Source organism: Neobacillus sp. BF23-41, assembly GCF_041106275.1.
Genome location: NZ_JBGBPR010000002.1, coordinates 231,848 through 347,190, shown reverse-complemented (window position 1 = coordinate 347,190; position 115,343 = coordinate 231,848). Strand labels below are relative to the sequence as shown.

At 38.8% G+C, this 115,343-nt stretch carries 102 protein-coding genes and 5 pseudogenes (1 of these 107 cut by a window edge); 79 read left to right on the top strand and 28 right to left on the bottom strand.

Annotated features, from left to right (window positions below):
* From AB7942_RS04810 to AB7942_RS04745, 14 genes and pseudogenes are all read left to right on the top strand, one after another.
* A protein-coding gene (locus AB7942_RS04810) for a hypothetical protein (RefSeq protein WP_369446011.1) crosses the window boundary here: on the top strand, positions 1 to 163 show its 3' portion. 263 nt of this gene lie to the left of the window's left edge; the window shows 163 of its 426 coding nt (coding positions 264-426); its start codon lies beyond the left edge, outside the window; the stop codon is at positions 161 to 163.
* 104 nt (positions 164 to 267) lie between these two features.
* Entirely contained in the window at positions 268 to 393 is a 126-nt protein-coding gene (locus AB7942_RS04805; protein WP_369446010.1) for a hypothetical protein, read from the top strand.
* Positions 387 to 752: pseudogene (locus AB7942_RS04800) on the top strand (xylose isomerase); the annotation flags it as partial. The gene AB7942_RS04805 and the pseudogene AB7942_RS04800, both read left to right, overlap by 7 nt.
* Before the next feature lie 77 nt (positions 753 to 829).
* Positions 830 to 1,087 (top strand): annotated as a pseudogene (locus AB7942_RS04795) (FGGY family carbohydrate kinase); the annotation flags it as partial.
* 320 nt (positions 1,088 to 1,407) lie between these two features.
* Positions 1,408 to 2,418, top strand: a complete 1,011-nt coding sequence (locus AB7942_RS04790; RefSeq protein WP_369446009.1) for a LacI family DNA-binding transcriptional regulator — start codon at positions 1,408 to 1,410, stop codon at positions 2,416 to 2,418.
* A 467-nt stretch (positions 2,419 to 2,885) separates the two neighbouring features.
* Positions 2,886 to 4,064: a Gfo/Idh/MocA family protein gene (locus AB7942_RS04785; protein WP_369446008.1), complete on the top strand. Its 1,179-nt coding sequence runs from the start codon at positions 2,886 to 2,888 to the stop codon at positions 4,062 to 4,064.
* Entirely contained in the window at positions 4,061 to 5,032 is a 972-nt protein-coding gene (locus AB7942_RS04780) for a sugar phosphate isomerase/epimerase family protein (RefSeq protein ID WP_369446007.1), read from the top strand. The genes AB7942_RS04785 and AB7942_RS04780 overlap by 4 nt, the downstream gene beginning before the upstream one ends.
* Before the next feature lie 55 nt (positions 5,033 to 5,087).
* Positions 5,088 to 6,365 carry an MFS transporter gene (locus tag AB7942_RS04775; RefSeq protein WP_369446006.1) on the top strand — a complete coding sequence of 426 codons (1,278 nt, stop codon included), beginning with the start codon at positions 5,088 to 5,090 and terminating at the stop codon, positions 6,363 to 6,365.
* A 44-nt stretch (positions 6,366 to 6,409) separates the two neighbouring features.
* Positions 6,410 to 6,703 (top strand): putative quinol monooxygenase, encoded by a 294-nt coding sequence (locus AB7942_RS04770; protein ID WP_251565813.1) that lies wholly within the window; start codon positions 6,410 to 6,412, stop codon positions 6,701 to 6,703.
* A gap of 128 nt (positions 6,704 to 6,831) precedes the next feature.
* Positions 6,832 to 7,632, top strand: coding sequence for an SDR family NAD(P)-dependent oxidoreductase (locus AB7942_RS04765; protein ID WP_369446005.1), 801 nt, complete (start codon positions 6,832 to 6,834; stop codon positions 7,630 to 7,632).
* Positions 7,633 to 8,120: 488 nt separating this feature from the next.
* The gene (locus AB7942_RS04760; protein WP_369446004.1) at positions 8,121 to 8,942 is read left to right on the top strand and encodes a sugar phosphate isomerase/epimerase family protein; all 822 of its coding nucleotides are present in this window, start codon (positions 8,121 to 8,123) and stop codon (positions 8,940 to 8,942) included.
* A 71-nt stretch (positions 8,943 to 9,013) separates the two neighbouring features.
* Positions 9,014 to 10,201, top strand: a complete 1,188-nt coding sequence (locus AB7942_RS04755) for a levoglucosan dehydrogenase (RefSeq protein WP_335400667.1) — start codon at positions 9,014 to 9,016, stop codon at positions 10,199 to 10,201.
* Positions 10,202 to 10,345: 144 nt separating this feature from the next.
* The gene (locus AB7942_RS04750; RefSeq protein ID WP_369446003.1) at positions 10,346 to 11,317 is read left to right on the top strand and encodes an ROK family glucokinase; all 972 of its coding nucleotides are present in this window, start codon (positions 10,346 to 10,348) and stop codon (positions 11,315 to 11,317) included.
* A gap of 53 nt (positions 11,318 to 11,370) precedes the next feature.
* The gene (locus tag AB7942_RS04745; protein WP_369446002.1) at positions 11,371 to 11,583 is read left to right on the top strand and encodes a hypothetical protein; all 213 of its coding nucleotides are present in this window, start codon (positions 11,371 to 11,373) and stop codon (positions 11,581 to 11,583) included.
* 662 nt (positions 11,584 to 12,245) lie between these two features.
* Here the strand turns inward: AB7942_RS04745 and AB7942_RS04740 are convergent.
* On the bottom strand, positions 12,246 to 12,479 hold the full coding sequence (locus tag AB7942_RS04740; protein ID WP_369446136.1) for a hypothetical protein: 234 nt from the start codon (positions 12,477 to 12,479) through the stop codon (positions 12,246 to 12,248).
* 186 nt (positions 12,480 to 12,665) lie between these two features.
* Between AB7942_RS04740 and AB7942_RS04735 the strand changes: the two genes are divergently transcribed.
* On the top strand, positions 12,666 to 12,839 hold the full coding sequence (locus tag AB7942_RS04735) for a hypothetical protein (protein WP_369446135.1): 174 nt from the start codon (positions 12,666 to 12,668) through the stop codon (positions 12,837 to 12,839).
* On the opposite strand, the gene AB7942_RS04730 is transcribed toward AB7942_RS04735, so the two are convergent.
* From AB7942_RS04730 to AB7942_RS04705, 6 genes are all read right to left on the bottom strand, one after another.
* Positions 12,836 to 14,077 carry a CynX/NimT family MFS transporter gene (locus AB7942_RS04730; RefSeq protein ID WP_369446001.1) on the bottom strand — a complete coding sequence of 414 codons (1,242 nt, stop codon included), beginning with the start codon at positions 14,075 to 14,077 and terminating at the stop codon, positions 12,836 to 12,838. The two genes, AB7942_RS04735 and AB7942_RS04730, sit on opposite strands and share 4 nt — an antisense overlap.
* A 226-nt stretch (positions 14,078 to 14,303) precedes the next feature.
* Entirely contained in the window at positions 14,304 to 14,678 is a 375-nt protein-coding gene (locus tag AB7942_RS04725) for a Rieske (2Fe-2S) protein (RefSeq protein ID WP_369446000.1), read from the bottom strand.
* A 23-nt stretch (positions 14,679 to 14,701) separates the two neighbouring features.
* Positions 14,702 to 15,802, bottom strand: a complete 1,101-nt coding sequence (locus AB7942_RS04720) for an amidohydrolase family protein (RefSeq protein ID WP_369445999.1) — start codon at positions 15,800 to 15,802, stop codon at positions 14,702 to 14,704.
* A gap of 183 nt (positions 15,803 to 15,985) precedes the next feature.
* The gene (locus AB7942_RS04715; RefSeq protein ID WP_369445998.1) at positions 15,986 to 17,311 is read right to left on the bottom strand and encodes an MFS transporter; all 1,326 of its coding nucleotides are present in this window, start codon (positions 17,309 to 17,311) and stop codon (positions 15,986 to 15,988) included.
* Between the two features lie 311 nt (positions 17,312 to 17,622).
* Positions 17,623 to 18,405: an IclR family transcriptional regulator gene (locus AB7942_RS04710; protein WP_369445997.1), complete on the bottom strand. Its 783-nt coding sequence runs from the start codon at positions 18,403 to 18,405 to the stop codon at positions 17,623 to 17,625.
* 270 nt (positions 18,406 to 18,675) lie between these two features.
* On the bottom strand, positions 18,676 to 19,581 hold the full coding sequence (locus tag AB7942_RS04705; protein ID WP_369445996.1) for a LysR family transcriptional regulator: 906 nt from the start codon (positions 19,579 to 19,581) through the stop codon (positions 18,676 to 18,678).
* 214 nt (positions 19,582 to 19,795) lie between these two features.
* Between AB7942_RS04705 and AB7942_RS04700 the strand changes: the two genes are divergently transcribed.
* The 22 genes and pseudogenes from AB7942_RS04700 (at position 19,796) to AB7942_RS04595 (ending at position 48,620) form a co-directional block, all read left to right on the top strand.
* On the top strand, positions 19,796 to 21,013 hold the full coding sequence (locus AB7942_RS04700; protein WP_369445995.1) for an iron-containing alcohol dehydrogenase: 1,218 nt from the start codon (positions 19,796 to 19,798) through the stop codon (positions 21,011 to 21,013).
* Positions 21,014 to 21,093: 80 nt separating this feature from the next.
* Positions 21,094 to 22,566 carry an alpha-ketoglutaric semialdehyde dehydrogenase GucD gene (gucD, locus tag AB7942_RS04695; RefSeq protein ID WP_369445994.1) on the top strand — a complete coding sequence of 491 codons (1,473 nt, stop codon included), beginning with the start codon at positions 21,094 to 21,096 and terminating at the stop codon, positions 22,564 to 22,566.
* A gap of 107 nt (positions 22,567 to 22,673) precedes the next feature.
* Positions 22,674 to 23,459: an SDR family oxidoreductase gene (locus AB7942_RS04690; RefSeq protein WP_369445993.1), complete on the top strand. Its 786-nt coding sequence runs from the start codon at positions 22,674 to 22,676 to the stop codon at positions 23,457 to 23,459.
* Positions 23,460 to 24,496: 1,037 nt separating this feature from the next.
* A pseudogene (locus tag AB7942_RS04685) lies at positions 24,497 to 25,575 on the top strand (IS4 family transposase).
* Positions 25,576 to 26,482: 907 nt separating this feature from the next.
* Entirely contained in the window at positions 26,483 to 27,250 is a 768-nt protein-coding gene (locus tag AB7942_RS04680; RefSeq protein WP_369445992.1) for an isochorismatase family protein, read from the top strand.
* Positions 27,251 to 27,483: 233 nt separating this feature from the next.
* On the top strand, positions 27,484 to 28,989 hold the full coding sequence (locus AB7942_RS04675; RefSeq protein ID WP_369445991.1) for a 4-hydroxyphenylacetate 3-hydroxylase N-terminal domain-containing protein: 1,506 nt from the start codon (positions 27,484 to 27,486) through the stop codon (positions 28,987 to 28,989).
* 57 nt (positions 28,990 to 29,046) lie between these two features.
* Positions 29,047 to 29,841, top strand: a complete 795-nt coding sequence (locus AB7942_RS04670; protein ID WP_369445990.1) for a maleate cis-trans isomerase family protein — start codon at positions 29,047 to 29,049, stop codon at positions 29,839 to 29,841.
* Positions 29,834 to 30,322 carry a flavin reductase family protein gene (locus AB7942_RS04665; protein WP_179195884.1) on the top strand — a complete coding sequence of 163 codons (489 nt, stop codon included), beginning with the start codon at positions 29,834 to 29,836 and terminating at the stop codon, positions 30,320 to 30,322. The genes AB7942_RS04670 and AB7942_RS04665 overlap by 8 nt, the downstream gene beginning before the upstream one ends.
* Positions 30,323 to 30,389: 67 nt before the next feature.
* Positions 30,390 to 31,061 carry an isochorismatase family protein gene (locus AB7942_RS04660; protein ID WP_369445989.1) on the top strand — a complete coding sequence of 224 codons (672 nt, stop codon included), beginning with the start codon at positions 30,390 to 30,392 and terminating at the stop codon, positions 31,059 to 31,061.
* A 120-nt stretch (positions 31,062 to 31,181) separates the two neighbouring features.
* Positions 31,182 to 32,060 (top strand): hypothetical protein, encoded by an 879-nt coding sequence (locus AB7942_RS04655; protein WP_369445988.1) that lies wholly within the window; start codon positions 31,182 to 31,184, stop codon positions 32,058 to 32,060.
* Between the two features lie 193 nt (positions 32,061 to 32,253).
* A complete protein-coding gene (locus AB7942_RS04650; RefSeq protein WP_369445987.1) occupies positions 32,254 to 33,765 on the top strand; it encodes a 4-hydroxyphenylacetate 3-hydroxylase N-terminal domain-containing protein in 1,512 nt (503 codons plus the stop codon).
* A gap of 91 nt (positions 33,766 to 33,856) precedes the next feature.
* Positions 33,857 to 34,678 carry an alpha/beta fold hydrolase gene (locus AB7942_RS04645; protein WP_369445986.1) on the top strand — a complete coding sequence of 274 codons (822 nt, stop codon included), beginning with the start codon at positions 33,857 to 33,859 and terminating at the stop codon, positions 34,676 to 34,678.
* A gap of 15 nt (positions 34,679 to 34,693) precedes the next feature.
* Entirely contained in the window at positions 34,694 to 35,734 is a 1,041-nt protein-coding gene (locus AB7942_RS04640; RefSeq protein WP_369445985.1) for a 2,5-dihydroxypyridine 5,6-dioxygenase NicX family protein, read from the top strand.
* Between the two features lie 176 nt (positions 35,735 to 35,910).
* Complete coding sequence (locus AB7942_RS04635; RefSeq protein WP_369445984.1) at positions 35,911 to 37,359, top strand: purine-cytosine permease family protein; 1,449 nt, start codon at positions 35,911 to 35,913, stop codon at positions 37,357 to 37,359.
* Between the two features lie 425 nt (positions 37,360 to 37,784).
* Positions 37,785 to 39,524, top strand: a complete 1,740-nt coding sequence (locus AB7942_RS04630) for a sigma-54 interaction domain-containing protein (protein WP_369445983.1) — start codon at positions 37,785 to 37,787, stop codon at positions 39,522 to 39,524.
* A 220-nt stretch (positions 39,525 to 39,744) separates the two neighbouring features.
* Complete coding sequence (locus tag AB7942_RS04625; protein WP_369445982.1) at positions 39,745 to 40,851, top strand: DUF917 domain-containing protein; 1,107 nt, start codon at positions 39,745 to 39,747, stop codon at positions 40,849 to 40,851.
* The gene (locus tag AB7942_RS04620; protein ID WP_369445981.1) at positions 40,835 to 42,421 is read left to right on the top strand and encodes a hydantoinase/oxoprolinase N-terminal domain-containing protein; all 1,587 of its coding nucleotides are present in this window, start codon (positions 40,835 to 40,837) and stop codon (positions 42,419 to 42,421) included. The genes AB7942_RS04625 and AB7942_RS04620 overlap by 17 nt, the downstream gene beginning before the upstream one ends.
* Before the next feature lie 56 nt (positions 42,422 to 42,477).
* Positions 42,478 to 43,200: an aspartate/glutamate racemase family protein gene (locus AB7942_RS04615; RefSeq protein WP_088088355.1), complete on the top strand. Its 723-nt coding sequence runs from the start codon at positions 42,478 to 42,480 to the stop codon at positions 43,198 to 43,200.
* A 160-nt stretch (positions 43,201 to 43,360) separates the two neighbouring features.
* Positions 43,361 to 44,677, top strand: a complete 1,317-nt coding sequence (locus AB7942_RS04610) for a purine-cytosine permease family protein (protein ID WP_369445980.1) — start codon at positions 43,361 to 43,363, stop codon at positions 44,675 to 44,677.
* 32 nt (positions 44,678 to 44,709) lie between these two features.
* Positions 44,710 to 45,804: an S-methyl thiohydantoin desulfurase family protein gene (locus AB7942_RS04605; protein WP_088088353.1), complete on the top strand. Its 1,095-nt coding sequence runs from the start codon at positions 44,710 to 44,712 to the stop codon at positions 45,802 to 45,804.
* Positions 45,804 to 47,384, top strand: a complete 1,581-nt coding sequence (locus AB7942_RS04600) for a hydantoinase/oxoprolinase N-terminal domain-containing protein (protein WP_088088352.1) — start codon at positions 45,804 to 45,806, stop codon at positions 47,382 to 47,384. The genes AB7942_RS04605 and AB7942_RS04600 overlap by 1 nt, the downstream gene beginning before the upstream one ends.
* 213 nt (positions 47,385 to 47,597) lie before the next feature.
* Entirely contained in the window at positions 47,598 to 48,620 is a 1,023-nt protein-coding gene (locus tag AB7942_RS04595; RefSeq protein ID WP_369445979.1) for a dipeptidase, read from the top strand.
* A gap of 482 nt (positions 48,621 to 49,102) precedes the next feature.
* Here the strand turns inward: AB7942_RS04595 and AB7942_RS04590 are convergent, their stop codons facing one another.
* Positions 49,103 to 50,005 carry a DMT family transporter gene (locus AB7942_RS04590; RefSeq protein ID WP_369445978.1) on the bottom strand — a complete coding sequence of 301 codons (903 nt, stop codon included), beginning with the start codon at positions 50,003 to 50,005 and terminating at the stop codon, positions 49,103 to 49,105.
* 180 nt (positions 50,006 to 50,185) lie between these two features.
* On the opposite strand from AB7942_RS04590, the gene AB7942_RS04585 reads away from it, so the two are divergent.
* The 12 genes from AB7942_RS04585 (at position 50,186) to AB7942_RS04530 (ending at position 63,662) form a co-directional block, all read left to right on the top strand.
* Positions 50,186 to 50,317, top strand: coding sequence for a hypothetical protein (locus tag AB7942_RS04585; protein ID WP_369445977.1), 132 nt, complete (start codon positions 50,186 to 50,188; stop codon positions 50,315 to 50,317).
* A gap of 56 nt (positions 50,318 to 50,373) precedes the next feature.
* A complete protein-coding gene (locus AB7942_RS04580; RefSeq protein ID WP_369445976.1) occupies positions 50,374 to 51,276 on the top strand; it encodes a VanW family protein in 903 nt (300 codons plus the stop codon).
* 49 nt (positions 51,277 to 51,325) lie between these two features.
* Positions 51,326 to 52,510 (top strand): MFS transporter, encoded by a 1,185-nt coding sequence (locus AB7942_RS04575; protein ID WP_369445975.1) that lies wholly within the window; start codon positions 51,326 to 51,328, stop codon positions 52,508 to 52,510.
* Between the two features lie 524 nt (positions 52,511 to 53,034).
* Positions 53,035 to 53,322 carry a spore germination protein gene (locus AB7942_RS04570; protein WP_369445974.1) on the top strand — a complete coding sequence of 96 codons (288 nt, stop codon included), beginning with the start codon at positions 53,035 to 53,037 and terminating at the stop codon, positions 53,320 to 53,322.
* On the top strand, positions 53,288 to 53,761 hold the full coding sequence (locus tag AB7942_RS04565) for a hypothetical protein (RefSeq protein ID WP_369445973.1): 474 nt from the start codon (positions 53,288 to 53,290) through the stop codon (positions 53,759 to 53,761). The genes AB7942_RS04570 and AB7942_RS04565 overlap by 35 nt, the downstream gene beginning before the upstream one ends.
* Before the next feature lie 255 nt (positions 53,762 to 54,016).
* On the top strand, positions 54,017 to 55,825 hold the full coding sequence (locus AB7942_RS04560) for a peptidoglycan-binding protein (protein ID WP_369445972.1): 1,809 nt from the start codon (positions 54,017 to 54,019) through the stop codon (positions 55,823 to 55,825).
* A gap of 260 nt (positions 55,826 to 56,085) precedes the next feature.
* Positions 56,086 to 56,847, top strand: coding sequence for an SDR family NAD(P)-dependent oxidoreductase (locus AB7942_RS04555; RefSeq protein WP_369445971.1), 762 nt, complete (start codon positions 56,086 to 56,088; stop codon positions 56,845 to 56,847).
* A 448-nt stretch (positions 56,848 to 57,295) separates the two neighbouring features.
* A complete protein-coding gene (locus AB7942_RS04550; RefSeq protein ID WP_369445970.1) occupies positions 57,296 to 58,648 on the top strand; it encodes a dockerin type I domain-containing protein in 1,353 nt (450 codons plus the stop codon).
* Positions 58,649 to 59,187: 539 nt separating this feature from the next.
* Positions 59,188 to 59,703, top strand: coding sequence for a protease inhibitor I9 family protein (locus AB7942_RS04545; protein ID WP_369445969.1), 516 nt, complete (start codon positions 59,188 to 59,190; stop codon positions 59,701 to 59,703).
* A gap of 84 nt (positions 59,704 to 59,787) precedes the next feature.
* On the top strand, positions 59,788 to 61,332 hold the full coding sequence (locus AB7942_RS04540) for a spore germination protein (RefSeq protein ID WP_369445968.1): 1,545 nt from the start codon (positions 59,788 to 59,790) through the stop codon (positions 61,330 to 61,332).
* Between the two features lie 7 nt (positions 61,333 to 61,339).
* Positions 61,340 to 62,449, top strand: a complete 1,110-nt coding sequence (locus AB7942_RS04535; protein ID WP_369445967.1) for a GerAB/ArcD/ProY family transporter — start codon at positions 61,340 to 61,342, stop codon at positions 62,447 to 62,449.
* Positions 62,424 to 63,662: a Ger(x)C family spore germination protein gene (locus tag AB7942_RS04530; RefSeq protein WP_369445966.1), complete on the top strand. Its 1,239-nt coding sequence runs from the start codon at positions 62,424 to 62,426 to the stop codon at positions 63,660 to 63,662. Before AB7942_RS04535 ends, AB7942_RS04530 begins: the two co-directional genes overlap by 26 nt.
* A 224-nt stretch (positions 63,663 to 63,886) precedes the next feature.
* Here the strand turns inward: AB7942_RS04530 and AB7942_RS04525 are convergent, their stop codons facing one another.
* The 3 genes from AB7942_RS04525 to xylA form a co-directional block, all read right to left on the bottom strand.
* Positions 63,887 to 64,918, bottom strand: coding sequence for an aldose epimerase family protein (locus AB7942_RS04525; RefSeq protein ID WP_483310841.1), 1,032 nt, complete (start codon positions 64,916 to 64,918; stop codon positions 63,887 to 63,889).
* A 12-nt stretch (positions 64,919 to 64,930) separates the two neighbouring features.
* Positions 64,931 to 66,433: a xylulokinase gene (gene xylB / locus AB7942_RS04520; protein ID WP_369445964.1), complete on the bottom strand. Its 1,503-nt coding sequence runs from the start codon at positions 66,431 to 66,433 to the stop codon at positions 64,931 to 64,933.
* Between the two features lie 301 nt (positions 66,434 to 66,734).
* Positions 66,735 to 68,066, bottom strand: coding sequence for a xylose isomerase (gene xylA / locus AB7942_RS04515; RefSeq protein ID WP_369445963.1), 1,332 nt, complete (start codon positions 68,064 to 68,066; stop codon positions 66,735 to 66,737).
* 250 nt (positions 68,067 to 68,316) lie between these two features.
* On the opposite strand from xylA, the gene xylR reads away from it, so the two are divergent.
* From xylR to AB7942_RS04500, 3 genes are all read left to right on the top strand, one after another.
* Positions 68,317 to 69,474: a transcriptional repressor XylR gene (gene xylR / locus AB7942_RS04510; RefSeq protein ID WP_369445962.1), complete on the top strand. Its 1,158-nt coding sequence runs from the start codon at positions 68,317 to 68,319 to the stop codon at positions 69,472 to 69,474.
* A 42-nt stretch (positions 69,475 to 69,516) separates the two neighbouring features.
* Positions 69,517 to 70,488, top strand: a complete 972-nt coding sequence (locus tag AB7942_RS04505) for a 2-hydroxyacid dehydrogenase (protein ID WP_369445961.1) — start codon at positions 69,517 to 69,519, stop codon at positions 70,486 to 70,488.
* 311 nt (positions 70,489 to 70,799) lie between these two features.
* The gene (locus AB7942_RS04500) at positions 70,800 to 71,516 is read left to right on the top strand and encodes a CAP domain-containing protein (RefSeq protein WP_369446134.1); all 717 of its coding nucleotides are present in this window, start codon (positions 70,800 to 70,802) and stop codon (positions 71,514 to 71,516) included.
* Positions 71,517 to 71,558: 42 nt separating this feature from the next.
* On the opposite strand, the gene AB7942_RS04495 is transcribed toward AB7942_RS04500, so the two are convergent.
* Together AB7942_RS04495 and AB7942_RS04490 are read right to left on the bottom strand one after the other, a co-directional pair.
* A complete protein-coding gene (locus AB7942_RS04495) occupies positions 71,559 to 72,011 on the bottom strand; it encodes a GNAT family N-acetyltransferase (RefSeq protein WP_369445960.1) in 453 nt (150 codons plus the stop codon).
* A 435-nt stretch (positions 72,012 to 72,446) separates the two neighbouring features.
* Positions 72,447 to 72,926, bottom strand: coding sequence for a GyrI-like domain-containing protein (locus AB7942_RS04490; RefSeq protein WP_369445959.1), 480 nt, complete (start codon positions 72,924 to 72,926; stop codon positions 72,447 to 72,449).
* A 162-nt stretch (positions 72,927 to 73,088) separates the two neighbouring features.
* Here AB7942_RS04490 and AB7942_RS04485 point away from each other — a divergent pair, with 162 nt between their 5' ends.
* The 5 genes from AB7942_RS04485 to AB7942_RS04465 all read left to right on the top strand — a co-directional run bounded on the left by AB7942_RS04485 (position 73,089) and on the right by AB7942_RS04465 (position 75,454).
* Positions 73,089 to 73,502, top strand: coding sequence for a hypothetical protein (locus AB7942_RS04485; RefSeq protein WP_369445958.1), 414 nt, complete (start codon positions 73,089 to 73,091; stop codon positions 73,500 to 73,502).
* A gap of 97 nt (positions 73,503 to 73,599) precedes the next feature.
* Positions 73,600 to 73,923, top strand: coding sequence for a hypothetical protein (locus tag AB7942_RS04480; protein WP_369445957.1), 324 nt, complete (start codon positions 73,600 to 73,602; stop codon positions 73,921 to 73,923).
* A gap of 141 nt (positions 73,924 to 74,064) precedes the next feature.
* The gene (locus AB7942_RS04475; protein WP_369445956.1) at positions 74,065 to 74,577 is read left to right on the top strand and encodes a hypothetical protein; all 513 of its coding nucleotides are present in this window, start codon (positions 74,065 to 74,067) and stop codon (positions 74,575 to 74,577) included.
* A 263-nt stretch (positions 74,578 to 74,840) separates the two neighbouring features.
* Complete coding sequence (locus AB7942_RS04470; RefSeq protein ID WP_369445955.1) at positions 74,841 to 75,110, top strand: hypothetical protein; 270 nt, start codon at positions 74,841 to 74,843, stop codon at positions 75,108 to 75,110.
* Positions 75,110 to 75,454: a DUF2085 domain-containing protein gene (locus AB7942_RS04465; protein ID WP_369445954.1), complete on the top strand. Its 345-nt coding sequence runs from the start codon at positions 75,110 to 75,112 to the stop codon at positions 75,452 to 75,454. The genes AB7942_RS04470 and AB7942_RS04465 overlap by 1 nt, the downstream gene beginning before the upstream one ends.
* An 86-nt stretch (positions 75,455 to 75,540) precedes the next feature.
* Here the strand turns inward: AB7942_RS04465 and AB7942_RS04460 are convergent, their stop codons facing one another.
* Together AB7942_RS04460 and AB7942_RS04455 are read right to left on the bottom strand one after the other, a co-directional pair.
* A complete protein-coding gene (locus tag AB7942_RS04460; protein WP_369445953.1) occupies positions 75,541 to 76,011 on the bottom strand; it encodes a divergent PAP2 family protein in 471 nt (156 codons plus the stop codon).
* A gap of 97 nt (positions 76,012 to 76,108) precedes the next feature.
* Positions 76,109 to 76,534 (bottom strand): annotated as a pseudogene (locus AB7942_RS04455) (S66 peptidase family protein); the annotation flags it as partial.
* Positions 76,535 to 76,860: 326 nt separating this feature from the next.
* Here AB7942_RS04455 and kduI point away from each other — a divergent pair.
* The 4 genes from kduI to AB7942_RS04435 all read left to right on the top strand — a co-directional run bounded on the left by kduI (position 76,861) and on the right by AB7942_RS04435 (position 80,678).
* Positions 76,861 to 77,691, top strand: coding sequence for a 5-dehydro-4-deoxy-D-glucuronate isomerase (kduI, locus tag AB7942_RS04450; RefSeq protein WP_369445952.1), 831 nt, complete (start codon positions 76,861 to 76,863; stop codon positions 77,689 to 77,691).
* 48 nt (positions 77,692 to 77,739) lie between these two features.
* The gene (gene kduD, locus AB7942_RS04445; RefSeq protein ID WP_369445951.1) at positions 77,740 to 78,516 is read left to right on the top strand and encodes a 2-dehydro-3-deoxy-D-gluconate 5-dehydrogenase KduD; all 777 of its coding nucleotides are present in this window, start codon (positions 77,740 to 77,742) and stop codon (positions 78,514 to 78,516) included.
* 152 nt (positions 78,517 to 78,668) lie between these two features.
* Positions 78,669 to 79,661 (top strand): 2-keto-3-deoxygluconate transporter, encoded by a 993-nt coding sequence (kdgT, locus tag AB7942_RS04440; RefSeq protein ID WP_369446133.1) that lies wholly within the window; start codon positions 78,669 to 78,671, stop codon positions 79,659 to 79,661.
* 66 nt (positions 79,662 to 79,727) lie between these two features.
* Positions 79,728 to 80,678, top strand: coding sequence for a sugar kinase (locus tag AB7942_RS04435; RefSeq protein ID WP_369445950.1), 951 nt, complete (start codon positions 79,728 to 79,730; stop codon positions 80,676 to 80,678).
* 61 nt (positions 80,679 to 80,739) lie between these two features.
* On the opposite strand, the gene AB7942_RS04430 is transcribed toward AB7942_RS04435, so the two are convergent.
* Positions 80,740 to 81,507: an IclR family transcriptional regulator gene (locus AB7942_RS04430; RefSeq protein WP_369445949.1), complete on the bottom strand. Its 768-nt coding sequence runs from the start codon at positions 81,505 to 81,507 to the stop codon at positions 80,740 to 80,742.
* 155 nt (positions 81,508 to 81,662) lie between these two features.
* Between AB7942_RS04430 and AB7942_RS04425 the strand changes: the two genes are divergently transcribed.
* From AB7942_RS04425 to AB7942_RS04415, 3 genes are all read left to right on the top strand, one after another.
* Entirely contained in the window at positions 81,663 to 82,310 is a 648-nt protein-coding gene (locus tag AB7942_RS04425) for a bifunctional 4-hydroxy-2-oxoglutarate aldolase/2-dehydro-3-deoxy-phosphogluconate aldolase (protein WP_335440200.1), read from the top strand.
* A 163-nt stretch (positions 82,311 to 82,473) separates the two neighbouring features.
* Positions 82,474 to 83,310, top strand: a complete 837-nt coding sequence (locus tag AB7942_RS04420; protein WP_369446132.1) for an aldo/keto reductase — start codon at positions 82,474 to 82,476, stop codon at positions 83,308 to 83,310.
* Positions 83,311 to 83,476: 166 nt separating this feature from the next.
* Positions 83,477 to 86,668, top strand: a complete 3,192-nt coding sequence (locus AB7942_RS04415; RefSeq protein ID WP_369445948.1) for a DEAD/DEAH box helicase — start codon at positions 83,477 to 83,479, stop codon at positions 86,666 to 86,668.
* Between the two features lie 39 nt (positions 86,669 to 86,707).
* Here AB7942_RS04415 and AB7942_RS04410 read toward each other — a convergent pair whose 3' ends face one another.
* Positions 86,708 to 86,989: a YggT family protein gene (locus AB7942_RS04410; RefSeq protein ID WP_098930444.1), complete on the bottom strand. Its 282-nt coding sequence runs from the start codon at positions 86,987 to 86,989 to the stop codon at positions 86,708 to 86,710.
* A 112-nt stretch (positions 86,990 to 87,101) separates the two neighbouring features.
* A complete protein-coding gene (locus AB7942_RS04405) occupies positions 87,102 to 87,707 on the bottom strand; it encodes an HAD hydrolase-like protein (protein ID WP_369445947.1) in 606 nt (201 codons plus the stop codon).
* 132 nt (positions 87,708 to 87,839) lie between these two features.
* On the opposite strand from AB7942_RS04405, the gene AB7942_RS04400 reads away from it, so the two are divergent.
* Entirely contained in the window at positions 87,840 to 88,028 is a 189-nt protein-coding gene (locus AB7942_RS04400) for a hypothetical protein (protein WP_088085597.1), read from the top strand.
* A gap of 305 nt (positions 88,029 to 88,333) precedes the next feature.
* Positions 88,334 to 88,765: a DUF1801 domain-containing protein gene (locus tag AB7942_RS04395; protein ID WP_369445946.1), complete on the top strand. Its 432-nt coding sequence runs from the start codon at positions 88,334 to 88,336 to the stop codon at positions 88,763 to 88,765.
* Between the two features lie 110 nt (positions 88,766 to 88,875).
* Here AB7942_RS04395 and AB7942_RS04390 read toward each other — a convergent pair whose 3' ends face one another.
* Positions 88,876 to 89,685 (bottom strand): alpha/beta fold hydrolase, encoded by an 810-nt coding sequence (locus tag AB7942_RS04390; RefSeq protein WP_369445945.1) that lies wholly within the window; start codon positions 89,683 to 89,685, stop codon positions 88,876 to 88,878.
* Positions 89,686 to 89,953: 268 nt separating this feature from the next.
* Here AB7942_RS04390 and hemY point away from each other — a divergent pair, with 268 nt between their 5' ends.
* The 8 genes from hemY (at position 89,954) to AB7942_RS04350 (ending at position 98,794) form a co-directional block, all read left to right on the top strand.
* Entirely contained in the window at positions 89,954 to 91,360 is a 1,407-nt protein-coding gene (gene hemY / locus AB7942_RS04385) for a protoporphyrinogen oxidase (protein WP_369445944.1), read from the top strand.
* Positions 91,361 to 91,845: 485 nt separating this feature from the next.
* Positions 91,846 to 93,093 (top strand): cation:dicarboxylate symporter family transporter, encoded by a 1,248-nt coding sequence (locus AB7942_RS04380; RefSeq protein ID WP_088085601.1) that lies wholly within the window; start codon positions 91,846 to 91,848, stop codon positions 93,091 to 93,093.
* A gap of 185 nt (positions 93,094 to 93,278) precedes the next feature.
* On the top strand, positions 93,279 to 93,782 hold the full coding sequence (locus AB7942_RS04375; protein WP_369445943.1) for a GNAT family N-acetyltransferase: 504 nt from the start codon (positions 93,279 to 93,281) through the stop codon (positions 93,780 to 93,782).
* A 353-nt stretch (positions 93,783 to 94,135) separates the two neighbouring features.
* Positions 94,136 to 94,294 (top strand): YezD family protein, encoded by a 159-nt coding sequence (locus tag AB7942_RS04370; RefSeq protein WP_088085603.1) that lies wholly within the window; start codon positions 94,136 to 94,138, stop codon positions 94,292 to 94,294.
* 219 nt (positions 94,295 to 94,513) lie between these two features.
* Entirely contained in the window at positions 94,514 to 95,584 is a 1,071-nt protein-coding gene (locus AB7942_RS04365) for a sulfate ABC transporter substrate-binding protein (RefSeq protein ID WP_369445942.1), read from the top strand.
* An 83-nt stretch (positions 95,585 to 95,667) separates the two neighbouring features.
* Positions 95,668 to 96,501 carry a sulfate ABC transporter permease subunit CysT gene (cysT, locus tag AB7942_RS04360; protein ID WP_369445941.1) on the top strand — a complete coding sequence of 278 codons (834 nt, stop codon included), beginning with the start codon at positions 95,668 to 95,670 and terminating at the stop codon, positions 96,499 to 96,501.
* Positions 96,502 to 96,834: 333 nt separating this feature from the next.
* On the top strand, positions 96,835 to 97,722 hold the full coding sequence (cysW, locus tag AB7942_RS04355; RefSeq protein ID WP_088085606.1) for a sulfate ABC transporter permease subunit CysW: 888 nt from the start codon (positions 96,835 to 96,837) through the stop codon (positions 97,720 to 97,722).
* 1 nt (position 97,723) lies between these two features.
* The gene (locus tag AB7942_RS04350; protein ID WP_369445940.1) at positions 97,724 to 98,794 is read left to right on the top strand and encodes a sulfate/molybdate ABC transporter ATP-binding protein; all 1,071 of its coding nucleotides are present in this window, start codon (positions 97,724 to 97,726) and stop codon (positions 98,792 to 98,794) included.
* 199 nt (positions 98,795 to 98,993) lie between these two features.
* Here the strand turns inward: AB7942_RS04350 and lsrF are convergent, their stop codons facing one another.
* From lsrF to AB7942_RS04330, 4 genes are read right to left on the bottom strand one after another with little or no spacing between them, the layout of a single operon-like run.
* Positions 98,994 to 99,785 carry a 3-hydroxy-5-phosphonooxypentane-2,4-dione thiolase gene (gene lsrF / locus AB7942_RS04345; RefSeq protein ID WP_369445939.1) on the bottom strand — a complete coding sequence of 264 codons (792 nt, stop codon included), beginning with the start codon at positions 99,783 to 99,785 and terminating at the stop codon, positions 98,994 to 98,996.
* A 5-nt stretch (positions 99,786 to 99,790) separates the two neighbouring features.
* Entirely contained in the window at positions 99,791 to 100,150 is a 360-nt protein-coding gene (locus tag AB7942_RS04340; RefSeq protein WP_335438734.1) for a cupin domain-containing protein, read from the bottom strand.
* Positions 100,151 to 100,155: 5 nt separating this feature from the next.
* Positions 100,156 to 101,736, bottom strand: coding sequence for an autoinducer-2 kinase (gene lsrK, locus AB7942_RS04335; protein ID WP_369445938.1), 1,581 nt, complete (start codon positions 101,734 to 101,736; stop codon positions 100,156 to 100,158).
* The gene (locus AB7942_RS04330; RefSeq protein ID WP_369445937.1) at positions 101,714 to 102,682 is read right to left on the bottom strand and encodes a sugar-binding transcriptional regulator; all 969 of its coding nucleotides are present in this window, start codon (positions 102,680 to 102,682) and stop codon (positions 101,714 to 101,716) included. The genes lsrK and AB7942_RS04330 overlap by 23 nt, the downstream gene beginning before the upstream one ends.
* 273 nt (positions 102,683 to 102,955) lie before the next feature.
* On the opposite strand from AB7942_RS04330, the gene AB7942_RS04325 reads away from it, so the two are divergent.
* The 4 genes and pseudogenes from AB7942_RS04325 to lsrB all read left to right on the top strand — a co-directional run bounded on the left by AB7942_RS04325 (position 102,956) and on the right by lsrB (position 107,597).
* Positions 102,956 to 104,497 (top strand): sugar ABC transporter ATP-binding protein, encoded by a 1,542-nt coding sequence (locus tag AB7942_RS04325; protein ID WP_369445936.1) that lies wholly within the window; start codon positions 102,956 to 102,958, stop codon positions 104,495 to 104,497.
* Positions 104,494 to 105,414 (top strand): annotated as a pseudogene (locus AB7942_RS04320) (ABC transporter permease subunit); the annotation flags it as partial. The gene AB7942_RS04325 and the pseudogene AB7942_RS04320, both read left to right, overlap by 4 nt.
* Positions 105,415 to 105,505: 91 nt before the next feature.
* Positions 105,506 to 106,528, top strand: a complete 1,023-nt coding sequence (locus tag AB7942_RS04315) for an ABC transporter permease (protein ID WP_483310840.1) — start codon at positions 105,506 to 105,508, stop codon at positions 106,526 to 106,528.
* A gap of 4 nt (positions 106,529 to 106,532) precedes the next feature.
* Entirely contained in the window at positions 106,533 to 107,597 is a 1,065-nt protein-coding gene (gene lsrB / locus AB7942_RS04310) for an autoinducer 2 ABC transporter substrate-binding protein LsrB (protein WP_369445934.1), read from the top strand.
* Positions 107,598 to 107,994: 397 nt separating this feature from the next.
* On the opposite strand, the gene gnd is transcribed toward lsrB, so the two are convergent.
* From gnd to AB7942_RS04290, 4 genes are all read right to left on the bottom strand, one after another.
* Positions 107,995 to 109,398 carry a decarboxylating NADP(+)-dependent phosphogluconate dehydrogenase gene (gene gnd, locus AB7942_RS04305; protein ID WP_369445933.1) on the bottom strand — a complete coding sequence of 468 codons (1,404 nt, stop codon included), beginning with the start codon at positions 109,396 to 109,398 and terminating at the stop codon, positions 107,995 to 107,997.
* Positions 109,399 to 109,632: 234 nt separating this feature from the next.
* Positions 109,633 to 110,979, bottom strand: a complete 1,347-nt coding sequence (locus AB7942_RS04300) for a GntP family permease (protein WP_088090309.1) — start codon at positions 110,977 to 110,979, stop codon at positions 109,633 to 109,635.
* Positions 110,980 to 111,067: 88 nt separating this feature from the next.
* On the bottom strand, positions 111,068 to 112,609 hold the full coding sequence (gntK, locus tag AB7942_RS04295) for a gluconokinase (protein ID WP_369445932.1): 1,542 nt from the start codon (positions 112,607 to 112,609) through the stop codon (positions 111,068 to 111,070).
* Positions 112,609 to 113,334, bottom strand: a complete 726-nt coding sequence (locus tag AB7942_RS04290) for a GntR family transcriptional regulator (protein WP_369445931.1) — start codon at positions 113,332 to 113,334, stop codon at positions 112,609 to 112,611. The genes gntK and AB7942_RS04290 overlap by 1 nt, the downstream gene beginning before the upstream one ends.
* A 253-nt stretch (positions 113,335 to 113,587) precedes the next feature.
* Between AB7942_RS04290 and AB7942_RS04285 the strand changes: the two genes are divergently transcribed.
* On the top strand, positions 113,588 to 114,295 hold the full coding sequence (locus tag AB7942_RS04285) for an MOSC domain-containing protein (protein ID WP_369445930.1): 708 nt from the start codon (positions 113,588 to 113,590) through the stop codon (positions 114,293 to 114,295).
* Between the two features lie 55 nt (positions 114,296 to 114,350).
* Here AB7942_RS04285 and AB7942_RS04280 read toward each other — a convergent pair whose 3' ends face one another.
* Positions 114,351 to 115,205, bottom strand: coding sequence for a hypothetical protein (locus tag AB7942_RS04280; protein WP_369445929.1), 855 nt, complete (start codon positions 115,203 to 115,205; stop codon positions 114,351 to 114,353).
* Between the last annotated feature and the right edge of the window lie 138 nt (positions 115,206 to 115,343).

Sequence of the window (115,343 nt, the reverse complement as noted above, 5' to 3'; positions counted from 1 at the left end):
TGGCATGCAACTAAAGGTAGTTCCAATTTCTGTTTTCGGAAGTATTGAAAAGGAAGTAGATCGAATAATTGGTAGTGAAAAAGTAGCTTCTGATACTGAGATTGGTATTTTTCAGACAGAAACCTTACAACTAGAAGAACTTCGTTTTTCAATATTAAAGTAAACAATTCCGAAACCAAGGAGATAAATTAACTAATTAAAAAGAGAGTTTTGAAAGCATTTACATTCTTTGGTCTGTAGACAAATTATAATAGGAGGAATACCAGCATGGCTTATTTCGATAGTGTAAAACAAATCCAGTTTGAAGGAGCGAGTTCAAAAAATCCTTTAGCGTTTAAGTACTATAATCCACATGAAAAAACAAATGGAAAATCAATGGAAGTTAAATTTTGAAAAATGGCGGCTTAGGCAAAGGTGGATTAAACTTCGACGCGAAGGTGAGAAGAGGATCGTTTGAAGTAGAAGATCTTTTCCATACACACATTGCAGGTATGGATGCATTTGCCATCGGTCTAAAAGTTGCGAACAAGCTGATTGAAGATAAAGTGCTTGATAGCTTTATTGATGAACGCTACAGCAGCTACACGAAAGGAATTGGCTTAGAGATTGTTGAAGGCAGTACAAACTTCCGTGAATTAGAGGAATATGCTCTTCAATTAACAGAAATTAAAAATCAATCAGGCAGAACTGAGCGTTTAAAAGCATTGGTTAATCAGTATATTCTTGAAACTCTTTCAAGCGTGAGTGTCTAATCTACTATTAAATATAAACAAAAAGGTGTGCTGGAAGTTAAACTCCAGCACATTTTTATAGGGAAGGATGAGTAAGGATGAAGTATGTAATTGGGGTTGACCTTGGAACCAGCGCAGTCAAGATCCTCCTAGTTGATCAAAATGGTGAAGTATGTCAGGAAGTATCTAAATCGTATCCATTAATAATAGAAAAGTCCGGTTACAGCGAACAAAATCCTGAAGAATGGGTTAAAAAAACAACAGAGGGATTAGCTGAACTTATTCAGCAATTTAATATGGATGGAATAAACATTATTGATGGCATGATGAACAAGATAAAGTATTCCGGAAGGGTCATAACCCAAAACGGGTTCTTCAAATTTGTTATAGACATAATAAGACTCATTCCCATCATCAAATCCATCATGATTGCAATAGCCGTACTTAAGAAAAAGACCAAGAAAAAAAGAACCAATATTTTCATGCAAGAAGCATCTCCTGTTTATCTCATACATCATACGTTTACCGAATATTTTTCTCTTTTTATAAGAAAGTAATTCAAGAAAGATTAGAATTTCGCGGAAATTATATTTTGTTGATTTACGTAAAATTATTGTATTTCTCTATGTAATCGATTACAATAATGTAAAAGAAACAATGAAAGGGAAAGAAATTCATGGTTAGAATTGCAGATGTTGCAAGAATGGCAAATGTTTCAACAGCCACAGTATCCCGAGTGATAAGTAATGCAGGGACTGTAAAAAAAGAAACAGCTGAAAAGGTCTTGGAAGCAATAAAGAATTTAAATTATCAACCAAATATGCTGGCAAGACAATTGAGAAGATCTGAAACAAAAACTATTCTTGTTGTTGTTCCTGACATAACCAATACTTTTTTTTCTGCGGTTCTGCGCGGAATTGAATCGGTTGCAATAGAAAAAGGATATCAGGTGCTTCTTGGAGATGCTCGAAACGTTGTGGAAAGTGAAGCCAGTTATTTGACTATTTTAGGTCAGAAAAAAGCAGATGGTTTGATTTTATTAACAGCAAGGACAGATCAAAAGATATTAGAGGAATTATCCCAGGATTACCCTGTGGTATTGGCATGTGAATACTATGAGGGCTCCCAGCTGCCTACGGTTTCAATTGATAATGTTAGCAGTGCAAGAAAGGCAACAGAATATTTAATTAGCTTAAATCACAAGAGAATAGGACATATCTGTGGACCCTTGAATGTAGTAGTTGGCCGAGACCGATGTAAGGGATTTCATCAAGCGATGGCAAAACACGGCCTATCCGTTGATCCAAGTTTGGTACAAGAAGGCGAATTTTCTTTTGAAAGTGGATTTAATTTAATGATGAAATTTTTGTCACTAGAGAATCCTCCTACAGCCATTTTTGCCGGAAATGATGAAATGGCAATGGGAGTAGTTAAAGCCGCTAAATCTAAAGGTGTTAGAGTTCCTGAAGATTTATCTGTTGTTGGCTTTGATGATATTAAATTTGCATCTATCTTTGAACCTGCCCTAACAACGATTGCCCAGCCAACGTTCGTTATGGGGCAAAAAGCGATGCATTTACTGCTAAGAATAATTAATAATGAAGAATTAGATAATAAATATCAATTTATTCTTCCTGATAAACTGATTGTCCGTGATTCATGCAAAGAACTTACCATAGAAGGATAGTTCTTTCTTTTTTGTTAGAAGCTAAAAAAATAAAGATTTATATGAAAAGCAAAAGGGAGTAATTCTTGAAAAGGGATTGCTCCCTTTTGCTGGTTTATTACAGTATGGGGAACGATTTTGAATCATTCCAGAACAGATTTTGATGCCTACTTACAAAAAAGAATCAGGGAAGTTAAAAAAATATTGAATTATATTCTGTAATCGATTACAATAAGGGTGTCGAAAAAAAGAGAAGAAATTCATATTTGCTCAATAACAAATAGAAATTTTTTTCGACCAAAATGTAATCCATTACATTTTGAGGTTCGATTACTAAATTTTCATTATGAATATTACACTAATTTCAATATCTCTATTCATTCTATTTCATTTCTATTTTGATATTAAGTGTAATCGATTGCATTTATATATTGCGTTCTACTCGTTACCCGGCTCTAAAAAAATTAATATTTGGAGGATGAGTTAAGATGAAAAAAATAAAAGTAGGAATCATAGGTACAGGTTTTATTGGACCTACACACATTGAAGCAATCAGAAGACTTGGATTCGTGGAAGTCGTAGCATTAGCCGAGACGAGTCAAGAACAAGCGGAAAGAAAGGCAGCTGAACTTGGAATTCCGAAAGCATACGGAGATTACCGTGAAATGCTGCGTGACAGCGAAATTCAGGTAGTTCATAATTGTACCCCAAACCATGTGCACTTTGCGATCAATAAAGAAATTATTTTAGCAGGTAAACATGTGATCTCAGAGAAACCGCTTGCGATGAATAGTGAAGAATCAGCGGAATTGTTGGCATTGGCTCAAAAACAGGGTGTCGTACATGGTGTGAACTTTAATTACAGACAGCATGCAAGTGTACAAAACTTAAGAGCGAAGATCGCTAACGGTGACTTTGGGAAAGTGAATTTGGTACACGGAAGCTACTTGCAGGACTGGTTATTGTATGAGACGGATTATAACTGGCGTTTAGCACCGGAAGTGGGCGGAAAATCACGGGCTGTAGCAGATATCGGTTCCCATTGGTGTGATACTGTTCAATTTGTAACAGGTAAAAAGATTGTAGAAGTATTTGCTGATTTAGCAACTGTTGTTCCAGTAAGAAAGAAGCCTAAAGGAAACGTAGCTACTTTTGGCGCACAGACAACTGAAGATATGGAATATGAAGATGTTCCAATCAATACAGAAGACTATGCATCCGTACTCGTTCGTTTCGAGGATGGCTCACGAGGAGTATTTACCGTTTCCCAAGTAAGTGCAGGCCGAAAAAATCGACTAAGTTTTGAGATTAATGGCAGCAAGAGTTCTGCATATTGGAACCAAGAAGAGCCTGAAAAATTATGGATGGGGCACAGGGATAAGCCGAATGAAATCCTGCTTGCCGATCCAGCACTCTTCTCACCGGAAGCAAAATCAGCCATCCATCATCCTGGCGGACATAATGAAGGCTGGCCGGACGCTCTGAAAAATATGATGTTCAATGTTTATACGTTTATTCGTGAAGGCAAAGATCCTCTCCAGGATAAACCGAATTTCGCCACATTTGAAGACGGTCATACTTCAATGGCGATTACGGATGCCATTCTGGAAAGTCATGAACAGCAAAAATGGGTGAAGGTTCGTGCGGATAAGGAGGCTATAGTATGAAACTAGGTGTGTTTACAGTTCTATATCAAAATCTTCCTTTCGAAGCCATGTTAGATAAATTAGCCCAAATAGGAGTAGAGGCCGTTGAGTTAGGAACCGGTAACTATCCAGGGAATAGTCATTGTAATCCCGATGAATTGTTAGGGAATCCAGATAAAATCAAATCGTTCCGACGGGCGATTGAAAGCAGGGGACTAACCATCAGCGGACTAAGCTGCCATGGCAACCCTCTACATCCTAATGTAAAGACTGCCAAAGAGGCGCATGATGTATGGAGAAAAACGGTTTTATTGGCTGAACAGTTAGAGGTACCAGTTATCAATGGTTTTGCTGGATGTCCAGGGGATCATCCGGGTGCCAAGTTTCCAAATTGGGTGACCTGCTCTTGGCCTCCAGAATATGCAGAAGTCTTAGAATGGCAATGGAATGATATCGTTATTCCGTACTGGAAAGAAGAAGCGAAATTCGCTGAAATGCATGGGATTGATCAAATTGCTTTCGAAATGCATCCGGGATTTGTTGTCTATAATCCGGAAACACTACTAAAACTAAGAGAACAAGCAGGAGTGAACATCGGAGCCAACTTCGATCCAAGCCATTTGGTATGGCAAGGAATCGACCCAGTCGAAGCTATTAAAAAATTAGGCAGGGAAAATGCAATCTTCCATTTCCATGCGAAAGATACGTATTTAGACCAGGCAAATATTAAGGTGAATGGTGTTCTTGATACCAAGCATTACAGTAAAGTGTTGGATCGCTCTTGGACATTCCGCTCTGTCGGATATGGCCATAATGAAAAAATGTGGAAGGACATCATCAGTACACTTCGGGCTGTAGGATATGATTACGTTGTTTCCATTGAACATGAGGATATGCTTGCGTCTACCGATGAAGGTTTAATGAAAGCCATCACACTGTTAAAAGGAACGTTGTTTAAAGAGAAAGTATCGGAAATGTGGTGGGCTTAAGTAGGAGTTAATCTTCCTCTTAATCCCCCAACATTATAAAATAGAGGTGTTGAAAATGAAAACGGTTTTAGGTCAGGAACGTACTCTTGGCGGCCTTCCTATGGGAGTGGTTTGGGGATTTGTTGCAACATTAATTTTTATGGCTGGTGACGGTCTTGAACACGCATGGTTGTCTCCGTATCTTATCGAAAAGGGTCTGACCGTTCAACAATCTGCTACACTTTTTGCTGTTTATGGAGCCATATTGGCTATTGCCTCTTACTTTTCAGGTGTACTCACCGAGATGTGGGGACCAAGGAGAGTAATGGTTATCGGTCTTGTTACTTGGTTAATCGGTCAGGTTCTATTTATTGAATATGGTTTAAAGTTAAACAATTTTGCTATTATGCTCCCTACTTATGGGATTCGTGGTTTAGGTTATCCTTTATTCTGCTACTCTTTCTTAGTGTGGGTTACTTATCGCAGTCCAGAGCGGATTTTGGCAACAGCTGTAGGTTTGTTTTGGGCGGCTTGGAGCGGCGGGCTTTATGTTGTGGGAAGTTATTTCCCTGCCTATATGCTTCCAAAAATCGGTTATATCGGGTTGTTGTGGAGTGCAGTAGCATGGGTATTGGTCGGAGGAATTGTTGGTCTTATTGTAGTAAAAGGTGATGTAAAAAAGGAACAAAAGGGAGATCCAAAGGAAAAGCTCAAGAGCTTAATGAGTGGATTCACCATTTGTATCGAACAGCCAAAAGTGGCGATCGGCGGCGTGGTCCGGATTATCAATTCTACTGGGATCGGTTCCCTGCCAATCTTTTTCCCGATGTACTTGAAGTCGAATTATGGATTCACCACTGAACAGTTTCTGCAAATGTGGGGAACCATGTGGTTTGCAAATATTATCTTTAACCTAATCATTCCTTACATCAGTGATAAATGGTTAGGCTGGCAAAAAACGATTCAATGGCTTGGCAGCTTCGGTATGGGCGTCATGTTATTAGTTATGCTTTACACGCCGCAGGTTTTTGGCAGCAGTTTCTTAGCTTTGAATATTGTCGGTATTCTAATGGGGATTACTCTTTGTGGTTTCGTCCCACTTTCAGCTCTTGTAGCATCGCTGGCTCCTGAAAATAAAGGGTCTGCGATGGCGATAGTAAGTTTTGGTGCAGGGATGTCCTACTTTATCGCACCGGCAATTGTTGGAGCATTCATCGGACTTATTGGTGTTCATGGCGTTATGTGGATTTTCGCAGGCATGTATTTCCTTGGTGCTTATTTAATGAAGTTTATGAAGCTTCCGTCTGAAGAGAAACAGGATGAAAGATTTCTACAAGAGAAACATGCGGGTTAAGCAAGCAGAGTTTAAAACGAAACATAACCAAGGAGGATGAAACGATGATTATTATCCATGCGAATATCAAGGTAAAAGCGCGATTTCGCGAAATATTTCTAGAAGAGGCCAGACTTGTAACGAAACCTTCTCAAGCAGAGTCTGGAAATATCAGTTACCATTACTATGAGGATCCGGAAGATGCGAATAGCTTTATCTTTGTAGAGAAATGGAAGGATGAACAAGCGATCGGGCGGCATGAGGAGACCCCTCATTTTAAAAGATTCATTAAGGCTGTTGAACCGATTGTCTCAGAACCGATCCATGCAGAATTATTTGAGTCTTCATTGAAAAATTAATTAGTTGGACAAACATAAGGATTAACTCCACCGAGTATCGGTTAGAGTTAATCCTTATTTGATAACTTTAAGCAACGATTTAAACGTAGATTATACTGTCTTACTACCTAGAAAGGAATGGATAAAACATGAATCTAGAATTAAAAAATAAAACTGTGCTTGTGACCGGCGGTAGTAAAGGTATTGGGAAGGCTATTGCGATGGCGTTCGCGGAGGAAGGCGCAAACGTTATTATTTGTGGACGAGGTGAAGAGGCTTTGAAAGAAACATCCGCTGAGATTGAAAAGATGGGTGGAAGTGTGCTTGCTGTTCAAGCGGACTTAACGAAACAAGCCGATGTGGATCATCTTATTTCTACTGCCGTTGACCGTTATAAGACCATTGATATTCTCGTTAACAATGCGGGAATCGCCAGTGGATTTGATGACTTTGAATCATTGGATATAGACCAATGGCAACATTTATTTGATGTCAATCTTTTTGGAGCTGTACGTGTGACAAAAGCTGTGATTCCCTATATGAAAAAAACAGGATTAGGCCGTATTATTAATATTTCATCTGAATCAGGTATTCAACCGGACGCGTTCATGCCTCATTATAATGCTTCCAAAGCTGCACTGATTAATTTTACAAAAAGCCTATCTAAGGCGTATGCTGCAGATGGAATCCTTGTCAATACGGTTTCGCCAGCGTTTATCATGACACCAATGCTGGAGTTCTTGTTAAAAGATAACGCAGCGAAGCTGAATATAAGTTATGAGGAAGCAATTCAGGAATTTTTAAAGGAAAATCGTCCGCATGTCGAAGTGAAACGGCCAGGGACGGTCGAGGAAGTCGCTTCTGCTGTCGTTTATCTTGCATCTAATAAGGCTTCTTTTATTAATGGTGTAAACCTTCGAGTTGATGGTGGCTCCGTTGCGAGCCTCTAAGTTAACTTCCTTAGATATGAATCATCTTCATATTGAATCAATTAGGCGGATCTATTCATGGGGACAGTATAAGGAAAAGTTTTTCCTTTTGACCATATGATCAATCAGACATAGATTTAGTGAACAATTTGTGACATTCTGTGACAATATAAATTTAGAGGTTGCATTTTAGGGTGTAATCGATTACAATAATTCATGTAAGCGATACACAATCTATAATTATTGTCAGGTGATATTTTTACTAGAAATAAAGAGAGATGAATCATTTTTATCTTAGAAACAAGCAGTTCATCTGTAAGAAAAAATGTAATGGATTACATTTTGTTTGATTAATTAGGTATCGTAAATGATACTTAAAATACTGTTTTGTCTGAAAGTTAGAAATGATACTTTTAATAAAAATGTAATCGATTACTATTCTGGAGGTGAGTTTGCTTCGATTTATCTACTATGAAATATGGCACACTAACATATATGGGGGTAATCACATGAAATTAGGTTATCAAACAAATACTTGGGGCGGCGTAGTTGGTCATCCAGCGGGTGTTACTTCTGTTAAGGATTCTTACTACCTTGCTTATGGATCAACAGAAGAGGCATTAAAGGATATTTCCGAAGCTGGCTATGATGGCTTTGAAATCTTCGATGGCAACTTGATGGAATACAAAGATAAAAAAGATGAGTTTTTAAAATTGATGAACGAGCATTCTTTAACTTTGGTTGGTGTTTATACAGGCGGGAACTTTATTTTCCCTGATATTTTAGAAGAAGAATTAATAAAAATCGAAAGTGTAGCGGCATTCGCATCAGAAGTAGGGGCTGAGCATCTTGTTGTCGGCGGCGGAGCTGTACGCACAAACGGCATCCTTGAAAGTGATTATACCGCTCTTGGTAATGCACTTAATAAAGTGGTAGAAATTGCTAAAAAATATAATCTTATTGCAAGTTATCATCCTCATTTGGGAACGAACGTTCAGGCTCCTGAACAGTTAGATAAATTAATGCCATTAACAACAATTAATCTTTGCCCGGATACGGCGCATATTGAAGCCGGCGGTGGAGATCCTGTTGCGGTAATTAGAAAATATGTAGACCGCATTAAATATGTTCACTTTAAAGATTATGCAAATGGAGAGTTTTTACCTCTAGGCGAAGGTCATCAAAAATTTGATGAAATGGTTAAAGCGTTAGAAGAGGCAAACTATGATGGCTGGATTACGGTAGAGTTAGACAGCTACCCAGATCCGAAGCAAGGGGCAAAAATCAGCCGCAGCTATTTAACTCAATTTGAAAAAGTAAATCAAGCATAATAAGTTACATTCATTAGGAATAGCAAAGACTTCATTAAAAACCAAGAAGATAATTATGGGAGGATACTAAGATGAAAAAATTAAACGTAGGTATGATTGGCGGAGGCTTTATGGGTAAAGCGCATTCACTTGCATATGCAGGAATGCCAATGTTTTTCTGGCCGGCACCAGCAATTCCGCATCGCCATACAGTAGTAGATGTAAACGAACAATTAGCTAAAGATGCTGCAGCAAGATTGGGATTTGACAATTATTCTACAGATTGGAGAGCTGTTGTTAACGATCCAGAAATTGATGTTATTGATATTGTTACTCCAAATAATACGCATGCTGAAATCGCGATTGCAGCAGCAAAAGCTGGAAAACATATTATCTGTGAAAAACCATTGGCATTAGGTGCTGAACAAGCAAAGGAAATGCTAGAAGCGGTAAAAGCAGCAGGTGTAAAACATGCGGTTGCCTTCAACTACAGAAGAACACCAGCCGTTGCTCTTGCGAAAAAGTATATTGAAGAAGGAAGAATTGGAAAAGTTCTAAGCTTCCGCGGAACGTATTTACAAGACTGGTCTGCTGATCCAAATTCACCATTATCATGGCGCTTCCAAAAGAAAATCGCTGGTTCAGGTGCTCTAGGTGATATCGGAACACATGTGGTTGATTTTGCCCGTTACCTTGTTGGTGAAATTACAGATGTAAATGCGATGACAAAAACATGGATTCCAGAAAGACCAATTCAAACTGGCGGTATTGACAAATTAGGTACAGTGAAAAATGGCGGAAATGATGTACCGAAAGCTGCCGTTGATGTAGATGATGAATTTATTACGATGGTCAAGTTTGATAATGGTGCCATTGGAACGATTGAAGCAACACGTAATGCATGGGGCCGCAACAACTTCCTAACCTTTGAAATTCATGGTGAAAAAGGTTCTCTATACTTTAACTATGAGCGCCGTGACGAGCTTCAAGTTTGCTTCGCCGATGATCCAAGCGATGCAAAAGGCTTCAGAACGGTTTATACAGGACCTGCCACTCCATACGGTGAAGGATTATGGCCAATCCCTGCTCTAGGTATAGGTTACGGCGAAACAAAAATCATTGAAACATATGATTTGTTTAAAGCAATCGCTGAAGATACAGAGTTTTCACCAAACTTCAATGATGGATACCAAATAGAATTAATTGCAGATGCGATCCTTGAATCTGCTGAAAAAGAACAATGGGTTAATCTTGAAAAAACAGCAGCAGCTGTCAAATAAAAACGAAAAGAGGCTTCTCAATCGAGGAGCCTCTTTTGTAGAAATGAATAAAGGAATCTTAATAAATCCTAAATGGATTTTAGGTTCTTTTTAGTTAGCTACAGTAGAAAATCACTATTATAATGCGGAAAAGAGTGAATGGTTATGGAAGAAAAATGGTTAGTAGGTGTCGATATAGGCGGCACCACGATTAAAATGGCATTTATCAGTCTCAGTGGCGATATCCTTTATAGCTGGGAAATCGATACGGACAAAATGGATAGCGGTCGGCACATCCCCACTTCTATTGCAAAATCGATTGATCAAAAGTTAACCGAATTAAATCATACCAAAAATCAGCTAATCGGTATCGGAATCGGAGCGCCAGGTCCTGTTAATGCGGAGGACGGTTCCATTGAAGTGGCTGTAAACTTGGGCTGGGAGCACTTCCCTTTACAAGCTATTCTTGAGCGGGAAACATCCTTGCCAGTAGTTGTTGACAATGATGCCAATATTGCGGCAATCGGTGAAATGTGGAATGGCGCCGGCAAAGGAGCTAAAAACTTAATCTGTGTCACATTAGGAACTGGTGTAGGAGGCGGAATTATCGTCAATGGCGAGATTGTGCATGGTGTAAATGGAGCTGGTGGTGAAATTGGCCATATAACATCAGTTCCTAAAGACGGAGCACCTTGTAATTGCGGGAAATCGGGATGTTTGGAAACGGTAGCGTCCGCAACAGGAATTGTCCGCTTGGCAATAGAGGAATTAGCTTCTTCCAATTCTATAAGTCAATTACGAGACTATTATGAGAAGCATCAAACGATAACTGCCAAGCAAGTTTTTGATGCTGCAAACGAAGGGGATGAATTCGCCAAGCGAGTCATTCATCAGGTTGCCTACCATTTAGGATTGGCGCTGGCGAATTTGGCCAATGGCTTAAATCCTGAAAAAATTGTCATTGGAGGCGGCGTTTCAAAAGCAGGCGACACATTGTTGAAACCTTTAAAAGAAGAATTTTTTCCATTTGCTTTTCCAAGAGTGGCCCAAGGTATAGAGATTGTTACTGCCACACTAGGCAATGATGCAGGGGTAATTGGAGGAGCATGGTTGGCGAAAGAGAAACTAATTAATTAGTCTAAACTCCAATATGTCCAATGATTAGTCGGAATAAATGGGGGGTGGTTTTATTGAAATCAAAGGAAGAAACCCTTATAGATTTAAAAAGAGAATTACTTCGGATTGGTTCAACTAACCAGAGAGATTATAATTTGTTGAAGAGAAAAGGGCAAGTTTTAAGTACAACCATATGCCGTAGGTTAAAATTAAGTTGGCCTGAGGTTGTGAAAAAACTGGATGGTAAAGCAAATACTTCCCAGATTATTAGTAATGAATTATATTGATATGGATTAGTTTGGGGCGACGGATTGTCCCTTTTTTTTGCGACAGGGGGTTAAGGATATTTAATCAAACGTTTAATTAAGAAAAGCTCTGAGCAAATGTTGCCGAAGTTTGTAAGCTTATGCTGTTTACACACCGCAATCGCTTAACAGAGTTCTTAATGGTGACAGTTTTCCCTAATTATTTTAAAACGAATTTTGTATAATCTAATGGATACGGGTATAAAAGTGGTAAGTAAATCTAAAGAATTGTTATGACCGAATTTAGATTTGGAGTCCAATCTAACTCAGAGTCTTAAGGAGGATGCCCCACTATGAATTTTAAAATGCAAGACAAACAAAATTAACTAATAGAGTACAATGTCAAAAACTTTTTTCAAGTTTAAAGGTAACTCAAATACACTTTTTTATTTCCTTTTTTTACAAGTAACAATTAACCAAGTTTTAATGAAATAGACGCCATTTTCTTGATTCAGAAATGGGTATTAACTCGCTTCTTGGTCTGCATTGATGCATTCTGGCATTGAGTACAAATTAGAATTAACGTACTGATTCGCATTTACAGGCCGAGTGGGATAAAGCTATTAAGGCGAGTTCAGGGCCTCAGGAAAGAACATCCGATCTCCACCCGAACCAAAAGAATGGCGCCTATCTATTATATTTTTTTAAGCAACTCGAGGAAACGTTAGTTTTTTTGTAACTTCATCTTTGAAATTAAAAGTAGGATTGTCCCACTTGAACGGTGACTGATTTTTTAGCATCGCGAAAGCGATTTTTAAGAAGTTATTTCCCATAGCGATGTATATTTTACCTGCTTTTTTTCCTCTATCTTTTAATCCGGAATAAAAGGGTTTAAGAGCATTGTTGTGAGCAGAAAGGGAACGTCCAGCCATGTAAATCGCTCTTCGTAGATTTGAATTTCCTTGCTTGGAAATACGGCCATAATAGCCATCAGCCGTTAATAGTCCGATACCTGGAAACGTAGGAGAAGTAAACCATCTGTCTCAACAAAAATACGCTCGATTTCCTGATCATAGGTCTTAATGTTTTGGGTATGCCATTCGTAATAAGAGCAGTTTAATAAACTGGTCGGCAAACTGCGGTTAGATGCTCGTACTCGTTTAAATGAGCAAGGAATTCAAACCCTGTATCTTGTGTTTGGTGTGATCAATGGTGAGTATCATACATTTTGCGTGTTTAATTTCCTATGGTTTTATCCTTCTGTCAAGAACAATTTAACCAGTATTTTTACTTGCTAAGCCTTCTTTTTTAACGAACTGAATCTGTAATCGCTCTCTATCGTGGTTACAAATTTATTGCTACCAGCTTGCATACCAACAATAAAGAGAACACAGGCTCCTAAAACCAAAATAAGTATAGGTATAATCCAATTGTGAGTGACATCGTGTATAAATCCAAAAAGTGTCGGCCCTATTGCTGCTAATAAATAGCCAACTGCTTGAGCCATACCTGATAATTCAGCAGCTTGATGCGCGTTATGTGTACGCAGTACGAAAAACAGAGTAGCCAGACCAAATGCTGATCCTATTCCAACGCCAATTAATGTGACGGACAACGGTGCTAAAGAAGTAAATCCACTTAGAAGTCCGGCGTAACCAAAGAGTAAAAAGATTACAGAGAGCCCTACTAGCCCACGTTGATTAGAAAAGCGTCCAGCCAGAATTGACACAATTAACGTGGCTGGAAGGCTTGCAAATTGTGTTAATGATAGCAGCCATCCTGCTCCAGATGCGCTAATACCTTGTTGATGAAGAATGGAAGGGAGCCAAGTTACCACAACATAAAAGGCTGTAGATTGTAAACCCATGAACAAAGTGACGTTCCATGCAAGACGAGAATGCCATAAAGATCCTCCTGTATCTAGAGAACTTGTTGTCTGGTGGTGAACACGTAGTTGAGGGATCCAGAAAACAATGGAAACGATAGAAAGAAGGAACCAACAAGCAAGAGCACCTCTCCATCCGAGTTGTAGCCCTTCTGTGATTGGAATAGTAATCCCCGAAGCAACAGCTGCCCACAAATTCATAGACACGGCGTATATACCTGTCACAATACCGACTTTATTGGAAAATTCTCGTTTAATCAAACTGGGTAAAAGCACATTGCATACTGCAATCGCTATACCAAGCACAGCTGTCCCAATAAACAATGTAGATATGTAAGGTAAAGAGCGTATTATTATCCCTGCTACTAGCAAAAGCAAGGCTCCAAATAGTGTATATTCTAATCCAAAACGACGAGAAATTTTAGGAGCAAGTGGTGAAAAAAAAGCAAACGAAAGTAATGGTAAAGTAGTCAACATGCCTGCTATTGTATGGGACATTCCTGTATCCTGGCGAATCGTTTCAATGATGGGTCCTACACTTGTAAGAGGGGCTCTAAGATTAGCTCCTGCAAATATGATTCCCAAGAGGAGTACCCAAATTCCCATGGGAGCAAAAACGCGCTTTTTAGTGATGTTACCTTTTGAAATCATGGAATTCTCCTTTACCTTTCCTGGTTAAATACAAGCAGGATTGAGTGTATATTTTATCAGATTCTATTGATTCTCTATATTTCATTTCATTATTTTGCAAAACACAAAAATAAGCTGTTAAGGAGATTCTTCCCAACAGCTTGAAAGAATAAATGGATGTCAGTTTCAACCCCTGATGCGAAGTTTCATAACACTAAGACTAGGGAGAAATATTTACTTCCTCAGCCTACATTTGTACCATAATTCTATTATCTTCTACTGATACTTCGTAGATTTTCACCTTGTACTTTGGATCCCCAAGACACTCACCATTATGTATGTTAAACTCCCATCCATGCCAAGGGCAGAGTAATACCTCACCTTCCATGCCGTAAATGTATTCATGTGGTTTGGAAGGCATGGTCGTTCCTGAAAAGGTACCTTTGCACAACTCAGCTTGTTCATGGGGGCATACATTCCGAATGGCATGATATTGGCTACCATCATAATAAATGCCGATACTACGTCCATTGACTTTCACAATTTTACAACTGCCAACTTCAATATCCCCAACCTCAGCTACTACATGTTTAGGTTTTACTTTTTGAAGAGCTTCCGCCATGTCGATTGTCCTCCTTGTTCACTTTATTTGCCATCTATATGATACAATTCAGCAGCGTTTTCGTATGCTACTCGTCTACGCATCACTTCTGGTAGTTTACTAAGTACAAATTTTGGATCATCATTGTCCCAATGCGGATAATCTGTTGCAAACATGACTGTTTTTTCTGCTCGCATAAACTGAAGCATCTGGATCATTTCTTGAAAGTTTTCGGGTTCTTCAATAGGCTGTGTCGTAAAGCGGTAATGATCTATGATGTATTCACTTGGTTTACGCTTCAACCAAGGAACTTCTTTTCGCATGGCAATATAGTTCTTATCCATCCTCCACATTAGAGAAGGTAACCATCCTAATCCACCTTCTACTGCAACCACCTTCAACGTCGGGAATCTTTCAAAAACACCTTCACAAACAATACTGTTTAATTGTGACATTTGGTGAATCGGCAATATGTTGTGTCGTTCTAAATTTGTTGTCGGTTGTCCTACAGCTGAGATAGGAGGAGAATTAATTCCTTCACCCTCTCCTCCACTATGGAGAGCGATTACCAAATTATTTCGCACAGCAGCCTCGTAAATAGGGTAAAACCATCTTTGACCATAAGGTTGGCTTGACGCTGGACTAATCACTACTTGACACACTTTTGGGTGCGATCCGAGGCGATCAATTTCTTTTGCTGCCAATATCGGGTCTTGAGTTGCGATAACGATCGATGCTAACCAGCGATCATCATGAGAGATCCAATTATCCATGGTCCAATCATTAAATGCTGTAGCTACAGCAGCAGCATAATCCGGGTTATTATGTGTGGAAATTGTTAGAAGACTGCCAGTAAGAATACCTTTGCTTATATTATATCGATCTAGGAAGTCTTTTTTTGCATATTCAGGGTCTGACCCTGGTGTCAGTCCATTTCCAGGTGATGCATCTCTCCGAGTCAATGGGATTGGTCTCCAAACGAGTGATGGAAACGTACCACCTGGCTCCTTTAGTCGATCCCACCATACCCTAGGCATATAAGGCTTTAATTCCTCATAGCTGTTTAATGTTTGATGGACGTCACAATCAATAATGCCGTAATCAACTCCCGGTTTCGATGGCTTCGTTTTCGTAGATGCCTCCATACTTTCATTACCTCCATTTTATTTTGTAGACTGGCTCGATCGGTCTCATTGCTGGACCGATCGGACCTATTGCCCCCAAGCATTCAGTGCGGTTTAAAATGAGTATTCTTGTACTAGTAGTTTGAGAGATTCAAAAAAAGATAATTATCTACCCAAAATATAGGTGCTTATCGATAATCTATGTTATAAATCTATATTTCTGCCATCGCGCATTGCGAAAAGAGAAACGAGAGAAATAACACCCGCAATCATCAGATACAACGCGATAGGGACCCAAGAGTCGTTAAAAGCGTTTAACAATGCAAGTGCAACCAAAGGAGCTGTACCTCCAAACACCGCTGCACCAATCTGATTACCGACAGAAATACCTGTCATACGTACATTTGTACTAAAAACTTCCGAGAACATTGTTCCCATTACAGCCTCAATCGGAGCCCAAATAATTCCGATTGCAATAACGGTAGCAACCGTTAACCATAGGGCAGACTTAAGAGTTAACAGATAATAGTACGGGAAGGCAAATACAATCAACCCAATTGTTCCGGCCATATATACAGCTTTTCTGCCCACTTTGTCTGACAGTTTCCCCATCAAAGGGACCATGATAATCGTTACTAAATTAGCAATTGCAACTGCATTCAGCACTGTCGACGTTTCATAACCAAGATATCCAGTTGCGTAAGCGATAATAAAAGTTGCGAAGATGTAATATGGTCCTGTTTCTACAAATTTAGCTCCTACAGTAATTAACACTGCCTTCCAGTGATAACGGAAAGTATCCACGATTGGGAGTTTAGAAATGTTACCGCTTTCTTTTGCCTTTTTAAAACTCGGCGTTTCATCAATACCGTTACGAATCCAAAGGCCAATGAAAATCAATATAGTACTTAGGAGAAACGGCAGGCGCCATCCCCATGCTAGAAATTGTCCTTCTGGCAGCTTATTTAGCAATGAGATGGACATTACTCCAAGCAGCATTCCGACTGGTACTCCGAGTTGTGGGATACTGCCATAAAACCCGCGGTTTCCTTTTTTTGAATATTCAACCGCCAATAGTACAGAACCGCCCCACTCCCCGCCAATTCCAAGCCCTTGGCACAAGCGCAGAGTAATAAGTAAAATTGGAGCCCAAATCCCAATAGCGTTGTAATTTGGTAATAAACCAATCAAAAAGGTAGCTCCACCCATCAAGGATAAAGTTAGTATCAGCGTTTTCTTTCTCCCAATTTTATCGCCAATATGACTAAAAATAACTCCACCTAATGGGCGAATGAAAAATGAAAGGCCAAACGATAGATAGGAAAGCATTAACCCAACTACAGGATCGTGACTCGGAAAAAATAGTTTATTAAATACCAGAGAAGCCATTGACCCATAAAGAAAAAAGTCAAACCACTCAATTGAACTTCCAACCATACTGGCTAATAAAGCCCTGTTTGTTCCTTTCTTAGAAACTTCTTTTGTAGAAATTTCTTTCTGAACAACCTCAGTCGCACGAGCTTGTGACATGTACATTCCTCCTCTATAAATGTTGTTAACATTTTTACAATGAAAATAGTGTTAAATAGTTAAAGGACATGATAGCTACAAATATTTCGTATATTTTTTCGTGTTGAAAGGAAAAGAACTTCCCCTCTGAAAAAAAGTAGTAATTAATATTCTCTTGGAGGAATGTCATGATGGTCGTATTACCTAATATTAAATAATAATTTCATAGAATCGCTTGATTAAGAGGTTTTATCAGACAAAAGTAAGCGTTCGCATTCTAATTAAAGGCATTCCTGCCTTTTTTGACCCAGCAACATTCTATTATGTATAGCCTATTGGGAAAGTTGAAGGTCGTATCCTAATGCACTGTTTACCGTAGAGATTGTGGCAAGTAGATGTTTAACCAACTCTTTCTGTTTAGACAAAATCCTAACTGTTGGTCCACATATACTTATGGCAGCAATAATTTTGCCCTGACGTGAAAAAACAGGAGCAGCTACACACGATACACCACTTTCAAATGTTTCATACGACAAATAATAACCTTTAAGCCTTATCTGTTCCAATTCCTCACGAATTTTGTTTGGATCAACAGTCGTATGAGGAGAAGAAGGCTCCAATTTTGCAGTCGATAGATAGTTTTCAACCAGTGTTTGGTCACTGTAAGCTAATAACACTTTACCTAATCCTGTCGAATGAGGAGGTGAGGTTAAAGATAAATGGAATTGCAATCTCAAGCCAGACTCTTGATTCATGATTCGTTCCAATAGAACAACAACATTCGAATCCATTACCCCAAGGTGAACCAGTTCTTTAGTGGTAGATGATAATTCAACAAGATATGGATGGGCTATTTTCCGAATATCCAGTCTGTTTTCAAATGCAGTGGCCAACTCTAAACAGGATAACCCTAGCTTATACTTTCCTGTATCGCTATCCTGAGCAATAAAACCTTTGTCTTTTAAAGCATCTAACAATTTGGATAAATAACTTTTTTTGAGGTCAAGTCTTTCAGCCATTTCTCCCAAACTACAAACCTCGTGTTTTCTAAAAAACAATAAGATATCTAATGCATGGGAAACATTTCCATAGGATGCACGCTTGTTTTCCGTCACATATATCACCTCCTCAACAATTATTTTAGTGAATGGCGTTATCCATTTTCCACTGGGTAAATCGTAAATTAAAAAAAATAAAAAATCAAGTGTATTTTCTGAGATTTGTGATTATTTGCATAACTACTCGATGGGAGTTTTCAACAGCAAGGACTGTACAAATGCGATTGTTGCAGGGGTTATGACCTATACAAATTATGAAAAAAGGACAACTTCCAAAAGGGAAATTGTCCTACAACATGGGCTTTTTCAGCCAATATTTAATTTTTTTCATTGGAAGGTGATATTCTCTTTTCGTATGTTCTCCCGTGTCACTTCCAAAAATGCGCTTAAAGCAGGGGACATCCATTTGTCTTTGTGCCAAACTAATTGGGTGACGATCGGAAAGTCAGATCCAACCCATTTGAGTTCCGCAAGTCGACCCTGAGCCACTTCTGTCTCCACTGCAATCTTCGGCAGAGCCGCTATTCCAATACCTGCCATAACACATTTTTTAATGGCTTCTACATCCCCAAGTTCAAGTTTGCTTAATGGTTGTACACCAGCCTCCGTCAGTGATTCTTCAAATAAACGACGGTAATCGCATTCCTCTGTCACAAGTAGTGGCTGACCATTTAAGTCTAAAGCCGTTACTTTCTGCTTTTGGGCTAAAAAGTGATCTGGATGACTTACAATCACAATAGGCTCTGCAACTAGCGGTTCAACAATTAGGTTATCCGAAACAATAGGAGTCATAGATATTAACACTGCATCTAAAGCACCTTTAGCAAGAAGTCCACCGAAGTCCGCTTCAGATATTCCAGGACGAAAAACAAGTTGTACTTTTGGAAAACTATTTTGAAATTGTCTCAACAATGAGGGTAAACGATATGTGCACTGTGTTTCCGAAGCACATATGGTCAGTGTCCCGCTTGGCTCAACATTTTCTCCGACAATCATCTTTGCCTCTTCAGCAACCCCAAGAATCTTATCCGCATATAACTTAAAACGGTGACCTGCTTGACTTAAGATCACCCTTTTTCCTAATCGTTCGAACAGTGGAACACCAAGCTCGTCTTCAAGTGACTTAATTTGTGCAGTGATGCTTGATTGGGCAAAACAAAGAATTTCCGCGGTACGTGTAAAATTCAGTTCTTGGGCTGCAGTTTGAAAAATCATCAACTGTTTCAGTTCCATGGCTACCTCCTAAATCGGTTTTAACGATGATAATAATCAGAATATTCGTGTAGACCGATTATATCATTTCTTGTATGCTGTTTGTAAGCGTAAGCACTAAATTGCGAGAAGATTATCTATATTTTTAACATTTTTACTTTTGTAAGGTCTTTTCCTTGCTGCATCACGTCGAAATGGGCTATGAATCTAAAAGTAGAGAGGAAGTTAACTAGACATGTCAATGAGTTATAAGTATTTTATGCCAACCCGAGTGGAGTGCGGAAACGGGATATCAGAAAAAACGGGAGAAATGGTAAAGGAATTAGGTGTTACTAGCGTTCTTATCGTAACGGATAAAGGGGTTAGGGCAGCCAATCTTTTAGAAGGAATTGAGAAATCTCTCCTGGCTGCGAACTTGTGCTATGACATCTATGATGAAGTAGAACCAAACCCATCAGCTGAAACAATACATAGAGGAACTGATTATATCAAGCAACTTAATCATGGTGCTGTGTTAGCTATAGGTGGTGGAAGCAGCATTGACACTGCAAAGGGAATAGCCGCGATGGCTACCAACCCCGGCCATATATTGGAGTATGAAGGGGTGGGCAAAATTAAGAGGCCGCCACTTCCAATTATCGCAATACCAACTACGGCAGGAACAGGGAGCGAAACTACGAATTCCACTATTGTAACCAACAGAGAAACTCACTTTAAATTAGCAGTCCTTAGCCCGATGTTATTTCCAACCTTGGCCATACTTGATCCAACTCTTACTTTGAACCTACCACAAGAAATCACAGCCGCGACGGGTATGGATGCATTAACCCATGCAATAGAATCCTATACATCCAAAGCAGCGAGCCCAGTGAGTCAGGGATTCGCGATGCAGGCGATTAAAATGATTGGCGAAAATTTAACCAAATCTTACTTCGTAGGAACGGATATCGAAAGCAGGGAAAAAATGCTGGTAGCCTCTATGATGGCTGGAGTAGCGTTTTCCCAATCACGCTTAGGGAATGTTCATGCTATCTCTCATACGTTTGGCGGGGTCTTTAACATTCCGCATGGTATCGCAAATGCAGCGCTATTGCCTTTTGTCATGAAATTTAACTTACCAGCATGTGCCGATAAATATAAAGATATCGCGATCGCTTTAGGAAAGGATGTTCGTGGTTTATCCACATTAGAGGGCGCTGGAAAAGCAATAGAATCTGTTATTGAAATGAATCAAGCCATGAAAATTCCTTTAAATATTAAGGATTTGGGCGTCTCATTAGAATACTTGTCTAAATTAGTGGAAGATTCAATGAGGAGCGGTAACGTCCTCATTAACCCTAGACTGACAAAACCTGCTGATATTAAACTGATCATTGAAAATGCTTATTATGGTAATTTAGAAGAGTTTCAAAAAGATATAAACAATAAGGAAGATACATTAGTATTGGCATAAGGCTTATATAATCAGTCGATCATTTAAACTTTTGGCAAAACTGATTTTCAAATCCATTAACGAAGAGAAGGAGATTAAAAATGGTGAATATTATTGCAAACAGTGTATTAACCTATAAAAACTTTATTAAAGGAGAATGGACTGAGTCATCGGCAAACGAAGTGAATGGCAGCATAAACCCGGCAAACAAAAATGAAATCGTCGGCTACGTGCAGTCTTCCTCCCAAGAGGATGTGGATGCAGCCGTAGCAGCGGCTAAACAGGCGCAAAAAGCATGGCGAGAACTTTCTGGAACAGCAAGAGGCGACTATTTATATAAAGCAGCCAATATTATGGAAGACCGCCTTGATGAGATTGCAGAAACAATGACAAAAGAAATGGGAAAAACATTCGCAGAGGCAAAAGGGGAAACGGCCCGTGGGGCAGCTATTCTTCGCTATTATGCCGGCGAAGGGATGAGAAAAATCGGTGACGTTATTCCATCTACTGATAGTGAAGCGCTCATGTTTACCACACGTGTACCTCTCGGTGTGGTCGGTGTTATCTCACCTTGGAACTTTCCAGTAGCTATTCCGATTTGGAAGATGGCCCCGGCACTTATCTACGGAAACACGGTTGTGCTGAAACCAGCTCAGGAAACTGCTGTTACTGCTGCTAAAGTAATCGAGTGTTTTGCTGAAGCGGGTATCCCGGCAGGGGTTGTAAATCTAGTCACAGGTAAGGGAAGCGTTGTTGGTCAGAGGATAATTGAACATCCTGATATAAATGGCATCACTTTTACAGGGTCCAACACTGTAGGTAAAATGGTTGGACAAGGAGCTCTTGCCCGCGGAGCAAAATACCAACTCGAAATGGGTGGTAAGAATCCTGTTATTATTGCAAATGATGCGGATCTTGATCTTGCTGTGGAAGGCACGATTAGCGGGGGCCTAAGGTCGACCGGACAGAAATGTACGGCAACAAGCCGCGTTTTCGTACAGACTGACGTGTATGATGAGTTTAAGGAAAAGCTGTTGGAAAAGGTAAGTGCACTAAAAGTTGGATGCGGAATGCAAGGGGAAACGTGGATGGGACCGTGCGCTAGTGAGAATCAATTAAATACGGTCCTATCATACATTCAAAAAGGGAAGGAAGAAGGAGCGACCCTCCTATATGGCGGCGAAAGACCAGCAGAAAACGGAACGGAAAACGGTTTCTTCGTACAGCCTACGGTGTTCGAAAATGTCACAAATGACATGATTATCGCACGTGAAGAAATATTTGGACCTGTTCTTGCACTAATTAAAGTCGATACCCTTGAGGAAGCTTTAGAACTATCAAACGATACAGAGTTTGGCCTGAGCGCATCTATCTACACGAAAAATATCAGCAACATGTTCTCTTTCATTAACGATATGGAAGCTGGACTTGTAAGAGTAAATGCAGAAACAGCAGGTGTTGAACTTCAAGCTCCATTTGGCGGAATGAAGCAATCCAGTTCTCATTCGCGGGAACAGGGTCAGGCTGCGATCGAATTCTTTACTTCTATTAAAACGGTGTTTGTAAAAGCATAATCATTAGTTAAATAGAAGTCCCTCGTTTTTTTGCGAGGGACTTCTATTTATCAAGTATGTGGACATATATAAAATGAAAAATGAGGAAGAATAAGGAGAGCGTACATATGAATTTAAATTTGCAAGGAAAAAACGCTATAGTAATCGCTTCAAGTCAGGGCCTTGGAAAAGCCATCGCCGCACAGTTAGTAGAAGAAGGAGTAAACGTGGTGATTTCGAGCCGTGAAGAGAGAAAGCTGCAAAAAGTACAGGAAGAATTACATCAGCTAGGGAAAGGCAGGGTGGCCTATCATCGCGCCGATATTACGAATATAGAAGATATCCATTCATTGGTACAGTTCACCCGAGAAACGTTTGGGAAAATTGATATTTTAATTAACAATGCTGGTGGTCCTCCCGGAGGGAAATTTGAACAGATTTCTGATGAAGATTGGCAGAAATCATTCGAATTGAATCTCTTTAGCTACATTAGGATTATTCGTGAAGTGCTGCCTGACATGAAGAAGGGGGGAGGAAGAATTATTAATATTGCTTCCACGTCAATTAAACAGCCAATTCCAGGCCTCATTCTTTCCAATACATTCCGTCTAGGAATTGTAGGACTGACTAAAACGCTTTCTGAAGAACTTGCACCTTACAATATCTTAATAAATACAGTTGCACCTGGCAGAATCCAAACAGACAGAACTACTCATCTTGATCAACTGAATGCTGATAAGCTGGGGATTTCCTTAGAAGCAGCAGAGAATCAGTCTAAAAGGACTATTCCTCTAGGAAGGTATGGGACACCCGAGGAATTCGCCAAAGTTGTAACTTTTCTTGTATCAGATGCAAGTACATATATTACCGGTAGTTCTATACTTGTAGACGGTGGGATGGTTACGTCCATTTAGTTGAGCGTTTAGAAAAGATTGGATAATATACTGATAATTTAGTCTCTTCAAAAAAGATTTTTGCTTGTTCAAAATCCGCTGTTTGCATTAAGCCTTTTTAGTTTTTGGGGGAGTAACTGCGTCCGGCACATAATTTAAAAGGTAAAAGTTTCCAACTTATAGTAAAACAGCAGAAAATGCAAAAACAGAGGGGTAAATACCATCCCTTCTGTGGAATTTTAATTTGGTGATTTTAGGAAGTTATAACCGGCCTTGACATTTTTTCTTAACAAACAAAAAGAACTTGAAAAATGCAGTCATAAAGTTGCTAGTGTTACGTCTCAGTTCTAAAAGAGTTAATTTTTGCGTCCAAGGCTCTCATCCATTCTGGGTTGGGGGTCAGGTCCTCTAAGGGCCTTAAGTCAAAAAAAGAAATTAGGTACATTTTCCGTTTCCAACATCACATGAGCTAGTTTTTTCAACTGCATGAAAAGAAGCTTTTTCCAAAACAGATAGGGGTTCTTGTGAAAATACTCACTTAAACTATAGGGTGCTTTTGTTGAAATTCATATTAAAATTTAGTCCTTCTTCTAGGGGTTTTTATTTTGCCACAAAATATTCAAATATCTAGATAGGATACTATGTTATGGGCTTGAATCTTTAAAGAGAGGAGAGAAGTGATTTTTATTTATATTCTGTTGCTGTGATGGATTACAGAGGCTTGGGATTGGTTTTGGTATTATCGGCACGGGAAAGTGAAAATCCAAGTTTATAAATACGGAAATGCATACAAAGCATGGGGCATCATCTGGAAAGGTAGCAGTCTGGAATTGTTACTGGAGCACTCCAGAACAAGCTAGGGAAATGGCAGAGTTTAGAATGAAACAGGCTTTGGAAGAAATTTTAGATATCCCTCCTCACTAGTGTTGCATTAATTTAAATTAACTATTAAAAACATTCAAAATGTTCAATTTTGTTATTTTACGCAAAGAAAAAGTCCTTTATAATGAAAAAGTTAGGTGGTAACCCGTCCAAATCCACTAAAAAGGACCAATCTCATGGACAAGATTACACGAAAAACTTCGTTTGGACAATGGTTTTCACCAATAAATCTTCAATTATTTGAAGAAAACGTGAAAATGCTGGAATTAGATTCCTACACGAACGACAGAGTCGTTTCTGAAATTACTACTTTTTGCGCAGCTACAAGAAATCGAACGTCTTCATGCACTGGGCGATTGTCTTTTCGATGACCTGCTTCAAAAGGGCATCGATCTTGATTCTATTAGTATTTCCCGGCTGTCGCGCCGATTAAATGGTTTGAATCCAGATCTATTCCAAACTCTTATTCTAGATTTAGTGTCACAAATTCATGTCAAAACCCACTATACAAAACTCGTGATGCCGTTAAAAATCATCGATTCAAGCACATTGCCACTCAATTTGACAAATCATAAATGGGCAAAATTCCGTAAAACAAAGGCGGGAGTCAAGTTGGATCTTCGTCTTGTTTTTATGGAAAAAGGTACTTCCTATCCTGAAAAAGCCGTTATGACAACTGCAAAAGAACATGACCGTGGCCAGCTTGAAATCATGGTGGATGATAAAGAATGCATGTATGTGTTTGACCGCGGTTACCTAGATTACGAGCGCTTTGATCGCATGACGGATGAGGGGTGCTTTTTTCTTTCAAGGCTACGGAAAAACGCTGTTATACGGGAAGTTTACAACTTTAAACTTCCTGAAAATACAGACGTTTTATCGGATCAAATGGTTTTAATTGGTACGACACAGAACCGTGCAAAAAATTATTTTCGCCTATTAAAGGTCTTGGATTCAACAGGATGAACTCCATTTAATCACAAATCGTTTTGATTTGAGCGCCGAAGAAATTTCAGAAATGTACAAATCACTCTGGGCAATAGAATTGTTTTCAAATGGATAAAACAACATCTCAGCATCAAAAAATTCTACGGTCAAAGTGAATGGGCGATTCAAAATCAAGTGTTTATTGCGTTAATCGTTTTTTTGTCTACATGTTCTCGTTCAAATAGAGACGAAAAGTAAGCGAAAAACCTTACAAATTAGCCATTATCTAAGGGATGCTTTGTGGAAACCAGCGAATATCTGGCTTTGAAAAATTGAAGGAAAAGCCATTCCTTGATAAGCGAAATGTCGTCGGCACACAGGTCTAATTGTAAATAAATTTCCAAATGTATGGAGCCACCTTTGATTAGGTATTTACCTTTTTGGCTCTAAACAGGAAAGATAATTAAACTGAAAATTGTGACATCGTTTATGCAACACTAGTGATTAATGGACAAAAAAAATCTGCAGACATTTTAAAATATGATCTGCAGATCTTGTCGGTAACAATAGAGCGGGCACCTATTAGAAATGGAAACATTTTGGTCTCGAACTAAAAATAACTACCGAAAATAATAAATAACTTAATTTTATTAAATTTCTGTAAAACCTTCTAAAAATAAGGATTTCCAATAACTAATGATATTTAAAAATAACTAGAAATAACACCTTTCCTCTAACTTCAAATTGCTTGAGGCCTGCGTGCTAGGTCTGGTGGGTTCGATTCCCACGCAGTCCCGCAAAAAAATCCTACAGCTGCAAGGGTTTGTGATAAATTTTGACCTTTGTATTCACTAAAACTTAATAGGGATTTCCTACACAGTTTTCTGCCAGTTTCACGAAAGACTGTTTGAGACTGAGTTAAAAAACTGATTAGGACTTATCAAGAAACTGTTCGATTCGTAGCTCACTTAATATTAATTAAGGGGGCTTTTTGTATTCACAGAAAAATTAATAGGAAGTTAAAATTGGAAATGTTTTTAGCGAATGTTAATGTTAGTCAAGACTCCTATATTGTCGGTAAAGTGTGAGAATTTTCTACCATTTATTAAGGAAATAAGTTCCAGTAATTATTTTGCTATGATATAATGATGGTAAGTTTAATATATAATGCATAATTTTGTGTAACTTTAGTAAGTTTTTTTGGGTTATGCTGACTTAAGTAGGGAGGATTACATATGTTTGAAAACCTTTTAACTATTTCTGACGCTGCAAAGCTCTTGGGAGTGTCCCCAAGTACATTAAGGCGGTTAGAGAAGAATGGAAATATTGAAGAATATGGTTTAAAGGTTATTTATACCCCTGGAGGACAAAGACGTTATATTCTTGATGAGGTTCAACAGCTTTACTCTAATCAAGGGTTTTCAGGACAAACTGGATTTGGTATAAAACCAGCTCTATTAATTCGTGATTTAACTATAGCATTTACCGAATCCCATTCTCAATTATCTATTAAAATGGATAATCAAATCGCTGCTACCCAACAACTTATTGAAGAAGCACTTACCGATAAAATTCCGATTATCTTTAGTAAAACCATTTATGAATCAGAAAATAAGGTTTCTAGACTGTGGTGTGAGAAATTTCCGTCTCTTCAAATTTTAGACCGCGAAAGTACATGGGTCAACATTCATCCAGATTTAGCTGACTATCCCTATGATATGGTTAATGCAACAGTATATATATCTACTTTGTACGATAATCAAGTAGATGATTACCTGCAAAAAAGAGAAATTGATACAGTAATATTAGCTGGAACTACTACAAGTGGAAGTATTAGAGCAACCGCTGTCGATGCCCTTCAAAGAGGTTACAGAGTTATCATTCCTAAAGAGGCTGTAGGAGATCGAAATCAAACCTTACAGAACTCAACATTAGTAGACTTAAACGCAAGATATGCCGATGTAATGAATCTGGAAAAGGTTCTTAAAGGCATGAAACTATAAGTAGGGCAGTTGAATTAAAACCATGATTATTTTTGATAATCATGGTTTTTTTTATTTTTAGAAAAATTTAATAAATTTGAATATTGACACTAATAGCACTGTAAGTTACAATAAATTTGTGGAAGCTTTGATAAGTTTAGTAGCTTGAGGTAACTTTTGAGAAAGTATACAACTTTGGTAACTTCAATCTATTGGTTGTAACAAATTTTCTATTATTTTAAGGAGGAGTAAAGATGGAAAATACTCAGGTAGTATCAAAGTTTTTGAAAACAGGTGAGATGTTCAAGGAAAGTCTTCGTGATGGTCGGACGGTGTATTATAAGGGTGAAAAAATTCAAGATGTGACCATTCATCCAGCTACTAGTGGCGGTATCAATATAATGTCCAAGATCTTTGATGCCCAGCATAACTCAGAAACCCAAGATAAGCTCACATATATCAGTGAGGAGTCAGGTGAAAGAGTAAGTAAAGCTTGGATGATTCCCAGAACGAAGGAAGACCTTAAGAGCCGCCGAGAATTAACTGACTTTGTAGCTCAGGAAACCTTCGGGGTGTTTGGCAGACCGTTCGATTTAGCACCACTCGTTCCTGTAGGGATGGCAGCACATCTTTCCAAATTCCGCAGTAAAAGACCAGAATATGCTGAAAATGTACTTCACTATATCGACTATGCCCAAAAGAATAACTTGATGGGACCTGAAGTACTAGTGGATCCTCAAAATGATCGTTCCAAAGCAGCAGCTGCTGGTGCCCGTCTATTCGATGTCGAATTAGGAGGCCAAATTAAAGGAGGCGACTCCACACCGGCTTTGCTCAGGGTAGTGAAAGAGACCGAAGAGGGGATCTACATTAGCGGAGCAAAGGCAGTAGGTTCTATTTCTTCTCAAGGAAACGAAATGATTCTCTCCAACCTTATGCGCCCGGGGCTTTTACCGGAAGAATCTCTTTGGTTAGCTGTTCCTATAAATGCACCGGGCATTCACATTGTCTGCCGTGAATCAGTCTCAACCGATTCAATTAGTTCTTATGATCACCCGGTTAAATCACGCGGAGAAGAAATGGATTCTTTCTTGATTTTTGATAACGTTTTTGTGGAAAAGTGGAGAATTTTCAACTATGGTGTCCCAGAACTCAATGAATTGTACGGAGGCGTTGTATTAGGAGTACACTGGCACGTGCTCTCCCGTTTAGCTACTAAAGCTGAATTGTACGCTGGGGCTGCCCAGCTTATCGTAGATGCACTTGGAACAGGGAAAATTCCAGGCGTCCGTTCAATCGTATCGGAAGTCATTCAATATGCTCAAACGTTAAGAGCCTATGTTTTAGCCTCTGAGGAATTAGCTAAACTGACTGAAGATGGTGTTATGTGGCCGGATGTCAATATGCTTACTGCCGGACGTCTTTATGGAATCACACATTATCCGCAAATTATTCATCATCTCCAGGAATTATGCGGACAAGGATTGGTCATGAGATTTTCTGAAAAAGACTATGATCATCCGTTTATTGGAGGAAAATTAGAGGAACTTCTCTTTGGACGCGATTTAACTTCCAAACAGAAAAACTTGTTGATGAACTTCATTTGGGATATTACCACTGATTCCCACGCAGGCCGCATCGGTCTATTTGAAAACGTCAATGCGTTGCCAGCACCACTGCTTCGTGAGCGTCTGTATCATGAATATGACCGAACACCTTTTATGACCCATATTCGTAAATCGATTGGACTTCCTTTGTAGGTATCGTTTATAAGAATAATAGCTTGATAGGTTATATCTATTTAGGAGGCGTGCAAATTGAAAAAAAACTATCGAATAGGACTCGTTGTTCCTAGTTCAAATACAACGATGGAAACAGAAATTCCAGCAATGCTTCGATGGAGAGAACAAGTTGACCCGAATTTGTCGTTTACTTTTCATTCAAGCAGGATGCGAATGAAAAATGTTACAAAAGAGGAATTAAAAGCAATGGATGTAGAAAGTGACCGCTGTGCTGTCGAACTTTCAGATGCCAGATGTGATGTTCTTGCGTATGCATGTCTTGTTGCTATTATGTGCCAGGGGCCAGGGTATCATATGGAATCTGAACAGCGCTTATTTAATGCAACAATAGAAAATGGAGCAGCTACTCCGGTTATTAGCAGTGCGGGTGCATTGGTAGAGGGCATTAAAACATTAGGAGCACAAAAAGTCGCGATAATAACACCTTATATGAAGCCATTAACGAACCAGGTGATTGACTATATTGAGGCTAGTGGAATACAAGTGACAGATTCTATTAGTTTGGAAATCCCTGATAATTTGGAAGTTGGACGTCAAGACCCTATGCGTTTGGTGGAGATTGTTAAAAATTTAGATATTAGCCAAGCTGATGCTGTTGTATTATCTGCTTGCGTTCAAATGCCTTCATTAGAAGCTATTCAAATAGTTGAGAATGAAATCGGAAAACCTGTGCTTTCAGCAGCTGTGGCAACAGTATATAACATTCTTAAAACTCTTAATTTACAGCCTTATGTACCAAATGCAGGAAAGTTGCTATCAGGGGATATTCTCTCTAAATTTCCAATTCAGGAGGGGAACTATAATGGATGAAATAAAGGATAAATTTCGGGAGTCCATGGGCCGACTCGCTACTGGAGTAACAATTGTCATGACTGAAATTGATGGCCGGCCTTGGGGCTTAACGGTAAGTGCGTGTTGTTCACTATCAATGGAGCCACCTCTTATTTTAATAAGCCTGGCAACTAAAGCAGCTAGTACACACGCGATAATTAATAACGAACGTTTTAGTGTAAGTGTTCTAGCCGAAGATCAAATTGAAGTAGCGAAATCTGGAGCTAAAGCAGGAGCACCAAAGTTTTTTGAGGAGTTTGTAGAAAGTAAAGGCAATTTTAATTATGATGTCAAAAATGCTCTAGCCAATATTCATTGTAAAGTTGAACAAACAGTCACTGCCGGTGATCATACCATTTTTATAGGGTTCGTTGAAAATGTAGTACTGGGTGAAGCTAAGTCACCATTGCTTCATTTTAATAGACAATTTGGAGAATTTAATACAGCTGTAAAGAGCTAAATCAAGTGAATGACTTTCCAAGATTGGTATATTACCAATCTTGGAGGGTTATGAAGGGAGAGTTGTTGTGGTGCATGTTAAAGGTGATGAGGCTTTCTTTAAAGAAAGAGGATTTGGAAAATTATTAGGTTTTGGTAAGAAACCTGGTTTGATAGTTGTGGATATGATTAAAGGATTTACTGATTCTAGTATGCCTATGGGCTCAGATTTAACCCCGCAAATTAAAAAAGTAAATGAGCTTTTGAATATTATGCACAGAACGGATCTGCCAGTATTCTTTACTACCATTTCTTATGATGATGATACATTTGCAGATTCAGGAATTTGGTACCAAAAAATGGAGGGGTTAAAAACTTTAAGAGCAGGGACCGATGCTGTAAATGTGGATCCCCGTTTAGATTTTCGTTATGGTGACGGCTTAATTGTTAAGAAATATGCATCAGCTTTTTTTGGGACCGATTTAATTGCACGTCTGAATGCACAGAATGTTGATACTGTAATAATTGTTGGTTGTACTACATGTGGCTGTGTTCGTGCCACAGCTGTTGATGCGCTGCAATACGGATACAGACCAATTGTTGTTGAGGATGCTGTAGGGGATCGTTCTTTAGCATCCCATGAACAAAGCCTTTTTGATATGCGCCAAAAATATGCCGACGTATTAAAAACCGAGGAAGTCATTACATCTGTTTCTTCTAAATATGGTAAGGATTCATTAACAGCCTTAATAAATGAATAAATTTTCCAATCAGTGCCTTTAAGCCTTAAAAGATTTGATATCACACATCGTTTGAAGGAAAAATACGGGCCAGGTGAGACTCCCTTACAACTGCAACACATGGAATATTGAGGAGGGATAATGCTGAAATATTTTAAAAATCTATTCAACCCACATTTAAAAGAATTAGAACATGGCTCATATATTACGATTGGTTCCTTTGATGGCGTTCATAAAGGCCATCAACAATTAATTTCAAACATTGTAATAGAGGGGAAAAAAAGTAACTATCCCACTATAGTCATAACATTTGACCCTCTTCCGAAATCTTTTTTTAGTCATAATGATTTACAATCTTCACGTATAACTAGTTCGCACACCAGAGCAGAGAGAATTGCTGCTCTGGGAGTCGATATCCTCATTGAATATACTTTTGATAATAACTTTTCAACAATTAGCTCCGATGAATTTATTCATAACGTTCTTTTGGGTCTAAACCCTAAAAAATTTTTTGTAGGAAAAGACTTTAGGTTTGGCTATAAAGGTTCAGGAAACCCCGAAGTTTTAAAACAAACAGGTTCAAGATTGGGATTTGAGACAGAAATAGTCGAATTTACCGATTTAGCTAATGAGCGAATCTCTAGCACTAGAGTGCGTCATGCGGTAAATAATGGTGATCTTAAGCTCGCCTATGACCTTATGGGTAAAAAACATGAATTGTGTGGCAGGATTGTAAGGACAATGAATGATTTTAAAGGATTATTTGTCCCCGATTCTGCCCTTATTCTGCCGCCTGTAGGGGAATATTGGGTCAATATGAAAAATTCTACTAACAAATACTTTACTAAAGCTATAATTCTCAATACCAATAAATCTATTGAAATTGATTTAGACAATGCTATGATTAATAGTTTTTCTAAAGATAAAGTTATTGTACAGTTTCTGCAGTCTGTGACAACAATAGTTCCTGAGGAAATTGAATTAGAAATAGATAACCAGCGTCATTCTATATTAAGTTAAATTGTTATCTTAAATATATTATATTGTTTAATATTGTTTAGAATATTGACACATTTTAATACTCATCATAGAATTTATCATGAAAAATTCGGTAAGTTTAGCAACTTGAGGTAACATTAATAAGCTGTTCAACTTTGATAACTTTAAAACGTTAGCGGGAAAAGATTTTCTATTATATCTTAGGGGGAGAAGTATGGAAAATACTTCAGTAGTTTCAAAGTATTTGAAAACAGGCGAGATGTTTAAGGAAAGTCTTCGCGATGATCGGACCGTTTACTATAAGGGCGAACTGATTTCGGATGTAACAACTCACCCAGCCACTAGCGGTGGTATTAATATCATGGCTAGTATTTTTGATGCCCAGCATAACCCAGAAATCCAAGATAAGCTTACTTACGTCAGGTCAGACTTAGGGGATCGCGTCACCAAAGCCTGGATGATTCCTAGAACGAAGGAAGATTTAAAGAGCCGACGGGAATTAACTGACTATATTGCTCAGGAAACCTTCGGGGTGTTTGGCCGCCCGTTTGATTTGGCGCCTCTTGTGCCTGTGGGAATGGCGGCATATCTTTCAAAGTTCCGCAGTAAAAGGCCTGAATATGCAGAAAATGTCCTCCACTATATTGACTATGCCCAAAAAAATAACTTAATGGGACCTGAAGTATTAGTGGATCCTCAAAATGACCGTTCCAAAGCCGCCGCCGCTGGTGCCCGCCTGTTCGATGTCGAACTAGGGAGCCAACTAAAAGGAGGCGACTCTACACCTGCTTTGCTCCGGGTGGTGAGGGAAACGGAAGAAGGAATCTACATTAGCGGAGCGAAGGCGGTAGGTTCAATCTCTGCCCAAGGAAATGAAATGATCCTCTCTAATTTGATGCGACCTGGTTTGTTACCTGAAGAGTCATTATGGTTATCAGTACCGATAAATGCACCAGGTATCCACATTGTCTGTCGTGAAACAGTCTCTACTGATGCAGCAAGTTCCTATGATCACCCGGTCAAATCACGCGGAGAAGAAATGGATTCCTTCTTGATTTTTGATAATGTCTTTGTGGAAAAATGGAGAATTTTTAACTATGGAGTTCCAGAACTCAATGAACTATATGGAGGTGTCGTATTAGGGGCGCACTGGCATATTCTCTCTCGTTTAGCAACTAAAGCGGAACTGTATGCTGGGGCTGCCCAACTCATTGTTGATGCATTAGGCACTGGGAAGATTCCAGGTGTACGTTCTATCGTATCAGAAGTAATTCAGTATGCTCAAACGTTGAGAGCTTATGTATTGGCCTCAGAGGAATTAGCTAAACAGACTCAAGATGAAGTGATGTGGCCAGATGTCAATATGCTTACAGCAGGACGTCTTTATGGAATTACCCACTATCCGCAAATTATCCATCATCTACAAGAATTATGCGGACAGGGATTGGTCATGAGATTTTCTGAAAAAGACTATGATCATCCATATATTGGCGGGAAATTAGAGGAACTTCTCTTTGGACGCGATTTAACATCCAAGCAGAAGAACTTATTGATGAACTTCATTTGGGATATTACCACGGATTCACATGCGGGTCGTATTGGTCTTTTTGAAAACGTCAATGCACTGCCAGCACCATTGCTTCGCGAGCGTCTGTACCATGAATATGACCGAACACCTTTTATGAACCAAATTCGTAAATCAATTGGACTTCCTTTAAGGCTGTAATCAAAGCTTTTTAATAACCGCAAGAGTAAGTTGCTTGATAAACGATTAGAGCTTAGTTTTTTAGTTTCTTCGTTGAGAGGAGTACATTAATATGAAGCAAAATCATTCTTTTGAGGATTTATTTGTAAAGGGTCTAAATGCAAATATTCACCTCATTACTAAAGGAGAAAAAGCCGGTACTCCAGTCATTTTTTTGCCTGGAATTACTAGTTACAGCTATTCATTTGTAAAAGTCCTAAATTTGATGCCTGAAAAATATTATTCCTTATCAATGGATGCTAGAGGCAGAGGGCAGTCCGATCGGCCTAAGGAAGGCTATCTATTAAAAGATTATACAGAAGACTTGCTGAATGTAGTCAACGCATTAATAGATAATCAGGTTTCTCCGATATTGGTCGGTCACTCCATGGGAGCCCGAATTGCTGCTGCATTTGGGAGCCAGTATCCATCTCTAATTTCCGGCATGGTATTAATCGACCCTCCTATTAATGGTCCTGGACAGAGAGATATCTATCCGAATCCTTTGTCCATGTTTTTAAAACAAAAGGAGGCAGTAGATCAAGGAGAAATGGAATTATTCCGTAGTTTCTTCCCTTCATTTACGGAGGAACAAATATCCGAAAGAGCAGAAGAGTATCGAAATAACAGTTTGCAAGCGATCATTGAATCCTATCAATCTCTGTTAATGGAGTCTTTTCAAGTATTTATCAAAATGCTTACTGTACCGGCATTACTTTTAGCGGCAGAACATGGAGATACAATTCGCGAAAACGAACTGCATGTTTTGAAAACTATCAACTCTTCTATGCAAGTGGAAAGGGTTAAAGGTGTAAGCCACATGGTGTATAAAGATGCACCTGAGCAAACAGTTGATTATATTGTTTCATTTATTGAAGGACTTACAAAAAAATGAAAGAGGTGTCTATAAATGACTGTTGAATTTGATGAAATGGTTTCCCTGTTTAAGAGAGAGCTTGAATTATGTAAATTAAAGCCGTCTGAAACGATGGCGGTACTAACCTCAGGAGAGATAAGAGCCGATTATGCAAAAGCGTTCCTTACGGCAGCATCTCAGCTCGGGGCGAATGCCTTTGAATTGAAACTGCCGCCAGTCAAACAAGGAGCGGCAGGTTCGTTTGGAATTACACCTTTGACAGATAACCGAGTTGCAGTTGAATGTTTAAAAAAGGCTGATCTTGTCATTGACTTAGTTCTTCTCCTTTTTTCTAAAGAACAATTGGAACTGCAGGATGCAGGGGTAAGAATTTTGCTAGTTGTTGAACCTTTCGATGTGATAAAAAGAATGTTTCCAAAAGAGAGCGACAAAGAGAGAGTGCTCTATGCAACTGAATTATTAAGAAATGCAAAAGAACTAAGAGTGACCAATAAGGCCGGCACCGATGTTACGTATCAGCTAGGTCAATATCCAATTCTTACAGAATACGGTTTTGCTGATGAACCAGGAAGATGGGACCACTTGCCAAGTTGTTTTTCTGCTGGGACATCTAACGATGGCGGCGTAGATGGAATAGTTGTTATGGATAGAGGGGACATATTTTTCCCTTTTAACCGATATTTACAAGACCAAATAAAATTAACGATAAAAGCCGGATATGTTACGAATATAGAAGGTGGTTTTGACGCCATGCTGATGAGGGAGTATATCGAAAGCTTTAATGACCCGCGAGCTTATGCAATTTCCCACATTGGCTGGGGGCTTAACGAAAGGGCACAATGGCATAGTCTCGCGTTTGATGATCAAGTATTTGGCATGGATGGGCGTGCTTTTTATGGAAATGTCTTATTCTCCTTAGGTCCAAACTCTGAATTAGGGGGGAACAACGATACCCCATGCCATCTTGATTTACCAATGAAAAATTGTACGTTATACCTAGATGGTGAGTTAATAGTTAAAGATGGAGATATTGTTATCGATGAAATGAAACCTGTAAAACCACAGCTAGCATGATTAAATAAACTCATTCTTTTCCTGTCGGTAAATTTATGATTTGTATCTTTGAATCTTTGAATTTTAAAAAAATAAATAGGTTATGGAACGAATTACTCTACAGCGATTTAATACAACTTCTTTGCGAGAGATGGTACGTTTTAGAAAATTATGACCATTATACGGAGGTATGTATATTGAGCAACCAAACGGTTAAGGTGAAAGAGCATTCTTCAATTGAAATACGAGGTGTCGATATGATTCCGGAGAATGAACGGAATTCGAAGGCATCAAATGTATTCTACGTCTTGTGTGGTTCGCAGTTTGCTTTTGGGATTATGGCCATCGGTTCTTTACCAATTGTGTTTGGACTTGGATGGTGGGCAGCATTCTGGGCATTGACGGTAGGGCTTGCAATTGGCTCAATTGCAATTGGAGCAATAGCTATTTTGTCACAGAGAACAGGAACTAATGGAGCACTTGCTAGCGGTGCACATTTTGGTGTAAAAGGCCGTGTTATTGGTTCGCTTCTTAATATTGTAATAGCCATTGGTTTTTATGCTCTAATGGTTTGGACTGGAGCTCAAGCCTTTGTCGCGGGAGGTCACCGGTTGTTTGGATGGTCAGAAGGAACCGGTACATTGCTGATAGGGTGCATCATCATTAGTATTATCACCGCTGTAGTAGCAATAATGGGTCATAAAATAGTAGTTCTGTTTGAAAAGATAGGCACTTGGTTGGTTGGAAGTATTGTCATTCTGTCTGTGTTTACATTTGCTTCACAGTTCAACGTTAGTTACGAAGGCGGACAGTATTTATTGGGAGGTTTTTGGCCGACTTGGGCACTCGCCATGCTAGTAGCCGCTTCGGTACCTATTTCGTATGCACCATTTGTTGGGGATTATAGCCGATATATTCCCAATAGTCATAGTTCGACGAAATTAGCTGTGGCTACATCCCTGGGAATGTTTGTAGGCTGTTGGTTAGCTATGGTACCGGCATCATATTTGATGTCAACGGTGAAGGATTTATCTACTCCATTCGTGACAGGAATTATTGGGGGGGCCCCCTCTTGGTGGATAGCACCAATTATGATTGCTGGAATATTTGGGAGTCTGCCGAACGGTGGTTTGTGTTTATACAGTGCCGGACTTTCTCTCGAGAGCCTGGGATGGAAGCATAAACGGGTAACTACCACGATAATAATGGCAATTATCGGATTTCTCTTAGTATTTGTAGGCGTCCAGGATGTATCCAATATGATCCATCTTATAGACGGGTTTGTAATTATCATCATAGTGGGTGTGTCACCTTGGTTAGCAATCAATCTAGTCGGACATTACTTAGTGAAGGGGCGCTATAAACCTTTAGATTTACACAACAGTTCCCCGTCAAGCAGCTACTGGTACTCTAGCGGGTATAACATTCCTGCTGTTATTTCATGGACTATTGGTTTGATTGTGGGATTGTTGTTCACAAGCACTAGCATTTTCACCGGTCCACTCGTACCTGCCGTTGGAGGCATTGATTTAAGTTTTACTTCATCAGCGCTTGTTGGGGCGATTTTATACTACGCTTTAACTATTTTATTACCAAATAGTTCCAGGGGTGTACCTAATGAAGTCGCTGAGAATATAGTACCTTAAATTGTTGGTTAGGAAAGTCATTAAAATGGAGAAAATTTCTTAAACTAAGACGAACTTCTTTTTAAAAGGAGTTCGTTTTTTTTGAAGGCTTTTTCATGATGAGTATTTTTAGTGAGAAATCTTATGAAGAGTATGGCTTGAAAAGTAGATGCTACTTTAATGTTTTCAAGAAAGAATTATTAGCAATTGATAGCTACATCCGTAGGAGGTTGCTGCCCAAAGATTAGCCAGGACTTGATTAATCAAAACATATTGGTAAGCCGTATGTCTTAATAGGACATGTGCGGTTCCGCTAATCCCTCTTTCTAGCAAGCTGCTTTTTATATGCATCAGAGGAAATGTAGGATTATCCAGTAATAATATAGCCTACTAAAAAAGTCTGATATAATAAAAAATAAATTTTTTAAAATTAGGTGGCGGCGCTAATGTTTGCTGAAGTAAATATTCAAGAAATAAGTTCGACTATCACCAAGTTGTTTCAATCCTTTCCTGTTAGGGTTGAAGTAGTGTTGCAGGATGATGACCAAAAGTCACTGCCGCTAAAGTGTCCGATCATTAGTAAAATCAAAAAAACTGGTATAGATGTATTCATTCGTAATAAAGCAAAGCACAGTACGTGTGAATTATGTTCTCTGAAAAATGATTGCGTGGCTGAAACCACCATTATTAAGCCCATAACCAAGAACAAAAAAGTAATAGGGGTTTTGCTGGTTACTCCCCTGGATGGACAGGCAGGCTGGCTGAATAAGAACTTCTATAATATTGAAATCCAGCTTGACTTTTGCTGTGAATGGATCAGCAATAAAATTGAAAATGATGATTTGAAAAAGGAAAACACCTTGGTCTTGGAAGAAATGATTGGACTGTTTTCTTTTATACAAGAACCCATTTTAATCGTTGGCCTTGATGGAACGATTCATAGCTTGAGCAATAATGTCAGCAAGGAGTTTAACAAAAGCAAGACGGTTTTACTGGGCGAAAACATCAACGAAATAATGTCTGCTTCCGATTGGCTGAAAATAAAGAATGTCAAAAACCAACAGGATTTTAAAATATCTATTCCTTCTTTAAAAAGCGAACAAGCAGAACATATAGCGAAAGTTAAACCGCTTCTAGCAAATGGAGAAATCGTTTCATTTCTTATCAAGTTGACATCTATCCATGATTCAAAAAAGAACATGACTGAACAAAGAGTCCTCTACACGTTTAAAGATGTGAAAGGAACGAGCGACTCCATTCAAACGGTTGTTGACATAGCTAGACGTGTGGCACCCAGCGATACCTCCATTTTACTGAGAGGCGAGAGCGGGACTGGGAAGGAAGTTTTCGCACAAGCGATCCATCAGGCAAGCAATCGAAGAGATGGTTCGTTCATTGCATTGAATTGTGCTGCCATTCCTGAATCTTTGTTGGAAAGCGAGCTATTTGGACATGTTAAAGGAGCTTTTACTGGTTCAAGTGGAGACAAACCAGGCAGATTCGAAATGGCCAATGGCGGGACGATCTTTCTTGATGAAATTGGAGACCTGTCCCTCCATTTACAGGCAAAACTGCTGAGGGTTGTCCAGGAGAGGAAAATTGAGCGGGTTGGAGATACGAAAAGCACTCCCGTTGATGTCCGAATTATAACTGCCACTCATCGCAATCTTGAAGAGCTTGTAGCAAAGGGCGAATTCAGAGAGGATTTATACTACAGGCTAAATGTCATTCCCATTACGATTCCACCATTAAGAGAAAGAAGAGAGGATATTCCGCTCCTCGTTGAACACTTTTTGAAAAAATTCTCCAGGGAGCTATTTCGCTCACTGAAGAGACTTTCTAACGATGTTTATGAAATCCTCCTTAGTTATCAATGGCCGGGGAATATCAGAGAACTGCAGAATGTAGTCCATCATTTTGTCCAATTAGAGATTGGTGACCTGGTAACCATGGAAAGCCTGCCCAAATATTTAAGGGATTTATATGTTAATGGCACAAAAATTGAACAGGTTGATAGCCTTGCTGTTTCAGGTAAAAGGAATACCCATGTGGAAGAAAAAGATTTGATCATTGAATTATTGAATCAGTATGGCAGGGATACTCCCAGTAAAAAGAAGGTTGCGAAACACATGAATATCAGCTTGCCTACTTTATATAGAAGAATTAGCAAATTCAATATTAAATAATGAACAGTAGCTGAGAAAAATGATAAAACTGAGAAAATATGAGAAAAAATGAGAAAATGTATGATTACCGGTGCTTACCGGTCATTTTTGGCTTTCTCATTATTTTAAAATTCTCGTAATTCACGTAAATTAAATCTTGTCATTCCCATTCACCCCGGGCTTTATGGGGATTTCATTTTGGCACACTTCTTGCATTATAAAAAGAAAGGAGCAACAACCTATGTCTTGGCAAATTAAAAAGCAGGATATACCACTATTGGCATTAGGAGCAAAAATCTTATCTTGTGGCGGAGGCGGTGATACCAAGACGATACAGAGTTTATTAATGTCGATCATGACGAATGAGGACTCAATAACTGTAAAGTCCATTACTGATATAGAGGACGAATGGATTGTTGCGGTCGGCATTATGGGTTCTACCATTTTATATGATGAAAACATCCCCAGCGGCCAAGAGGGAGTCCAAGTCCTTGATGTTTATGAATCGACCAGTCAAACAAAAGTCGACGCACTTATCCCTATAGAAATTGGCGGCGTGAATGCCCTGACTCCTTTAGTAACTGCGGTCATGAAAAAGTTGCCTGTTGTGGACGGAGATGGAATGGGAAGGGCTTTTCCTGAGATATCTATGACAACCTTTCATCTCTCGGATATTCCTTTATCACCATTCGTCCTGCAAACACATGATGAAAGCACTTTAATTGATGGTTTGGAGGATATTGATAACATAGCAGAATTGGCAAAAGATTTTATTGTGAGAAATGGAGGGTATGCCCATTTCCTTTGTTACGCTGCTAATGGAAGAAAAATGAAAACATCTATGGTTCCAGGATCATTAAATTTAATTCATCGGTTAGGAACTGCCGTCAAAAAAGATACACAAATAAGCCGAAAAATTGAAGAGATGCACAGGGTGTTCGAAAACTCAATTTATGGAAAACCTCTAGAAATCATCAGTGGTGTGGTTTCTGAGGTTAATCGGTGGTTTGAAAAAGGATCATTAATTGGAAAGCTCGTAATAGATGGGCGGTCCGTTTTTTCAAATAAAAGAATTGAAATAGAATTCAAGAATGAGTTTATTTCTATAAAAGAGGATCAGTATATTTGTACAACGCCTGATCTCATCCTTGTTTTGAATGAGGAAAATTTATTCCCATACAATGTTTCCGAGATCCAGGCGGGTCATTCCGTCATTATTTTCGCGCTACCAGCTCCAACCATTCTTCGAACAAAAGAAATGCTTGAGCTCGTGGGTCCAGAAAACTTTGATTTAACCATATCCTATAAACCTCTGCCAGGAGAATTAGATCATGAAACTGGGAATTGATGTGGGAGGAACAAATACAGATGCAGTGATTGTCAGGAATGATGGCAAGCTTCTTTCCTGGTCGAAGCACTTAACAACGAATGATATTATTTCTGGAATTGAGTTGGCTGCGAAAGAAGTGTTAAAAGAAGCAAACATCCCGCCAGACCAAATAAAAGGTATTTTCTTAGGTACAACTCATGTGCTTAACGCACTATATCACCCTGTCAATCTTTCTAAAACGGCGCTTATCCGTATCACGAAAAAGCCTTCGTTAATTGAACCAGCTTTACATTGGCCCGAAAATTTAAAGAAATATATTTCAAAGGTTTATCACTTTAAAAGTTCTTATGATTACACAGGCAAAATAAAAGGACAATCAACGCCAAATCCAGATGAAATCGAGCAGTTATACCATGATATAAAAAAATACGGTATTGAGTCAATCTGTCTTGTGGGAGCCTATTCCCCGTTATATGAAAGTGAAGAACGGGAAATTCGCGACCGCATTAAAGATTCTTTTCCTGAGATACCTATCACAATGTCTCATGAAATCGGAAGTACCGGATTCATAGAAAGAGAAAATGCCACACTTTTAAATGCAATAATATCCAAGGTGATCCGCCAGGCAATGATTGATTTATCGACATTATTTAAGAAACTATCATTAGAATGTCCATGTTGGTTAACTCAAAATGATGGCTCACTTATGGAAATCCAGGAAGCGATTGATTACCCCATTTTAACAATTGGGTCCGGGGTCACCAACAGTATCAGAGGGGCCAGTATCTTGAGCGGCTTGGACCGCTGTATCGTCGTCGATGTCGGTGGAAGTACGATTGATATTGGAAAGATCCAGAACGGGCAGCCGGAAGTTTCTATAGGTTCGACATCTATTTTGGATATAGATGTAAATATGCGGGTTCCGAAAATGTATTCCCTTCCTTATGGAGGAGGCAGTCTCATTTCAATCGAAGAAGAATCAGTTCAAATAAAAGAAACGATTGCCAGCGATATTGAACAGCAGGGGATATCATGGGGCGGTGACACTTGGACATTAACCGATTCTTTCCTTAAAATTTATCCAGATTCCTTTTCAGATGAAAAAATAACACTAAAGGGATTAGATAAACTGTCAGAGGATGACTGTCAAAAAGTGATTAAAACAGTGACGGGTGAAATCAAGAAAAAGATATCCAGACTCCAGCTGAGTAATGAAGCCCTTCCGGTTGTTTTAGTTGGCGGAGGAAGTTCATTACTTGTGAATAGGTTATTTGGAAAATACCAAAAAGTTTTCCATCCCGCTGGCTTTCATATTTGCAATGCAGTTGGCGCCTGTTTCGCACCTCTTAGTGCCCAGGTGGATAAAGTGTTCTGGCTGAGAGACAAGACGAAACAGGAAATAATCGATGAGGAAAGGGAACAACTGGTTCAACAACTTTTTCTGAAAGGAGCAAAAAGAGAGAGCATTGAGCTGGTATCTATAGAAGAGTTCCCCTTTGATTATATGAAAGGAGAGGTTTTGAGAATCCGTTTGAAGGCTTTAGGAGAATTGGAGTTTATTTCTGATGGAGGTGATGGGGTCGTTTAATTTTTTTATGAGATAAATATTCGGAAAATTCCACAAATTAAAAGGAGTGAAAGTAAATGAAAATCAAAGTAATCATGCCAATCACATCAGATATTTTTAATGAGGAAATTCTGGAAGAAGTTAAATATTATGCATCTGAAACAACTGAAGTTGGAGTGACCAGCCTTGATTATGGGCCTGCATCTGTTGAAAGCGAATATGATGAAGCGCTGTGTGTACCTAATTTTCTGGAAAAAGCTAAGGAGGCTGAGGAAGACGGATACGACGGTGTCATCAGTGACTGCTTCGGTGACCCTGGAGTAAAGCCGGCAAGAGAAATTCTGGACATTCCGGTTGTTGGTGCTTGTGAATCCTCGATGCTGTTCGCAAGCTCATTGGCTAAATCATTTTCTGTCGTGACAGTGCTGCCGAATGTAGTCCCTATGATTGAAAACATTAGCAAAACATTAGGGGTCAACGGTAATTTAGCATCCGTCCGATATGTAAATATTCCTGTATTAGAAGTTCACGATAAGGATCGGTTAAAAAGAGAATTGTACGAGGAAATGATCAAAGCAATCGAGCAAGATGGCGCCCACGCCTTAGTATTAGGCTGTACAGGATTCATGGGTGTTGCAGCAGAACTTCAGAAACGCCTAAAACAAAACGGGTTTGATGTTCCGGTCATTGACCCAGTATTCGCGGCAACACGACTGTTGGAAAGCTTGATCACAATGGGAGTAAAACAAAGCCGTCTGACATACATGACGCCACCCTCAAAACAGAGAATAAAAGCATAATTGGGATTGAAAATACACAATAAGTACACTCCTGTAAAATAAATTAACAGAACGTTCCGAATATTGAGCGGGGATTATGGCTTTCCATGAATAGGGCAAAATCCTTTTTTGTGAAAACCACAGTCAGGGGAGTAAATAATAAATTAAAGGGGTTGGATTTATGGAAGATACAAAGAAATTAGGAGACGATTACTCGCTGTCCAGGGTTCCGAAATCAGCGCGATTGCCAATGTGGGACATCATGCTTGTCCGGGTAGGAGCTCTTGCCACCTTGTCTCAATTTATGCTGGGTGCTGCATTAGGATACGGTATGACTTTCTGGCAGGCGTTTTGGGCCATGTTCTTTGGAAGTGTTATTTTACAGGTTATCAGTTTTCTTATCGGTTATGCGGGAGCACGTGAAGGTCTTTCTACGAGTTTATTATCGCGGTGGACTGGATTCGGCCGATATGGCTCCACTATTATCGGCATAGTTATTGCCATTTGTACGATAGGCTGGTTTGGGGTGCAAAATTCAGTCTTTGCCAATGGATTAGTCCAGGCAACCGATGGTAAATTGATTCTTCCCGTTGCCGCTGCGATAACTGGCATGGGCGTAACGGTATTGGTTATCTTTGGATTCAAGCTGTTAAGCATGACAGCGAAAATTGCCGTTCCTGCCTTTCTATTGGTAGTAGGATTCGGAATCTATCAAGTTCTAAGTGATTATTCGGTTATGAGTTTAATAGGAACTCCACCTCCAGGAGAGGCGCTTTCACTTGGAGTAGGTGCAACAATGGTGGCCGGAGGGTTCATGATTGGTGCAGTCATCACTCCTGATTTCAGTCGGTTTGCACGAAACGGGAAAGATGTTTTTTGGATGACCACGATTGGTACCATAGTTGGTGAGATGGGTGTCGGCATGGTTGCTGTGTTGATGGCCCATGCTGCAAAAACGAGTGATGTTGTCAGTATCATGCTGCAAACATCCGGTTGGCTTGGAGCCGCTGTAGTTGTTTTTTCAACAGTTAAAATCAATAACTTGAATTTATACTCTTCTTCTTTAGGTTTTACGAATATCATCGATTCGTTATTTAAGGTCAAAGTTAATCGTGCAATTGTGACACTTGTGATCGGGGTAATCGGAACAGTTCTATCCATCATGGGGATTCTTGATCGGTTTGTCGACTTCCTTGTTTTACTGGGAATTATGATTCCACCAATTGCAGGGATCATGGTGGTTGATTACTTCGTGTTAAAAACGTATCGTAAAGCACTTGATGAAAGCAGGGAGAAAGGAACCTTGCCAGCAGAGCCTGAAAAAATAAATCCAATTACATTAGTGGCTTGGGCGGCAGGTTTTGGAGGCGGTTATTTTATTACAGTTGGCATCCCATCCATCAATTCACTTTTAATAAGCGGTATCGTCTATTACGTTGGTGTGTTAACGGTGAAAGCATTTCAGGGTAAAAAAGAGCTAAAGGGAAAAGTTGCATAATAAACTTACGTATTATTGGAGGTTTTTAAATAATGAGAAAATTGGGCAAACAGGAAATCGAAGATATCGCGGTTGGCGCAGCCTTACTTGGTACTGGCGGAGGAGGAGACCCATACATCGGCAAGTTAATGGCATTGCAGGCGATTGAAGAATACGGGGAGATCACCTTATTGGATGTGGATGAAGTGCCAGATGACGCTTTAGTTGTGCCTTCTGCGATGATGGGAGCACCGACTGTCATGCTTGAAAAAGCCCCAAGCGGTGAGGAAGCAGCTGCTGCTTTCAAAAACCTTGAAGCCTATTTAGGAAAAAAGATCTTCGCAACGATGCCAATTGAGGCGGGTGGACTCAATTCAATGCTTCCATTGGCCCTTGCAGCAAAATTAGGTTTACCTGTTGTCGATGTAGATGGAATGGGCAGAGCGTTCCCGGAATTGCAAATGGTCACTTTCTATTTGGATGGTGTCGCCGCTACACCTATGGTCCTTGCTGATGAAAAAGGGAACACTTCATTGCTGTCAACGATCAATAATGTTTGGACAGAGAGGATTGCCCGCGCAGCTACAATTGAAATGGGCGGTTCAGCCATGATTGCCATCTATCCGATGACAGGCAAGATTGTAAAGGAAAGCGGAATCAGCAATATCTTAAAGCTGGAAGAAGAAATCGGCAAAGCCATCAGGCTTGCAAAGCAAAACAATGCAGACCCGATCAAAGAAGTTCTCAAAAAGGCAGAAGGGTTTGAATTGTTCCGGGGCAAAGTCAGTGATATTAACCGGAAAACTGAAACCGGTTTTGCAAGAGGAGTCGCGACATTCGAGGGAATCAATGAATATAAGGGTGAAACGCTCGAGGTCCGTTTCCAGAATGAGCATTTGCTTGCTCAGACCGAGCAGCGCCTCCTTTGCGTCACACCGGATTTAATTGCTGTGCTTGACGCGGAAACTGGCCTTCCAATCACGACAGAAGGCATCAGATATGGCGCTAGATGCGTCGTAATTGGAATGCCTTGCCATCCAAAGTGGAGAACGGAAAAGGGCATTGAAGTAGTTGGTCCTAAATACTTTGGCTACGATGTTGATTATATTCCTGTAGAAGAACTTGCGAAAAAAGGAGTGACAAAATAATGGGCGTATATCGTATTGGAATTGACGTAGGTGGAACCCATACAGACGCGGTCCTATTGGATCAGAACAATAAGGTGATTTCGGAAACAAAATCACCGACCACTGAAGATGTAGCAACAGGCATTTATACAGCCATGAAAAAAATAATCAACGATGCGAATGTTCCTCGTGAACAAATCAAATATGCAATGCTAGGGACCACCCATTGCACAAACGCCATCGTTGAGAGGAAAAGATTGAATAAAATTGCAGCGATTCGCATTGGTGCCCCGGCTACATTGGCCGTCAAACCACTGATTGGTGTACCGGACGACCTCCGCGTGGCACTTGGAAAGTATGTATATCTTATTCGGGGAGGGCATGAATTCGATGGGCGGGAGATTGTCTCTTTAGATGAAGAGCATTTATATCAAATCGCCGAAGAAATCAAAGGGGAAGTGGATTCTATCGCCATCACTTCAGTCTTTTCTCCTGTATCGCAAAAACATGAACAGAGGGCAAGTGAAATACTGAAAGAAGTACTTGGGGACGACGTATCTGTTTCTTTATCATCAGAGATCGGCTCGGTAGGATTGCTGGAAAGAGAAAATGCGACGATCCTCAATGCTGCTGTTGTCAAGGTCGCTAAAACTGCAGCGGACGGATTCATCAATGCACTGAAGAACGAAGGGATTGAGGCGAGAGTCTTCTTCGGACAAAACGATGGAACATTAATGTCGGTAGAATATGCGGTTAAATACCCCATTTTTACGATTGCCTGCGGACCAACGAATTCTTTGCGAGGAGCATCTTATTTAACTGATTTCTCCGATGCGATTGTGGTGGACGTTGGCGGAACAACTTCTGATATTGGCGTACTCGTTCAATCGTTCCCAAGGGAATCCTCATTGGCAGTAGAGATAGGCGGAGCGCGGACCAACTTCCGGATGCCCGACCTTATTTCCATCGGCCTTGGGGGAGGAACAATCATTCGCATCCAGGACAATGGCGAATTCACGGTTGGACCAGACAGTGTCGGGTACCGCCTGCCGGAAAAAAGCCTGATTTTTGGAGGAGACACTTTAACTACAACGGATGTTGCAGTAGCCCTTGGAAAAGTCGATCTTGGTGATCCTTTAAAAGTGGCCCATCTTGATAAGGAATTATTAAATCGAGTCTATGATAAAATGGTAGAACTCGTCGAAGAAGCGATTGATAAAATGAAAACCAGCTCAACACCTGTACCGGTCATTCTCGTTGGCGGCGGCAGCATTTTGCTGCCAGAAGAATTAAAAGGAGCTTCAGAGGTCATTCGCCCTCACCATTCAGGAGTGGCAAATGCCATCGGGGCGGCGATCGCCCAGGTTAGCGGACAAATTGAAAAGGTGTATGCCCTAGCAGAAATCAGCCGGGAAAAGGCGCTGGAGCATGCCAAGGAAAAAGCGATGTCAGAAGCGATTAATGCTGGTGCAGATCCCGATAGCCTGGTCATTGTCGATATAGAGGATGTTCCGCTTGCCTACATGCCAGGAAACGCGACCCGTATCCGTGTTAAAGCAGCAGGTGATTTAGCACAAGTTGAAATGAATGAACTGGTGTAGTACAAACTGGATAAGAAAAGCGCAAGCGCCCTGTTAAGCCCAGACAAATCATCTCTACCCGGAAAGTCGCTCTTTGACTTTTTGGGAGGAGGTTATTTGACCTCGAGGGGCTGGGAACTGGAGCTAGACAGTTATCGATAATATAAAAAAGCTCTAGTCCAATCTAGAGCTTTTTCTAATACTGATTATTATCAAATATTGGAGGAAAAGAATATGAGTATAGAAACATACATAGAGGAAATCAAAAATAAAACATTGATCATTGATGCCCACTTTGATCTTTTAATGGATGTGGCTATCCAAAGGGAAAAAGGCAGAAGGAAGGTGATTGAAACAGATTACTGGCCGCGTTTTAATGAAGGCGGGGTCAATATCATTATCGCGGCCATTTATATCGACAGCGGATTTTTACCCGAGATGGGTCTGCGAAAAGCGCTCAATCAGGTTAGTGCATTGTACGAAGAAGTACAGGAGTCCCCGGATAAATTGATGATTTGCAAAAATAGAGACGATATGATTCTGGCACAGCAATCAGGGAAAATTGGTTTCTTATTATCCCTTGAAGGAGCGGAACCAATTGGAACTGATTTAAGCTTATTAAGAGTGTTCTATGAATTGGGTGTCCGAAACATTGGCTTGGTTTGGAGCAGAAGAAACGCGGTGGGAGATGGCAGCCATTTCAGTCCGATAGACGAAGGGACAAAGGGTGGAATAACCCACTTTGGAGTGAAGGTAATTGAAGAGGCCGAAAAGCTTGGAATGATGATTGATGTTTCCCATTTGAATGATGAAGGATTTTGGGATGTGATCGAAATGTCAAAAAAGCCGATCATTGCATCACACTCGAACTCACGGGTTCTTTCGAATACGATGCGTAATTTAACCGATGAGCAGATGAAAGCTATTGCATCCAAAGGCGGTGTGATTGGAGTCAATGCGGTAAGCATCATTGTTGCAGTGGAAGACGAAAATAGTACGTTGGAACAATTTATTAAGCACATTGACCATATAGTGCAGTTAATCGGGATTGATCATGTTGGGATCGGGTTCGATTTGTGCGATGATTTCTTCAAATATATGGACGCAGACGATTTAGCCAGAATGCCGCGAAAACCCTTTGATGTAATAGACGGCCATCAAAGCTTACCGAAATTAATAGAAGGCTTGATTAATAGAGGCTATAAGGAAGAAGAGCTGCAAAAAATAATAGGAGGCAATTTTTTAAGAATCTTTTAAAAACTAGTGCCTGACCCCCTTTAGATTGCTAAGGGAGTCAGGCACAAAAAGATCTGCACATGAGTTACTGTCCTGTTGTCTCTTACTTTCTGATATTTTTGCCTTCCAAATATTCATGATGAAAAATGGCCTTAACTACCCATAAAAATAGGGTAGTTCTTGCAAGCAGCGGGTACAGCTTCTTGTGTAAAAAAGGGAGGCAAAGTTGCATGGTGATTCAAGCATAAAAGTTAATGCCATTAATGTGCGACGAAGTATATCAGGTATGGGGACTTCAAGAGGGTGGAGCAGGAATAACATAAATAGACTAAATGAATTTTGTTATTTAATTTGACTTGTTACTTTAAAACAAATGAAAATGAATGTCAATGAAAATTTCTCCCCAAATAGAGGGTCCTTATTGAACCCTCTATTTGGTTGTTTCTAAATGAAGTGAAATAACCAAAAAAACCATTTGTAATGGAGTTGGGATCAGACGTCCATTACGGTGTAGTTGTGGGAGTTTGCCCTTTTTTGGCAACGTTTAATTCGAGTTTTTCACTTAAGAAAGTGGAGCCCAGAACCAGGCCGCCGCCAAGCATTTGAATCCATGTCATACCTTCGCTTAAGAAAATTGAGGCAATGATCACAGCTGATATCGGATCAATGTAGCTAAGAACAGCAATCGTTTGCCCCTTGAGTTCTTGAAGAGAAGTAAAGTATAAAAAATAAGCAAAACCCGTATGCACAATACCAAGGACCAAGATAAAAATAATCGAAGTTGAGTTTAAACGACCCAAGTCTAGATTACCCTGCCACAGTACATAGGGAAACAGAACCAAGGCGCCTGCCATTAATTGCACTAACGTGATTTCGAAACCAGATAAATTTTTGATGAATTTGTTCATTAAGACTACACTTGCATAAAATGCGGCCGCTAAAAGGCCATAGAAAATACCGAGGGTGTTGTTCTGTGAATCGCTTGTACCACCAGCTCCAGGATTAACGATTAAAAATAGACCAATCATTGCCATTACGATGCAAATAACCTTCACACTTGTTAGTTTTTCTTTCAGTAACCATGGTGCTAGGATCATCACAAATATCGGTGCAAAGTAATAGCTAATGGTGGCATTAGATATCGTCGTATACCGATAAGACTCAAATAAAAAAATCCAATTAAGGCCAATCGCAGCCCCTGATAATAGAAGAAGAAGCGCATTTTCTTTTAACGCTTGATAAGATGGCTTATGTTTGACAAGGAAACTAGCAATAAGAAGGAATAGACTTCCGATGACCCCTCTCAAAAACGCTATTTCACTTGAAGACAGCTCAATCTTTTTTACAAAAACCCCGATGCTTCCAAAAATGAGCATCGTTAGGATGAGTCTCATTTTCCCTTTCATGTTGATCCCCCCTAGTTCTTTATCTAAATACCAAATGACTGATCGTTCAACTGCTGTTGCAGCAGGGCACCTTAAAACCATACCTTACTTTGTTATAAACTTGAATAACGTAAAAATCAACCATTAAATACCATTAATATTTTCTGTTTTATCCCAACAATGGGGTTTAGTGGTTTAAAGATGAAGGATTTAAAAAATATCTTAATCAGTGATTCAAAAGTTAAAGATAAAGAAAGGAGAAATCCAGCCTTTGTGCTGGATTTTATTCATCAAAATATTATTCCAGAAAAGACTGTTTTAAAGTACAAGTAGAATTGTATGAAATGGATGATTTCAATTCATATTAACTGAAAGGAGGCGTCCTGAAAATGAATTTTACATGGTTATTTGGGCTATTATTTTTATCTCAACAAGTGAATATGCCAGACAGTTTATTAATCACTAACAACGGGCACCCTTTATCGGTTGTTAATTGTATTGATTTATCGATGAAGTTACCTGGATTACCTATTATTAATACAGAAAAGTTAACAAAATGTATGGATCAAATTGACAAACATGTTTCTAAAATGCCTAAAAATGCAATGAAAGATGAGTCCGGAAAAATTATACCCGAACATGTTGGTTATCGCTTATATCGTCAGAGGTTCACAGAAAAAGTTTATTCTTATTATTTTAACAATGGTTCATCTAAAATAGAGGTCCCCTTACTTGAAATTTATCCTAAAGTTGACAGTGAATTACTTGGAAATATCCAAAATGAAAAAATCGGAAGATATGTAACATCCTTCAATATATCTAACAAAGGACGAACCAATAATATTTATCTTGCAACCGAGGCTATTAATAATTTTGTTCTTTTCCCAGGTGAAATATTTTCCTTTAATAAAGTTGTTGGAAAAAGAACAGCAGGAAAAGGATACTTGCCTGCACCAGTGATCTTAAGAGGAGAATTAGCAAAAGATATTGGCGGTGGAATCTGTCAGGTATCATCTACCCTTTTTAATGCAGTAGATAATGCCGGATTAGAAGTTACTCAGCGTTCCTCACACAGCAGAAAGGTAACATACATTCCACCTGGGCGGGATGCCACCGTTAGTTGGAATGGACCAGATTTTGTTTTTAAAAATAAATACAATCAACCAATTCTAATACAATCAAAAACGGTAGGAAACAAGTTAACCATCGAGATATATTCTTCAGATGTCATTAACTATACTCCTAAAAAAGTGCCACACCTTCCTTATGATCAAAATCACCCACCCAAGTAAGGTTATGTGGTCGATCTTCCTATTGGAGTGACAGAAATGAGGAATTGAAATGAAGGATTTGAACTATTGGAATCCAGAGGATCCAAAATTTTGGGAGACTAAAGGGAAAAGAGTGGCCAGTCGCAAATTGTGGATTTCCATCCCCAATTTATTAATTGCCTTCAGTGTCTGGCAAATTTGGTCGATTCTATCACTAAAGTTAATTGATGTAGGATTTAATTATACGACAGACCAAGTGTTTACTCTTACTGCTATTCCAGCCTTAACAGGAGCGGTCGTTCGAATTTTATATTCGATAGGAGTAACTTATACTGGAGGGAAGACATGGACGATCTTATCGACCTTAATTCTTCTTGTTCCAGTAATCGGTTTGGGGATTGCCTTGCAAAATCCTAATACGCCCTACATGACGATGGCAACCCTCGCTGCTCTTTGTGGTCTTGGTGGTGGGAATTTCGCATCCTCAATGGCGGCGATGGGCCCTTTTTTTCCAAAGGCAAAACAGGGGTCAGCTCTTGGGATTAATGGCGGTTTAGGGAACCTTGGAGTAAGCGTTGCCCAGTTTTTAATACCACTCGTGATTACCTTCCCGCTGTTTGGTGCATTAGGCGGAAGGCCGCAAGCCCTTCCTAATGGAGGCGGCGGGACCACTCAGGTTTGGGTTCAAAATGGGGCTTTAATTTGGATCATTCCGATCATTCTTTTTGCCCTCTTCGCACTGCTTGGCATGAACAATCTGCCACTAGAGAAGCCGAAATTATCTAACCAGTTAAAAGTATTTAAACGAAAGCATATGTATCTCATCACGGTTCTTTACATCATGTCTTTTGGCTCATTTATCGGTTATTCAGCAGCTTTCCCTTTATTATTAAAGGGTGAATTTCCGGAAATTAATTTCCTTCAGTTAGTATTTATCGGCCCGTTATTAGGGGCATTAGGACGGCCTGTTGGGGGTTATCTTGCCGATAAATTTGGAGGTGCAAAGGTCTCTCTACTTGTGATCGGAATTATGATTCTTGGAGTGACTGGCGTACTGATTTTTATCAGCGATAATTCACGAAGCTTTCTTGGTTTTTTTCTATCCTTTCTTTTATTATTTATTATTTGCTACTGGCGGGATTGTCAATGGCTCCATTTTCACGATGTTTCCGATTATTTTTGGGCCCGTCGAAACACCCGCGGCAATTGGATTGGCAGCAGCGATAGGAGCATTTGGCGGCTTCTTCATTCCTAAAATGTTTGGCTGGTCCATTCAAAATACAGGAGATATTAGTCCAGCATTATATCTATTTATTGTGTACTATATTATATGTGCCGGTATAATTTGGTTTTATTATGTAAGAGAAAATGCAGAAGTACATGTAGATGCATTAAGGACTCAGTAATTAGAAAAAAGAAGAGAACGAATGTTATATAATTTGCTGGATATTAGAGAAAAGCTAAGATTTATAAAATGTGGCACATTATATGGGACAAAAGAAAAGGATAGATAAAGCAGAAAATATTTGCCTTATCTATCCTTTTTTTTGTACTACATTTTTCGGCCAGAGATTGTTTGGGTCGAAGTTTGAATCTAATCTTACAACCAAGGAGCGGAAAGAGGATAGGAGGAAGATTTTGATCTGGATGACTAATCATTCCTTGGGATGATTGCAGCTTTATAGGAACTGTTGAAGTGATCAAAGGTATTTTAGGTAAGTATAAGTATCGTATGAATGCAAACGATAAATATTAAAATAGTGTCGGCAGGTGCTACACATGAAATGGCTGTATCAACCCAAACAGAAAGCAAACAATAACAGAAAACCCATCACGCTATCTTACAATATTCATACAAACCTACAACAAGTAAAAGATGAGCTGCAATCTTGCGCTGATCTAGTGATCCGGGAGCTTGAGCTAGGTGGTGTTAAAAAAGCAGCGCTTATTCATATACAGGGCATTTCTGACAGCGATACCATCAGTGAAAAGGTTGTAAATCCATTACTTGAAAAATGGAAAAATGCGTGCTATGCAATTAATGGTTATATCAACGTTACTAGTTAAAAATATCTTTCAAGTATTCGTCCCTTCGACAACAGAAGGTCAGATTGCAAAATTAGTAAAATACTTAGTTCCGGTTCTTTCTCTTGTAGGACTTTATTTTACATTTAAAGGTGGAAATACACTTTTTGGAATCGCTTTAATCGCATATAACTTCATTACACAACTTGCTCCAGCGTTTTTCTTTAGTTTGCTTAAGAGGAATTTTGTTACAAAATATGGCGCTTTTGCTGGAATCATTGCCGGAGGATTGTTAGTTTCTACCATGTCTTTAGGAAATATTACGATTGGACAGCTATTTCCTTTCATTCCTCAAGTTATTAAAGATCTGAATGTAGGAATCATTGCACTATTTGTTAATACACTAGTTCTGGTAGTTGTGAGTTTGATGACAAAAAATATCACTTTAACACAACCAAAAACCAAAGCAGTGGTTGAGTAACATTGATAATGTAGTGAACCCTGTCAAGTAGACAGTAAAAAAGTAATATAAAGCAGCAGCCTGAGTTCGATATTCATATGAACTCAGGTTTTTTATTGGGTAAACCTTCAGTATTAAGAGTTTGGAACATCAAATTTAAAGTGGTAGTGTCAGAAAGTTCGAAATTGTATTTTTCAAATAATATAATCTGATTCGTAAAATATAATGAATAATGAGGGCGAAAATTAAATAAATCAAATATCTGGGAGGCTAATAATGGGGGTAGGATATTTAAAAATAGAAGCGCGTACCGGTGGTGTCGCTTTACCGGTAAGTGGTGCAAATATTATTATTAGAGACTCCAGTGGAAAAATTCTTAACCAACTGAAATCAGATGAGAGCGGAAATACTGAAGCGGTACCACTGAACGCTCCAGATAAAGCTAGTACGTTAAGATCTAACAATCCAGGTCCATATTATTCAACATATGATGTGGAGATTCGTCACGATAGATTTATCTCGAATATAATTCGTGGCGTGCAGTTATTTGACACTGTAACATCCACATTACCTGTGAGGATGGCGCCTGTACCGAGAACGTTTGAACAAAGCAATTTGGTAAGGGAAGTAAATATTCCGTCACACGGACTTCTAACTCAAGTAGGTCGGAAACAACAAGGGCCTAAAGTACAACCTCAAGTACTTCATGATGTAGCTATTCCTGAATACATTACAGTACATCTTGCTCACCCTGACTCATGGGCAAGAAATGTTCGCGTCAAATTTATTGATTATATCAAAAACGTAGCATCAAGCGAGATCTATCCAACTTGGCCACATGCTTCTCTTGAAGCCAACATCTATGCTCAAATCACTTTTGCCTTAAACAGAGTGTACACAGAATGGTATAGGTCGAGAGGTTACGAATTTGATATATCAAATTCCACAAGTGTTGACCAAGCTTTTGTAGATGGTGGAGAAATATTTGAAAACATAAGTGTGATTGTTGACAAAATATTTAACCAGTACGTTCGAAGACAGGGGCATAAAGAACCGTTCTTTACCATGTTCTGCAATGGAACAACATCAACATGCCCAGGGGGACTTTCACAGTGGGGTACAGTTGACCTTGCAGAACAAGGGATGAATCCTTTTCAAATACTTGACCATTACTACCCTGATGACATTGAGATAGTAGAAACGAACAATACGATTAGCGTAGTTGAGTCCTATCCCGGTGTAGCTTTAAGGGAGGGAAGTCAGAGTCCTAGTGTTAAGATCATGCAAAGGTATTTGAACAGAATACGAGTCAACTATCCACTTATTCCACAAATCGCAAATCCGAATGGAATGTTCGGAAGCGATACGACTGAAGCAGTAAAAACATTTCAAAGTATTTTTGGACTAACGCCCGATGGGGTAATCGGTAAAGAAACATGGTATAAAATATCTTATTTGTATGTAGCGGTTAAGAAACTTGGAGAACTTGAAAGTGAAGGCGAATGGATCGATATAGGCGAGGTTCCGCCAACTGTCGTTTTAATAGAATCCTCAAAAGGTGCGCCTGTCGCTCAACTGCAATTTATTCTAAATACGATTTCATGGTTTTACCCTACTGTACCTTCTGTCATACGAGATGCAATGTTTCGAGCTACAACAAAAAAAGCAGTTATCGAGTTTCAAAAAACATTTAATTTGCCAGCTGATGGAGTTGTTGGTCGTGCCAATTGGGATATGCTTTATAAGGTTTATAAGGGGATTGAAAATAATGTGGTAATTCCTAAGCCCCTTCCCGGGACTGTTCCACCAACTGAACCACCACCTGAAACGGGTCCACCTTATCCTGGAATGCTTCTCCGTGTAGGCTCTAGGGGTGAGAGTGTTTTGTTAATGCAACAATATCTAAATGTCGTTTCAAAGGTTTATCCATCAATTCCAAAGCTTGCAGCTGATGGTATTTTTGGTAAAAGAACCAATAGTGCTGTGATAGCCTTTCAAAAACAATTTGGTTTGTCCGCTGATGGGATTATTGGTCCAGCAACTTGGAAACGTATTGTAAAAGAGCACAATAAAATTACAACTTAATCCTATCCATAGGTGCCCCTAAATAAATGGGACACCTTCTTTATTGATATACAAAAAACTAAGAGGGCACTTTTATTAAACAATAAGGACTGTTGGTCGGGTTTGATTTTTAATGTAGTCTTTATAAACTAAACATTACAAATTTCATCCATGTAAATGAAGAGGATAAAAAGCTTGCCTTAGGGTAAACTCTAACGAATATAATGAACAAATCAAGCAAAGATTACAAATTTCTAATAAAAATTTCAGGAGGAATTTATATGAAATATACTGTGATAACTGGTGCAAGCTCAGGTATTGGTTATGAAGCTGCATTAGCTTTTGCATCTCGAGGAAAAAATTTAATCGTTGTAGCACGCAGGAAAGATAATCTTGAAAAATTAAAGTCAGAGATCTCTACGATTAATCCAAACTTAGATGTTGTTATTCGAACAACTGATTTATCAGTTACTGAGAATGCTTATAATCTTTACGAAAGTCTTCGTGATTACCAAATTGAAACGTGGATTAACAATGCAGGATTTGGCAATTTTGCTTCAGTTGCTGAACAAAATCTAAACAAAATTGAGGCTATGCTACACTTGAATATAGAGTCATTAACCATACTCACATCTCTTTATGTTCGTGATTATGCAAATGTCGAAGGGACTCAGCTTATTAATGTTTCATCAGGCGGCGGTTATACAATTATTGCAAATTCTATTACCTACTGTGCTACTAAATTTTACGTAAGTGCATTTACAGAAGGTCTTGCACACGAACTTAAGTTAAGAGGTGAGAAGATGCAGGTGAAAGTTTTGGCTCCTGCCGCAACTGAAACAGAGTTCGCACAACGATCTTTAGATATAGACGAATTTCAATATGAAGGTGCTGTACCAAAGTTTCATACCTCAAAGCAAATGGCAGGATTTATGCTTGATCTATATGATAGTAATAAAGTAGTAGGAAAAGTTGATGGAATAACCTATGAATTTGAGCTTGTCGATCCTATATTTAACTATGCGGTAAGAACAACTAAATGATAGTGAATGATTAAATTCATAAAATAAAGACAAAAAACTAGCAGGAGTATTCAGGCTGTTAATTTTTTTGTTGCGATGTTAAGTCACGTGTAGATCGAATTGATTGGTTAATATACGATGCGAAAACAGACAAACTAATTGGAGATGCTGGAATTAACCCAGGTTATTCAGTTACGCCAAATAAAGATAATGTAACAATTCCATTCTTTGGATTGTATACTCCGTTTATTGGTGATCAAAGCAAACCGTTTTCTACCGAAAAAGAATACGTTAACTCTTCATTATCTGATAATTCAGAGTGGTTAAAACCAGGATCGTATAAAATGAGGGCTGTTGGAACAGATAGTCTAGGAAGAACATTTACAGCGCAAAAAGATGAGCTATTCTTTGTAAACAATTCAAGACCAAAATTTATGTATCTTTCCCAGGTGCAGACAGTAACGGAGTTATGGAATACGATCCAGCAACAATAACAGGAATGCCGTTTTCAGGTTCTATCTACGATGACAGTATTAATGTAATGAAGGATGCTGGTTTCAGTACATTAACTCAATCAGCAAATACAGTTAGATTTTATGGCAATAGAGCTAAACCAAATCCGAATACAGCTGGTTCATTCGGTCAAATTCCTACTAATCCAGATGGTACATTCTCAGGTAAGTTAGGTTTGAATGTAACTAAAGCGATTAATAGCGTACGATTCTTTGGAATTAATCCATCAGGAGTTGGAAATTGGGGGCAAATGCCTACATTCTTCTTTGTCCAAAAAGGAAAGCCATACGTGACAGCTATTCCGAATAAGAAAACGTTAAATACAGGCAACTATACAGTAGATGCTACGAATACTGCTCCATCAGATAACAAGGTTACTTACACATTAACAATGCACAATGCAACTAACCTAAATAAACAAACGTTTAATTTCGAATATCTGAAGAAGTATTTTGATATCGAAAGTATTAAAGTGAATCCAGCTCTTGCTAGCAAAGGAACTGTCACAATGACAGATTCAGATGAAGCAGGAAGCACTGCAAAAGATTATGAAACTACTAAGAAAACAATTACTGTTGCTTTAGCTCCTGGTCAAAGCATAAATGGAGATGTCGCAGCAGTTGATGTAACAATTAGAGTGAAGAGTGGTGTGTATTATGATTACGAGTTAGACCTGAAAAACATTGCATCATCAGTAACTAACACAGGTGGAGTAACAACTCCTATTGAAGGTCTATCGATCGAATCATATGTGAATCCAACTTCTTCAAAATTACAAGTGAATACTTTAGCAGAAGCAATTCCTACAGCAACGGACTATGCAAAAGCTGGAATCATTACAAGTGTCACAGATAAGAACAACAAAGAATATCCAGGAATTACAACGAATGATAATGGTTATGTAAGAGAAGATTATAATAATTTACCAGTAACAACTGAACAACTTATGTATAACATCCATGCACCAGGTCACTTTGCATACAGCAGACCATTCACAGTATTTAGAAAAGATGGAGATGTAATCCGTGCAGAGAATGATACAGTACCTATGGTTACTATGACAGCTGGTGATGTGAATGGTGACGAAGTGATTGATGTTCTGGATGCATTAGCAATTCAGAAACAATGGGGAACGAATGAACGTAATGCAGATATCAACTTTGATGGCACAGTTGATATGGAGGATCTTGCACTCGTAGAAGGTAACTTTGGAATACAAAATCCAACAGCTCCTAATGCTCCAACACCGATAGATAAGTATAAAGGCTATACATTAGAAAGTATTAAAAAAGAATTAGAAGGTAAGTAAAAAGAGGAAGAATAGCTCTATTACTTCGAAAAAATAGGTACCGGTTACGCTTCATGATGAAGTTGCCGGTGCCTATTCTTGTTTATAGGGAGAAGTAAGAGGAAAGTCGCTGGTAAATTACAAACAAATTCAGACATTAATAGAATAACCATGTGAAATATTCAATAAATATTATGAAAATTTAAACGATTACCCCGGATTGTTTGTGGGACAGATATTGCTTGGATTATGGGCTTAGTCGCTCTTTTCGTCCTTTACAATTATCCAATGAGAAAAAAAATCAAACTTTCTGTAAATCACCAGATAGATGATAGTCGGCAGAAAACTACGTAAGTTTTCAACAGTTACGTATCTATACTGATTTTCCAGGAGGCTGACCTTAGGGATTCAGTAAACATAAATATTATTAAACGACTGTTGCCTGTTTCTTATTTTTTAGAGACAGGCAGTTATCTTTTTCGACCTAAAAGGTGAATACTAAAGCATATAAAACTGATAAAATGTAAAAAACTTCCCTTCAAGTAAAAGGAGAGGCATTGATGATGAAGAAGTGTTATAGTGGAGCCATTTTGACAGCAGGAATCATCCTTACTATTATGAGTGGATGTCAGGAAAGTAGTTTTGAGAACAATCATACTATAGATAAAGGAAAGGTGGTGGAAGAAACGATGACCCCTTCAGTTCATGTAGATCCTGCCATTGACCTCTCAAGCAAACAAACGACCTCGATTATCATTGAATTTAAAACAAAACCAGCGAAAGTAGCTGTTATTGAAGCGGAAGCAAAGGGGATTCCATTAACAATAGAGGAAGCGAAGGAGCAGGTAGAAGAAAGTCATCAAACGTTTCAAAAGGAACTTCACGAGTTATTAGATAAGAACCAAGTCCCCTATACCGTAAGACACAAATATACAACTGTCTTAAACGGTGTTTCTATGGAATTACCCGCAAATGAAATTAAAAGGTTGGCAGAATTCTCTTCTGTCATTTCAAAAATATCTCTAAATCGAAAAATCAAACTAGACCCTCCTATTTTACCTTCTGAACAACTGTGAGAATAAAGTAAGGTTGTTCTTTCTTATCTTTCGTACATAAAGACCCCTAGAACTGGAAAACTATATAAAAATTGGGGGTGGTTCATGTTGAAGAAAAGGATCTTAAAGCCACTTTTTAAGAAGCTCAATACGGAACCACAATTTCAGGAACAGTCCAATGCACAGGATATTGAATTAAAAAAACAAGATATTAATAGCAATTATGATCAAAATTTAGAGACATTTAAGTCCATTTTCAGTGTTCCTAAAAATACGGATATCAAAGTTCGCGAGTTTACCATCCGTGCCCTAAATTGCCGTGCCTTTATTATTTTCATAAGTACAATGGTTGACATACAAAGAATTCAGGAAGGTATTATGGAACCGCTGCTTGAAAATGAGCAGACTTCAGGGGAAATTGCAGATATCGTTTCATACCCAGTCGAAAAAACGGCCACCAATATTGGGGAGATTACGGAATTTATTACTGGTGGGATCACAGCACTCTTTATAGATGGAGATACCCAATGCCATTTATTTGAAACAACCGATATTCCTGGCCGTTCCATAGAGAAGTCAGATAATGAAGTGATTGTAAAAGGAGCAAAAGAAGCTTTTAACGAAAGAGTTATTGATAATATCGCCTTACTCCGTAAAAAAATAAAAAACGAAAATCTTATCGTGGAGTCTCAGGTTATTTCAAAAAGGTCAAGAAACGACGTATTTCTTGTCTACCAACAGGATCTGGCAAATGATGAACTACTTCAAACAATAAAGGATAAGTTAACTTCGCTTGATACCGATAGAATTCTCGATTTAAGTATCCTGGAGCAATATTTAGAAGAAAGACCAAGGTCCATATTCCCAACGATACTATATACAGAACGTCCTGACAGGGCAGCCTCATTTATTGAAGAGGGTCACATTGTGATACTAATGTCCAATTCCCCAAGCAGCCTGATCCTGCCGGCAACCTTTTGGTCCTTAATGCATTCACCGGAAGATCATTACTTGCGTACACCGTATGGCAATTTTATTAGGTTTTTACGACTACTTGCTTTTCTTATCGCTGTTTTTGCCTCTGCTTTTTATATTGCGATTACAAACTATCATGTAGGAATGATTCCACCGGATTTATTAATGGCGTTCGCAGGAACAAGGGAACGAGTTCCTTTTCCATCCATCATTGAAATCTTTATGATGGAAATAGCTTTTGAACTTATTCGGGAAGCTGGATTACGTGTGCCATCCCCTATTGGGCCAACCATTGGGATTGTAGGTGCATTAATTCTAGGTCAAGCTGCCGTTCAAGCTAATATCATTAGCCCAATTGTCATTATTGTTATTGCCTTAAGCGGTTTAAGTTCATTTATTATTAGTGACTTAAGCATGAATTTTGCCATTCGAATCACACGACTTTTGTTTATTTTCTCGGCAGGTTTTCTGGGCGTTTATGGGTTGACCGCCTTCTTTATGGTCATTCTCTTTTATTTAGTTTCATTAAAATCATTTGGCACACCTTACTTTGCTCCGATGACGCCGCATTTCTTCTCGTCAAAGGACCTTATTGTTCGTCATCTTCCAATTAAAGAAAGGTTTCGCCCTGGTTATTTAAAACCAAAGGATATGGTTAAACAAAGAAAGGAATAAAAAATATATGAAGAAGCAGCTTGGAAAACTTGGCGTTCGTGAATATGTATCGATTGCTATTTTAATGGTGGGTGCAAAGGCAATGGAAGATACACCAACCCATCTTTATAGTAAAGTACAGAACGCATCATGGATGATTCCTATCCTATCAGCAGGGTTATTTTTTATTCCGCTCTTTTTATTACTAAAGACTTTGACGCTGTTCCAAGACAAAGATTTATTTTCCGTTATTCAAAAATTACTTGGAAAATATCTAGGTTTTATAGTGTGCCTTCTTATATTTTTGATTAGTTCATATGCCATTTCGTTTGATACCAGGACCTATACAAATATAATACGGACGTTCTATTTTACAACCACACCTAATCTCATTATTTATGCCCTCTTAATGGTCATTTGTACATATGGTGCTAAAAAAGGGATTCAGCATATCGGCTCGGTTGCTTACCTTGTTGTTTACCTTACCGTGGTCTCTTTGTGGTTTGCTTTAATGTTAAGTACTCAAGAAAGTACGATACGAGCTATATTTCCAATCTGGGGTCCTGGTAAATTAGAAATTTTGAAGCAAAGTTCTCAAAAGCTGACTCTTTTTGCTGACTTTTTTCTGTTTACTATGTTCATCCCGTTTCTAACATCCATTAAAGAATTTAAAAAAGGTACATGGTTTGCCTTTGTATATGTCAGTATCCAACTTAGTGGAGCGATTTTAATTTTTATATGCATGTTTGATGCATCTCTTGGTGGAATAGGTTACCCATTCCATACGGCCATTCGTTTTATATCAATCGGAAACTTTCTTCCAAATGTTGAAATCATCTTTTTCGTCACATGGTTAGTGTCTGCTTTTATTCGTTTTACTGCATTTTTATATCTAAATACCCTTATGTTCGGTCATCTTTTTAAAATTAAAGACTTTGAATACTTAATTCCATCACTAGCGACAATTTATTTATTGATTGGAAGCATACCGGAAGCACCAGTTAATGTGAGCCTAGAATTTAAAGCTGTTACCTTAAATATAGCTGGTCCTACGTTTGCTGCCATTTCACTAATTTTGTGGTTAGCGGCACTGTTAAAAGGAGAATTTAAACATGAAAAAAACAGGAACAGTATGTAAATTATTGATGTTTCTATTCATTGTTTGCTTATTAACAGGCTGTTGGGATAAAGAAGAACTGGAAGATAAAGCCTATGTGATTGGGCTGGGAATTGATCGTTCAAATCATAAAGGGAAAATAAAAGTGACGATGTTACTTGCTAATCCTGAAGTAGGGAGTATGCAAGGTGGCGGTGGTTCTACAGAAAAGCCGAGAGAAATCATCACCTTTGATGCCAATGATTTCATTGCAGCGAAAGGGACGGCCAATGCGATTATCTCACGCACTATTAGTTATGAATTATTAAAAATCTTTATTGTTTCGGAAGAATTTGCAAAAGACAAAAATTTTATGACGATTTTTTCCGAAGTCGTAATGGACAAAGAAATTCGTATGGATAGTTATTTAGCGATATCGAAAGAAAATGCAAGCGAGTATTTTCTGAAAAATCGTCCAAAAATGGAAACAAGACCACATAAGTACTTTCAATATATGGTCAATCATGGGATTGAAAATGGGTTGATTCCAGATTCGACCTTATTCCGTTTTTTTACCACAACCGAAAGAGGGACTGACCTCTTTATGGCGATGTACACATCAGCCGAAAAGGATAAGAATCCTAAAGTTCATAGGGAAGATGAATACATGGCGGGTCAAGTGAATGCCACAGGTGAGCTTGACGATACACAATTTATTGGCTCAGCGGCTTTCAGGAATGGCGTGATGATAGGAAAACTAAACGGTCAAGAAACACGCACGGTTAATATTCTTGATGATACCACGAATATTAAAGATTTATTGTTGGATATACCTGATTCATTTTCGAATAATCAGAAACAGTTTGCAGCGAGGGTCTTAAAAACAAAGAGTAATAAAGTAAAAATGAACGTGAAGGGTGCTAGGCTAAAGATTGATATCACGATACCATTAAAGATTGAAATTATGTCAAACCCATCAATGGTCAACTTTGCGAAGAAAAGGAACCAACAAATAGTAAAAAGACAAATTGCTAATCATATAAAAAAAGTAAATGAAAAGTTATTTAAAAAAACCCAAACTAAATTAAAAGGTGCACCATTTCCCTTATCCATGTATGCACGAAGGTATTTTGGAACTATTCAAGAATTTAAGAAATTCAATTGGCGAAAATCGTACCTAAATGCGGACATAAGGGTACACCCGAGTATTGAAATTATTGATTTTGGAAAACAAGCAAAACCAACCAAAAGGTAGGGAATAAGGATGGGCCTATTTATTTACATTAGTCTTTTTAGTATTACTATATACACTTTTGGGTTTGCTGTCTCCTTATGGAAGGGAAAACAAAAGATGGGTGCAGTGGCCGTCTTTTTCCTCACCCTTTGTATAATCATCCTGCCTTACTTCTCGATATTATAAAATGCGGACAGTTGTCAGGCACTGTCCGCATTTTAATTGGCGGTTGGGGCTGGCACCGCCTAATGAAAAATGTATTTTGTCTTGGATGTGTAAACTTGATCTTTTTCTACTAATAATGATAGGAAATTATGGTCACCAGGTGGTTTCTGTGTTTCAAGACATAAGCCTAAATGCTTTTCCGCTTGTTTTCCTCTGATCGAAAAATCATTCCCTAACATATTGCCAGTATAAAAGACAACAGCGGGCTCTTCTGTCTCCATTTCTAGTTTCCGTCCGCTTTCCCGATCATATAAACTGATTTGCTTATGATTCTGAGCACTAAGGAGGAAGGGGTGGTCAAACCCGCCACCAACTATTTCCGTTTGCGGATGGTCAGATTCAATTCCTCGAGCTACCTTTTGACCTTCTCTAAAATCAAATACTGTCCCATCCACAGGGATAACCTTGCCAGTTGGAAGAAGAGAGGCATCTAGTTCTAAGAATGCATCGCTTTTTAACTTTAACTCATGATCAAGAATAGTTCTTTTTAAATTACCGCTTAAATTAAAATAAGAATGATTAGTTAAATTGACGATTGTTTTCTTATCAGAAACAGCTTTGTAGGTAATAAATAACTCATTATCCTCGTTGAACGTATAGATGACGGTAACATGAAGATTGCCTGGAAAGCCTTCTTCCATATCAGGGCTTGTATAGGAAAAGATGATATTCACTTCATTTTCTTTGTTCTCAACAGTAGAATCCCAAATAACGTTATGAAAACCAGTCGGTCCGCCATGAAGATTGTTTTCTCCATCATTTTTGGACAAGTTATAGCACTCTCCATCTATTTCGAAGGACGCATTTTTCATCCGGCCGGCAATCCTGCCAATCACACAACCGAAATAAGGGGAGTGATCGATATACTCTTGCAAAGTGTCAAAACCTAACACAACATTCTCTAAATTTCCTTGACTATCTGGAACATTAATTTCCGAAATAATACATCCATAGTCAATACAGGTTAATTCCATCCCATTCGCATTTGTAATGGTATAAGATTTTACCTTTCTTCCATGCAAGGTACCAAAAACAGTTTCAGTTAGCTTCATCATAATCCCTCTTTAATTCCCTTTTCGAAGATCAAATAATTGATGGTTAATCGCAACAGTATGCGGATATATATCTTTGTACACTTGATAGAATTCCTTATAGCGCTGAACGTTTTCTGGTTTTGGTTCATATACCTTATCGGCTTTAATGAAGACTTCTGCACATTCTTGAAGAGAGGAGAACCAATTCAATCCAGCTGCAGCAATCATCGCGGCCCCCATACCTGGGCCTTGTTCATTTTGTTGCTTCACGACTCTTGCGTTAAAGATATCAGCTTGTATTTGCAGCCATAATTCACTCTTCGCACCGCCGCCTATAGAAATAACGGTATCAATGGTCTTGCCATAATTGCGGAAGATTTCGACACTCTCATTAATCGAGAAAACAATCCCTTCGATGACCGCTCTAGTAAAGTCACCTTTGTTGTGGGAGCCGTCAATTCCAGTAAATGTTCCTCTTATTTTTGCATCCGCATAGGGTGTGCGTTCACCTACTAGGAATGGAGTAAAGACAAGACCATTTGCACCGATGGTCGAACCGGCAGCTTCATCTAATAGAGTGTCGAATGATTGATCTTTGGCAAAGGTTTCCTTAAACCATGTCAAACTATAGCCAGCTGCAAGCGTGACACCCATGGTATAGTAGGAATCTTTTTGTCCGTGATTGAAAAGATGAACTTTACCGCCATAATTTTTGTTTTTATCGTTCTCATATGAAAGGAACACACCTGATGTTCCGATACTGCAAAGGGCCGTTCCTTCGGATAAAATCCCTGCTCCGATTGCTCCACAAGCATTGTCTGCTCCACCTGCGAACACCTTAGTCGATGAAGATAAACCAGTGAGCTCCGCAATCTCTGGCAAAATCGTTCCGACGAAGTCTTCAGTTTCCACTAATGTAGGACAAATGGCAGCAGAGATTTCAAATGTACGAAGAATATCGGCACTCCATGATTTGTTGACAACGTCTAACATCAGCGTACCTGCAGCATCTGAGTAATCCATATGTATTTTTCCTGTTAAACGATAGCGGAGGTAATCTTTTGGAAGTAAAAATACGTTTGTTTTTTCTAGGTTTTCGGGTTCATTTTCTTTTACCCAAAGAATCTTTGGAAAGGTAAAGCCCTCTAAAGCAGGGTTTTTTGTTATTTCAAGCAGTTTACCTCCTAGCTGCTGATCAATTTTCTTGCATTGCGGGGTGGTTCGAGTGTCGTTCCATAAAATGGCGTTTCTGATTACTTGATGCTTTTCGTCGAGCAAGACTAACCCATGCATTTGTCCGGAAAAACTAAGACCCTCAATATCGACGGGGTGAATGTTTGATTCAGTAACTAACTGCTGTAATGCTGCAATTGTTTGTTCTACCCAATCTTCTGGATTTTGTTCACTATATCCTGGCTGCTGCTGGATTAATGGATAGTCTTTTGAAACCGAATAATTGACGGTGCCTTCTTGGTCAACGAGAAGCACTTTCACAGAGCTAGTCCCTAAATCTACACCAATTACATATTTCATATGGATCTCCTCACTTTTCATAGAGTTGTATAGAACTTTTGTTATTTATGTAACTTACTTTTATGTCGCCAATAACCCTGAGGATGGACAAAGCTTCTTAACTTGGCATTAAAGCTGTCTTCAACCACAAGTCAGATTCTAAACTAACTTTTTTAATTCGGTAATAAATAAACGCTATCCTTCATGTTTGTTTCAAAGGATAGCGTTTTAATCATTTAAGCTGTTTTCGTCCGAAGTTATTCCATTTCATCCAATGAATTGGCCTTCTTCAGTTAGAAGGTCCGTTAGGTAGAAAAATTGTTTAAACTTCTAATAGGTATTGGTTTAACAATGCTTTCAAGCGTTCGGTTTTCCCAGATACATTTTTAATTGTGTCATTGTTGAGTGCATAGGTCTCAAGTGTGTGGAAGTTGGCTCTTCCTTGAACAATATCAAGTCCAATTCCTTCCGTAAAGCTGCTGTAACGCTCGGCAATCACATTTTCAAAAGCGCGGTCTTCGATTAATTTATGTGCTACTTTCAAACCTCTTGCAAAGGCATCCATTCCAGCTACATGCGCATGTACTAGATCCTCTGCTTCAAAGGAAGTTCTTCTTACCTTGGCATCAAAGTTTAAGCCGCCGCGGCCAAGACCACCGTTTTGTAGAATTTCATACATTGCCAGAGTTGTAGAATATAAATCGGTTGGGAATTCATCGGTATCCCAGCCAAGTAAAGGATTTCCTTGGTTTGCATCAACGGAACCAAGAAGGCCGCTTGTTCTTGCGACACGCAATTCATGCTCGAATGTATGTCCAGCAAGTGTAGCGTGGTTTGCTTCAAGGTTTAATTTAAAGTAATCCTCTAACCCGTATTGTCTTAAGAAGGCAATCGTTGTTGCTGCATCTGTATCATATTGGTGGGTGGTAGGCTCTTTTGGTTTTGGCTCTATTAGGAATTGACCTGTATAGCCGATTTCCTTCGCATAATCAACGGCCATATGCATAAATCTTGCTAAGTTATCCAGTTCAAGTTTTAAATCCGTATTTAATAATGTTTCATAACCTTCACGGCCGCCCCAGAATACATAGTTTTCTGCTTCAAGCAGTTTGGCTGTTTCTAAACCTTTTTTCACTTGTGCTGCTGCATAGGCAAATACGTCAGCATTGCAAGAAGTAGCTGCACCATGGACGAAGCGAGGATTTGTAAACATATTAGCTGTGTTCCATAATAGTTTCGTGTTACTTGTTTTCATGTAATCTTTAATCATTTCGACAATGATATCTAAATTTTTATTTGTTTCGCTTAATGTTCTGCCTTCAGGCGCAACATCACGATCATGGAAAGCAAAGAATGGTACACCAAGCTTTTCAAAAAGTTCAAATGAAGCTTCTACTCTAGCTTTAGCCAAATCCATTCCAGTGAATTGGTTCCAAGGTCTTTCCATTGTAGCGGCGCCAAATGGATCGGATCCATCTGCAGTAAAGGTATGCCAGTATGCCACTGAAAAACGTAAAATGTCTTTCATTGTTTTCCCGCCAATAACTTCCTCAGGATTGTAATATTTAAACGCTAATGGATTTTTAGAATCCTTACCTTCATAAGCCACCTTGTTTACGCTTCCAAAATAGGTATTCATTTTTGTTTGAACCATGTTTTTTCCCTCCTGAAATAAATTGTTATTTAAAACTATGTAGCTCTAGTGGATGTAAAGTCTTGTTAGTTTGTTGTTTGGATAAACTAACTTTAATCTGATTACATCTTATAAAATTAAAGCGCATTAATCAATAGTTTTTTTTGAATATTTTATGTATATTTCCGATAAATGTTGATTTATAATAGGATTATATAACTATAAAACAACTTGACTTAATTTACGCATTATACAAACGGGGTGCGAATTTGTGATTATTGCCGATCAAATGTTAGTGAAAAAAATGAATCAAAAGGTACTGTTAAATGAAATTGTTTCCAATTCCCCTGTTTCAAGGGCAAGGTTATCTGAAATAACCGGATTAAATAAATCCACTGTTTCTTCTCAAGTCAATACGTTAATTGAAAAGAACCTTATTTTTGAAATCGGACAAGGGCAGTCCAGCGGCGGAAGAAAGCCTGTCATGTTAGTTTTTAATAAAAATGCCGGATATTCTATCGGAATTGATATAGGTGTTGATTCTATAAATGGGATATTAACGGATTTAAAAGGAAATATTGTTCTAAATCAATATCATCATCTAGAGAAACCTTCGCTTGATAAGAACAAGGATGTTTTATTTTCGATGATTAAAGACCTTACTAATCAAATCCCAGATTCTCCTTACGGGTTAATCGGCATTGGTTTATGTGTACCAGGCCTTGTCAATACCGAGCAAAAGGTTATTTTCACTCCAAATATCGTCTGGAATTATGAACTTGACTTAAAATCGCTCATTGAACAGGAATTTCAGGTACCAGTTTTTATTGAAAATGAAGCAAATGCAGGCGCATATGGAGAAAAAGTATTTGGGGCAGCTAAAAATTATGAAAACATAATCTACGTTAGCGTGGGTACTGGAATTGGGATCGGAATTGTTATTAATAATGATTTATATCGAGGGGTTAATGGGTTTGCCGGAGAAATGGGTCATCTGACTATCGATTTTAATGGGCTCAAATGCAGTTGTGGAAACCGAGGGTGCTGGGAATTATACGCCTCTGAAAAAGCATTACTACATACTTTTCAGAATAACGATACCATCACTTCCTATCAGGAACTAATTAATCTAGCAAACCAAAATGATCCGGATATATTAATGGCATTACAAAATTTCGGCTTCTACCTTGGGATTGGATTAACAAGTATCTTAAATACATTTAACCCGCAAGCGGTCATTATCCGAAACGACATTGTTGAAGCTCTCCCTATGGTGTTAAATTCGATTCGAAATTCTATTTTATCAAGAAGTAATGACAAACTTAATAATAGTCATGAGTTATTATTGTCTTCCTTAGGAAAAAATGCTCCTGCATTAGGGACATCTTCGATTGCTATTGAACATTTCTTAGAAAAGTTTACATCGTAAAATTGTATGGCTATTTCGCTACGTGGAAAGGTGGAGGACGATTTGAAAAGAACAGTATATATTACAAGAAAGCTCACCGATGATATGATCGATAAACTTTCAAATCATTTTCATGTGAGAATGTGGCACGAGGAACATGTCCCTGTTCCAAGGGATGTTTTACTAAAAGAAATAGAAGATGTGGATGGGCTTATTTGTCTTCTAACAGAAAAGATAGATGAAGAGGTCCTAAGTAAAGCCAAACAGTTAAAGGTCATTAGTAACATAGCGGTAGGCTATAATAATATCGATATTGACTTTGCTGCTAAGAAGGGAATCGTCGTAACCAACACTCCTGGCGTGTTAACCGAAACGACAGCTGATTTAACGTTTGCGCTATTAATGACGACAGCACGTAGAGTCGTGGAGTCATCTGATTTCCTGCGCAGTGGTGAATGGGGAGCATGGTCCCTTATGCAGATGACTGGACAAGATATTTATGGTGCAACCTTAGGGATTATTGGATTAGGAAGAATTGGAGAAGCACTCGTCAAGCGGGCAAAGGGCTTTGATATGAATGTTCTCTATTATAACCGGACACGGAAACCGGAAACAGAAGAAAAGCTGGGGATTCACTACAGGGAAATGAAGGATTTGTTGCAGCAATCTGATTTTGTCTGCCTTCTGTTACCTTATAGCGCCGAGGTACACCACCTTATTGGAAAAGAAGAATTGTCCCTAATGAAAAGAAATGCCATCTTGATCAATACGGCTAGAGGTGGTCTTGTCGATGAGGATGCTTTATTTCAATCATTGAAGAATGGGGAGATTTGGGCTGCTGGACTGGACGTGTTCGAACAGGAGCCAGTTCCAATTGATCACCCATTAGTATCCCTGCCGAATGTGGTTACACTGCCTCACATTGGAAGTGCCAGTGTGAAAACAAGAATGAGGATGGCGCATTTAGCTGCCGATAATATGGTGAGTGTATTAACTGGTAATGAAGCAATTACCCCAGTGATTAGCCATAAATAATAAATGTAAATTACGATACTTGTCTGAAATATTTGTTAAAAAAGGTGGTTGTTTAAAGAGTTGTCAACTCTATTTCATCATATAATTATTGGTAATTTTTCCGATATCTAGTTAATAATGAGAAGAAAATTCAATTTTTATAATGGACTCGAGAAACTCGGAGTATCAGTAGATTAATAGATTTGAAGCTATCGAAAGAACCAATTGTATTTTATTTCTGTAAATTTCTTCCTCAAATATGACAAAAATCATATGTTACGATGAATTTGCGAAAGATCGGCAAATTGTCAAAACAGGAGGAAGAAACGATGATGAAGAAAAAAGCAATTCTAACTGTAGCAGCTACGGCAGCGTTAATGATGTCAAATCCGGTATTAAATAAAGCCCATGCTGCCACTACTAGCCCTTCCGTGCAAGAAAAGGTAAATGTATACCAAGGGACAAATATGGATGAGATTAATAGTGTAATCGAAAAATATCTTGCTAGTTTAGGATTTTCATTTACACAAAATACAGTAAAGCAGCCTGTTCAGGCTCAACCAAATCAAACCGTACCAACACAGGAGCCTGCTCAAACTGCGACACCACAACCTGTGCAGCAACAACCGGTAACTGCGACACCACCAAGTTCAACACCAACTACAAGTTCGTTAAGTGCTTATGAGCAAAAAGTAGTTGATCTGACCAATCAAGAACGGGCAAAAAATGGTTTATCCGCACTTAAAGTGGATGTAACACTTAGCAAAATGGCCCATGAAAAATCCCGTGATATGTCTGCAAATGGCTACTTCAGCCATACAAGCCCGACATACGGTTCACAGTTTGATATGATGAAAAAATACGGCATCACCTACCGATATGCAGGTGAAAACATTGCGATGGGACAGCGAACTCCTGAAGAAGTAGTCAAGGCTTGGATGAATAGTGAAGGTCACCGTAAGAATATCCTTAGCCCGAACTACAACTATATCGGTGTTGGTTATGTATCACAAGGTAATTACTGGACACAGGAATTTATCGGTAAATAATGAGAGCTCGGGGACAATTTGTCCCCGAGCTTTTTGTGTCATTCACAACTTATAAAAATAATATCGAAACTCGTCATCTATTTTAAATCCTTGTTTTTCCCAAAAGTTCCATGCCTTTTTATTGGCATGCTCCACTGAAAGTTCAATACCTTTAGATTTCGTTAATAATGTAAATTCCTTTACTTTGGCAAAAAGCATTCTCCCAATTCCCCTATTACGACTCGCTTCAGCTATATAAAAGTCATTTAATAACCAGACACGCTGTAAACTTAAAGAAGAAAAAATAGGATAAAGCTGTGCAAAGCCAATAACCTCATTTTCTTGCGCTGCGATAAATATGACAGATTCTAAGTGTTCAAATTTTTCATAAAGAAAACTTTCTACTTTTGATGGGTCCTTTGGGTGCTTAAAAAACTCACGATAGGAATCAAATATAGGAACTATTTTAGGTAAATCTTCAATTGTAGCTTGTCTAATAAGTAGTTCAGTGCTCATTATCCATCCCTCGATGTTCAAAAAATTGTAATGTAGTATTTATTAAGTCGATTCACTCAAGGTTAGTTATACTTTTACATATCATGTTATTCAACAAATGCCTGTTATTGTCCTTCTTACAGTTACAAAAGAACACCTCTCATTTTTGAAGAGGTGCACTTCCTTTTTTACATCTTGTTTTCATATTCATGATAAGACTAAAAATACATATTTAAGGGAGCATCTGTTTAGCTGGTGCTCTTCCTAAGGTACCGGCTCCACCTACGCCAAATACCATGATAGCCACGCGTGCTATCCCCTCTAAAATGTACTATAACGCTAAATTATTAATAAAATATGAACTAGGTGTTAATCAATAGTTAATTTTTATATAGGTTTATATGGTCTGAAAAAACTATTCAAACGTTTGATTAAAAGATTAACAATAAAAATTTGTTATTTTAATGGAATCCAGATTTCTGAGTAGTAATCAGGACCCCAAGGATCACCGGCGAAATAGACTTCTAAATCAGGTGTGCCTGCATGCTTGTAATTGCTTGACGGAAACCATTCAGAGTATATTTGTTTCCATACTTTCTGGATTGCCTCGGGCATTGGGCCGTGAACTTCAAATACGCCCCACTTTGAAGGTGGAATCTCGAGATTCAATAAACCTTCCGGAGTGTCACCGTTATGTTCCGTTGCAATCCAGTAATCCATTAATTGCTGCTGCGTGTCTCGTTTATCGACACATATCCCAAGCACCCCATTAATTTCCCCATTATTCAACTGGAGTAATAAATCGTTGGTTCCATCTGCATGAACATCAGCCCACATTTTTGGGATCTCAATTAAGTTTTCACCATTTGCACATGAGAACTCTCGCTTGATTCCGATAACTTGGAAACTGTCTCTTTCAATAATTTTGTAATTCATATAATTCATCCTCCTTACATCTATTTGTAATTATAAGTCTTTTTAATAACCAATTTGTTACAAGCAAAAATAATTCCTTTTTCTATTTCTCTATATTTTACATACTATCCTGTCAGTCGCGAAAAATAATAAAAAAAATTGCAGGGAAGGTAAGAAGAAGATATGTTTTCATTTCGAGGCGATGCGCATAAAGTTTACCTTCGGCTTAACAAGGCCATAAACAACGGTGAATCCACCAAACATATGAAGGAATACATAGAAATTGAAGAGGTTCAAAGACTGTATCAATCACTTGATAGCAGCATGTTGCAATTAATTAAGTATCGATTGATCAAGGAAAAGAATGGATCTGGGATTATACCGATTTTTGTTTCTTCTGTCCCTTGGCTTTTGTTTCTATTTTCCAAACCATTGATGGACTTCCTTTTCAGGGATGGAAGCAAACTTTGGGCAATATTTGGGGTTACATATTTGATGATTTTAACTTTAAGTGTCATCCTTCATTTTCGAGAAAAGGCATGGGCTGCATTTCATATGGAAATCATTCAGGATATTTTAAAGGAAAGAAATCAATGAATTCAATAATTTATATCAAGAAATGAGGCCTGTCTTTTTTTAGTATGAATATTAATAAAATAGCTAAACTAATATTAAAATCTTTGGGAGGCATTTTATGGGCTTAGTAGTTTTTTTCTTCCTAGCATGGTTAGTTGTATCCCTTTTTGCAGTTATAAAGAAGAAACTAACGTTTGCCGAGAATTCATTGATTTTTTTAGTTATTTTAATTGTTAGTATAAACATTTCTTGGATTGTCATTGAGGAACTAAAGCTAATAAAACGTACTCAAGAAAGTTTGGAATATACAGCCTATCTACTCAATCGTAGTGTAATTACACCATTTCTAATCCTTATTCAGGTAAATCTACATCTACGGTGTAAAACGATGATGATGAAAATAACACTAATGGTTTTTGGTATTTTTCACTGGTGTAAGTAGTCTCTCTAACTTTTATGGCATTATAGAATATAAAAATTGGAATTATTGGTATGATGGAATATATTTTTTGATTCTAAATGGTATTGCGATTTTTTCTTATAAATTATTTGCGAGGGTCTCTCGGAATGTGGTGAGTTATTAATGATATTATGGGAAAATTATGATAAAAATGAGATTTATATCATAATTATGCTGATTGTTTCTTATACAGCATTTTTTCTATTTCCTAAAAGATTACCTACATCGATTACGATTTTATTTTTAGTTTGGGGATTCGCAAGCTCTACTTTGTTTGATTTCACCATCGGCGGTGGATTGCTTGATTTTTATAAGGTCAATGATTCTAACAAATATGAGCTGTTTGATTTACTCTCTTATTTTTTGTTTGCACCGTTCAGCTATTTTTTTGTCTACTTTTACGAACGATTTAAAATCGGCAAAAAGGCATTTATATTTTATATACTTGGTTGGTGCTTTGTAGGCTTAATAATGGAAAAAGTCTCCGGCTATATGGGACTAACACATTATCAGCATGGTTATAGTATAAAGTATTCATTGATTGTTTTTTTAGTGGTTCAGACAAGCACAGCCCTTTACTATGAATTAATAAAGAAAAATGAACCATTTTTAGAAAAGTTGAAACAGGAACATTAAAACCCATAGAAGCTTAACATCAAAAAACCGGCAAGCTCAAAACAGGGCTTTGGCGGTTTTTCTCGTTAGCAATGCGAAGTCAACTGGAAGGAGGAAAGATCCTCTTCAAAGACGAAATAGAATGATAGTATTCTATAAAGTAGTAAGGGAAGGTCCAGAGTCAGAAAAAAATTTAGAGATAGACTGTAAGAAGCGAAAAATTTTTGTTCATAAAATGTTAAAAAGTAAGGTCCAGTAGCAACGATGATAAAAGTTAAGTCTAAATGACAAAGGTGATGGGGATGTTTTTTCTATTTTTAACGGCGATGATTATTTGTTTTGTCGTGGGTACCACTTTATTGGTAAAAGGTACAGTAACAGTCGGGGCCATTGCTATTGGTGCCGGAATACTACTGTTGCTGTTTATTTTGATTTATTATGGAAAAAAGAAACATCGAAAAAAGAAATACGATTGGACTCCAGACTGTGATTGTATCCCTGATTTTGATGGGGATTGCGGGCCAGATTGTGACTGTGGGCCGGATTGTAATTAATGATTAATCTAATAAGATTTCTTGATATTGTTCCTTGTCATCGGATGAAGTCTCGGAGTATAACCATAAAGGGGTATACTCTCCCCTTATGTGCAAGATGTACGGGTATCTTGCTAGGTTATCTCTTTTTCCCGTTTTTGTTGATAGCTGGTTTACATTTCTCATTATGGCTCGGGCTCCTTTTAAATGTCCCGATGGTTCTTGATGGTTGGACACAGAAAAGGAAATATCGGATGAGTAATAATATCTTGAGAGTTACGACTGGTATAATGAGTGGATTTGGGCAAAGCGTCCTGATTGTAACCGGCAGTGATTATATAATATCCATGATTTTAGGTGGATAGAGTAGCGGGAAACTAACTCGCTTTAGTAAACATTGGCTGCATTTGCGGCAGCCAATGTTTACTAAGAACACGATCCAAACCCACTACTAAAACGGATAGAACTGATAAGTTAGAACACCAACAATGATTCCTGTGATCAATCCAAAAAATACTTCTGCAGGTTGATGCCCTAATAATTCTTTCAGCTTTTCTCTAGACTCTGTTTTCTTTAACTTCGGGTTTTTTAAGGTGTCAATTAAAAGATTGAAATCAGCTAACAATGTATTTAATACCTCTGCATGATAGCCTGCATGTCTTCGAACTCCAGTCGCATCATGCATGACAATTAGTGACACGATCACAGAAATAGCAAACTCATTTGATTGAAGTCCTGAAGTTAAACCGATAGCAGTAGTTAATGAAATAATTGTAGCTGTATGAGAACTAGGCATTCCGCCAGTGCTAAACATCAAGTTCCATCTTAATTCTCCTGAAGCAAAATAGTGTATCGGAATTTTTACAAATTGGGCAATAAACATTCCTAAAAGGGCGGCTAAAATGGGATAGGATAAAAACATGTGATCCTCCTAATTTGTGTTTGTACTTATAATATGAATAAAACCCATTATTAATCAAACTTGATTTAATAAGTCCTGGTTGTTTCCGTCCAAATAATCATGAACGAAAAAATTGAAAAACCGTTCCTTTACCTTCTGAGACTTCCACCTCACTATAAGCACCATTGATGAAGGTGATCTGTGGCGGGAGGTGCCCGCAATCAATATCATAAATAATTGGGATATCAAGCTCATCCGCAAGGTCTTGATAAACATCCTGAGCCGTAAAGTTTTCCACGGGCCTATTCGACTTACTCCGGCCAAACAGCAAGCCTGAACAGTTTTCAAACCACCCAGCTAACCTCATTTGAACCAAGGATCTCCGCAAATCAGCAGTATTCATTTCACAATTCTCAAGATACCAAATGACGGGCTCACCGTTGATATGTTGTTTTCTAAACTTTTCCACATCACCGAAGGGCGTCCCAATAAGATGTCTGATAATGTCTATACATCCGCCGAGTAATCGACCATGTATCCTAACGTGGCGGCACCCCTGAAGAGGGTGCAGTGACTCCTATGGTTGCTTCGGTTTTTAAATGCGGAAAGGTAATCATCGATATCCCCTAACACTTTTAGATGATTTTACCAAAATGTGAGAAGGGGGGCTACATATTAATCTATGACTCAAATATAATTACAACACGTTTTCGGATTTCTTGGAAAAAATTTTACAATAAATTAAAATTCATCTTTTTGTCAAATTAACTCTAGCCATTTGGAAATGAAAACGCTATAATTAAATTATGAAACAACGTACCACGATATGGAACAAAATAAAAAGAAGTTAAATATTAGGAGATGTAGATTGTGGAAACTAGATACTCAACACACCCAGATCATGCAAAAACATTTACAACAGAAGAACTTCGCAAACACTATCTGATAGAAGAGTTATTCGTCCCAGGTGAAATTAAGCTAGTTTATACAATGGAAGACCGTGCCATTGTAGGTGGCATTACACCTATGGGAGAGGTAGTTTCATTAAAGGGCTATGATGAAATTAAGGCTGATTACTTCTTAGAACGAAGAGAAGTTGGGATTTTCAATATTGGTGGAAGCGGGAAAATCACCGTTGATGGTGAGACTTATGAAATGGACAACAAAGATTGCTTGTATGTTGGTTTAGGGAAAAAAGAGTTACTCTTCACTAGTGAATCAACCGTAAGTCCAGCCAAGTTTTATTTATTCTCTGCACCAGCTCATAAAGAGTATCCCGTTCAACACGTAGCATTTAAGGATATTGAAGGTGATCGCTTAGGATCCCTTGAGAATGCAAATGACCGAGTGATTCGCCGCATGATCCATAACGAGGGAATCCAAAGCTGCCAAGTGGTTATGGGAATGACGCAATTAAATACTGGAAGCGTCTGGAATTCAATGCCAACTCATACACATGACCGTAGAATGGAAGTCTACCTCTACATAGATTTAGATGAAAATGCAAGAATGTTCCATATGATGGGGGAGCCAACCGAAACGCGTCATCTTGTGATGAAGAACGAACAAGCGGTTATTTCACCGCCGTGGTCGATTCATTGTGGCGGAGCAACCAGCAATTATACTTTTATCTGGGCGATGGCCGGAGAGAATAAAACCTATAATGACATGGATCAAGTAACCATGGACCAATTGAGATAACTTATAAACTGCTAGATTAAAACACATAAAAGAAGAGGTGCTTAATAAATGAGTTTAAGAGATTTTTCACTAGATTTTTTTAAGTTAACAGATAAGGTTGCGATTGTAACAGGAGGAAATACGGGTCTTGGCCAGGGATATGCGATCGCATTAGCTAAAGCCGGAGCAGATTTATTTATTGTTTCCCACGATACCAATTGGGAAGAAACCAGAGCTCTTATTGAAGAGACAGGAAGCAAAGTCCACTTTCATCAGGCCGACTTAACGGTAAGGGAAAATATTAAGAATATTGTCTCTGAGTGTCTGAATGTTTATGGGAAAATAGATATCCTCGTGAATAATGCGGGAACGATCCGTCGCACGCCATTACTAGAATACAAACAAGAAGATTGGGATGCGGTCATGGATATTAACCTGAACGCAGTCTATTTTCTAAGTCAAGAGGTTGCTAGAGTAATGGCTAAGCAAGAAAGCGGAAAAATCATCAATATCGGATCGATGCTGTCCTTCCAAGGTGGTAAATTTATTCCGCCATACACAGCAAGTAAGCATGGGGTGGCGGGTCTTACAAAAGCATTTGCAAACGAATTAGGACATTACAATATCCAAATTAATGCGATTGCACCAGGGTATATTGCTACCGCTAATACTGCACCGATTCGTGAGGATGAAGAACGGAACGCGGAAATTCTTTCTCGTATTCCTGCAGGAAGATGGGCAGATCCATCAGACCTTATGGGGGTAGTTGTCTTCTTATCTAGTCGAGCCTCCGATTATATGAATGGACATATTCTAGCAGTCGATGGTGGTTGGTTAGCCCGTTAATCAGGGTTATTACATAAGCTAAAGGCGGTTCAAGATATATTGTAAATCAAAGCCGCCTTTGCTTTATTTGATTCAGGAACATACCACAGCATGTCTCAATTTTTTTGCTTAAAAATTACCCATTATAAACCGAAAGGTAAGGTATGCAAATTATGAAAATTATGAAGACGATTGAAAAGATTCCTGGTGGTCTAATGCTGGTTCCATTGTTTTTAGGGGCGATAATTCACACTCTCGCACCAAAATCTGGTGAATATTTCGGTTCATTTACGAATGGTTTAATGACCGGTACGGTACCAATTTTAGCCGTATGGTTCTTCTGTATGGGTGCAGGTATTAATATTAAAGCGACAGGTACGGTTTTAAGAAAATCAGGAACACTTGTCGTAACAAAGATAGCGGTTGCATGGGTAGTTGCGATCGTTGCATCTATGTTTATCCCGGATGGTGGAATTCAAACAGGCTTTTTTGCTGGATTCTCAGTTCTTGCTTTAATTGCATGTATGGATATGACTAATGGCGGTCTATATGCTTCAATTATGCAGCAGTACGGTTCCAAAGAAGAAGCAGGTGCGTTTGTACTAATGTCACTTGAGTCGGGTCCACTAGTAACGATGTTGATCCTTGGCTCAACTGGTTTAGCGGCATTTCAACCGCAAGCATTTGTAGGCGCTGTCTTACCTTTCTTAGTAGGGTTTCTACTTGGTAACTTGGATAAAGATTTCCGTGAATTTTTCAGTAAAGCAACACACACAATGATTCCATTCTTTGGTTTTGCCCTCGGTAACTCGATTGACCTAACAGTAATTGCAAAAACAGGTCTTGCTGGAATTTTATTAGGTCTTCTTGTAATCGTTATCACTGGTGTTCCATTAATGCTGGCTGATAAATTTATCGGTGGCGGAAACGGTACAGCAGGACTTGCTGCTTCTAGTACAGCTGGAGCTGCAGTTGCCAATCCGATGATCATTGCCACAATGAAACCAGAGTTTCTTCCTATTGCGCAATCGGCTACTGCTTTGTGTGCAGCTTCGGTAATTGTAACATCCATATTAGTACCTATCCTTACGGCCTATTGGTCCCAACATATGAAAAAGAAAAACAATGGACCAGGTGTACATGAAGGAAACAAAGCCACTGCTTGATAATCAAATCAAGGGAGACATATTCTTTGTATGTCTCTCTTTCAATTAATAGGAGGATTGATCCGTATGAGTAGAATTATTACTGTAGGAGAACCTATGGCACTCTTTGTAGCGGAGAAAGAAGGTTCATTGGAGAACACAGAGCGTTTTGACCGTTTTGTTGCAGGTGCTGAGGTCAACTTCTCCATTGGTATGTCACGTTTAGGGCATCCGGTTACATATATCACCCAATTGGGAATGGACCCGTTTGGGAAAAATATAGAAAATTTTCTTCAGCAGAATGCGATTGATACCACGTATGTTACTTATGATGCGAACTATTTAACAGGTATGCAGTGGAAGGAAAAGGTAGTAAGCGGTGATCCAGAAGTGTTTTCAGCTAGAAAGAATTCCGCTGCTTCACATATGGATCTGGAAACGATCGCTCATTTGAACTGGGATGGCTTTGACCATATTCATTTGACAGGGATTCCCCCTGCATTGTCCGCCGGTTGCAGAGAGATGGTTTATGAACTAATGAAAGAGGCGCGAGCAAGAAGCGTCCAAATCTCCTATGATCCTAACTTGCGCCCAGGTCTTTGGCCTGACAAGCAAGAAATGGCTCAAGTGATTAACGACCTGGCGTGTCGAGCAGACATTGTTCTTCCAGGCATCGAAGAGGGAAAGCTGTTAACGGGTAAACAAGACGTCCAAGAAATTGCTGAGTATTATCACGCAGCCGGTGTAAAAACAGTTGTTATTAAGCTCGGGGCAAAAGGTGCATTCACAAGCTCAGACGGTGAGCAATTCTACACTGATGGTTTCCAAGTAGAAAGAGTCGTTGACACGGTAGGTGCTGGTGACGGCTTTGCTGTCGGGGTGGTCAGCGGGATATTGGAAGGTCTTCCCATCATGGAATCCGTAAAACGCGGGGCAGCCATCGGTGCACTTGCAGTTATGTCACCAGGAGATAACGATGGCTTACCTGATAGAGACAAATTGGAAGCTTTTATTGGAGACTCGCTGGTCAAGGGTTAACATTAATTGTACAAAAAAAAGTAAAGAAAACCGATTTTATGGTTTCCTTTACTTTTGTATTTTAGTGCTTCCCTGTATAACCAAGATTTCTTGAGATAGCGATACTATACTGTTTCATTTTTTCAATTAATGTATCGTTGATCAGATCCATCGTTACTCGATTACTTGGACCAGAAATACTAAAACTCGCAATAATCTTTCCTTTATGATCAAAGATTGGAGCAGCAATACATCTTAAGACTACTTCATTCTCGGCATTATCTAATGCATAGCCTTGGCTCTTAACCTTTTCGATTTCTTCAATAAATTCTACCTTAGAGGTTATTGTGGAAGGTGTCTTGGGAATGAAATTTATATTTGAAATGAGTTCGTTAAATTCGTCCTGGTTTTTGTCTGAAAGTAATATTTTTCCAACACCGGTACAATACATGGGAGCACGGCTTCCAATCCGGGAATACATGCGAATCGTTTGTGTACTTTCAATTTTATCAATATAGACAACTTCACCGCGGTCTTCGATGCATAAATGAACGGTTTCGTTGACTTCTTGTGATAATTTTTCTAGAAACGGTTTCGAAACAGTTACAATATCTGAGTTATTTAAAAGATTTCTAGAAAGAAAGAGGACTTGTAATCCAAGTTTATATTTGTCTGTTTCTTCATCTTTCACGACATAATTCATACTCGATAACGTAGCTAACAGTCTATGAATGGTGCTTTTTGTTAGTCCAACCTGCTCCGATAGCCGTGTAATCTGGATACCATCTGGATATTCAGATAGCTTGTTTAATATAGTTAGAGCTCTTTCAAGTGATTGAACATTAGACATCTCTTTCTACCTCTTTTTCAGTGATATTCATTTCACGATTTTAAAACACTGTTCTATTATATGATACGGTATAGAGAATCTTTTGTAAAATCAATTAGAACTATTGAAAAATAACGATTCAAAAAGAAAAATAATAGAGAGATGTGATTGAAATGATGAAAAAAATAAATATTTTAACGAAAATTGCAGAATGTGGCGTAGTAGCCGTGGTAAGGGCAGATTCAAAGGAAGAGGCAGTTAACATTTCCGAAGCTTGTGTAGAAGGCGGTATTCAAGGGATTGAGGTTACTTTTACCGTACAAGGCGCAGATGAAGTAATTAAAGAATTAGCAACCCTTTATCAACATAATAAAGATGTAGTGATTGGTGCAGGAACAGTCCTTGATGCGGCAACAGCACGGATTGCGATTTTGGCGGGGGCGCAGTTTGTTGTGAGTCCTGCATTTGATCAGGAAACAGCAACCCTTTGTAATCTCTATCAAGTACCTTATATGCCTGGCTGTATGACGATCACTGAAATGAAACGTGCATTAGAAGCTGGCGTAGATATCGTGAAACTATTCCCTGGAAGTGCATTTGGTCCAGAGTTTGTCAAAGCAGTAAAAGCTCCACTTCCACAAGTAAATATTATGCCAACTGGCGGTGTCGATTTAGATAATGTGGATCAATGGATTAAAAATGGCTGTGTGGCTGTTGGAGTAGGCGGTAATCTAGTTTCACCTGCTAAAACAGGGGAATTTGACAAGATCACCGACTATGCAAAACAGTATATCGAAAAAGTTCAAGCGGCAAGAGGATTATAACTTTGTTTTTCTATATTTTAGGCTATGTTAAAGCTTATTGTTGATTTTTGTACATGTTGATTGGAGCGGAAATCAACAGCCAAGTATAACAGAGCCATATTTTAAAAAATGAAAATAATACCAGTTTTTTGATACAATGAATTATATAAAGGAGGAATAAATGATGCCAACAAATTTGAAAGACACGACTACATTAAGCAATGGAGTAAAGATGCCATGGGTGGGATTAGGCGTTTTTAAAGTAACCGAAGGGGAAGAGGTTATTCAGTCTGTAAAAGCTGCTATCAAAAACGGATACATAAGCATTGATACAGCCGCTATTTATGGTAATGAAGAAGGTGTAGGCCAAGCCATTAAGGATTCAGGCGTTCCCCGTGAGGATTTGTTTATTACAACAAAGCTTTGGAATTCCGAACAGGGATATGAATCAACGTTAAAGGCGTTTGAAACAAGTCTTACTAAGCTTGGACTTGATTACTTAGATCTTTATTTAATTCACTGGCCAGGAAAAGATAAATATAAAGAGACATGGAAGGCGTTTGAAAAGCTTTACAAAGAGGGGCGTGTGCGTGCGATTGGCGTAAGTAACTTCCAAGTTCACCATTTAGAAGATTTAATCAGTTCTGCAGAGATTAAACCGATGGTAAATCAGGTGGAGTTCCATCCGCACTTAACCCAAAAAGAGCTTCTTGCCTTTTGTAAAAATGAAGGTATACAACTGGAAGCATGGTCACCTTTAAAACAAGGGAAGCTTCTAAGTGAACCGGTTCTTGAAGATCTTGCGCATAAATATAATAAATCTGTTGCTCAAGTGATCTTGCGCTGGGATATACAGCATGGAGTGGTTACGATTCCAAAATCAATCAAAGATCATCGCATTATTGAAAATGCGGATATTTTTGATTTTGAATTAACCACTGAGGATATGGATAAAATTGATGGGTTGAATCAAGATAGCCGTGCTGGCTCCCATCCGGATACGATGAGCGTAGGCTTTTAATATTTCAAGCGTCTGCCATTCAGAAATGAATGGCAGACGTTTTTTTTACTCCTACTATCTTATCATTCATTCCTTTTACTATGTTGAAGTGAATTATAAAAAATAGTACGTATGCTATAATGTTCTATATCTTAATTGGGCATAAACTCAGGAAGGAGCAGGACACGTGAACATCCCATTAAATCAAAAACTCATCAAAGAAATGTGTGGCACTGTCTCCTTCAAACGAGGAGATTATTTTTATCAAACGAATAAAGTGACATTTGAACAATATCGACCTGACCGTTGTCAAGCTACGGTAACAGGTGAGGAAGACTTCCATGTGACAATCGAAGCGGGTGGCAACGATGATATTTTAACGGAATGCAGCTGCCCAAAGCTTGCCTCGTTTACAAAGGATTGTCAGCATATTGCGGCCGTTTTATTGGCGGTTTACGAGCATCAACAGAAAGGAACCATCCCGATGGTTTCCAGTTCAAATAATCAGGATCTTACTAAGGGGGTACTGACACTTTTTACGGATCAGCCTGTCCGCTCAAGCGGTCATCAACTCCATTTTGAGAAAAGAAATGTACTTGATATCGAGTTTACTTGTAAACCCATGGAGGTTGGCAAGGGAAGATACCTATTCGCTATCGAAATGACCGTCGCATCAACTAAGGTGGAAAATATCCGAATGTTTTTGGAGCGGGTAAGTACGGGAAAGACTTACTCACTTTCGAGCTCATTCAAATACGATCCAAATCTCCATTGCTTTCAAAAAGAAACCAATGCCATTCTTGAGCAGCTCATCCAAGTACTACGGGATGAAAAGGTTTATGTGGATGTGGTGCCTGACACCAATCAACATCAGATGCTGTTCATTCCATCATCCTCTTGGGAACGGCTGCTTCCGTTGCTCATAAAAATTCCCTATGTGAAGGTGGTATCTGAGGGACATACCTTTCAGGGTCTACACTTATCAGCCGAATCGCTGCCATTACAGTTTGATTTTACAAAAGCGGAAGGAAACGGTTATCAACTGAAGGTCAAAAACTTGCATCGGATGATTTTCTTAAGTGCCTATCATTCCGTTTTATACGAAGGGAAAGTAAAACAACTAGAAGATCAGGACTATAAACGTCTTTCGGATCTGAAAAAGATGTTGGATGCCTCAGGAACCAATCAAATTCCCATTCCGCAAGAGCAAATCCGCTTTTTTCTGGAAAAAGTGGCGCCAGGGTTAAAAAAATTAGGGCAGGTTTCGATTGCAGAAACGATCACGAAGCAATTGATGAACACACCACTCGTGGCCAAACTCTACTTGGATCGTGTCAAAAACCGCTTGCTAGCTGGACTCGAATTTCATTACGAAAATTGGATCATTAATCCATTGGAAAGTAGAGATCTCCCATCTGGCTCTTTAGTAATCCGTGATGTAGAAAAGGAAGATGAAATCCTCCAGCTCTTTGAGGATAGCTCGTTTGCCAAGACAGATGGAGGATATTTTCTTCATAATGAAGAGCTAGAGTATGACTTTCTGACCTATGTCGTCCCAAAGCTCCAAAAGCTCGTCCGAATTTATGCAACGACGGCTGTAAGAAATCGGATTTCCAGAGGGGAATTTCGCCCGCAGGTTAGGGTAAGGATCAAAAAGGAACGAACCAATTGGCTTGAATTTAAATTTGAAATGGATGGCATTCCTGAAAGACAAATACGTGAGGTTTTGTCGGCACTAGAGGAAAAACGGAAATATTATCGTATGCCTAATGGGTCGCTGCTCTCACTTCAGACGAGAGAATTCGATGAAATCCAGCGTTTTCTTTACTCACCACTTGCCAAGAATAAGGATCTCGCCAGTGGTTTGGATTTACCAATTGAGCAGAGTCTTCAACTTCTTGATACGGTTGAGGTTAGTGATGCGTTTAAGTTAGAGGAATCCTTTCGGCAGTTCCTGGATCACCTTCACAATCCAGGCCGGTTGGAGTTCGAGGTGCCAAGAAGTTTAGAGCCCATCCTTAAAGATTATCAAAAGCATGGGTTTAAATGGATGAAGACTCTGGCATACTACGGCTTCGGCGGGATACTGGCCGATGATATGGGACTTGGAAAAACGATTCAAAGCATCACTTTTATTATGTCAGTTCAGTCCGATATCCGTAAAAATAACCAGCCAGCCCTTGTTGTTTGTCCGTCATCCTTGACGTATAACTGGCTAAGTGAAATCAGGAAATTTGCTCCCCAGGTAAAGGCTGCTGTCATTGATGGAACAAAAGCAGAGCGAACCAAGCTTCTGAAGAAAGGGAAGGATGTCGATGTAATGATCATCTCCTACCCTTTACTGCGCCGCGAGATCAGCTGGTTTGAGAAGCAATCCTTTCATACGGTGTTTTTTGATGAAGCGCAAGCCTTTAAAAATCCGTTAACGCAAACAGCCCGTGCAGCAAAGATATTGCAGGCCAATCATCGCTTTGCACTTACGGGGACACCCGTAGAAAATTCATTAGAAGAGTTGTGGTCGATTTTTCACGTCGTCTTTCCTGAACTGTTCCTTGGGCTAAAGGAATATAGCAAGCTTTCTAGGAAAAACATTGCACGAAGAATCCGTCCTTTTTTACTGCGCAGGTTGAAGGAGGATGTCCTTGCCGAACTTCCTGGAAAAATGGAATCGATGGAATCTGTTGAACTGTTTCCTGAGCAAAAGAAGCTGTATGCAGCCTATTTGGCAAAACTTAGGCATGACACATTAAAGCATTTGGACAAGGATACGATTCGAAAAAATCGAATCAAAATCCTAGCGGGTTTGACTCGTTTGCGGCAGATTTGCTGTCATCCAGGCTTGTTTGTCGATGGGTATCAAGGGAATTCAGCGAAATTCGAACAACTCTTGCAGATTGTTGACGAATCAAAGCTTTCTGGAAGAAGAGTATTAATTTTTTCACAGTTTACGAAAATGCTTGATCTTATCGGTCGAGCGTTAACTGCGAAAGGAATGCCTTATTTTTACCTGGATGGACAGACTCCATCTGAAGAACGAGTTGAAATCTGCGAGCGCTTTAATCGCGGTGAACGGGATTTGTTCCTCATTTCTTTGAAAGCAGGAGGAACAGGTCTTAATTTGATGAGTGCGGATACCGTCATTTTATATGACACGTGGTGGAACCCGGCTGTTGAGGAACAAGCTGCCGATCGTGCCCACCGGATGGGCCAGAAAAATATCGTCCAGGTCATTAAGCTGGTTGCCCGAGGGACGATCGAGGAAAAAATGAATGAATTGCAAGATAAAAAGAGACATCTCATCGAAGAAATAATCGATTCTGATGAGAAAGTCATGTCAACTCTTACTGAAGAGGATATCAGGGAGATATTGATGATATAGAAAAAAGGAGCTGCAGCGCAACTCCTTTTTTTAATGCTTTTATGCCCCGATGACATTCAATGATTGGCGGAGACCTTCTAAAGCAAATTGCCTGATAAATCTAAAGGCAAATAATGCGATGATCGGTGAAAAGTCAATCGGACCAAGAGGTGGGATAAACCTTCTGAACAAACCTAAATATGGTTCGACAAGCTTGGCAATCCAGATACCAATCTTTGTTGCTTGAAACTTAGGAAACCAGGAACTGAAAATAGATATTAAAATTAACCAATAATAAATCTCAAAAGCATACTGTCCAATCAGTAAAATATTAGAGCCCAATATAGATCTTCCATTCTATAATGATTTTTTAATCGTACAAACCTTATACTTATGTATACATATACGATTGAGGTTCAATAAAGTTTCAAAATATTAATAAGGAACTTCCAACCTATTTCTGTTGAAGAGGGTTAAGAACTACTGCGATAAAATCGGCATAGCTGTCGATATGAAAATCTGCTTCAATGTTCCGATTTTGAAAGGCACACGTTTTAATATTTAATTCTCGAGCGGGAATTAAATCTAAGTCACGGTCACCGACGACCAAATCAATATGGTGACTTTTTAGTACATATTCGTAGGAGGAGCTGTGAGGTTTTCTTGTAAAACCTTGTTCCTCAACAGAAACAATCTCTTTAAAGTATTTGTCTAAATGATATTTTTTAAGCAGAAAGATGGTCGATTCCTTATCGCGATGCGTAACAATAATATTGTTATCAACAGAAGATAAGGCTTCCGCTAAGTATTCAAATGGCTTGCTTTCCGTCTTTGAATAATAGTTATGTAAGGTTTGATACTCAAGTCTCTGCTTCTCATCAATTCCATAATGTTTAAAGGCTGTTTTGGAATCGATTTTTAGCCATTTTAGCACCTCATCGCGATCAAGGTCTTGCTGGCTTAAGTTGATGAATCCAGAGACAAGTGCTGGATAGGTATCAAAAAGAGTGCCGTCGAAATCCCATAGTATGTTAATAAATATCCCTCTTTTCAGAAACATTTTGATTTTACCTTTAAAGAGAGTACCATAAGATTAAATAAAAAAGAAACGATCAGGTCACATTGATGTCTGAAATTTGTTATACTTTTCATGGGTAATGTACATGTTAAAAGATAGAAATGGGGGATAACAATGTCGTTTGATAACTCAAAACTGGGGTTACCATACTTTAGTTTAGAAGCAGCAGCAGTGGACAAGAGTCCGAGTGAAATGGTCATCACAGACCAAACTGGAGAAAATTATTACATAGTCACAAGGGATGTATTTGAGGATGGGTTGCAGCAAAACGGTTATAAGGTTGTTGTAAACGAAGGAGAGTAGTGATACTCTCTTTTTTTATTACTTTTTGAAAAAGTCTAACTGTTTAATTAGTACATTAATTGTTACCGTCGATGCCAATTTTCGAGGGGGAAGGGCATAATTAACGATTAATTGTTACCGTCGATGCCAATTTTCGAAGGTGAAGGGCATAATTAACGATTAATTGTTACCGTCGATGCCAATTTTCGAAGGTGAAGGACACAATTAATAAATCCTTCAATTTGCGCTTTATGTATAGCTACAGGTGTCTGTAATTATTACTTTTTACCAATAATGTATTTGATATGAAGAATAGGAGTAGAAAAATGAGCTATCAGCAAAAAACAAAAGAAACGGATAACAGTGTGATTGAGTTTATTGAAAATGTTGAGAATCCAAAAAAACGTGAGGATGCGTACAAATTAATAGATATATTTACTGAAACAACAGGTTTTGAGGCAAAGATGTGGGGGCCGAGTATTATTGGTTTCGGTTCCTATCATTATAAATATGAATCAGGTCATGAAGGGGATGCCCCTTTAGTTGGCTTTTCACCTCGAAAAGCAAAAATTAGTTTGTATTTTGCACCGGGAGAAACAAAGCGTGAGGAATTGCTAAAGGACTTTGGGAAACACACAACAGGAAAAGGGTGTGTATACATCAATAAGGTCGCTGATATTGATATTGATGTATTAAAAGAGCTAATAACCCAATCGGTTCAATTTTTTCAAAAAAAATATCCGAATATCAATTATTAACTCTTTTAATCGATTACTATCAGCAGAAATAATAAGCGCGCTTCCCGCTATTAGTAGTGGGAAGCGCTGTCTTTATGATGAGGTCATTCTCTAGCAAAGAGAATTTCACTTTACCCAATGAAATTAGCCAATTCCTGTGTAAACTTTTTCTGCTCTTCCCAGAACAATCCATGACCACTATGTTCAAACCAGACTAGTTTAGAGTTAGTTATTCCTTGATGAAGGATGGAGGCCAGCGGTGGCAAACAAATTTGATCATGTTGACCATGAAGAATCAATGTAGGCACCTGAATTCTCTTGATATCTGTAAATAAGGTTTCATCTCTTAAGGAGTTTAGTAAGCCTGCAGTGGAATGCCCTGCTGCTTCAAGTCCTAATTGAAAGAACCAGTCTGAGAAAGGTTTAGTGAGCGCCTGATGGAAGAACATGTTTGTGAAATCCGCTACCATTTTCGGCCGATCGTTATAAATCTGCCCCAGTAGTAAATTGACATCCTTCGCCTCTAATCCAAAAGGAAAGCCTGGCCGCTTTATAAAACTAGGGGCAGCCGCACCAAAAAGGGCTAATTTCGATACCCCAAAGCCCTTATGGCGTTCCATATACCTGATAACAATCGCTCCACCGACAGAATGACCTGCAAGCGTGAAACTCTGTAAACGAAGTGCTTTAACAATTTGGCGAATATCATCAGCAAGTCTATTGTACGAGTACCCTTCCCAAGGTTTATCTGACTTGCCAAATCCTCTTAGATCAATCCCAATACACCGATATCCCATCGCAGGAAGGACATTAAACTGATACTCAAATAATTTATGATTGGCTGGCCAGCCATGGACAAAGAGGATGGTTTTACTACTTTTGCGATTTACATCTTCAACATATATATTAACTTCAGGCGCCACTTTAACGTAATAACCCATTTTTTATCCCTCCTTTGAAAAAGGTATGGAAAAGTCCTTTTATCAATAAGCTATTCATGGATAGCTAGGCTAATACATTCGTGAACATTTGGGTACAAGTTGTAAATTTCTACTTTTTATTTTATTTAATAGTTTAAAATGATAAATGTAGGAGAATGGATCGCACTCTCCTTTATAAAAATATATATATGTGAAAATGTGAGCAAACTAACTTTCATACAACATAGAATTTTTTTCTAAAAATAATTATCTGGAGCTGGTTTTTGATATGGAGAAAAAGAAGGTCATCATAATAGGTGGAGGAATCACAGGTTTAGCAACAGCATTCTACTTGCAAAAGGAGATCAAGGAGAGAGCACTGCCGCTTGAAGTCAAGCTATATGAAGCTAGTGACCGTTTTGGCGGTGTGATTCACACGGTGAAGAGGGATGGCTTTATGATTGAAAAAGGTCCCGATTCCATTCTGGCTCGAAAAGCCAGTGCGCTTAAATTAATTAAAGAAGTCGGCTTAGAAGACAAAGTGGTCGCGAATACAGCCGGGAAATCTTTTATATACGCTAGAGGAAGGATCCATTCGATGCCTGAGGGAGCATTCATGGGGATCCCAACCCAGGTTACACCATTTGCGCTTTCAGGACTCTTTTCCCCACTAGGAAAACTACGGGCAGCAGGTGATTTTATTTTACCAAAGGGATTGGAAAAGGCAGATCAATCCCTCGGTGAGTTTTTCAGAAGAAGGTTTGGGGATGAAATAGTGGATAACTTAATCGACCCTCTACTGTCAGGGATTTACGCAGGCGATATCGACCGCTTAAGCTTAATGTCATTGTTTCCGATGTTCTATCATATGGAGCAAAAACATCGAAGCCTTGTGCTTGGCTTGAAAAAGACAATGCCAGCCCCACCTAAAACAGCGAAAAAAGAACCTTCCAAAAAAGGAATGTTTATCTCCTTATCAACCGGTCTGGAATCGTTAATTGACGAAGTCGTCAAGCGGATGGATGAGGGGGCTGTTAGCAAAGGAGTCCCTGTTGAAAAAATTGTAAGAAATCAGAACCACTATTCGATTACCTTCGCCAATGGAACGGTTGAACAGGCGGACAGCGTAGTCATTGCGACAGAACATTTCCATGCACAAAAAATGCTTTCTGATTATCCGTTCATGCACACGTTTGATGATATGCCATCCTATTCTGTGGCCAACGTTGCCATGGCATTTCCAAAGTCGGCAATTAAACAGGACATCGAGGGGACAGGCTTTTTAGTTTCAAGAAACAGTGACTTTAGAATAACTGCCTGCACATGGACGCATAAAAAGTGGCCTGGTACGACACCAAAGGATATGGCCTTATTACGCTGTTATGTTGGAAAACCAAATGATCAAGCGGCAGTTGATTTATCAGATGAAGAGATTATTAATATTGCATTACGGGATTTAAATAAGACCATGAACATAACCGATAAACCATTGTTCCATATCATCACAAGATGGAAAAAGGCGATGCCGCAATACAATGTTGGTCATATTGAACGAATGAAGAGTGTGAAGGAATCACTGACTAAGGAATTACCCGGAGTATTTCTAGCTGGAGGTTCCTATGAAGGTGTTGGTATTCCAGACTGTATCGACCAGGGAGAGGCGGCAATTAAAAAGGTACTCGAGTTTTTGAGATAGTCAATAAGATGGAGTAGGGATTTGAGATTCCTGCTCTATTTTTTTTGACTGGAATCAATATCTATTAATAGGGAATTTTCTAATAAAATGCCATAGGAGAGGGAAGCATACCGCTCTCTTCTTTATTTTTAGAATAACTTCTAATGACTTCTTGTGTAAGCATTGTTACCAACTTTTTAACTGATTCGAATGTAAAAATGGTAAATAAGTCAATTTGATAGCGGATTTTCTGAATGTAATAACTAATCAAATAATAGGCGTGAAACCTTGGTATCTATGGTTTTTACTATATCAATATCATAAATGAGAGTAATTTCCACTTAAATATATATTGTTTAATAGAAGAATTATCATTAAAATAAATAGAGATAGGTTGTTTAGTAGATAGAAATTTTCATTTTATAAAAAAATTTGAAAGATTGTACTTCTTAGTTGAAACCTCTATGTAATCAATTTTTTAATATTATAAAAAAGGGGAAATGCAAATGAAGAAGATTAGTTTAGCATGGCAGATTTTCATTGGTCTGACACTTGGTATTATTGTCGGTGCGGTTTTTTACGGAAATCCACATGTGGCAAGCTACCTTCAGCCAATTGGAGATATATTTATTCGCTTAATTAAGATGATTGTTGTCCCAATTGTTATCTCCAGCCTTATTGTTGGTGTTGCTGGCGTTGGTGATATGAAGTCTTTAGGAAAACTGGGCGGGAAAACCCTGCTTTATTTTGAAATCATTACCACGATTGCGATCATTGTTGGACTTCTTGCTGCGAACGTGTTTCAGCCTGGAGATGGCGTTGATAAATCGAAACTTACTAAAACGGACATTAACAGCTATGTAAGTACAGCCGAAAAAACTGAGTCCCATTCTATGATTGACACCGTTGTAAATATTGTTCCGACAAACATCATTCAATCATTAGCTAACGGAGAAATGTTACCGATTATTTTCTTCTCTGTTATGTTTGGACTTGGAGTGGCTGCGATTGGAGAGAAAGGGATACCAATTATTAATTTCTTCCGAGGAACGGCCGATGCGATGTTCTATGTCACAAACCAAATCATGAAGCTCGCACCATTCGGTGTGTTTGCATTAATTGGTGTTACTGTTTCGAAATTTGGAATTACCTCATTAATTCCACTGGGAAAACTGGTCCTGGTTGTATACGGATCCATGTTTTTCTTCATTCTTGTCATCCTTGGATTAGTTGCAAAAATTGCAGGATTCAATATTATCCACCTCATTAAATATTTAAAAGACGAATTAATTTTAGGTTACACGACAGCAAGTTCAGAAACCGTTCTTCCAAAAATTATGGAAAAAATGGAGAAATTAGGCTGTCCTAAATCGATTACATCTTTCGTGATTCCAACAGGATATTCCTTTAATCTAGATGGCTCCACGCTTTACCAAGCGATTGCCGCACTGTTTATTGCGCAAATGTATGGAATTCATATGAGTATTGGACATCAAATTACATTAGTTCTTGTATTGATGTTAACTTCTAAAGGAATTGCCGGGGTACCAGGTGTATCGTTTGTTGTTCTTCTTGCCACTTTGGGAAGCGTAGGTATTCCTGTAGAAGGACTAGCGTTTATTGCCGGAATTGACCGTATTCTTGACATGGCACGTACTTGTGTAAACATTGTCGGAAACTCTTTGGCTGCGATTGTTATTACAAAATGGGAAGGCCATGAGCTTAAAAATTATCAAGAACGTAAGGCTGCGTAAAATAGGGAATACAGGACATCTTCTAAAATGGGAGATGTCCTTTTCATTGGGTTAATGATTCTGACTTTTAAATAAAGTCAGGTAATATTATTGACTTATAAAAGTTTTACATACTAAAATGGATAAAACCGAAAGAAATACTCAATTAATACACTGAGAAAAACTGACTAGAAGCAGGTGGTTAAATGATTATTCGTAATGCTGCAGCGGATGAATTATCATTCATTCGAGAACAAAGAGTAAACTCATATGAAGAACATGCCCAAAACATTCCTGAGGATCATTGGAAGGCTCTTAAACATGCAATCTCGTCGGATGCTGATGTGCAGGAGGATGTAGAACGAATTGTTGCTGAAATTGATGGGAAAATAGTAGGCAGTGTTGCCTTGTTTCCTGCAAAAACCGATGCCTACGAAGGATTGGTAGATGAGTTGGATTATCCTGAAATACGAATGCTCGCAGTGAAACCGCAAGTTCGAGGCAATGGGGTGGCAAAAGCACTGATTTCAGAATGTATTCGACGAGCGAAAGTGCAAGGCTTTCATTCAATCGGCCTGCATACCGCAGATTTTATGAAAAGTGCGATGGGACTATACGGGAGCCTTGGTTTTGAAAGGTTACCGCAATTCGATTTTGAACCTGCGGATGACGGCATCATTGTGAAAGCGTATCGACTTACTTTTGAATAGTACTTTATCGTTTTGAAAAGCTGGTACTAGAAATTATTTTGTAAAACCCACTTGACAGGTAGGAAAAGTCAGAATAAAATGTAAATAATTCAAATAGATTCAGAGAACAATTAATTTAATATTAAGCTGATTGGAAAACCAAAGGCTTATACTCTTATTTAGGGGTATAAGTCTTTTTTTATTCAAAGGGGGACTAATTATGATCTATCCGATTAGTAAGTGGAGTCCACATTGTTGTCAGTCATTTTGTATTTATTCAGGTTTATGTAGATGAATAGAATCAAAGGTTCTTTTTTTAGACCATAAAACCAAGTATTCTTATGTGATATTAGGAGTTTAGGGAGGATGAAAATATGGCAATTGTGGATCAAGCAAAAGCAAACTATATTTTATCGACACTAAAGGGGATGGAGTATGGTTCTGTGGTCATAACCGTTCATGACGGTACGATCACTCAAATTGATAAGACAGAGAAAACACGATTTGCACAAAATAAGAAAACATCTAAATAACAAAGATGATTTGCAAAAAAGTGACCAAACTTATTATTGGATTTATTTTTAATAAAATAGCCGATCAGTCTACTGAAGGCTACTTATTTTCTAGACGATGCGAAAGATGATTGTTGCTCACCGGACTTATCTTAACTCCGAAAAGCAGACAACCGACCTTTATACGATAGTCATAAAAATAGGTAGCCTTTTTTGTTAAAAAAAAGGAGGAAATCACAAATGAAACTAGTTTACAAATTTACAACCGTACTTATTCTTATCGCCCTTATTCTAGCAGGATGCAGCAGTCAGTCTAGTAATCAAAGCACTGAGAAAAAAGATGAGGGAACCAAACAAGAGGCCGTGAAAACAAAAGAACCTGTTCAATTATTAAATGTTTCATATGACCCTACCCGGGAGCTCTATGAAGAATTTAACGGAGAATTCGCGAAGTATTGGGAGAAGGAAAAAGGTCAGAAGGTAACCATTCAACAGTCACATGGTGGCTCTGGAAAGCAAGGACGTGCTGTCATCGATGGACTTGAGGCAGATGTTGTTACGCTGGCATTGGCCTATGACATTGATGAGATTGCAAACTTAGGCGGCTTACTTTCGAAGGATTGGCAAAAGAACCTGAAGGATAACTCGACCCCGTATACGTCAACGATTGTGTTTCTAGTTAAAAAGGGCAACCCAAAAGGGATTAAGGATTGGGACGATCTAACGAAAAAGGGCACTTCCGTCATTACCCCGAATCCGAAGACTTCAGGCGGAGCCAGATGGAATTACTTAGCGGCATGGGCATACGCAAAAGATAAATTTAATGGGGATGAAACGAAAATTAAGAAGTTTATGAGCCAATTATATAAAAATGTCGAAGTTTTAGATTCTGGTGCCCGCGGAGCAACCACCACTTTCGTTGAACGAGGCATTGGTGATGTTTTAATAGCATGGGAGAATGAAGCCTTCTTAACACTTAATGAATTAGGAAAAGACAAGTTTGAAATTGTCGTCCCATCCATAAGTATTCTTGCCGAACCACCGGTTGCCGTGGTCGATAAGAACGTCGAGAAAAAGGGAACTAAAGAGGTAGCTGAGGCCTATTTGAATTATTTATACAGTGATGTAGGACAGGAAATTATCGCTAAGAATTATTATCGCCCGCGTAATCAAGAGATTCTTGACAAGTATGCAGATGTCTTTCCAAAAATTAATTTAGTCACAATTGACAAAGATTTTGGAGGATGGAAAAAAGCACAGGAGACGCACTTTAATGATGGCGGGACGTTTGATCAGATTTATCAGCCATAGTAAGTAGTTCAGTTAGATGGGTGTCCTAAATCGTTACGATTTGGGATGCCCTACATGTATCTTATCCGGAAGGGGTCAACCTCATGGCACGATTAGCAAGTTTAAAAATGAAAAGAAATAGTGTACTGCCGGGATTCGGCCTTTCACTCGGATTTACGATGTTTTATATAAGCATCCTTGTCATTCTGCCATTATCCATGATATTTATTAATTCGATGACAGTCGAGTGGTCGAAAATTTGGGGGACGATTTCTGATCCGAGGGTGGTTGCCTCCTATAAACTGAGTTTTGGTGCCGCCTTTTTCGCAGCTTTTATTAATGTTATTTTTGGCGTACTAATCGCATGGGTGCTGGTACGTTATCAGTTTCTTGGTAGAAGAATCATTGATGGGCTAGTTGATTTGCCTTTTGCCTTACCAACAGCGATTGCCGGGATTGCCTTAACGACTTTGTATACGGAAAATGGCTGGGTTGGGCAGTTTTTAAGTTTTAAAGTGGCATTTACTCCGCTCGGTATTACATTAGCATTAACATTTATCGGGCTGCCCTTTGTGGTGCGCACCGTTCAGCCCGTCCTGCAAAGCTTGGAAAAAGAAATCGAAGAAGCATCAGCTAGTTTAGGTGCAAACCGTTTGCAAACATTTGTTAAAGTTATTTTTCCAGAAATCCTGCCAGCTGCTCTAACGGGGTTCGCGCTTGCCTTTGCCCGGGCGCTTGGGGAATATGGCTCGGTCGTTTTTATTGCAGGGAATATGCCGATGAAGACAGAAATTACTCCGCTGCTAATCATGACCAAGTTAGAACAATATGATTACGCCGGTGCTACGGCGATAGCAGCTGTTATGTTGATTTTTTCCTTCACGATTCTACTTATTATTAACGTATTGCAGTGGTGGACGAATAGGAAATTTATTTAGAGATTACTAGTTTTAGAGGAGGTTTTATCTGTTTCGCAAACAAACCACCTGGTTTAGCAAACAAACTTAGTATTTCCGCAAACAAACATCTATAACAAAGCGAAATATTTGAAAAATTGGCTGTTTCCATCAAGATTGTTGTTCTTACTAGTGTAAAATTACACCTTATCAGGTAGCTTATAAAATTTATCAGCGGAAAATGACCTTTTATCAGCGAAACTAAGTCATATATCAGCGAAAATGAGATTTTATCAGCGAAAACAAGTCATATATCAGCGAATCAATTTTAGCAAACAAAAAAGGATCGATTTTTTGACCCAGGAGGAGGTACCTATGGCAGGAAATGTTCCAATCCAATATTCCAGTACACCGCTTCAAACTACAACCCGCAATTCAGAACCGCGACTCGTACGCTGGTTACTAATCACACTTGCATTAGCATTTTTAGGTTTGTTTTTGGTATTACCGTTGGTTGCCATTTTTATAAAAGCCTTTGATAAGGGTATAGCCGTTTTCCTAGAGGCTGTTAGCAATCCAGATGCGTTATCTGCAATCAAGTTAACGTTGATCATTACCTTGATTACCGTGCCACTTAATGCCATCTTTGGCGTGGCTGCCGCCTGGGCCGTAACCAAGTTCAATTTTAAGGGAAAAAGTCTTTTGATTACGATTATTGATCTGCCATTTGCCATCTCACCAGTCATCGCCGGATTGGTGTTTGTTCTATTATTTAGTGCGCATGGCTTATTTGGACAATGGTTAATCGACCATAATATCAAAATTATTTTCGCAGTACCCGGAATCGCAGTGGCCACACTTTTAGTGACGCTGCCCTTTGTCGCCCGGGAACTCATTCCATTAATGCAAACGCAGGGAACGGCCGATGAGGAGGCATCCTTGACACTGGGGGCGAGCGGCTGGAAGACATTCCTTTTGGTAACTCTGCCGAATATTAAATGGGGATTATTATATGGGATTATTCTCTGTAGTGCTCGAGCAATTGGCGAGTTTGGAGCTGTTTCAGTCGTTTCAGGACATATCCGAGGAATGACAAATACGATGCCGCTCCATATTGAAATTTTATACAATGAATATCAATTTTCCGCGGCATTTGCGGTTGCTTCCTTAATGTCATTTTTCGCCATCATCACCTTGGTTGTAAAAAATGTCATTGAATGGAAAGCAAAAAAATCATTTGAACCTGGAGAAGGAGTTCACTAAGATGAGCATTCAAATTCAAAATATCTCAAAATCATTTGGAAACTTTCAAGCCCTTGATCAAATTAATCTTGATATTCAAACAGGAGAGCTCGTCGCTCTTCTTGGTCCTTCTGGTTCTGGGAAAACATCGCTTTTAAGAATCATCGCAGGCTTAGAAGGTGCGAATCAGGGAGCCATTTTGTTCGGGGAAGAAGACATGACCCATATCAGTACAAAGGAACGGAAAGTAGGATTTGTCTTCCAGCATTATGCCTTGTTTCGTCATATGACTGTTTTTGAAAATGTGGCCTATGGATTAAAAGTCCGGCCAAGGAAAACGCGTCCTTCCAAAACCGAAATAAAAGAAAAGGTCATGGAATTACTAAAGCTAGTAAAATTAGAAGCCTTTGCCGAACGGTATCCTTCCCATTTGTCAGGCGGTCAGCGGCAGCGGGTTGCACTAGCCAGAGCATTAGCGGTTGAGCCTAAGGTTCTCTTGTTAGATGAACCATTTGGTGCGTTAGATGCCAAGGTCCGGAAAGATCTTCGCAGATGGCTAAGAAAGCTCCATGATGATTACCAGATTACGAGCATTTTTGTGACGCACGACCAAGAGGAAGCGCTAGATGTTGCCGACCGAGTTGTCGTGATGAATGAAGGGAAGATTGAGCAAATCGGTACGCCAGAGGAAGTATATGAAAATCCAAACAGTCCTTTTGTTTATCACTTTTTAGGAAATGTTAATTTATTTAAAGGGCGCCTTCATAAAGGGAAATTACGACACGGTAATTTTGAAGTCGATGCACCCGAATTCTCCGCAACAGAGAATACCGAGGCAGTCGGTTACGTTCGACCGCATGATATAAGTATCGAAAGAGAGGCTAGCCTGGATTCAGTTACTGCAAAAATTAATTATATTCATTTAGTCGGAGCCACCGTCCAACTTGAACTGATTCGAAAAGATAATGGCGAGTACCTAGAAGTGGAATTAAGAAAAGAGCAATTTCGAAGCCTTGATCTAAAAACAGGTGAAGAAGTGTATGTAAAACCAAAACAATTAAAGGTTTTTATTCCCCAGGATTATTCCATTTAAAAAAGGCGAACAGGGCCAGGCCTTGTTCGCCCAAATAGATTTTGAAGACTGGTATTGTCTTAAATTAAGGGCTGTTGCCTGAAGAAAGAAACCTATAGAAATGGTCCGACTATTATCGTTCTTTGAAGTTTATCGGAAATAATTCGATGTGGGCTACATATGGAAGGATTAATTGTTTTATTAAGTATACATGAAATGATTAAAATACTTTGGTCTGTGTTAGCTGTGAATATAATTCTAGTGCTTCTTTCACATTTAAACCTTTGTGAACGATTCCATTAATTGCGCGAATCATTGCTTCAGGATATTCGGATTGCCAGATATTACGGCCCATATCAACACCAGCAGCACCTTGATTCATTGCGTTATAAGTAAGGTCTAGAGCATCTTTAATTGTATCTAATTTAGGACCACCAGCAATGACGATTGGTACAGGGCAAGTGCTGGTTACTTTTTCAAAATCCTCGCAATAATAGGTTTTAACAATATCTGCACCCATTTCAGAAGCAATTCGAGAAGCTAAGCTTAGGAATCTAGCATCACGCTTTTCTAGTTCTTTCCCAACCGCTGTAATAGCTAGAACGGGGATACTATATTCATGTGATTCAGTAACCACATTCGCTAAGTTAGTGACGGTTTGTGTTTCATATTCAGAACCAACAAAAATAGACACACCAACACCGACTACATTATGTCTAATCGCTTCTTTTACTGGAGTAACAATTCGTTCATTGGAAAGATCACTTAGAACACTTGGACCTCCAGAAACTCTTAAAAGCATTGGTTTTTTTACGTCCTCTGGAATGCAGGAATCAAGGGTACCACGTGTTACAAATAATGAGTCAGTATGTGGTAACAGATTCTTAATTGTCTCACCAGGTTTTTCTAGACCATGGATTGGTCCGAGAAAGTAGCCGTGGTCAATTGCAAGCATAACGGCCCTTCCGTTCGGTAAAATTTGATTCATTCTATTTTTAAATCCCCAATTCATCTCATTCACTCCTTGATTTTTGGATTTTCAACGATAACTGAATCTCGTTCACTAATATGTGGAGACTTTATAAACATCGCTTTAAAATCAACGGTATTCGTATTTTTTAAGTAGTGTGCTTCCATAGGTCTTACTTGAAGCATATCACCTGGTTTTACGTGAACAGGTTCACCATCTATATAAATATCTATTTCTCCTTCAAGAATATAGAAGACTTCTTCGCAGGTAGTATGATAGTGATTATCGTGATCATCACCTGGTTTTAATAGAACCACACCAATATCAACGTTTGGTCCTTTTGTTAAGTATTTGGGTCCATGGGTGCCATAACGATATTCATTATTTTCTTCGTTTGTGTGAAACATTCGTTTCACCCCCTTTCAAATTTTACAGTTAATCCAGGTGCGATCCACATATGATTCGTCTTACCTGAATCAGCCAATTTAAGTTGTTCGCCGTAAACCTTACGCCAATTTTCATAGATTGAGAGATATTTTTGGTGGTTTTCTTGGTTAGGATAGTGAATTCTTTCCCATTTCACTAAATCAGTAATTGCGGATTCTAGGCTGGGGAATAAACCAACACCAAGTCCTGCCATAATGGCTGTGCCAAGTGCAGCTGCTTCTTTCTCAACAGGTACTTTTACAGGGATTCCGAGAACATCGGCCAACGTTTGGCTCCAAAGTTTACCTTTTGAACCTCCACCAGCAAAGATGGCTTCTTTAGGATAGTGACCTGTAACCTCTTCGACAATTTTTAAGTTGCCATAGGTAACGAGCGCGGCATTTTCTTGTATCGATTTAAACATTTCTTTTTTTCCGGTTTTGTTAGGGTCTAATGTGAGGTTTAAAAAGGAAGGGGCAGCATGTCTCCAAGAGATATAATCCATGACATCTGAGAAAATAGGGATAATTCCATTTGATCCGACAGGGACGTCTTTCGCTTTTTCTTCAAGAATTTCATAAGCATCACGACCTGTTTGTGCAGACTCAAGTTTTTCTGTTTCACAAAAGGCATCTCTAAACCATCTCATGACAAGTCCGGGGAAGAAGGCGATGGTTTCGATTTGCCAAAGTTCAGGGACCGCGTGACAATTAACACGAATTCGATTATGTGAATCAACAATCGGAGCCTTAATATTAATTTCTTGCTGCCAAAAACTACCGCCGCAAATAAAGGTCTGGCCTTCCTTTATCGCACCTACTCCGACAGAGGCCGACTGTGCATCACCACCGCCGCTAACTACGGCTGTTCCTTTAGCAAGGCCAGTAGAAGATGCGATGGACTCTGGTATGACTCCAAGCAGTTCTCCAGCTTCATTGACAGGAGGGAAAATATTGCTTTTTAGCTGACAAGCCTCGGCAATTGCAGGCGTCCAAGCTCGATTCTTCAAATCAAAAAGTCCTGTTGTACAGCCATTGGAAGGGTCTACTTGGAGTTTGTTTGTGAGCTTAAAGAGGATCCAATCGTTAATCATAGTTAAGTAGTTAATTTGCTCGTAGACTGCAGGCTGGTTGTTTTTTATCCAAAGGAGACGGGGAAGAGCGCCCAAAGCAAACGTTTGACCTGATAATTCATATAACTTTTTTTCAAGATCTGGGTCAGTATTCTTAAGCTCTTTGGCTTCTTCCATCGCGCGGGCATCCACATTGGCACATGCCCAAATTTCTCTTCCATTTGCATCGTAAAGGACAAACCCTTCACGCATACTTGTTGCGCTTATAGCTTTAATGTCTTTGGGGTCGATGCCCGACTGAGCAAGTACCTGAGATATACAGGTTTGAATAATCCCCCAGTTTTTACTTACATCGAAATCCATGGAACCTGGAAAACGTAGATCTTCCAGATGTGTCCATTCAACTTGTGATGAGGCAACCTGCGTGCCAGCTGTATCGAAGAGAACAGCTCTAACGCTTCCTGTCCCTGCATCAAATACTAGGATGTACTCCATTCAAAGCAGCCTCCTTTTTTATTAACGCTGTAGCAGTTTCTTCATCAGTGATGATGGTGTTGATATAACCTCCTTTTAATGCACCGTATATGGCATCCACTTTATGGGCACCTCCTGCAACTCCAATGACATTATGTAACTTTTTCAAGGTGTTAAGTTGGGTGCCAATTAAGCGATTATGATGTGGTAAATCAAGAATCTTTCCTTGGGCATCAAAAAATTGACCTAGAATATCTCCCGCGGCATTATGATTTTTAATGTAGATTAATTCATTGAGAGTCATTTTTTCTTCTTTAATAATCGTGGAAGCTGTTGATAGACCGCCAATCCCTACGACCACATGGTTGGAAAGACTGGCTAGGTCGAGAAGGTTGCTTACAGAAGGCTCTGATAACATATTTTTTGCCATTTCTTCTGATGATGCTAGGAATGGTGCAGGAATAACATGAATCCCGCCCTTGAATTTATCGAGTCCACTTTCAGAGGAATATTCCCGCTTTTGGAAGTAGTAGTTCACACCACCTGTAAGTGTTACCATAGAAATTTCGATAGAAGGATCAATGGTTAATGATTCAATTGTCCGAGAGACAGCTTCTCCCCATCCAAACCCAATCAATTCATTGTTCGAAATATTACTTTCAATAAATTGTGCAGCAGCTTTTGATAAAGACTGACTAAGATTGTCTTTTGGGGTTGGAATGACAAAAGCATGATCAATTTTAAATGAATGAATAAGTTCCTTTTCAATTTCTAAACAATTAACACCGGGACCTTTAATATGAAACTGAACAATATTTTCTGCTCTTGCACGATCAAGTAAACGTACAACTTTATTTCTCGATAAATTTAATAAATCTGAAATCTCTGTTTGTGTGAGATTGTCCTTGTAGTAATACCAGGCGACCTTAACCAGGAGGCTTTCAGTAAAGACATCATTGCTCGCCATATTTTATCAACCTTTCAACAAATAATCAGTGTCTAGACAAATGTTTAACTCTAATACTGAGTATAGGCCCCGAAAATATAAAAGTCAATTACTTCAAAATATTTTGACGATTCAGTACATACGTATTGACTATAGGTCATTTGTCATTTAACATTTGTTTTGTAAGCGTTTTATCTGTGGGCTAAAATCTTGAGGAAATTTAAACAAAAGTTAACCCTACTAAAAAATGTTTAGTATTAATAGTTTTATAGTCTAGCAAGGTAGGTGAATAAAATGCATGACCAGCTAATTCATATTCGTCATATCTATAAGCAATTTGCTGGAAACCCTGTATTAAAAGGTGTGGATTTAACTCTTAATAAGGGCGAAGTTTTTGCGATTGTCGGAGGAAACGGTGCTGGTAAATCGACATTAATGAAAATTATTACTGGTTTATATCGTCCCGATGAGGGGCAAATTGTGGTACAAGGTGAAGATGTATCGTTTCATCAACCAGCGGATGCCCATAGGCATGGGATCTACTTAGTACCACAGGAACCGCTAATCTTCCCTAATATGACGATTCGCGAAAACATTGCCATCGGTTTAAATGAGAATAAAGTCGAGTGTGAGAAGAGAATTAAGAATTACCTTTCTGTTTTAGGTTGGAACTTGGATATTAACCGCAGGGGCTTAAGTTTATCCATAGCTGAGCAGCAGCTTGTTGAATTGCTTAGAGGATTAATTCGAAATGCAAAAATACTAATATTAGATGAACCGACATCAACTTTAACTTTTAGTGAGATTAATTCCCTCTTTTCTACTATTAAAAAACTAACCAGCGATGGTTTGGGCGTTTTCTATATTACCCACCGACTTAAAGAAATATTTGAGCTCGCAGATTCAGTCGCAGTCCTTCGCGATGGACTGATATCAACCAAAGGGGCTATAAGAGATTTCACCTATGACAAATTATTAGAAGGGTTAATGCCTGAACAAAGTAAGGGAGCTTCTGATAGAGAAATAGGATTGGAATCTACTGAACCGAAGGTACTTAGGGTGGTAAGGGATGCTAAACCATCGAAAGGAGATTCAGATAAGGCGATTTTAATGGTTAAAGACTTATCAGGGCACCGTTTTCAAAATATCACCTTTGATCTCTATCCTGGTGAAATCTTAGGGATTGCTGGTGTAGTCGGTGCTGGCCGTACGGAGCTTGCCTCCTCAATCTTTGGATTAGAACCGTGGGAATCAGGAGATGTATTGTTGCAACAAGAGAGTATTAAGAAGCTTTCTATACGCGAGCGAATTAATCGTGGTTTAGCATATGTCCCTGAAGATCGACATCAACATGGTATTTTCTCCATTGCCTCTATTAAAATGAACATCACATCAACAATTCTGCATAAATATAAAAGACTATTCCTCCCATTAAAAAAAGAAAAAGAAATCTCAACTATAGCAATTGATACCTTGAAGATAGTCACTACCGGACATAACCAATTGTTAAGAAATCTATCTGGTGGTAATCAGCAAAAGATTGTTCTATCGAAGTATCTAGAAACAAATCCTAAAGTCATTATTTTAGATGAACCGACGCGAGGCATTGATGCTGGTGCGCGAGGGGATATTTATAAAATTATCGATGATTTAAAGGAGAATGGGTTAGCCGTTATCCTGATTTCCTCAGATACAGAAGAAATTGTTCAACTAAGTGATCGTGTCCTTGTTATGTATGAAGGTCGGATGACCTCTTCAATAGAAAAAGAGGATTTAACTGTAGATTCCATAACCTCAGCTGCATTCGGGATTAAAAAGGAGTTGAAGGTTCTATGAATCTCTTTTCAAAGGTTATGAAGGCAAGAGAAGTCTCGATTATCATCCTCATTATTGCGTTTATCGGAATTGTCGGTGCAATTAATAGTAAGTTTGTGACTGGTAACAGTCTGATACTACTTGTTAGCAGTAGTATCATTTTACTCATATTAGCTGTTGGTCAATCTTTTGTCCTGTTAACCGCAGAAATAGACGTGTCAGTTGGTTCCACTATGGGAATATCGGCAGCTGTGTGCGGCTCACTCTTAACAAACGGTGTATCAGGATGGTTAGCGGCTATAGTGGTACTATTTGTCGGAATACTTGCAGGGGTGTTTAATGGTATCGGTGTTGCCTACCTTAAAATTCCGGCGATTATTATGACATTAGGTACGTTAGGTATATTAAGAGGTTTAATGATTATTTTAACAGGCGGAGAGTGGATTGAGGATATTCCTAACTATTTCAAAAAGCTTTCAGGCGCAGATTTCATTGGTCTACCTTTACCTATTTGGATTGGACTTATTATTCTCCTTGCGGCATTTCTGGTTTTAAAGCTGACCAAATTTGGCCGTTATTTCTATGCCGTAGGGGATAATGCGGATGGTGCTAGACTCATAGGTATTCCTGTTTCAAGGATTAGAGTGTCTGCCTTTGTGCTTTCAGGTTTGTCTGCCTCAATAGCAGGGATGATTTTTGTAATGAATATAGGCTTTGTCCCTAACCAAACGGGTAATGGTATGGAACTTCAAGTTATTGCTGCTGCCGTATTAGGAGGTGTAAGCCTTAACGGTGGACTTGGAACAGTGTTTGGGGCTGGACTCGGAGCAATTTTCCTTACTGCAATAAATAGCTCATTAATATATTTGAAAATTCCAGCTTACTGGAATAATGCTATCTCAGGTTTTTTATTACTGCTAATTGTCATTAGTGATTCTAGATTCCAAAGCTATTTGAAAAATAGTCATTTTAAAAAAAGCAATAAACTTCATAAACAAGAAGATGTTGTAAAAGGAGTGATTCAGAATGATGACAAAACTGACCAAGCCACTCTTTAGGTGGGAAAGTGCACTGGTTGTTTTCTTAATCATTGAAATCATTTTCTTCAGTGCAATGAATCCGGACTTTTTGAACTTTACAAATCTAATTTTTAGCATGAATGACTATGTTTATATCGGACTGGCAGCTATTCCTATGACCTACGTTATTATTACTGGCGGAATTGATGTTTCCGTTGGATCTACGATTGGATTGACCTCAATCACTATTGGAGTCCTATGGATGAGTGGTATAGATATGTGGCTGGCAGTTTTGCTTGCCTTGGTGATAAGCGCCTGTGCTGGTGCAGTGAATGGCGTGATTATTGCTAATAGTAACGTCCAGCCATTGGTTGTTACTTTGGGGAGTATGTTTCTTTTCTCTGGGATTGCCTTAGTAATTTCCGGCGGAAGCAGTGCATCTGGATATGAAGGTATCAGTGGTTTCCCAGACTCATTTGTGCAATTAGCAAATGGGGATACTTTTGGTTTACCTAATCCGATATTATTTTTTCTCTTCTTTATGATTATATTTGCGGCAATCTTACACCTCACACGATTTGGCAGACAAGTGTTTCTTATCGGCATTAATATCAAGGCAGCCCGTTTTAGCGGAATTCGTACTAAATCCATTTTGGTTTGGTCGTATGTCTTAGCAGGTTTAGGAGGTGGTATCAGTGGTGTAATCTTAACATCCTACTTCGGTTCTGCGAGGTCAGACCTCGGGACGGAAGCGGTTTTGCCTGTCATTACTGCAGTCGTCTTGGGAGGGACCAGTATCACAGGTGGAAAAGGTAGCGTTGTTGGAACAGGAATAGCAAGTATTGTTATTGGGATGATGCAATATGGTTTACAAATGATGAGTATGACCAATCAGGAAACAAGTGTGGTTATTGGATTTTTATTAATCATTGCAGTTTTACTCCGTTTAACAAATTGGAGTAATATCCAATTATTTTTTAAAAAGTTAAATAATAAAAAGGCTCTTAATAAAGAGTCCTCAAAAGGAGTGTAGATTAATGAAAAAATCATTATTTATAAAGCTATTCACTGTTGTTTTATCAGCATTGCTACTGCTCGCAGCTTGTAGCAGCGGTGGGGAAAAGACTTCAGGCGGGGAAAAATCAAACAAGAAAGATGTTAAATTAGCATTTATCCCTAAACTTACTGGTGTTGGATTTTTTACATCTGGTGGTGCAGGGGCTAAAGAAATGGCAAAAGAACTTGGCGTTGAATTAACTTATGATGGACCAAGCGAAGCTTCTGTTGCAGGACAGGTAAAATACATTAATAACTTTGTAAACCAAGGTTATAATGCCTTGATGATTTCATCGACATCTGTAGACGGCTTAAACCAAGCATTGGACCGTGCGAAAAAGCGTGGGGTTAAAATCTTAACTTGGGATTCAGACGTAAATCCAGAACACCGTTCATTCTATATTAACCAAGGAACTCCTGACCAATTAGGCGGATTGCTTATTGATATGACAGCTGAACAAATTCCAGATAATGCAAAAGTAGCCTTCTTCTATTCCAGTCCTACAGTTACGGACCAAAACCAATGGGTCGAGGCAGCTAAAGCAAAAATTAAAGCTGAACATCCTGGCTGGGAAATTGTTACGACGCAATACGGAGAAAATGATGCCCAAAAATCTTTAACAGTTGGCCAAAATATCATTAAGACGTATCCAGATATCGATGCTGTCATTTGTCCAGATGCTACAGCATTACCTGCTATGGCCCAAGCTGCAGAAAACCTTAAAGTGGCAGGGAAGGTTGCCATCACTGGTTTTTCAACACCAAACGTTATGAGAGACTTTGTTAAACGTGATACTGTTAAGCAATTCGGACTTTGGGATGTTAAAAAGCAAGGTGCCCTTGCTGCCTATGTTGCATACTTAATGACTGTTGAAGGTAAAGACCTAAAAGTTGGCGATGAGTTCGAAGTACCAAATGTTGGTCACGTTAAAATCGAGCCTAATACAATCCAAGGGTATGATTACACAGATGATCACAGCGGGATCATTCTATTACCAGAACGTGTAGTCTTTAAAAAGGACAATATTGACAATTACGATTTCTAAAATAGAGGAGAGACTGCCATAGTTGGCAGTTTTTCTATTATATAAAAAATAATGATTGGTAAGGAGTATGCTTTATATGAAAACCGAGGATAAATGGGATAAAAGTAAGGCAAATAGGATTGAAAAAGGCTTAGCAGAGCTAGTTTACCGATCCAATTTATTAGGCTCCGACCACATCAATTGATCATTTTGTTTCACTCAATGAAAAGGAGTCTTATGATGTTGAATACTGGCCACCTGAATTGTATAAATTAAGTTTTGATGCGAATAAGAAAAAGTCCCTTGATGACTAAGATTTAACAAAGCATAATCAAAATATAAAACCTTTCCAAACCATCAAAGGCCTATACTCATTTACGAGTATAGACCTTTGTTCGTTCAGATCATCTAAAAAATTTTAATTCCAGTCCGTATGAAAGACTCCTTCCATATCAGTTCGCTCATACGTATGGGCACCGAAATAATCACGTTGTGCCTGTAAAAGGCTGGCATTTGAACGGCCGTTTCGATAACTATCGAAATAAGAAAGGGAGGTACTTAAACATGGAAATGCGATACCAGAATTTATACCCTCGCATACCATTTTCCTCAGTCCTGATTGATACTCTTTTGTTTTTTCAGCGAAAAATGGTGCGATTAATAAATTCTTCAGATTTACTTGACTCTTATAGGCTTCACTGATTACATTTAAAAACTCGGCCCGAATAATACAGCCGCCCCGGAAAATAAGTGCAATCTCTTCTAATGGTAAATTCCAGTCATATAGATCAGAAGCCATTTTATATTGTGTAAAACCTTGGGCATAGGCGCAAACTTTCCCCATATATAATGCTTGTCTAACGTACTCAATCCATAAATTCTTATCTAAAGCCTGCTGATCCACTCGGGGTCCTGCTAATATACCTTCTGCGATGCCCCGTTCCTCTTTTAATGAAGATACATACCGGGCGAACAATGACTCGGTAATGATTGAAAGGGGGATGCCGTTATCTATCGCTTGCATGCTGGTCCATTTACCTGTTCCTTTTTGCCCTACTTTATCAAGGATGACATCAATCAATGGTAAGCCGGTTTTTTCATCTTTTTTCTTTAAAATTTCCGCCGTGATTTCGATTAGGTAACTTTTCAGTTCACCCTGATTCCAAGTTCCAAAGATATCAGCAATTTCATTCACAGATAACTGTAACCTATCCCTTAAAAAGGTATAGGCTTCGGCGATCAATTGCATATCTGCATACTCAATTCCGTTATGGACCATTTTCACATAATGTCCTGCACCTTTTGGACCAATATATGTGCAACATGGGGTCCCATCGACTTGAGCTGCTATTTTTGTAAGAATGGGAGCAACTTTTGCATAAGCTTCTTTATCTCCGCCGGGCATGATGGACGGGCCATTTAATGCGCCTACTTCACCTCCGGAAATACCAATCCCTAAATAATCGATACCTTTAATTTTCAAATCATCATATCTTTGGGCAGTATCTTCGTAATGGGAGTTGCCGCCGTCCATGATCATATCACCTTGCTCAAGAAAAGGAACCAACGAAGAAATCACAGAATCTATCGCTGCGCCAGCTGTGACCATAAGAAAGATCTTTCTTGGGGTTTCTAAGGACTGAACAAAACTTTGCACGTCATAGTACGGATCGATCGATTGATTTTCAATTCTATGTAAAAGTTTATCTGTTAAATCTCTCGTGTAATTATAGACCGCTACTTTTTCACCTTTGTTCGCCATATTTAAGGCGATGTTGCTGCCCATTACACCTAAACCAATAACTCCAATTGTATTGTTCATTAACTTCCTTCTCCTTTTTTATAGGCTTTGTTAAACTTGGCTGTTGATTTCCGCTCCAATCAACTTGGGCTATAAAATCAACAATGACCTTAATACAGACTTTTTATAAAAATAAAAGGCAGTAAATCCGCCGCTTTAATACTTAGTGAATTCTAAGTATAAGAGGGGGGATCCTGCCCTTTAGATAACTAAGCAGCAGCAGATGAATAAAGTTTCTGCTGCTGGTCACGACTATTAAACGAATAAACTTAGTAATAGAATAAATGCTAATCCGCATACGGAAATAATTGTCTCAAGTAGTGTCCATGTTGCGAATGTTTCTTTCATGCTTAAACCAAAATACTCTTTGAACATCCAGAAACCTGCATCATTAACGTGTGATGCAATTAAGCTGCCTGCTCCTGTTGCAAGAACAACTAGTGCAAGGTTAACGTCTGATTGACCCAACATTGGGATAACTAAACCAGCAGTGGTTAATGCGGCAACTGTCGCAGACCCTAAGGCAATCCGTAAAATGGCTGCGATAATCCATGCAAGTAAAATCGGTGATAGAGAAGTTCCTTTGAATAACTCGGCTACATAGTCACCTACACCACCATTAATTAAAACTTGTTTGAAGGCACCGCCGCCTCCAATGATTAAGAGCATCATACCAATGTGTAAAATCGCTGTTGAACAAGAATCCATTACTTCTTTGATCGGAATTTTTCTTGCCAATCCCATGGTATAGATGGCAACTAATAAAGAGATCAACATAGCAGTAGAGGCACCGCCAATAAAACGGATAATTGCGAGTAAAGTATTATCTTCAAAGCCCATTGTTTTTTGAAGCAAAGTAATAATTGTAGCAATTGACATTAAAATAACAGGAAGCATTGCGGTAAATACGCTGATACCAAAACTAGGTGTGTCTTCAAGTTTAAATGTTTTTTGTTCGCCTAGAGAGGCAATGTTACCAGTTTTTGTGAATGAAGCAGGCACCAATTTTTTAGCAAGCTTTGTAAAAAGAGGTCCAGCGATAATGGCAGTTGGAATAGAAATAATAATTCCATAGAGTAATACCTCACCAAGATTGGCACCATATTCCCCAGCGATGACAGTTGGTCCCGGGTGTGGTGGCAAGAAGCCGTGTGTTACGGATAATGCTGTTGCCATCGGAATCCCAAGATATAAAATAGAAACTTTTAATTGTCTTGAAATGGCAAATACGATTGGAATTAATAACACGAGTCCTACTTCAAAGAATAAAGCAATACCAATGATGAATGAGGATACGACTACAGCCCACTGAATATTTTTTTCTCCAAATTTGTTGACAAGGGTCATCGCAATTCGTTGTGCGCCCCCAGAATCTGCAATTAACCTACCTAGCATCGCTCCGAGTCCGAAGATTAATGCTAAATGACCAAGTGTTCCACCTAATCCAGCTTCAATGGTTGTGACAACATCATCTAGTTTCATTCCAAGTGCTAAAGCTACACCGAACGAGACAATGATGAGTGAGACAAAAGTGTTTAATTTTAAGCCCATGATTAAAATAAGTAATGCGATAATTCCAATGGCTACAATGACCAACGGCATAATAATTCCTCCAAAAAATTCGTGATATTTTTTTAAAATAAGTGCAACTAAGCAGCCAAGCGGCTTGTGGCAGCCGCTAAATGGAGACTTACGTTTTTCTAATAATACTTCGTTGATAGTTGGCAATTCGTGTATAGTCTTCTTCTAATACTCTCGATAAATTAATAAAGATCGGCAATAATTGTCTATACTCTCTTGCAGCCTCTTCTTTAGGTGTATGTTTATAGGTACTGCCAATCATTTCAGAAACGACTTCAAAGGATTCGATTTTCCCAGTAGCATATAGGCCTAAGATACAAGCACCGAGACAAGAACTTTCGTAGCTTTCTGGAACGACTACATCCAGGTCAAAAATATCAGACATCATTTGACGCCAAACTTCTGACCTTGCGAAGCCACCAGTTGCTTGGATTCGAGTCACTGGTCCCTCCATACATTCAACTAATGCTAAAAATACGGTGTATAAATTGTAAATAACACCTTCGAGCGCAGATCGAATCATATGTTCCTTCTTATGTGCCATCGTTAAGCCGAAAAAGGATCCACGCACGTCTGGATTCCATAAGGGAGCACGTTCACCAGCAAGATATGGATGGAATAACAATCCATCGGACCCCGGTTTTACACCTTCTGCAATTTTGGTTAATACTTCATATGGATCAATTCCTAGTCTTTTCGCGGTTTCTACCTCTGAAGCTGCAAACTCATCCTTAATCCAGCGAAAGACCATCCCGCCATTGTTTACAGGTCCGCCAATGACCCAATGTTTTTCCGTTAATGCGTAGCAAAAGATTCGTCCTTTTTCATCGGTTTGCGGCTGGTCAATGATGGTACGAATTGCCCCGCTTGTCCCGATAGTTACGGCAATCTCACCTTTTCGAATCGCATTTACACCAAGATTGGAAAGGACGCCATCACTTGCACCAATTACAAAAGGAGTTAGAGGATCAATGCCCATTTGTTTTGCTAATGCTGGATTACAGTTAGTAAAAATCTCGGTGGTTGAAACGAGCTTAGATAATTGCTCACGTGATATACCAGCGATTTCTATTGCTTCCTTATCCCAATCTAATTCTTTGAGATTCATCATGCACATGGCAGATGCAAGTGAATAATCGACAACATACTGGTCAAAGAACTTTTTAAATATATATTCCTTTATTCCGATATATTTTTTAGCTTTTTCGGCTATCTCTGGGCGTTCATTCACAATCCAAGTAATTTTGCTTAATGGTGACATCGGGTGAATAGGCGTTCCTGTTCGTCTGTAGACTTCATGCCCATTTAATTCATTTTTTATTTTATGTGCCCAGGCTTCACTGCGGTTATCTGCCCAAGTAATACAAGGTGTCAGCGGTTGGTCATTTTCATCCATGGCAATGAGGCTATGCATCGCACTGCTAAATGAGATGAATGAAATCTCTTTTTGAGGATGTTGTTTCATAATCCTCGAAATGGCTTGTACCACAGCCATAAAGATCTCTTCTGGGTCTTGTTCGGCTGTCGAAATATCAGGAGTATAGAGTGGGTAACCAATATTTTCTTGTTGGATGACATCGCCTTTTTCGCTAAATAAAACAGCTTTTGTGCTTGTTGTACCGATGTCTAACCCTAACATATAGCTTGTCATTATTCTTGCACAACTCCTTTATTAAGCATTAGTTGAGACCTCCAAAGGTCTTCTACTTTTCCTTGAACATCATCAAAGTTTTGATGCAATGATAGAATCATCAGGTCTCTATTTTTCGCATTGATCGCATCAATATAAAGTTGATGATTATCCACAATGCGTGGAAAGTCATCGTATTTTTCCTCGAAGCGGGCCCTCATCGCTAAAAGGATGAGAGATTCCATTACAGGTTTTGCATTATTCCAGATCATTGTGATGTAGGAATGATTAATCGCTCGAATAATTGTTTCATGGAATAAAACATCTTGATATGAAAACTCATCGGCATCATGATATTTGATGGCAATTTTCATCATCTCAAGTATTTTACTCAGTTCCTTAACTAACTCTTTAGTGTCTAATTTTACAAGCCGTTCATATACAAATGTTTCTATCATTAATCGGACATCATAAATTTCTACTATTTCTTTAATTGTGAAACCAATTACAACGGCACCCATTCTTTCTAAACGAATCAAATTTTCTGACGCAAGAGTTTTTAATGCTTCCCGAATAGGGGAACGGCTCACTTCAAAGTCGGCAGCTAACTTATTTTCTGAAAGAGTGGTACCGCTTTCAATAAGGCCGGAAATTATTCGCATTCTAAGTTCACAGGTAACACGTTCACCAGCAGAAGCTTTTAAAAGCCATTTTGCGGGATATAAGAATTCCTTTGATTCTGTCATTGATTCACCCTCTTGTTATACGAGTATACTTGTATACAAGTATTATAGGATACATATTAAAAAATGCAAGCGCTTTTTTTAATAAAGTCATGACAACGCAAGAAGGTGTATTAATTATTCTTAGCGAATTTAATAAAAATAATCTAAAAAAGGCCCATTAAATATAGGACACATGAAGAAGGGGCAATATTACTGATGCATAAATGAATACATATGTTGAAAATATTGGCAGTTTTTTTAGGAGGAAATCAAGATGAGTATTTTTCTAAAACAAGTTTTTGTTGGTTTACCGAAAACAGTCGGAAATAAACAGGCAAAAAATCCAATGGAACGAGAATGGACAAGCGCTATTTTTAAAGTGTTGGTTGAAGGACCTGTCTGGGTCGGGAAAACGGGTTTAGCTGGTGATGGACAATGGGATTTGGAACATCATGGCGGGCCGGAAAAAGCTGTATTTGCTTATGGATTTGAAAATTACACCCATTGGCAAAAGGAACTAGGGATATCTGAGATCACATCCGGTGCAATGGGGGAGAACTTCGTCATGGAGCAAATAAATGAGGAGGAGATTTCTATTGGTGATACTTTCCAGATTGGCGGGGCAGTCGTACAGGTATCACAGCCAAGGCAGCCATGCTGGAAACCAGCACGCCGATTTAAAATTAAAAACTTGGCGCTGTTATTACAAAATACGGGCAGAACCGGCTGGTACTTTCGAGTGTTAACAGAGGGTTTTGTTGAAGAGGGGCAGACGTTTACTTTGGTTGATCGACCATATCCACGATGGACCATTCAAAATTGCAATCAAATTATCCATGCTAAGAAACAAAACATGGAGGAAATGCGTGAACTTTCCCAATGTGAATTGCTTGCACCAGGGATAAGAACCACGCTAGAGAAACGAATAGAAATGAGGGAAACACCGGATATCAGAAATAGGGTGTTTGGACCAAATGAATAATTGCTAATTGTCCTTCCTTTTCAAAAAAGCTGTAATATATAATTTTACAGCTTTTTTATATGTGATCTTTAGAGGGGACCCTAGACAATCTTTTATCAACAATCCCAGTAAGCAGGGTCAGCAATAAAGCTAAACCTACATAGTACGGCTGGTCCCACCATACCAAACTATGAAGGATTCCAAATCGGATCAGAACTTGGTTCACCGCATACATAAGTAATCCTGCTAAGATATATTTGCTCCACTTCATTTTCCAGTTAAGTTTATTCATTAGACAATAAAACAGACTATCACATAAATAGAATATAGCTGCTAAGGCAATAGAATCCCGTCCAGAATTTTCAAACCACCCAGGAGTATATATTCGATTCGAGAAAAAGATGATCGGAAGTATATGGGCACTGCAAGATATGGAGCCAATAATTAAATAAAGCATCCAATTATGCTTGAACCCTTTGGAGGGTCGTAAAATCCATTTATAATAAATCTTAGCTGTAGCAAAATAAAAAGGGAGCCCCAGTCCCGTATACGCTAACCTCCACCAATTATGGGAATAGATATGGAGCTTTAAAAATAACCATTCAATCCCGACAAATAATCCAGAAAATAAAACCATCCAAATCCAACCTAAATGAAACGTTGCTATTAAGGTGGCAACGATGGGTAAAGAAAAGGCATTTGAGACAAATGCCCCCAAATTGTTGTCATAGAAAGTATTATGCTGGATAAAATTAGGGTTGTATTTATAGCATCCTAAGAAATTAAAGATGATGGTCTCAATAATAAATCCCATACCAATCATGGTTAATAATAGGAATAGAGTTTGCGTATTTCTTTTTTTGAATAGTATAAAACAAAATAAACTAGTGCTGAAAACCAGTAAAGCATAATACCAATATGAATTATGCATATTATTCACTCCGATAATAGCTGGATTTAGATAGTTTGTTCCTAATAATGAAAATTATGCAATTCCTACCATCAGGTGAAAAACCACTATGGAGAGGGGACCCTAGCGGTTTAATGGAAGGTATTCAGGAATTTTTAG

What these genes read in the sequence shown, in the direction of transcription:
- AB7942_RS04285 (WP_369445930.1), top strand. Translation starts at nt 113,588, where the DNA reads ATGAGTATTTTTCTAAAACAAGTTTTTGTTGGTTTACCGAAAACAGTC.
- AB7942_RS04700 (WP_369445995.1), top strand. Translation starts at nt 19,796, where the DNA reads ATGTCAATGAGTTATAAGTATTTTATGCCAACCCGAGTGGAGTGCGGA.
- AB7942_RS04540 (WP_369445968.1), top strand. Translation starts at nt 59,788, where the DNA reads ATGTTGAAGAAAAGGATCTTAAAGCCACTTTTTAAGAAGCTCAATACG.
- AB7942_RS04370 (WP_088085603.1), top strand. Translation starts at nt 94,136, where the DNA reads ATGGCAATTGTGGATCAAGCAAAAGCAAACTATATTTTATCGACACTA.
- AB7942_RS04585 (WP_369445977.1), top strand. Translation starts at nt 50,186, where the DNA reads ATGAAGGATTTAAAAAATATCTTAATCAGTGATTCAAAAGTTAAAGAT.
- kduD (WP_369445951.1), top strand. Translation starts at nt 77,740, where the DNA reads ATGAGTTTAAGAGATTTTTCACTAGATTTTTTTAAGTTAACAGATAAG.
- AB7942_RS04280 (WP_369445929.1), bottom strand. Translation starts at nt 115,205, where the DNA reads ATGCATAATTCATATTGGTATTATGCTTTACTGGTTTTCAGCACTAGT.
- AB7942_RS04805 (WP_369446010.1), top strand. Translation starts at nt 268, where the DNA reads ATGGCTTATTTCGATAGTGTAAAACAAATCCAGTTTGAAGGAGCGAGT.
- AB7942_RS04465 (WP_369445954.1), top strand. Translation starts at nt 75,110, where the DNA reads ATGATTAATCTAATAAGATTTCTTGATATTGTTCCTTGTCATCGGATG.
- AB7942_RS04645 (WP_369445986.1), top strand. Translation starts at nt 33,857, where the DNA reads ATGAAGCAAAATCATTCTTTTGAGGATTTATTTGTAAAGGGTCTAAAT.
- AB7942_RS04430 (WP_369445949.1), bottom strand. Translation starts at nt 81,507, where the DNA reads ATGTCTAATGTTCAATCACTTGAAAGAGCTCTAACTATATTAAACAAG.
- AB7942_RS04365 (WP_369445942.1), top strand. Translation starts at nt 94,514, where the DNA reads ATGAAACTAGTTTACAAATTTACAACCGTACTTATTCTTATCGCCCTT.
- AB7942_RS04545 (WP_369445969.1), top strand. Translation starts at nt 59,188, where the DNA reads ATGATGAAGAAGTGTTATAGTGGAGCCATTTTGACAGCAGGAATCATC.
- AB7942_RS04560 (WP_369445972.1), top strand. Translation starts at nt 54,017, where the DNA reads ATGGGGGTAGGATATTTAAAAATAGAAGCGCGTACCGGTGGTGTCGCT.
- AB7942_RS04580 (WP_369445976.1), top strand. Translation starts at nt 50,374, where the DNA reads ATGAATTTTACATGGTTATTTGGGCTATTATTTTTATCTCAACAAGTG.
- AB7942_RS04680 (WP_369445992.1), top strand. Translation starts at nt 26,483, where the DNA reads ATGTTTGAAAACCTTTTAACTATTTCTGACGCTGCAAAGCTCTTGGGA.
- AB7942_RS04640 (WP_369445985.1), top strand. Translation starts at nt 34,694, where the DNA reads ATGACTGTTGAATTTGATGAAATGGTTTCCCTGTTTAAGAGAGAGCTT.
- AB7942_RS04395 (WP_369445946.1), top strand. Translation starts at nt 88,334, where the DNA reads ATGAGCTATCAGCAAAAAACAAAAGAAACGGATAACAGTGTGATTGAG.
- cysW (WP_088085606.1), top strand. Translation starts at nt 96,835, where the DNA reads ATGGCAGGAAATGTTCCAATCCAATATTCCAGTACACCGCTTCAAACT.
- AB7942_RS04435 (WP_369445950.1), top strand. Translation starts at nt 79,728, where the DNA reads ATGAGTAGAATTATTACTGTAGGAGAACCTATGGCACTCTTTGTAGCG.
- AB7942_RS04630 (WP_369445983.1), top strand. Translation starts at nt 37,785, where the DNA reads ATGTTTGCTGAAGTAAATATTCAAGAAATAAGTTCGACTATCACCAAG.
- AB7942_RS04550 (WP_369445970.1), top strand. Translation starts at nt 57,296, where the DNA reads ATGGAATACGATCCAGCAACAATAACAGGAATGCCGTTTTCAGGTTCT.
- xylA (WP_369445963.1), bottom strand. Translation starts at nt 68,066, where the DNA reads ATGGTTCAAACAAAAATGAATACCTATTTTGGAAGCGTAAACAAGGTG.
- gnd (WP_369445933.1), bottom strand. Translation starts at nt 109,398, where the DNA reads ATGAACAATACAATTGGAGTTATTGGTTTAGGTGTAATGGGCAGCAAC.
- AB7942_RS04475 (WP_369445956.1), top strand. Translation starts at nt 74,065, where the DNA reads ATGATATTATGGGAAAATTATGATAAAAATGAGATTTATATCATAATT.
- AB7942_RS04570 (WP_369445974.1), top strand. Translation starts at nt 53,035, where the DNA reads ATGAAATGGCTGTATCAACCCAAACAGAAAGCAAACAATAACAGAAAA.
- AB7942_RS04340 (WP_335438734.1), bottom strand. Translation starts at nt 100,150, where the DNA reads ATGTTTCACACAAACGAAGAAAATAATGAATATCGTTATGGCACCCAT.
- AB7942_RS04650 (WP_369445987.1), top strand. Translation starts at nt 32,254, where the DNA reads ATGGAAAATACTTCAGTAGTTTCAAAGTATTTGAAAACAGGCGAGATG.
- gntK (WP_369445932.1), bottom strand. Translation starts at nt 112,609, where the DNA reads ATGACAAGCTATATGTTAGGGTTAGACATCGGTACAACAAGCACAAAA.
- AB7942_RS04715 (WP_369445998.1), bottom strand. Translation starts at nt 17,311, where the DNA reads ATGTCACAAGCTCGTGCGACTGAGGTTGTTCAGAAAGAAATTTCTACA.
- AB7942_RS04765 (WP_369446005.1), top strand. Translation starts at nt 6,832, where the DNA reads ATGAATCTAGAATTAAAAAATAAAACTGTGCTTGTGACCGGCGGTAGT.
- AB7942_RS04525 (WP_483310841.1), bottom strand. Translation starts at nt 64,918, where the DNA reads ATGAAGCTAACTGAAACTGTTTTTGGTACCTTGCATGGAAGAAAGGTA.
- AB7942_RS04290 (WP_369445931.1), bottom strand. Translation starts at nt 113,334, where the DNA reads ATGACAGAATCAAAGGAATTCTTATATCCCGCAAAATGGCTTTTAAAA.
- kdgT (WP_369446133.1), top strand. Translation starts at nt 78,669, where the DNA reads ATGAAAATTATGAAGACGATTGAAAAGATTCCTGGTGGTCTAATGCTG.
- AB7942_RS04330 (WP_369445937.1), bottom strand. Translation starts at nt 102,682, where the DNA reads ATGGCGAGCAATGATGTCTTTACTGAAAGCCTCCTGGTTAAGGTCGCC.
- AB7942_RS04400 (WP_088085597.1), top strand. Translation starts at nt 87,840, where the DNA reads ATGTCGTTTGATAACTCAAAACTGGGGTTACCATACTTTAGTTTAGAA.
- AB7942_RS04530 (WP_369445966.1), top strand. Translation starts at nt 62,424, where the DNA reads ATGAAAAAAACAGGAACAGTATGTAAATTATTGATGTTTCTATTCATT.
- AB7942_RS04490 (WP_369445959.1), bottom strand. Translation starts at nt 72,926, where the DNA reads ATGAATTACAAAATTATTGAAAGAGACAGTTTCCAAGTTATCGGAATC.
- AB7942_RS04665 (WP_179195884.1), top strand. Translation starts at nt 29,834, where the DNA reads ATGGATGAAATAAAGGATAAATTTCGGGAGTCCATGGGCCGACTCGCT.
- AB7942_RS04790 (WP_369446009.1), top strand. Translation starts at nt 1,408, where the DNA reads ATGGTTAGAATTGCAGATGTTGCAAGAATGGCAAATGTTTCAACAGCC.
- AB7942_RS04485 (WP_369445958.1), top strand. Translation starts at nt 73,089, where the DNA reads ATGTTTTCATTTCGAGGCGATGCGCATAAAGTTTACCTTCGGCTTAAC.
- AB7942_RS04375 (WP_369445943.1), top strand. Translation starts at nt 93,279, where the DNA reads ATGATTATTCGTAATGCTGCAGCGGATGAATTATCATTCATTCGAGAA.
- gucD (WP_369445994.1), top strand. Translation starts at nt 21,094, where the DNA reads ATGGTGAATATTATTGCAAACAGTGTATTAACCTATAAAAACTTTATT.
- AB7942_RS04655 (WP_369445988.1), top strand. Translation starts at nt 31,182, where the DNA reads ATGCTGAAATATTTTAAAAATCTATTCAACCCACATTTAAAAGAATTA.
- AB7942_RS04325 (WP_369445936.1), top strand. Translation starts at nt 102,956, where the DNA reads ATGCATGACCAGCTAATTCATATTCGTCATATCTATAAGCAATTTGCT.
- AB7942_RS04315 (WP_483310840.1), top strand. Translation starts at nt 105,506, where the DNA reads ATGACAAAACTGACCAAGCCACTCTTTAGGTGGGAAAGTGCACTGGTT.
- AB7942_RS04590 (WP_369445978.1), bottom strand. Translation starts at nt 50,005, where the DNA reads ATGAAAGGGAAAATGAGACTCATCCTAACGATGCTCATTTTTGGAAGC.
- AB7942_RS04405 (WP_369445947.1), bottom strand. Translation starts at nt 87,707, where the DNA reads ATGTTTCTGAAAAGAGGGATATTTATTAACATACTATGGGATTTCGAC.
- AB7942_RS04750 (WP_369446003.1), top strand. Translation starts at nt 10,346, where the DNA reads ATGGAAGAAAAATGGTTAGTAGGTGTCGATATAGGCGGCACCACGATT.
- AB7942_RS04775 (WP_369446006.1), top strand. Translation starts at nt 5,088, where the DNA reads ATGAAAACGGTTTTAGGTCAGGAACGTACTCTTGGCGGCCTTCCTATG.
- AB7942_RS04460 (WP_369445953.1), bottom strand. Translation starts at nt 76,011, where the DNA reads ATGTTTTTATCCTATCCCATTTTAGCCGCCCTTTTAGGAATGTTTATT.
- AB7942_RS04610 (WP_369445980.1), top strand. Translation starts at nt 43,361, where the DNA reads ATGGAAGATACAAAGAAATTAGGAGACGATTACTCGCTGTCCAGGGTT.
- AB7942_RS04760 (WP_369446004.1), top strand. Translation starts at nt 8,121, where the DNA reads ATGAAATTAGGTTATCAAACAAATACTTGGGGCGGCGTAGTTGGTCAT.
- cysT (WP_369445941.1), top strand. Translation starts at nt 95,668, where the DNA reads ATGGCACGATTAGCAAGTTTAAAAATGAAAAGAAATAGTGTACTGCCG.
- AB7942_RS04725 (WP_369446000.1), bottom strand. Translation starts at nt 14,678, where the DNA reads ATGGCGGAAGCTCTTCAAAAAGTAAAACCTAAACATGTAGTAGCTGAG.
- AB7942_RS04755 (WP_335400667.1), top strand. Translation starts at nt 9,014, where the DNA reads ATGAAAAAATTAAACGTAGGTATGATTGGCGGAGGCTTTATGGGTAAA.
- AB7942_RS04420 (WP_369446132.1), top strand. Translation starts at nt 82,474, where the DNA reads ATGCCAACAAATTTGAAAGACACGACTACATTAAGCAATGGAGTAAAG.
- AB7942_RS04600 (WP_088088352.1), top strand. Translation starts at nt 45,804, where the DNA reads ATGGGCGTATATCGTATTGGAATTGACGTAGGTGGAACCCATACAGAC.
- AB7942_RS04675 (WP_369445991.1), top strand. Translation starts at nt 27,484, where the DNA reads ATGGAAAATACTCAGGTAGTATCAAAGTTTTTGAAAACAGGTGAGATG.
- AB7942_RS04565 (WP_369445973.1), top strand. Translation starts at nt 53,288, where the DNA reads ATGCAATTAATGGTTATATCAACGTTACTAGTTAAAAATATCTTTCAA.
- hemY (WP_369445944.1), top strand. Translation starts at nt 89,954, where the DNA reads ATGGAGAAAAAGAAGGTCATCATAATAGGTGGAGGAATCACAGGTTTA.
- AB7942_RS04500 (WP_369446134.1), top strand. Translation starts at nt 70,800, where the DNA reads ATGAAGAAAAAAGCAATTCTAACTGTAGCAGCTACGGCAGCGTTAATG.
- AB7942_RS04575 (WP_369445975.1), top strand. Translation starts at nt 51,326, where the DNA reads ATGAAGGATTTGAACTATTGGAATCCAGAGGATCCAAAATTTTGGGAG.
- AB7942_RS04425 (WP_335440200.1), top strand. Translation starts at nt 81,663, where the DNA reads ATGAAAAAAATAAATATTTTAACGAAAATTGCAGAATGTGGCGTAGTA.
- AB7942_RS04770 (WP_251565813.1), top strand. Translation starts at nt 6,410, where the DNA reads ATGATTATTATCCATGCGAATATCAAGGTAAAAGCGCGATTTCGCGAA.
- AB7942_RS04495 (WP_369445960.1), bottom strand. Translation starts at nt 72,011, where the DNA reads ATGAGCACTGAACTACTTATTAGACAAGCTACAATTGAAGATTTACCT.
- AB7942_RS04300 (WP_088090309.1), bottom strand. Translation starts at nt 110,979, where the DNA reads ATGCCGTTGGTCATTGTAGCCATTGGAATTATCGCATTACTTATTTTA.
- lsrF (WP_369445939.1), bottom strand. Translation starts at nt 99,785, where the DNA reads ATGAATTGGGGATTTAAAAATAGAATGAATCAAATTTTACCGAACGGA.
- AB7942_RS04780 (WP_369446007.1), top strand. Translation starts at nt 4,061, where the DNA reads ATGAAACTAGGTGTGTTTACAGTTCTATATCAAAATCTTCCTTTCGAA.
- lsrK (WP_369445938.1), bottom strand. Translation starts at nt 101,736, where the DNA reads ATGGAGTACATCCTAGTATTTGATGCAGGGACAGGAAGCGTTAGAGCT.
- AB7942_RS04380 (WP_088085601.1), top strand. Translation starts at nt 91,846, where the DNA reads ATGAAGAAGATTAGTTTAGCATGGCAGATTTTCATTGGTCTGACACTT.
- AB7942_RS04480 (WP_369445957.1), top strand. Translation starts at nt 73,600, where the DNA reads ATGGGCTTAGTAGTTTTTTTCTTCCTAGCATGGTTAGTTGTATCCCTT.
- AB7942_RS04625 (WP_369445982.1), top strand. Translation starts at nt 39,745, where the DNA reads ATGTCTTGGCAAATTAAAAAGCAGGATATACCACTATTGGCATTAGGA.
- AB7942_RS04605 (WP_088088353.1), top strand. Translation starts at nt 44,710, where the DNA reads ATGAGAAAATTGGGCAAACAGGAAATCGAAGATATCGCGGTTGGCGCA.
- lsrB (WP_369445934.1), top strand. Translation starts at nt 106,533, where the DNA reads ATGAAAAAATCATTATTTATAAAGCTATTCACTGTTGTTTTATCAGCA.
- AB7942_RS04350 (WP_369445940.1), top strand. Translation starts at nt 97,724, where the DNA reads ATGAGCATTCAAATTCAAAATATCTCAAAATCATTTGGAAACTTTCAA.
- AB7942_RS04620 (WP_369445981.1), top strand. Translation starts at nt 40,835, where the DNA reads ATGAAACTGGGAATTGATGTGGGAGGAACAAATACAGATGCAGTGATT.
- AB7942_RS04690 (WP_369445993.1), top strand. Translation starts at nt 22,674, where the DNA reads ATGAATTTAAATTTGCAAGGAAAAAACGCTATAGTAATCGCTTCAAGT.
- AB7942_RS04705 (WP_369445996.1), bottom strand. Translation starts at nt 19,581, where the DNA reads ATGGAACTGAAACAGTTGATGATTTTTCAAACTGCAGCCCAAGAACTG.
- AB7942_RS04470 (WP_369445955.1), top strand. Translation starts at nt 74,841, where the DNA reads ATGACAAAGGTGATGGGGATGTTTTTTCTATTTTTAACGGCGATGATT.
- AB7942_RS04595 (WP_369445979.1), top strand. Translation starts at nt 47,598, where the DNA reads ATGAGTATAGAAACATACATAGAGGAAATCAAAAATAAAACATTGATC.
- AB7942_RS04720 (WP_369445999.1), bottom strand. Translation starts at nt 15,802, where the DNA reads ATGGAGGCATCTACGAAAACGAAGCCATCGAAACCGGGAGTTGATTAC.
- AB7942_RS04390 (WP_369445945.1), bottom strand. Translation starts at nt 89,685, where the DNA reads ATGGGTTATTACGTTAAAGTGGCGCCTGAAGTTAATATATATGTTGAA.
- AB7942_RS04555 (WP_369445971.1), top strand. Translation starts at nt 56,086, where the DNA reads ATGAAATATACTGTGATAACTGGTGCAAGCTCAGGTATTGGTTATGAA.
- AB7942_RS04615 (WP_088088355.1), top strand. Translation starts at nt 42,478, where the DNA reads ATGAAAATCAAAGTAATCATGCCAATCACATCAGATATTTTTAATGAG.
- AB7942_RS04785 (WP_369446008.1), top strand. Translation starts at nt 2,886, where the DNA reads ATGAAAAAAATAAAAGTAGGAATCATAGGTACAGGTTTTATTGGACCT.
- xylB (WP_369445964.1), bottom strand. Translation starts at nt 66,433, where the DNA reads ATGAAATATGTAATTGGTGTAGATTTAGGGACTAGCTCTGTGAAAGTG.
- AB7942_RS04730 (WP_369446001.1), bottom strand. Translation starts at nt 14,077, where the DNA reads ATGATTTCAAAAGGTAACATCACTAAAAAGCGCGTTTTTGCTCCCATG.
- AB7942_RS04535 (WP_369445967.1), top strand. Translation starts at nt 61,340, where the DNA reads ATGAAGAAGCAGCTTGGAAAACTTGGCGTTCGTGAATATGTATCGATT.